The 111521-nt window shown below is 71.7% G+C and carries 107 protein-coding genes (2 of these 107 only partly in view); 52 read left to right on the forward strand and 55 right to left on the reverse strand.

Going from position 1 to position 111521, the window contains the following annotated elements:
- Positions 1 to 420, forward strand: partial view of an SDR family NAD(P)-dependent oxidoreductase gene (locus tag ACFXJ5_RS05235; RefSeq protein ID WP_384627080.1) — the 3' portion only. It extends 378 nt beyond the left edge of the window; 420 of the gene's 798 nt are visible here — the last part of the coding sequence; its start codon lies off the left edge, out of view; its stop codon occupies positions 418 to 420.
- 16 nt (positions 421 to 436) lie between these two features.
- Here the strand turns inward: ACFXJ5_RS05235 and ACFXJ5_RS05240 are convergent, their stop codons facing one another.
- Together ACFXJ5_RS05240 and ACFXJ5_RS05245 are read right to left on the reverse strand one after the other, a co-directional pair.
- The gene (locus ACFXJ5_RS05240) at positions 437 to 985 is read right to left on the reverse strand and encodes a DUF6529 family protein (RefSeq protein ID WP_384627083.1); all 549 of its coding nucleotides are present in this window, start codon (positions 983 to 985) and stop codon (positions 437 to 439) included.
- A gap of 4 nt (positions 986 to 989) precedes the next feature.
- Entirely contained in the window at positions 990 to 1535 is a 546-nt protein-coding gene (locus ACFXJ5_RS05245) for a hypothetical protein (protein WP_384627086.1), read from the reverse strand.
- 356 nt (positions 1536 to 1891) lie between these two features.
- On the opposite strand from ACFXJ5_RS05245, the gene ACFXJ5_RS05250 reads away from it, so the two are divergent.
- Positions 1892 to 4111 (forward strand): NADP-dependent isocitrate dehydrogenase, encoded by a 2220-nt coding sequence (locus ACFXJ5_RS05250; protein WP_384627089.1) that lies wholly within the window; start codon positions 1892 to 1894, stop codon positions 4109 to 4111.
- Positions 4112 to 4322: 211 nt separating this feature from the next.
- The gene (gene lysA, locus ACFXJ5_RS05255) at positions 4323 to 5600 is read left to right on the forward strand and encodes a diaminopimelate decarboxylase (RefSeq protein ID WP_384627092.1); all 1278 of its coding nucleotides are present in this window, start codon (positions 4323 to 4325) and stop codon (positions 5598 to 5600) included.
- A gap of 24 nt (positions 5601 to 5624) precedes the next feature.
- Here the strand turns inward: lysA and ACFXJ5_RS05260 are convergent, their stop codons facing one another.
- The 4 genes from ACFXJ5_RS05260 to ACFXJ5_RS05275 all read right to left on the reverse strand — a co-directional run bounded on the left by ACFXJ5_RS05260 (position 5625) and on the right by ACFXJ5_RS05275 (position 9818).
- Positions 5625 to 6878, reverse strand: coding sequence for a hypothetical protein (locus ACFXJ5_RS05260; protein ID WP_384627095.1), 1254 nt, complete (start codon positions 6876 to 6878; stop codon positions 5625 to 5627).
- Between the two features lie 126 nt (positions 6879 to 7004).
- Entirely contained in the window at positions 7005 to 8192 is a 1188-nt protein-coding gene (locus ACFXJ5_RS05265) for a glycosyltransferase (protein ID WP_384628318.1), read from the reverse strand.
- A 143-nt stretch (positions 8193 to 8335) separates the two neighbouring features.
- Positions 8336 to 9178 carry a helix-turn-helix transcriptional regulator gene (locus tag ACFXJ5_RS05270; RefSeq protein WP_384627098.1) on the reverse strand — a complete coding sequence of 281 codons (843 nt, stop codon included), beginning with the start codon at positions 9176 to 9178 and terminating at the stop codon, positions 8336 to 8338.
- Positions 9179 to 9197: 19 nt separating this feature from the next.
- Positions 9198 to 9818 (reverse strand): MmyB family transcriptional regulator, encoded by a 621-nt coding sequence (locus tag ACFXJ5_RS05275; RefSeq protein WP_384627101.1) that lies wholly within the window; start codon positions 9816 to 9818, stop codon positions 9198 to 9200.
- A gap of 155 nt (positions 9819 to 9973) precedes the next feature.
- On the opposite strand from ACFXJ5_RS05275, the gene ACFXJ5_RS05280 reads away from it, so the two are divergent.
- Together ACFXJ5_RS05280 and ACFXJ5_RS05285 are read left to right on the forward strand one after the other, a co-directional pair.
- Positions 9974 to 10705 carry an SDR family oxidoreductase gene (locus ACFXJ5_RS05280; protein WP_384627104.1) on the forward strand — a complete coding sequence of 244 codons (732 nt, stop codon included), beginning with the start codon at positions 9974 to 9976 and terminating at the stop codon, positions 10703 to 10705.
- Between the two features lie 42 nt (positions 10706 to 10747).
- Positions 10748 to 11641 (forward strand): SDR family oxidoreductase, encoded by an 894-nt coding sequence (locus ACFXJ5_RS05285; protein ID WP_384627107.1) that lies wholly within the window; start codon positions 10748 to 10750, stop codon positions 11639 to 11641.
- A gap of 75 nt (positions 11642 to 11716) precedes the next feature.
- Here ACFXJ5_RS05285 and ACFXJ5_RS05290 read toward each other — a convergent pair whose 3' ends face one another.
- Both ACFXJ5_RS05290 and ACFXJ5_RS05295 read right to left on the reverse strand, forming a co-directional pair.
- A complete protein-coding gene (locus ACFXJ5_RS05290; protein WP_384627110.1) occupies positions 11717 to 13462 on the reverse strand; it encodes an MFS transporter in 1746 nt (581 codons plus the stop codon).
- On the reverse strand, positions 13455 to 13895 hold the full coding sequence (locus ACFXJ5_RS05295; protein WP_384627112.1) for a MarR family winged helix-turn-helix transcriptional regulator: 441 nt from the start codon (positions 13893 to 13895) through the stop codon (positions 13455 to 13457). Before ACFXJ5_RS05295 ends, ACFXJ5_RS05290 begins: the two co-directional genes overlap by 8 nt.
- Positions 13896 to 13938: 43 nt before the next feature.
- Here ACFXJ5_RS05295 and ACFXJ5_RS05300 point away from each other — a divergent pair, with 43 nt between their 5' ends.
- On the forward strand, positions 13939 to 14682 hold the full coding sequence (locus tag ACFXJ5_RS05300) for a dienelactone hydrolase family protein (RefSeq protein WP_384627115.1): 744 nt from the start codon (positions 13939 to 13941) through the stop codon (positions 14680 to 14682).
- A 2-nt stretch (positions 14683 to 14684) separates the two neighbouring features.
- Complete coding sequence (locus tag ACFXJ5_RS05305) at positions 14685 to 14951, forward strand: DUF6295 family protein (RefSeq protein ID WP_384627118.1); 267 nt, start codon at positions 14685 to 14687, stop codon at positions 14949 to 14951.
- A 27-nt stretch (positions 14952 to 14978) separates the two neighbouring features.
- Here ACFXJ5_RS05305 and ACFXJ5_RS05310 read toward each other — a convergent pair whose 3' ends face one another.
- The 3 genes from ACFXJ5_RS05310 to ACFXJ5_RS05320 all read right to left on the reverse strand — a co-directional run bounded on the left by ACFXJ5_RS05310 (position 14979) and on the right by ACFXJ5_RS05320 (position 16777).
- Positions 14979 to 15377 carry a molybdopterin-binding protein gene (locus ACFXJ5_RS05310; RefSeq protein WP_384627121.1) on the reverse strand — a complete coding sequence of 133 codons (399 nt, stop codon included), beginning with the start codon at positions 15375 to 15377 and terminating at the stop codon, positions 14979 to 14981.
- Between the two features lie 261 nt (positions 15378 to 15638).
- Positions 15639 to 16328, reverse strand: a complete 690-nt coding sequence (locus ACFXJ5_RS05315; protein ID WP_384627124.1) for a M24 family metallopeptidase — start codon at positions 16326 to 16328, stop codon at positions 15639 to 15641.
- Positions 16325 to 16777, reverse strand: coding sequence for a molybdopterin-dependent oxidoreductase (locus ACFXJ5_RS05320; protein WP_384627127.1), 453 nt, complete (start codon positions 16775 to 16777; stop codon positions 16325 to 16327). The genes ACFXJ5_RS05315 and ACFXJ5_RS05320 overlap by 4 nt, the downstream gene beginning before the upstream one ends.
- A 336-nt stretch (positions 16778 to 17113) precedes the next feature.
- Here ACFXJ5_RS05320 and modA point away from each other — a divergent pair, with 336 nt between their 5' ends.
- From modA to ACFXJ5_RS05335, 3 genes are read left to right on the forward strand one after another with little or no spacing between them, the layout of a single operon-like run.
- A complete protein-coding gene (gene modA, locus ACFXJ5_RS05325; protein WP_384627129.1) occupies positions 17114 to 17935 on the forward strand; it encodes a molybdate ABC transporter substrate-binding protein in 822 nt (273 codons plus the stop codon).
- 5 nt (positions 17936 to 17940) lie between these two features.
- Positions 17941 to 18774, forward strand: coding sequence for an ABC transporter permease (locus ACFXJ5_RS05330; protein WP_384628321.1), 834 nt, complete (start codon positions 17941 to 17943; stop codon positions 18772 to 18774).
- Positions 18771 to 19805 (forward strand): ABC transporter ATP-binding protein, encoded by a 1035-nt coding sequence (locus ACFXJ5_RS05335; protein ID WP_384627132.1) that lies wholly within the window; start codon positions 18771 to 18773, stop codon positions 19803 to 19805. Before ACFXJ5_RS05330 ends, ACFXJ5_RS05335 begins: the two co-directional genes overlap by 4 nt.
- On the opposite strand, the gene ACFXJ5_RS05340 is transcribed toward ACFXJ5_RS05335, so the two are convergent.
- Entirely contained in the window at positions 19793 to 20710 is a 918-nt protein-coding gene (locus ACFXJ5_RS05340; RefSeq protein WP_384627134.1) for an aldo/keto reductase, read from the reverse strand. The two genes, ACFXJ5_RS05335 and ACFXJ5_RS05340, sit on opposite strands and share 13 nt — an antisense overlap.
- Positions 20711 to 20750: 40 nt before the next feature.
- Positions 20751 to 21413, reverse strand: a complete 663-nt coding sequence (locus ACFXJ5_RS05345) for a maleylpyruvate isomerase family mycothiol-dependent enzyme (protein WP_384627136.1) — start codon at positions 21411 to 21413, stop codon at positions 20751 to 20753.
- A 109-nt stretch (positions 21414 to 21522) separates the two neighbouring features.
- On the opposite strand from ACFXJ5_RS05345, the gene ACFXJ5_RS05350 reads away from it, so the two are divergent.
- Positions 21523 to 22353, forward strand: coding sequence for a glycoside hydrolase domain-containing protein (locus ACFXJ5_RS05350; protein ID WP_384627139.1), 831 nt, complete (start codon positions 21523 to 21525; stop codon positions 22351 to 22353).
- 88 nt (positions 22354 to 22441) lie between these two features.
- Here the strand turns inward: ACFXJ5_RS05350 and ACFXJ5_RS05355 are convergent, their stop codons facing one another.
- Complete coding sequence (locus tag ACFXJ5_RS05355) at positions 22442 to 23233, reverse strand: hypothetical protein (protein ID WP_384627141.1); 792 nt, start codon at positions 23231 to 23233, stop codon at positions 22442 to 22444.
- A gap of 180 nt (positions 23234 to 23413) precedes the next feature.
- Between ACFXJ5_RS05355 and ACFXJ5_RS05360 the strand changes: the two genes are divergently transcribed.
- Genes ACFXJ5_RS05360 through ACFXJ5_RS05375 form a run of 4 tightly spaced genes read left to right on the forward strand, consistent with a single transcriptional unit; the run spans position 23414 to position 28036 of the window.
- On the forward strand, positions 23414 to 24034 hold the full coding sequence (locus ACFXJ5_RS05360) for a hypothetical protein (protein ID WP_384627143.1): 621 nt from the start codon (positions 23414 to 23416) through the stop codon (positions 24032 to 24034).
- Positions 23998 to 24723, forward strand: coding sequence for an ABC transporter ATP-binding protein (locus ACFXJ5_RS05365; protein ID WP_384627145.1), 726 nt, complete (start codon positions 23998 to 24000; stop codon positions 24721 to 24723). The genes ACFXJ5_RS05360 and ACFXJ5_RS05365 overlap by 37 nt, the downstream gene beginning before the upstream one ends.
- Positions 24723 to 25385 carry an ABC transporter ATP-binding protein gene (locus tag ACFXJ5_RS05370; RefSeq protein WP_384627147.1) on the forward strand — a complete coding sequence of 221 codons (663 nt, stop codon included), beginning with the start codon at positions 24723 to 24725 and terminating at the stop codon, positions 25383 to 25385. Before ACFXJ5_RS05365 ends, ACFXJ5_RS05370 begins: the two co-directional genes overlap by 1 nt.
- Entirely contained in the window at positions 25385 to 28036 is a 2652-nt protein-coding gene (locus ACFXJ5_RS05375) for an FtsX-like permease family protein (protein WP_384627150.1), read from the forward strand. The genes ACFXJ5_RS05370 and ACFXJ5_RS05375 overlap by 1 nt, the downstream gene beginning before the upstream one ends.
- Before the next feature lie 141 nt (positions 28037 to 28177).
- Here the strand turns inward: ACFXJ5_RS05375 and ACFXJ5_RS05380 are convergent, their stop codons facing one another.
- Genes ACFXJ5_RS05380 through ACFXJ5_RS05400 form a run of 5 tightly spaced genes read right to left on the reverse strand, consistent with a single transcriptional unit; the run spans position 28178 to position 32164 of the window.
- Complete coding sequence (locus ACFXJ5_RS05380) at positions 28178 to 29473, reverse strand: ATP-binding protein (RefSeq protein WP_384627152.1); 1296 nt, start codon at positions 29471 to 29473, stop codon at positions 28178 to 28180.
- A gap of 2 nt (positions 29474 to 29475) precedes the next feature.
- Positions 29476 to 30159, reverse strand: a complete 684-nt coding sequence (locus tag ACFXJ5_RS05385) for a response regulator transcription factor (protein ID WP_384627155.1) — start codon at positions 30157 to 30159, stop codon at positions 29476 to 29478.
- 9 nt (positions 30160 to 30168) lie between these two features.
- A complete protein-coding gene (locus tag ACFXJ5_RS05390) occupies positions 30169 to 30879 on the reverse strand; it encodes a phosphatase PAP2 family protein (protein ID WP_384627157.1) in 711 nt (236 codons plus the stop codon).
- Positions 30876 to 31478 carry a phosphatase PAP2 family protein gene (locus ACFXJ5_RS05395; protein ID WP_384627160.1) on the reverse strand — a complete coding sequence of 201 codons (603 nt, stop codon included), beginning with the start codon at positions 31476 to 31478 and terminating at the stop codon, positions 30876 to 30878. Before ACFXJ5_RS05395 ends, ACFXJ5_RS05390 begins: the two co-directional genes overlap by 4 nt.
- Complete coding sequence (locus ACFXJ5_RS05400; RefSeq protein WP_384627163.1) at positions 31478 to 32164, reverse strand: DedA family protein; 687 nt, start codon at positions 32162 to 32164, stop codon at positions 31478 to 31480. Before ACFXJ5_RS05400 ends, ACFXJ5_RS05395 begins: the two co-directional genes overlap by 1 nt.
- 169 nt (positions 32165 to 32333) lie before the next feature.
- Here ACFXJ5_RS05400 and ACFXJ5_RS05405 point away from each other — a divergent pair, with 169 nt between their 5' ends.
- Entirely contained in the window at positions 32334 to 32705 is a 372-nt protein-coding gene (locus ACFXJ5_RS05405; protein WP_384627165.1) for a BlaI/MecI/CopY family transcriptional regulator, read from the forward strand.
- Entirely contained in the window at positions 32702 to 33646 is a 945-nt protein-coding gene (locus tag ACFXJ5_RS05410; RefSeq protein WP_384627167.1) for a M48 family metalloprotease, read from the forward strand. Before ACFXJ5_RS05405 ends, ACFXJ5_RS05410 begins: the two co-directional genes overlap by 4 nt.
- A 55-nt stretch (positions 33647 to 33701) precedes the next feature.
- Here ACFXJ5_RS05410 and ACFXJ5_RS05415 read toward each other — a convergent pair whose 3' ends face one another.
- Together ACFXJ5_RS05415 and ACFXJ5_RS05420 are read right to left on the reverse strand one after the other, a co-directional pair.
- Complete coding sequence (locus ACFXJ5_RS05415) at positions 33702 to 35120, reverse strand: ATP-binding protein (RefSeq protein WP_384627169.1); 1419 nt, start codon at positions 35118 to 35120, stop codon at positions 33702 to 33704.
- A 2-nt stretch (positions 35121 to 35122) separates the two neighbouring features.
- Positions 35123 to 35812, reverse strand: a complete 690-nt coding sequence (locus tag ACFXJ5_RS05420; protein ID WP_384627171.1) for a response regulator transcription factor — start codon at positions 35810 to 35812, stop codon at positions 35123 to 35125.
- A 147-nt stretch (positions 35813 to 35959) separates the two neighbouring features.
- Here ACFXJ5_RS05420 and ACFXJ5_RS05425 point away from each other — a divergent pair, with 147 nt between their 5' ends.
- Together ACFXJ5_RS05425 and ACFXJ5_RS05430 are read left to right on the forward strand one after the other, a co-directional pair.
- Entirely contained in the window at positions 35960 to 37240 is a 1281-nt protein-coding gene (locus tag ACFXJ5_RS05425; RefSeq protein ID WP_384627173.1) for a glycosyltransferase family 4 protein, read from the forward strand.
- A 105-nt stretch (positions 37241 to 37345) separates the two neighbouring features.
- Positions 37346 to 38179, forward strand: coding sequence for a class II glutamine amidotransferase (locus ACFXJ5_RS05430; RefSeq protein WP_384627177.1), 834 nt, complete (start codon positions 37346 to 37348; stop codon positions 38177 to 38179).
- Between the two features lie 29 nt (positions 38180 to 38208).
- Here the strand turns inward: ACFXJ5_RS05430 and ACFXJ5_RS05435 are convergent, their stop codons facing one another.
- The 3 genes from ACFXJ5_RS05435 to ACFXJ5_RS05445 form a co-directional block, all read right to left on the reverse strand.
- Positions 38209 to 39489 carry a hypothetical protein gene (locus ACFXJ5_RS05435; protein WP_384627179.1) on the reverse strand — a complete coding sequence of 427 codons (1281 nt, stop codon included), beginning with the start codon at positions 39487 to 39489 and terminating at the stop codon, positions 38209 to 38211.
- 114 nt (positions 39490 to 39603) lie between these two features.
- A complete protein-coding gene (locus tag ACFXJ5_RS05440; RefSeq protein ID WP_384627182.1) occupies positions 39604 to 40272 on the reverse strand; it encodes a DUF4232 domain-containing protein in 669 nt (222 codons plus the stop codon).
- A 77-nt stretch (positions 40273 to 40349) separates the two neighbouring features.
- Positions 40350 to 41732 carry a serine/threonine-protein kinase gene (locus ACFXJ5_RS05445; RefSeq protein ID WP_384627184.1) on the reverse strand — a complete coding sequence of 461 codons (1383 nt, stop codon included), beginning with the start codon at positions 41730 to 41732 and terminating at the stop codon, positions 40350 to 40352.
- A gap of 45 nt (positions 41733 to 41777) precedes the next feature.
- On the opposite strand from ACFXJ5_RS05445, the gene ACFXJ5_RS05450 reads away from it, so the two are divergent.
- Together ACFXJ5_RS05450 and ACFXJ5_RS05455 are read left to right on the forward strand one after the other, a co-directional pair.
- On the forward strand, positions 41778 to 42332 hold the full coding sequence (locus tag ACFXJ5_RS05450; RefSeq protein ID WP_384627185.1) for an RNA polymerase sigma factor: 555 nt from the start codon (positions 41778 to 41780) through the stop codon (positions 42330 to 42332).
- Between the two features lie 56 nt (positions 42333 to 42388).
- Positions 42389 to 44839, forward strand: a complete 2451-nt coding sequence (locus ACFXJ5_RS05455) for a SpoIIE family protein phosphatase (protein WP_384627188.1) — start codon at positions 42389 to 42391, stop codon at positions 44837 to 44839.
- Positions 44840 to 44877: 38 nt separating this feature from the next.
- On the opposite strand, the gene ACFXJ5_RS05460 is transcribed toward ACFXJ5_RS05455, so the two are convergent.
- The 3 genes from ACFXJ5_RS05460 to ACFXJ5_RS05470 all read right to left on the reverse strand — a co-directional run bounded on the left by ACFXJ5_RS05460 (position 44878) and on the right by ACFXJ5_RS05470 (position 47261).
- The gene (locus tag ACFXJ5_RS05460) at positions 44878 to 45036 is read right to left on the reverse strand and encodes a hypothetical protein (RefSeq protein ID WP_384627190.1); all 159 of its coding nucleotides are present in this window, start codon (positions 45034 to 45036) and stop codon (positions 44878 to 44880) included.
- Between the two features lie 46 nt (positions 45037 to 45082).
- Positions 45083 to 46126, reverse strand: a complete 1044-nt coding sequence (locus ACFXJ5_RS05465) for a glycosyltransferase (protein ID WP_384628324.1) — start codon at positions 46124 to 46126, stop codon at positions 45083 to 45085.
- A gap of 310 nt (positions 46127 to 46436) precedes the next feature.
- Positions 46437 to 47261 (reverse strand): VOC family protein, encoded by an 825-nt coding sequence (locus ACFXJ5_RS05470; protein ID WP_384627193.1) that lies wholly within the window; start codon positions 47259 to 47261, stop codon positions 46437 to 46439.
- Positions 47262 to 47411: 150 nt separating this feature from the next.
- Between ACFXJ5_RS05470 and ACFXJ5_RS05475 the strand changes: the two genes are divergently transcribed.
- Entirely contained in the window at positions 47412 to 47840 is a 429-nt protein-coding gene (locus ACFXJ5_RS05475) for a glyoxalase superfamily protein (protein WP_384627195.1), read from the forward strand.
- Here ACFXJ5_RS05475 and ACFXJ5_RS05480 read toward each other — a convergent pair.
- Complete coding sequence (locus tag ACFXJ5_RS05480) at positions 47809 to 48288, reverse strand: GNAT family N-acetyltransferase (RefSeq protein WP_384627197.1); 480 nt, start codon at positions 48286 to 48288, stop codon at positions 47809 to 47811. The genes ACFXJ5_RS05475 and ACFXJ5_RS05480 overlap by 32 nt on opposite strands.
- The gene (locus ACFXJ5_RS05485; protein WP_384627200.1) at positions 48285 to 49175 is read right to left on the reverse strand and encodes a helix-turn-helix transcriptional regulator; all 891 of its coding nucleotides are present in this window, start codon (positions 49173 to 49175) and stop codon (positions 48285 to 48287) included. The genes ACFXJ5_RS05480 and ACFXJ5_RS05485 overlap by 4 nt, the downstream gene beginning before the upstream one ends.
- A 137-nt stretch (positions 49176 to 49312) precedes the next feature.
- Between ACFXJ5_RS05485 and ACFXJ5_RS05490 the strand changes: the two genes are divergently transcribed.
- Positions 49313 to 50725 carry an MFS transporter gene (locus tag ACFXJ5_RS05490; RefSeq protein WP_384627202.1) on the forward strand — a complete coding sequence of 471 codons (1413 nt, stop codon included), beginning with the start codon at positions 49313 to 49315 and terminating at the stop codon, positions 50723 to 50725.
- A 154-nt stretch (positions 50726 to 50879) separates the two neighbouring features.
- A complete protein-coding gene (gene kstD, locus ACFXJ5_RS05495; RefSeq protein ID WP_384627205.1) occupies positions 50880 to 52640 on the forward strand; it encodes a 3-oxosteroid 1-dehydrogenase in 1761 nt (586 codons plus the stop codon).
- A 58-nt stretch (positions 52641 to 52698) separates the two neighbouring features.
- On the opposite strand, the gene ACFXJ5_RS05500 is transcribed toward kstD, so the two are convergent.
- The gene (locus ACFXJ5_RS05500; RefSeq protein ID WP_384627208.1) at positions 52699 to 53547 is read right to left on the reverse strand and encodes a patatin-like phospholipase family protein; all 849 of its coding nucleotides are present in this window, start codon (positions 53545 to 53547) and stop codon (positions 52699 to 52701) included.
- Between the two features lie 102 nt (positions 53548 to 53649).
- On the opposite strand from ACFXJ5_RS05500, the gene ACFXJ5_RS05505 reads away from it, so the two are divergent.
- The 3 genes from ACFXJ5_RS05505 to ACFXJ5_RS05515 are packed head-to-tail and all read left to right on the forward strand — an operon-like array spanning position 53650 to position 56233.
- The gene (locus tag ACFXJ5_RS05505) at positions 53650 to 54219 is read left to right on the forward strand and encodes a 2'-5' RNA ligase family protein (protein WP_384627211.1); all 570 of its coding nucleotides are present in this window, start codon (positions 53650 to 53652) and stop codon (positions 54217 to 54219) included.
- An 11-nt stretch (positions 54220 to 54230) separates the two neighbouring features.
- Entirely contained in the window at positions 54231 to 54959 is a 729-nt protein-coding gene (locus ACFXJ5_RS05510) for a YoaK family protein (protein WP_384627214.1), read from the forward strand.
- 47 nt (positions 54960 to 55006) lie between these two features.
- Positions 55007 to 56233, forward strand: a complete 1227-nt coding sequence (locus ACFXJ5_RS05515; RefSeq protein ID WP_384627216.1) for a Tm-1-like ATP-binding domain-containing protein — start codon at positions 55007 to 55009, stop codon at positions 56231 to 56233.
- 268 nt (positions 56234 to 56501) lie between these two features.
- Here the strand turns inward: ACFXJ5_RS05515 and ACFXJ5_RS05520 are convergent, their stop codons facing one another.
- Entirely contained in the window at positions 56502 to 57551 is a 1050-nt protein-coding gene (locus ACFXJ5_RS05520; RefSeq protein ID WP_384627219.1) for a M56 family metallopeptidase, read from the reverse strand.
- A gap of 7 nt (positions 57552 to 57558) precedes the next feature.
- The gene (locus ACFXJ5_RS05525; protein WP_384627222.1) at positions 57559 to 57945 is read right to left on the reverse strand and encodes a BlaI/MecI/CopY family transcriptional regulator; all 387 of its coding nucleotides are present in this window, start codon (positions 57943 to 57945) and stop codon (positions 57559 to 57561) included.
- Between the two features lie 181 nt (positions 57946 to 58126).
- Here ACFXJ5_RS05525 and ACFXJ5_RS05530 point away from each other — a divergent pair, with 181 nt between their 5' ends.
- The 3 genes from ACFXJ5_RS05530 to corA all read left to right on the forward strand — a co-directional run bounded on the left by ACFXJ5_RS05530 (position 58127) and on the right by corA (position 61702).
- A complete protein-coding gene (locus ACFXJ5_RS05530; protein ID WP_384627224.1) occupies positions 58127 to 59488 on the forward strand; it encodes an MGDG synthase family glycosyltransferase in 1362 nt (453 codons plus the stop codon).
- On the forward strand, positions 59488 to 60219 hold the full coding sequence (locus tag ACFXJ5_RS05535; protein WP_384627226.1) for a polysaccharide deacetylase family protein: 732 nt from the start codon (positions 59488 to 59490) through the stop codon (positions 60217 to 60219). Before ACFXJ5_RS05530 ends, ACFXJ5_RS05535 begins: the two co-directional genes overlap by 1 nt.
- A gap of 367 nt (positions 60220 to 60586) precedes the next feature.
- The gene (gene corA, locus ACFXJ5_RS05540; protein ID WP_384628327.1) at positions 60587 to 61702 is read left to right on the forward strand and encodes a magnesium/cobalt transporter CorA; all 1116 of its coding nucleotides are present in this window, start codon (positions 60587 to 60589) and stop codon (positions 61700 to 61702) included.
- A gap of 334 nt (positions 61703 to 62036) precedes the next feature.
- Here corA and ACFXJ5_RS05545 read toward each other — a convergent pair whose 3' ends face one another.
- Both ACFXJ5_RS05545 and metG read right to left on the reverse strand, forming a co-directional pair.
- Entirely contained in the window at positions 62037 to 64061 is a 2025-nt protein-coding gene (locus ACFXJ5_RS05545; protein ID WP_384627229.1) for an autotransporter, read from the reverse strand.
- A gap of 73 nt (positions 64062 to 64134) precedes the next feature.
- On the reverse strand, positions 64135 to 65865 hold the full coding sequence (metG, locus tag ACFXJ5_RS05550) for a methionine--tRNA ligase (protein WP_384627231.1): 1731 nt from the start codon (positions 65863 to 65865) through the stop codon (positions 64135 to 64137).
- Positions 65866 to 66267: 402 nt separating this feature from the next.
- Between metG and ACFXJ5_RS05555 the strand changes: the two genes are divergently transcribed.
- Positions 66268 to 66501, forward strand: a complete 234-nt coding sequence (locus ACFXJ5_RS05555; RefSeq protein WP_127354189.1) for a DUF397 domain-containing protein — start codon at positions 66268 to 66270, stop codon at positions 66499 to 66501.
- Here the strand turns inward: ACFXJ5_RS05555 and ACFXJ5_RS05560 are convergent.
- Entirely contained in the window at positions 66493 to 66975 is a 483-nt protein-coding gene (locus ACFXJ5_RS05560; protein ID WP_127354190.1) for an ATP-binding protein, read from the reverse strand. The two genes, ACFXJ5_RS05555 and ACFXJ5_RS05560, sit on opposite strands and share 9 nt — an antisense overlap.
- A gap of 191 nt (positions 66976 to 67166) precedes the next feature.
- Here ACFXJ5_RS05560 and ACFXJ5_RS05565 point away from each other — a divergent pair, with 191 nt between their 5' ends.
- From ACFXJ5_RS05565 to ACFXJ5_RS05575, 3 genes are all read left to right on the forward strand, one after another.
- Positions 67167 to 68036 carry a helix-turn-helix domain-containing protein gene (locus tag ACFXJ5_RS05565; protein WP_384627234.1) on the forward strand — a complete coding sequence of 290 codons (870 nt, stop codon included), beginning with the start codon at positions 67167 to 67169 and terminating at the stop codon, positions 68034 to 68036.
- Positions 68037 to 68109: 73 nt separating this feature from the next.
- Positions 68110 to 69585 carry an aldehyde dehydrogenase family protein gene (locus tag ACFXJ5_RS05570; RefSeq protein WP_384627236.1) on the forward strand — a complete coding sequence of 492 codons (1476 nt, stop codon included), beginning with the start codon at positions 68110 to 68112 and terminating at the stop codon, positions 69583 to 69585.
- Positions 69586 to 69682: 97 nt separating this feature from the next.
- Positions 69683 to 70027, forward strand: coding sequence for an STAS domain-containing protein (locus ACFXJ5_RS05575; protein WP_384627239.1), 345 nt, complete (start codon positions 69683 to 69685; stop codon positions 70025 to 70027).
- Between the two features lie 12 nt (positions 70028 to 70039).
- On the opposite strand, the gene ACFXJ5_RS05580 is transcribed toward ACFXJ5_RS05575, so the two are convergent.
- Entirely contained in the window at positions 70040 to 70504 is a 465-nt protein-coding gene (locus tag ACFXJ5_RS05580) for a CBS domain-containing protein (protein ID WP_384627242.1), read from the reverse strand.
- Between the two features lie 117 nt (positions 70505 to 70621).
- Here ACFXJ5_RS05580 and ACFXJ5_RS05585 point away from each other — a divergent pair, with 117 nt between their 5' ends.
- Entirely contained in the window at positions 70622 to 70891 is a 270-nt protein-coding gene (locus tag ACFXJ5_RS05585) for a DUF1876 domain-containing protein (protein WP_384627245.1), read from the forward strand.
- A 6-nt stretch (positions 70892 to 70897) separates the two neighbouring features.
- Here ACFXJ5_RS05585 and ACFXJ5_RS05590 read toward each other — a convergent pair whose 3' ends face one another.
- Positions 70898 to 71791 (reverse strand): intradiol ring-cleavage dioxygenase, encoded by an 894-nt coding sequence (locus ACFXJ5_RS05590; RefSeq protein WP_384627247.1) that lies wholly within the window; start codon positions 71789 to 71791, stop codon positions 70898 to 70900.
- 94 nt (positions 71792 to 71885) lie between these two features.
- A complete protein-coding gene (aspS, locus tag ACFXJ5_RS05595; RefSeq protein WP_384627250.1) occupies positions 71886 to 73652 on the reverse strand; it encodes an aspartate--tRNA ligase in 1767 nt (588 codons plus the stop codon).
- A gap of 108 nt (positions 73653 to 73760) precedes the next feature.
- Between aspS and ACFXJ5_RS05600 the strand changes: the two genes are divergently transcribed.
- From ACFXJ5_RS05600 to ACFXJ5_RS05630, 7 genes are all read left to right on the forward strand, one after another.
- A complete protein-coding gene (locus ACFXJ5_RS05600) occupies positions 73761 to 75839 on the forward strand; it encodes a SpoIIE family protein phosphatase (RefSeq protein WP_384627252.1) in 2079 nt (692 codons plus the stop codon).
- A gap of 19 nt (positions 75840 to 75858) precedes the next feature.
- The gene (locus tag ACFXJ5_RS05605; protein WP_384627254.1) at positions 75859 to 76305 is read left to right on the forward strand and encodes an SseB family protein; all 447 of its coding nucleotides are present in this window, start codon (positions 75859 to 75861) and stop codon (positions 76303 to 76305) included.
- 93 nt (positions 76306 to 76398) lie between these two features.
- Positions 76399 to 77349 (forward strand): pirin family protein, encoded by a 951-nt coding sequence (locus tag ACFXJ5_RS05610; RefSeq protein WP_384627256.1) that lies wholly within the window; start codon positions 76399 to 76401, stop codon positions 77347 to 77349.
- A gap of 172 nt (positions 77350 to 77521) precedes the next feature.
- On the forward strand, positions 77522 to 79357 hold the full coding sequence (locus ACFXJ5_RS05615; RefSeq protein ID WP_384627259.1) for an acyl-CoA dehydrogenase: 1836 nt from the start codon (positions 77522 to 77524) through the stop codon (positions 79355 to 79357).
- Positions 79358 to 79480: 123 nt separating this feature from the next.
- Positions 79481 to 80776, forward strand: a complete 1296-nt coding sequence (locus tag ACFXJ5_RS05620; RefSeq protein WP_384627262.1) for a M18 family aminopeptidase — start codon at positions 79481 to 79483, stop codon at positions 80774 to 80776.
- A gap of 111 nt (positions 80777 to 80887) precedes the next feature.
- Positions 80888 to 81529 (forward strand): DUF4232 domain-containing protein, encoded by a 642-nt coding sequence (locus ACFXJ5_RS05625; RefSeq protein ID WP_384627264.1) that lies wholly within the window; start codon positions 80888 to 80890, stop codon positions 81527 to 81529.
- A 327-nt stretch (positions 81530 to 81856) separates the two neighbouring features.
- Positions 81857 to 82078 carry a hypothetical protein gene (locus ACFXJ5_RS05630; protein WP_127354204.1) on the forward strand — a complete coding sequence of 74 codons (222 nt, stop codon included), beginning with the start codon at positions 81857 to 81859 and terminating at the stop codon, positions 82076 to 82078.
- Positions 82079 to 82090: 12 nt separating this feature from the next.
- Here the strand turns inward: ACFXJ5_RS05630 and ACFXJ5_RS05635 are convergent, their stop codons facing one another.
- Positions 82091 to 83863: an NHL domain-containing thioredoxin family protein gene (locus ACFXJ5_RS05635; protein ID WP_384627266.1), complete on the reverse strand. Its 1773-nt coding sequence runs from the start codon at positions 83861 to 83863 to the stop codon at positions 82091 to 82093.
- 40 nt (positions 83864 to 83903) lie between these two features.
- Here ACFXJ5_RS05635 and ACFXJ5_RS05640 point away from each other — a divergent pair, with 40 nt between their 5' ends.
- Positions 83904 to 84401 (forward strand): LURP-one-related/scramblase family protein, encoded by a 498-nt coding sequence (locus tag ACFXJ5_RS05640; protein WP_384627269.1) that lies wholly within the window; start codon positions 83904 to 83906, stop codon positions 84399 to 84401.
- Here the strand turns inward: ACFXJ5_RS05640 and ACFXJ5_RS05645 are convergent.
- On the reverse strand, positions 84370 to 85182 hold the full coding sequence (locus ACFXJ5_RS05645) for a carbon-nitrogen family hydrolase (RefSeq protein ID WP_384627272.1): 813 nt from the start codon (positions 85180 to 85182) through the stop codon (positions 84370 to 84372). The genes ACFXJ5_RS05640 and ACFXJ5_RS05645 overlap by 32 nt on opposite strands.
- 133 nt (positions 85183 to 85315) lie before the next feature.
- Here ACFXJ5_RS05645 and ACFXJ5_RS05650 point away from each other — a divergent pair, with 133 nt between their 5' ends.
- Positions 85316 to 86140, forward strand: a complete 825-nt coding sequence (locus ACFXJ5_RS05650; protein ID WP_384627274.1) for a maleylpyruvate isomerase family mycothiol-dependent enzyme — start codon at positions 85316 to 85318, stop codon at positions 86138 to 86140.
- A 23-nt stretch (positions 86141 to 86163) separates the two neighbouring features.
- Here ACFXJ5_RS05650 and ACFXJ5_RS05655 read toward each other — a convergent pair whose 3' ends face one another.
- The 7 genes from ACFXJ5_RS05655 to pdhA all read right to left on the reverse strand — a co-directional run bounded on the left by ACFXJ5_RS05655 (position 86164) and on the right by pdhA (position 93109).
- Positions 86164 to 87462 (reverse strand): nitrate/nitrite transporter, encoded by a 1299-nt coding sequence (locus ACFXJ5_RS05655; RefSeq protein WP_384627277.1) that lies wholly within the window; start codon positions 87460 to 87462, stop codon positions 86164 to 86166.
- Positions 87459 to 88127 (reverse strand): GntR family transcriptional regulator, encoded by a 669-nt coding sequence (locus ACFXJ5_RS05660; RefSeq protein ID WP_384627280.1) that lies wholly within the window; start codon positions 88125 to 88127, stop codon positions 87459 to 87461. Before ACFXJ5_RS05660 ends, ACFXJ5_RS05655 begins: the two co-directional genes overlap by 4 nt.
- Before the next feature lie 35 nt (positions 88128 to 88162).
- A complete protein-coding gene (locus ACFXJ5_RS05665) occupies positions 88163 to 89194 on the reverse strand; it encodes a DNA polymerase III subunit beta family protein (RefSeq protein ID WP_384627283.1) in 1032 nt (343 codons plus the stop codon).
- Between the two features lie 43 nt (positions 89195 to 89237).
- A complete protein-coding gene (locus ACFXJ5_RS05670; RefSeq protein ID WP_384627286.1) occupies positions 89238 to 89432 on the reverse strand; it encodes a hypothetical protein in 195 nt (64 codons plus the stop codon).
- 115 nt (positions 89433 to 89547) lie between these two features.
- The gene (locus ACFXJ5_RS05675; RefSeq protein WP_384627289.1) at positions 89548 to 90963 is read right to left on the reverse strand and encodes a dihydrolipoamide acetyltransferase family protein; all 1416 of its coding nucleotides are present in this window, start codon (positions 90961 to 90963) and stop codon (positions 89548 to 89550) included.
- Between the two features lie 9 nt (positions 90964 to 90972).
- Positions 90973 to 91953 carry an alpha-ketoacid dehydrogenase subunit beta gene (locus tag ACFXJ5_RS05680; RefSeq protein WP_384627292.1) on the reverse strand — a complete coding sequence of 327 codons (981 nt, stop codon included), beginning with the start codon at positions 91951 to 91953 and terminating at the stop codon, positions 90973 to 90975.
- A 1-nt stretch (position 91954) separates the two neighbouring features.
- On the reverse strand, positions 91955 to 93109 hold the full coding sequence (gene pdhA / locus ACFXJ5_RS05685; protein ID WP_384627295.1) for a pyruvate dehydrogenase (acetyl-transferring) E1 component subunit alpha: 1155 nt from the start codon (positions 93107 to 93109) through the stop codon (positions 91955 to 91957).
- Positions 93110 to 93445: 336 nt separating this feature from the next.
- Here pdhA and ACFXJ5_RS05690 point away from each other — a divergent pair, with 336 nt between their 5' ends.
- The 3 genes from ACFXJ5_RS05690 to ACFXJ5_RS05700 all read left to right on the forward strand — a co-directional run bounded on the left by ACFXJ5_RS05690 (position 93446) and on the right by ACFXJ5_RS05700 (position 95843).
- A complete protein-coding gene (locus ACFXJ5_RS05690) occupies positions 93446 to 94132 on the forward strand; it encodes a response regulator (protein ID WP_384627298.1) in 687 nt (228 codons plus the stop codon).
- A gap of 253 nt (positions 94133 to 94385) precedes the next feature.
- Positions 94386 to 94787 (forward strand): pyridoxamine 5'-phosphate oxidase family protein, encoded by a 402-nt coding sequence (locus tag ACFXJ5_RS05695; protein WP_384627301.1) that lies wholly within the window; start codon positions 94386 to 94388, stop codon positions 94785 to 94787.
- Positions 94788 to 94811: 24 nt separating this feature from the next.
- A complete protein-coding gene (locus ACFXJ5_RS05700) occupies positions 94812 to 95843 on the forward strand; it encodes a phosphotransferase (protein ID WP_384627303.1) in 1032 nt (343 codons plus the stop codon).
- Positions 95844 to 95873: 30 nt separating this feature from the next.
- On the opposite strand, the gene ACFXJ5_RS05705 is transcribed toward ACFXJ5_RS05700, so the two are convergent.
- A complete protein-coding gene (locus tag ACFXJ5_RS05705) occupies positions 95874 to 97478 on the reverse strand; it encodes a protein kinase domain-containing protein (RefSeq protein WP_384627306.1) in 1605 nt (534 codons plus the stop codon).
- A 192-nt stretch (positions 97479 to 97670) separates the two neighbouring features.
- On the opposite strand from ACFXJ5_RS05705, the gene ACFXJ5_RS05710 reads away from it, so the two are divergent.
- The gene (locus ACFXJ5_RS05710) at positions 97671 to 99455 is read left to right on the forward strand and encodes a protein kinase domain-containing protein (protein ID WP_384627308.1); all 1785 of its coding nucleotides are present in this window, start codon (positions 97671 to 97673) and stop codon (positions 99453 to 99455) included.
- 95 nt (positions 99456 to 99550) lie between these two features.
- On the opposite strand, the gene ACFXJ5_RS05715 is transcribed toward ACFXJ5_RS05710, so the two are convergent.
- The 5 genes from ACFXJ5_RS05715 to ACFXJ5_RS05735 all read right to left on the reverse strand — a co-directional run bounded on the left by ACFXJ5_RS05715 (position 99551) and on the right by ACFXJ5_RS05735 (position 105014).
- Positions 99551 to 100108 (reverse strand): bacterial proteasome activator family protein, encoded by a 558-nt coding sequence (locus tag ACFXJ5_RS05715; RefSeq protein WP_384627311.1) that lies wholly within the window; start codon positions 100106 to 100108, stop codon positions 99551 to 99553.
- A gap of 129 nt (positions 100109 to 100237) precedes the next feature.
- The gene (locus ACFXJ5_RS05720) at positions 100238 to 103075 is read right to left on the reverse strand and encodes an FtsX-like permease family protein (RefSeq protein ID WP_384627314.1); all 2838 of its coding nucleotides are present in this window, start codon (positions 103073 to 103075) and stop codon (positions 100238 to 100240) included.
- The gene (locus ACFXJ5_RS05725) at positions 103072 to 103806 is read right to left on the reverse strand and encodes an ABC transporter ATP-binding protein (RefSeq protein WP_384627317.1); all 735 of its coding nucleotides are present in this window, start codon (positions 103804 to 103806) and stop codon (positions 103072 to 103074) included. The genes ACFXJ5_RS05720 and ACFXJ5_RS05725 overlap by 4 nt, the downstream gene beginning before the upstream one ends.
- A 48-nt stretch (positions 103807 to 103854) precedes the next feature.
- The gene (locus ACFXJ5_RS05730; RefSeq protein ID WP_384627320.1) at positions 103855 to 104490 is read right to left on the reverse strand and encodes a PadR family transcriptional regulator; all 636 of its coding nucleotides are present in this window, start codon (positions 104488 to 104490) and stop codon (positions 103855 to 103857) included.
- 119 nt (positions 104491 to 104609) lie between these two features.
- Complete coding sequence (locus ACFXJ5_RS05735; RefSeq protein ID WP_384627323.1) at positions 104610 to 105014, reverse strand: hypothetical protein; 405 nt, start codon at positions 105012 to 105014, stop codon at positions 104610 to 104612.
- 56 nt (positions 105015 to 105070) lie between these two features.
- Here ACFXJ5_RS05735 and ACFXJ5_RS05740 point away from each other — a divergent pair, with 56 nt between their 5' ends.
- From ACFXJ5_RS05740 to ACFXJ5_RS05755, 4 genes are all read left to right on the forward strand, one after another.
- Positions 105071 to 106051 carry an NTP transferase domain-containing protein gene (locus tag ACFXJ5_RS05740; protein ID WP_384627325.1) on the forward strand — a complete coding sequence of 327 codons (981 nt, stop codon included), beginning with the start codon at positions 105071 to 105073 and terminating at the stop codon, positions 106049 to 106051.
- Complete coding sequence (locus tag ACFXJ5_RS05745; RefSeq protein ID WP_384627327.1) at positions 106048 to 107349, forward strand: molybdopterin molybdotransferase MoeA; 1302 nt, start codon at positions 106048 to 106050, stop codon at positions 107347 to 107349. Before ACFXJ5_RS05740 ends, ACFXJ5_RS05745 begins: the two co-directional genes overlap by 4 nt.
- A 356-nt stretch (positions 107350 to 107705) precedes the next feature.
- Positions 107706 to 108722, forward strand: a complete 1017-nt coding sequence (locus tag ACFXJ5_RS05750) for a potassium channel family protein (RefSeq protein WP_384627329.1) — start codon at positions 107706 to 107708, stop codon at positions 108720 to 108722.
- Between the two features lie 10 nt (positions 108723 to 108732).
- Positions 108733 to 109704 (forward strand): NAD(P)H-quinone oxidoreductase, encoded by a 972-nt coding sequence (locus tag ACFXJ5_RS05755; protein ID WP_384627331.1) that lies wholly within the window; start codon positions 108733 to 108735, stop codon positions 109702 to 109704.
- A gap of 63 nt (positions 109705 to 109767) precedes the next feature.
- On the opposite strand, the gene ACFXJ5_RS05760 is transcribed toward ACFXJ5_RS05755, so the two are convergent.
- Both ACFXJ5_RS05760 and ACFXJ5_RS05765 read right to left on the reverse strand, forming a co-directional pair.
- Positions 109768 to 111036: a dihydrolipoamide acetyltransferase family protein gene (locus ACFXJ5_RS05760; RefSeq protein ID WP_384627334.1), complete on the reverse strand. Its 1269-nt coding sequence runs from the start codon at positions 111034 to 111036 to the stop codon at positions 109768 to 109770.
- A protein-coding gene (locus ACFXJ5_RS05765; protein WP_384627336.1) for an alpha-ketoacid dehydrogenase subunit beta crosses the window boundary here: on the reverse strand, positions 111036 to 111521 show its 3' portion. Its footprint extends 531 nt past the window's final position; 486 of the gene's 1017 nt are visible here — the last part of the coding sequence; the start codon falls outside the window, past its right edge; it ends in the stop codon at positions 111036 to 111038. The genes ACFXJ5_RS05760 and ACFXJ5_RS05765 overlap by 1 nt, the downstream gene beginning before the upstream one ends.

Genomic DNA, 111521 nt, shown 5'->3' on the forward strand with positions numbered 1-111521 from the left:
CCCGGCATGATCGAGCGAGGCCGGGGACGTGTCCTGTACCTCGCCAGCGACTCCTCCGTCGCCACACCTGTCGAGATGATCCACTACGGAATGACCAAGACCGCGCTCCTCGCCGTCTCACGGGGCTTCGCCAAGCAGGCGGCGGGCAGCGGTGTGACGGTCAACTCCGTGCTCGCCGGCCCCACCCACACCCAGGGTGTGGAGGACTTCGTCTACCAACTCGTCGACCGCGACGTTCCCTGGGACGAGGCCCAGCGCGCCTTCATGCGGCAGCACCGGCCCCAGTCCCTGCTCCAAAGGCTCATCGAGCCCGAGGAGATCGCCAACATGGTCGTCTACCTGAGCTCGCCCCTGGCCTCGGCGACCACCGGCGGCGCCGTCCGGGTGGACGGGGGTTACGTCGACTCCATCCTTCCGTAGGCCGTCCCGTCGGCCGTCACAGGCCTGGCGCGTGCCCGTCCAGGAACCACAGCGCGGCCGAGTACCAGAGCAGGGCGATGGCTGCGACCAGCACCCCGCCGGCCGCCGGCAGCGCCCAGCCGGGCAGCCGCCGGCTGCGTACGACCAGCAGCTTGGCCGCGAAGGCGCCGTACAGGACGCAGCCGGTGACCGAGTGCACGGCGACCCGGGTGTCGGTGAGCTGGACCCCGTAGGCGGTGATGCAGTGGTACGCGATGGGGAGCGACAGCAGCAGCGCGAGCAGCCCGACGACGCGGTGGACGGTGTGCACGGGCCGCGGCGCCGCCCCGGCACCCGGCAGTCGCCGGTACATCCACAGGGCCAGGAGCAGCTGGATGAGCGCCAGCCCCAACAGGGCGGTCGCCAGCTGCGTCTTCAGGTCGTTGGCGGCGTTGCCCCGCTGCCCGAACAGGCCGGCCGCGTAGTCGGGCGTATGCACCCGGCCGAAGACGTACAGGGCGACGGCGACGGCGATCGGCAGCAGGGTGGCCGCCGCCGTCAGGGCGGATCGCCGCGCTGTGGGCACCCGGTCAGCTCTTCTCGACCTTGTCTCCGTTGGCGTCGAGGACGTACCACTTGGCACCGAACTGGCTGAGGTCCTGGCCGTTCATGTCACCGGCTTTGCTGTCGCCCGCGTAGTAGTACAGCGGGTGGCCGTTGTACGTGACCTGGGTCGTGCCGTCCGAACGGGTGGTCGTGCCCAGCAGGTTCGCCTTCAGGCCCTGGCCTGCCGTGGGTGCGCCGGAGGTCAGCAGGGGCGGCCAGGCGGCGGCGCAGCTGCCGGAGCAGGTCGACTTCGAGGACGTGTCGGCCTCGAAGAGGTAGAGGACGCGGCCCGTCCCGTCGACCAGGATGGGGCCGAGCGAGCTGGAGGCGGTGCTCAGGGCCGCCGACGCCCCGGTCGCGGTGGCACCGGTACTCGCGCTGGTGCTGGGCGTGGCGGAGCCGGCCGACGACATGGAGGCCGACGGGGTCGGGGTCGGCGTCGAACTCTTGTTGCTGGAGCACCCACTGCCGACGGCGACGAGCAACACGACCCCTACCACCGCAGTGATCACGCCGGCGGTCCGCTTCATCAGAACTCCCGTAGGAACGATCCACCCACGCGGGCGGGGCAAAGCCAGTCCGGGCGGCCTGGCTGTCGGCTTCCACTACCGCCTGCCCGCGCCGGGCTGTCCACCCCGACACGCAGTGCTTCCCCCGCACGGGCGAAGCCGTTGACCGTTATGGGGGGACGCGGGGCTTGTCAGACCCAAGGGGGAGCGCGCCGGCACTGCTGCGTCTGCAGTGGCGGCGCGTCCTGGCGCAGCCCCAGGTCGTTGACCTGGGGCTTAGCCTGTCCGCTCGGCATTGATGCGGGGGTGGGTGTCCGGGAGGGCCGAACAAGAGATATCTTGATATCAAGACGATGTAGACGTGAAGCGGAGCACCGGTGACTGACTCGACCATCATCTACACGCACACTGACGAGGCCCCGGCCCTGGCGACGTACTCCTTCCTGCCAGTGGTCCAGGCGTACGCCTCAACGGCGGGGGTCAGCGTCGACAGCCGCGACATCTCCCTGGCAGGGCGGATCATCTCCAGCTTCCCCGAGTACCTCGAGGAGAGCCAGCGGATCGACGACGCGCTCGCCGAGCTGGGCGAGCTGGCCAAGACGCCCGGTGCGAACATCATCAAGCTGCCGAACATCTCGGCCTCGATCCCGCAGCTGAAGGCGGCCGTCGCCGAGCTTCAGCAGCAGGGCTTCGCGCTGCCGGACTACCCGGACGACCCGAAGTCCGACGAGGACCGGGACGTCCGCGCGCGTTACGACAAGATCAAGGGCAGCGCCGTCAACCCGGTCCTGCGCGAGGGCAACTCCGACCGCCGCGCCCCGGCCTCGGTCAAGAACTACGCCAAGGCGCACCCGCACCGTATGGGCACGTGGACGGCCGACTCGAAGACCAACGTCGCCACCATGGGCGCCGACGACTTCCGCTCGACCGAGAAGTCCGCGGTCGTCGCCGAGCCCGGCTCGCTGCGCATCGAGCTGGCGGGGGACGACGGCAGCACGACCGTCCTGCGTGAGTCGGTGCCGGTGCTCGCGGGCGAGGTCGTGGACGCGTCCGTGATGCGCGTGGCGGCGCTGCGTGAGTTCCTCACCGCGCAGATCGGCCGCGCCAAGGCCGAGGACGTGCTGTTCTCGGTGCACCTGAAGGCCACGATGATGAAGGTCTCCGACCCGATCGTCTTCGGGCACGTGGTGCGGGCCTTCTTCCCGAAGACCTTCGCGGAGTACGGCGAGACCCTCGCCGCGGCCGGCCTGACCCCGAACGACGGGCTCGGCGGCATCCTCAAGGGCCTGGAGTCGCTGCCCGAGGGCGATGCGATCAAGGCGTCCTTCGAGGCCGAGATCGCCGAGGGCCCGGCCCTCGCGATGGTCGACTCCGACAAGGGCATCACCAACCTGCACGTGCCGAGCGATGTCATCGTCGACGCCTCCATGCCGGCCATGATCCGCACCTCCGGCCACATGTGGGGCCCGGACGGCCAGGAGGCGGACACCCTCGCCGTCCTGCCCGACAGCAGCTACTCCGGCGTCTACCAGGTCGTCCTCGACGACTGCCGCGCGCACGGCGCCTTCGACCCGTCCACGATGGGCTCGGTGCCCAACGTCGGTCTGATGGCGCAGAAGGCCGAGGAGTACGGCAGCCACGACAAGACCTTCGAGGTCCCCACCACGGGCACGGTGCGGGTCGTCGACGGCAGCGGCAACGTCGTACTGGAGCAGACGGTCGGCGCCGGCGACATCTTCCGCATGTGCCAGACCAAGGACGCGCCGATCCAGGACTGGGTCAAGCTCGCCGTCACCCGCGCCCGCGCGACCGGCAACCCGACCGTCTTCTGGCTGGACGAGGGCCGTGCGCACGACGCGGTCCTCATCGGGAAGGTCAAGGCCTACCTCGCCGAGCACGACACCGAGGGCCTCGACATCAGGATCCTCTCGCCGGTCGAGGCGACCGCGTTCTCCCTGGAGCGCATCCGCCGGGGCGAGGACACGATCTCGGTCACCGGCAACGTGCTGCGTGACTACCTGACCGACCTCTTCCCGATCCTGGAGCTCGGTACGAGCGCCAAGATGCTCTCCGTCGTCCCGCTGATGAACGGCGGCGGCCTGTTCGAGACGGGCGCCGGCGGCTCCGCGCCGAAGCACGTCCAGCAGCTCGTCAAGGAGAACTACCTGCGCTGGGACAGCCTGGGCGAGTTCCTCGCGCTCGCGGTCAGCTTCGAGCACCTGGCGCAGACCACGGGCAACGCGCGCGCCCAGGTGCTCGCCGACACCCTGGACCGCGCGACGGCCACCTTCCTCAACGAGGACAAGTCGCCGAGCCGTCGTCTGGGCGGCATCGACAACCGCGGCAGCCACTTCTACCTGGCGCTGTACTGGGCGCAGGAGCTGGCCCGGCAGACCGATGACGCGCAGCTGGCCGCGGCGTTCTCGGGTCTGGCCGAGACGCTGTCCGAGCAGGAGCAGAACATCGTCGACGAGCTGATCGCGGTCCAGGGCTCGCCGGCCGACATCGGCGGCTACTACCGGCCGGACGCCGCCAAGGCGTCCGCGGTCATGCGCGCGTCGAAGATCTTCAACGAGGCCATCGCGACCCTCGGCTGACGATCACCGCACGAGACACGGGGTCCCCCGGGCGACGGCCCGGGGGACCTCTGCCGTTGGGGGTGGGTCAGGGCCGTCCGGCCAGTTCAAGCGTGTTCTGCGGGCCGGAAGCCATCAACATCGTCTCGCCTCATACGATGTGGCGTACTGTCACAATCATGGGCGGCCGAACCGATGCTCAGCCCGACCTTCCAGGGGAGAAGGGGACTCCATGGACGCCTCACCCACCCTTTCCGCTCACACCACGCCGGTGCGCTACATCGACGGCATCCTGTGCCTGGACGGGCTGCCACTCGACCAGGTCGTGGCCGGTGTCGGTACCCCCGCGTACGTCTACTCGCTCGACGCCATGGCGGCGAACCTGCTCCGTGTCCAGCAGGCCTTCGCCCCGATCGGCGGGTCGGTCTCCTACTCGGTGAAGGCCAACTCCAACCAGGCCGTCCTGGCCCGGCTGGCCGCGCTCGGCGCCGGCTTCGACGTGGTCAGCGGCGGCGAGCTGAGCCGGGTGCTGGACGTGGGCGCCGACCCGGCCCGTACCAGCTTCGCGGGGGTCGGCAAGACCGACGACGAACTGCTGCTCGCCGTCCGCCACGGTGTGCTGCTCAACGTGGAGTCCGCCGACGAACTGGACGCGCTGCAGCGGACCGCCGCCGGCGTGGGGCGCCGGGTGCGGGTGGGCCTGCGGATCAATCCCGCCGTCACCGTGGCCACGCTGGCGCCGATGCAGACCGGCAGCGCGCGGGCCAAGTTCGGCGTGCCGACCGACGAGGCACGGGAGTTGGTGGACGCCTTCGTCGCGGGCCGCTACCCGGACCTCGAGCCGGTCGGCGTCCATATGCACGTCGGTTCGCAGGTGCCGGAGCCCGGGGGCATGGTGCGGGCCACCGAGGTCTTGCTGGACGTCCTGGAGTACGGGCAGCAGGCCGGCCTGACCGGTTTCCGCCGGCTGGACATCGGCGGGGGCTTCCCCATCGACCACGGCGGCGAGAGCGTGCCGGGACCGGAGGAGTTCGCCGCCGCCCTCGCCCCGCTGCTGCGCGGGCGGGACGACCTCGAGCTGTTCCTGGAGCCGGGCCGTTCGATCGCCGGGCCCGCCGGGGTGCTGGTGGCCCGTGTGCTGTACCGCAAGCACCGCCCCGGCCGCAGGATGCTGGTCCTCGACACCGGCATGCACCACTTCATCCGCCCGGCCCTGTACCGCACGTCGGTCCACCGCATCCTGCCGGTACGGGAAGCGCCCTCGGCGGGCCCGACGGAGGTGGTCGGCCCGGTGTGCGAGTCCACCGACACCTTCTCGGAGGACGCTCAGCTGCCGGACCTGGTCCCCGGTGACCTGGTGGCGTTCCTGGACGCGGGGGCGTACGGGATGGTCATGGCCTCGAACTACAACACCAACCGCCGCCCGCCGGAGATCGCGGTGGAGGGCGGCAGCCACCGGGTGGTGCGCCCCCGCGAGGAGTGGCGCGACCTGTACGCCTCGGAGGGCTGACGCACCCGGGCCGCCCGGCCGGCGTCACACCGGATCGGGCTGGGCCCGCTCCTCCGGCTCCCCGTGCCCGTCGACCCGTCGGCCGTCCGATTCCGGCAGCGACTCCGGCAGCGGCTCCGGCAGCGGTTCGGCGATCGGCGGCCCGGGGAGCGGGGCCGTCCACTCCCGGTGTCCTACGGCCCGTTGGCCCACCATCTGCTCCTCGGACCACGGGCTCCAGGCGAAGGCGAACATCGACTCGGGAAGGATCATCCCCGAGCAGCGGATCTCGTCGTTCAGCACGTCGAGCTGACTGACCGTCGACTGCGACGCCAGGTTGGCGATCGGCATCAGCTGGTACTCCCGGAAGCCGATGGCCCGGAAGGAGAAGTCGTAGGTCCGGGCGGAGGACCGCCACACGTAGTTGTCCTGCCGGTTGCAGAGCTGCCGGTGGGTGTACGTCACCCAGGCCTGCTCCCCGGGCTGCATCAGCATCTGCTGGCAGGTGACGTCGAACTCCAGCCACAGCGTCCCGTTGGAGCTCTCGCTGAGCGAGATGCCGCCGATGTCGGGCTCGATCCGCAGCGGAACGGCGTGACTGGGCAGCACCACCTTGATGCTGGGTTGCAGCACATGCCGCACCCAGACCAGACAGTCCTCCTCCTGCAGCCGCCCGGCCCGGAAGCGCCGGGTGAGTTCGGTGTTGGCCGGGATGGGGATCAGCTGGGAGTGGATCACGCCGTCGCCGTTGATCCGTACCGGGCGGCGGGAGGTGTTGGCGTCGGTGCGGTAGGTGAAGGACGCCTTGATGCGCAGCACGCTGTCCGGGAGGGGCGGCGCGGAGTCGGAGAACCGCTCCTCGGCGGGCTCGTCGGACAGCTCGATCTCGGCCCGGTAGCTGCTGCGGGGCGGCGCGGTCAGGGTCGCCACCAGCCAGTCCACGGCCTGCACCACGCCGCCGTCGTTGGGGAACCGCGCCTGGACGGTGCGCTTGAGGTGACGTTCCTGCTCCAGGGTGCTGAGCCGGCCCAGATACTCCTCGTTGGACAGGAGTGCGCCCACCATCTCCTGGGTGGCGTAGCGCTTGAGGTTGATCAGGTCCAGGATGAGCGCCACCGCGCCGGCCTGGATCAGGGTGTTGCCGATGAGGTTCCAGTACTGCCCCGCGGTCGGCCCGCCAGGGCCGGCCTTCGACAGCGTCGCGATGTACAGCCAGCTGCCGGAGACCAGGAGGAGCGCACTGATCAGCAGTGCTTTCTCCCGTACCAGCCCCCATTGCGCCCGTGCGCGTCTCGCCACGGTTCCTCCCCCGACCTCAGTACCCGGCCGCCCCGCCCGGCAGCCGGTTCGATGGACTGCCGAGCCCATTGTCCCGGTCGGGCGTCGATCGCGACAGGCCGCCGCCGTAAGGGTGCTGATGGTCGGTCAGCCCGGATACGTCTCCGGCAGGGGTGCTGTTCTCGCCTCCCGGTGTACGCGGTCGATGAGTGCGGCGTACGAGGCGATCATGCGCGTACGGCTGAATCGCTCACGGCTGCGGGCCAGCGCACGGGCGAACTCCGGGCCGCGGCAGGTGGCGTCGGCCCAGGCCAGCGCGATCGTCTCGGGGTCGGGCGGGGTGACGATGCCGTGCCCGGCCACGATCACCGCACAGTCACCGACATCGGTGGCGACCGGGACGGCGCCGCACATCATGCCCTCGATCAGGCACAGCGGCGCCGCCTCCCCCGTGGCGGACGTCAGGGACACCACGTCGGCGGCCGCGTAGACGGACTCCATGTCGCACCGCACACCCAGCAGGTGGAGCCGGTCGGGGACCCCCGGCCCCTCGCCGAACGCGGCCGCGATGTCGGCGCCCAACGCGGGGTTGGCCGCGGTCATGCCGGCGCCGCACATCAGGACGTGCCCGGCGGGCTCGCGCCGCAGCCACGCCCGGGCGGCCCGCAGGAACAGCGGTACGTCCTTCATGGCGGCGTACCGCGCGGCGAAGACGACCACCGGCGCGGACCCCGGAACGCCCAGCGACGACCGCAGCGCGGCCCGCCGGGCGGGGTGGGGGCGGAAGCGCAGCAGGTCCACGCCGTTCGGGATGACGTGCAGCAGCCCGGCCGGAATCCCCGCGGCCTGGTACGCGGCCCGGGTGGACTCGGCGCAGCAGACGCAGGCCGCGATCCTGCCGTCGGCCACGGCGGCCTTCAGCTCGTCCAGGGCGGGGCCCTGGTTCTCCGGATCGGAGCGGTGCAGGCAGACCACGATGGGCCTGCGGGGCAGTCCGGCCTGGTTGAGCAGGCCGATCGGCTGTTCCTTCAGGGACAGGATGACGTCGGCGGCCGCCGTCGCCCTGGCCGTCGCCGCCAGCTCCGGCCCGGTGAAGACCGCCGGGTCGTCGGCCGGGCCGAGGCTCCGGCCCAGGGAGGTGACCTCCACCCCGGCCGCGGTCAGCGACCGGTAGCAGGCGTCCTCCTCCATGGGCTGCCGGGTGGCCTCGCGATGCACCTCGCCGTGCATGCTCAGCACCCGGTGGTGCTGGCCGCCCTTGTGCAGCCCTCGTACGACGTCGCTGTGCAGGATGCGGGCTCCACCGGAGAAGAACCCCTCGTAAACCGACAGCACGCGCAGTCCGTGCGTCACGCGCACACGATCACCCGCCTCGGACAAGTACTCCATCGCCGCCGCACTCCGCGGGTTAGCCGTTATAAGGGGCCATGGAACTTGCGCGCAGGTGAACGCGAAACCTCACCCGGAGGCACGGTCCGTTACGGCACGTCCAACATCCGACGGCCCTGCCTGGCGGCGAGGGCGCCGAGCTGACGGGCGGACTCGGCGCCGGGCCCGGGGCTGAACCACAGCAGGCGCTGGCGGCCGTCGTCGGTGGGCATGTTGTGGCAGTAGGCCTCGATGATGCCCTGTTCCGGATGGACGATCCGCTTGAGGTCGGTGTGCCGTACGGCGACGTCATGCGACTTCCACAGGGCCGCGAACTCCTCGCTCTCGGCGCGCAGTTCGGCCATCATCCTGGCGGTGACCGGGTCGTTGCCGCGCCTGGCCAGGGCGGCGCGCAGGTCGGTGGTGAACACCCACGAGTGGTGCGGGTGGTCCTCCTTCGGGTAGAGGCCCTTGGCCCCGGGGTCGGTGAACCACTGGTGGGCGGAGCTGCCCTGCGGCCATGGGCCGATGTTGTGCGGGCCGAGGAGCTCGACGGCGAGGGCGTTCTGCTCCAGCACCTCGTGCAGATCGGTGATGATCAGCGCCGGGGTGTCGTCGAGCTTGTCGAAGAGATCCCGCAGGCGCGGGTTGACCTGTCCGGCGACGGAGGAGACCGGCGGGGGGTGGTCGGCGAGGCGGAACAGGTAGTCGCGTTCGTCGGCGGTCAGGCGCAGGGCGCGGGCGAGCACGGTCAAAATCTGCTCGGAGGGGCGCGGGCCCCGGCCCTGCTCCAGCTCGATGTAGTAGTCGGTGGACATCCCGGCCAGCAGCGCGACCTCGTCCCGCCGCAGCCCGGGCACCCGGCGGCGGGTGCCGTCGGGCAGCCCAGCGGCCGCCGGCCGCACCTTCGCCCGGCGGGTCTTGAGGAAGCTGCCCAGCTCTTTGCGGTCCATCAGGAAATCGTCACACGCCTCACTCGGCACCGCCAGCATGGAATTCCTGCGCCCCGATGACGCTGAGCAGGCGCAACAGGTCGGCCGCCGGACCGCCGGGAGGGGCGGTGAACCATACGAGCCGCTGGCCGCCGTCCGCGGTCAGCAGGGTGCCGCACACCAGCTCCAGCGGCCCGAGGGCGGGGTGGACCACGCGGACCGGACCGGCGACGCCGACCGGGAACCCGTCCATGGCGCCGGGGCCGAGCAGCGCCGTGGCGGGAGCGTTCCGTACCAGCACCTCGTGCCCGCCGCCGGTCGCGATCAGGGCGGGGATGTCGGTGAGCCGGTCCAGCAGGGCCAGCAGGCCGGGCTCCACATGTCCGTCGGCGGGCGGGGTGCGGTCGGCGAGGCGGAACAGCCGGTCGCGCTCGTCCCGGCTCAGCCGCAGGGCCCGCGCCACACCGCTGAGCGCCCGCTCCGACGGGCGGGGCTCACCGCCCTGCTCGATCCGGGCGTAGTAGCCGGGGGAGAGTCCGGCGAGCCTGGCGACCTCGTCCCGCCGCAGCCCCGGTACGCGGCGCCGCGGGCCGCCGGTCAGGCCGACGTCGGAGGGACGCAGCGCCGTACGGCGGGTCGCCACGAAGTCACCGAGTTCCATGCTCCCGAGTGTCGGGGAGCGCGCGGACCTCAACCAGGGGTTGCCGTCCCCAGGGTGAGGAGCACTCTCGCTGCCGTCCGCCGGGACCGGGATCGTCGTTGTCAGCAGCAGCACGCACCAGTGGAGACGAACTCGAGTCCGGAGGGACCACAACCATGACGAATTCACGTGTGGCGATCGTGACCGGCGGCTCGCGCGGCATCGGCCGCCGTACCGCCGAGCGGCTGGCGGGCGACGACCACGCGGTCGTCATCGCCTACGCCGGTAACCAGACCGAGGCGGACGCCGCGGTCGTGGCGATCACCGGGGCCGGCGGCCGGGCCGTGACCGTACAGGCCGATGTGGCCGACGAGAAGGCGGTGCAGGAGTTGTTCGACACCGCCGAGCAGACCTTCGGCGGGGTGGACGTGGTCGTGCACGCCGCGGGGACGATGGTCCTGTCGCCGGTGGCCGACCTCGACCTCGACGCGCTCGACCGTATGCACCGTACGAACATCCGCGGCACCTTCGTCGTCGCCCAGCAGGCCGCGCGCCGGCTGCGCCCCGGCGGAGCGATCATCAACTTCTCCACCTCGGTGGTCGGCCTCGCGCTCCCCGGCTATGCCGCGTACGCGGCGAGCAAGGGCGCCGTCGAGGCGCTGACGCTGATCCTCGCCCGGGAGCTGCGGGGGCGGGACGTCACCGTCAACGCCGTCGCCCCCGGCCCCACCGCGACGGCGCTGTTCCTGGACGGCAAGGACGAGGAGACCATCGCCAGGATGGCCGCCCAGCCGCCGCTGGAGCGCCTGGGCACCCCGGACGACATCGCCGAGGTCGTCGCCTTCCTCGCCGGTCCCGGCCGCTGGGTCAACGGCCAGGTCGTCCGGGCCAACGGCGGCATCGTCTGACCTTCCTTCCCCCCTCCCCCCGCGTCCAAGGAGCAAGCAGCCATGAGCCAGACCGTCCTGATCACCGGCGCCTCCAGCGGCTTCGGTGCCCTCACCGCCCGTGCCCTCGCCCGCGCCGGGCACACCGTGTACGCCGGGATCCGCGATGCCGCGGGGCGCAACGCCCCCCGGACCGCCGAGGCCGCCGCGTACGCCGCCGAGCACCGCGTGGACCTGCGCACCGTCGAGCTGGACGTCACCTCGCAGCCGTCCGTCGACGCCGCCGTCGACCAGGTGCTGGCCGGGGCCGACCGGATCGACGTCGTCATCCACAACGCCGGTCACATGGTCACCGGCCCCACGGAGGCGTTCACCCCCGAGGAGATCGCCGGCGTCTACGACACCAACGTCCTGGGCACCCAGCGCGTCAACCGGGCCGTCCTGCCCCACCTGCGCGCCCAGGGCCGCGGCCTGCTGCTCTGGGTCGGCAGCAGCAGCACCCGCGGCGGCACCCCGCCCTACCTGGCCCCCTACTTCGCGGCGAAGGCGGCGATGGACTCCCTCGCCGTCAGCTACGCCGCCGAGTTGGCCCGCTTCGGCATCGAGACGTCCGTCATCGTGCCCGGCGCCTTCACTTCCGGCACCAACCACTTCGCCAACGGCGGCCACCCCGCCGACCAGGCCAGGGTGGCGGCGTACGAGAAGCTCTACGCCGGGCTGATGGAGCAGGTCGCCGGGCGTCTCGCCACCCTGGCGCCCGCCGACGCGGACGTGTCCGCCGTCGCCGACGCCATCGTGGCGGTGGTCGACGCGCCTTACGGGAAGCGCCCGTTCCGGGTCCACATCGACCCCAGCGACGACGGCTCCCAGGAGGTCAGCGACGTCGCCGACCGCATCCGGGCCACCTTCCTCGACCGCATCGGCCTCGCCGACCTCCTCACCCCGCACCTCGCCTGACCACGGCGGGGGCCACGACGCCCGCCGATTCCGGGATTTGCCCCGGGGCCGGCGGGCGTCGGGCATCGCGGGTCCTCAGGCCCTGACGTCCGCGGTGGGGTCGCCGCGCAGCAGCGAGGCGGCGGCGGCGAGCACGGACATCGCGGTCGCGGTGGCGAAGACGATGACCAGGCCGTGGTGGAAGGGCGCGGAGATCAGGTTGGGGAAGAACTGCTTGCCGGTCAGGACGGCGGCGTTGTGCGGGGGAAGGGTCTGCAGCACGCCGGTCGGGCCGAGCAGGGTCCGCACCGGATTGATGCCGAGGAAGGCGGAGAAGACGGTGGAGACCGGCGGCAGCGACGCGGCGTGCTGGGCCACCGACGCGGGAACGCCCTGCGCCCGCAGTCCGGCCTCCAGGGTCTGCGGCAGGCGGCTGGCCAGGCCGGCGATCAGCAGGGAGAAGAAGACGCCGATGGACAGCGCCATGCCGGAGTTCTGGAAGGTGGACCGCATGCCGGAGGCCGCGCCCCGGTGGGCCGGCGGGACGCTGCTCATGATCGCCGAGGTGTTCGGTGCCGAGAACATCCCGGAGCCGATGCCGTTGAGCGCGATCAACAGCGCGAACGCCCAGTACGGGAAGGTGATCGGGAGCAGCAGCAGGCCGACGAAGCTCGCGGCGAAGACCAGCAGTCCACCGGTGGTGAAGTAACGCACGCCGAAGCGGTCGGACAGGTAGCCGCACAGCGGGCCGGAGATCAGGAAGCCGCCCGTCAGGGGCAGCAGGAAGATGCCGGCCCACAGCGGTGCGTCGGCGTAGTCGTAGCCGTGCAGCGGGAGCCAGATGCCCTGCAGCCAGATGATCAGCATGAACTGCAGGCCGCCACGGGCGATGGAGGCGAGCAGCGCCGCGGCGTTCCCGGCCGCGAAGGAGCGGTTGCGGAACAGTCCGAGGTGGAACATCGGCTGGGCGACGCGGGTCTCGACGACGCCGAAGACCACGAGGAGGGCGACCCCGCCGGCCAGTCCGGCCAGCACCTTCGGGCTGGTCCAGCCCATGGTGTGGCCGCCGTACGGCTGGATGCCGTAGGTGATGGAGACCAGCAGCAGGCCGCAGCCCCCGGCGAAGCCGATGTTGCCCCACCAGTCGATGCGGGCGTGGCGGCGGACGGAGGTCTCGCGCAGTGAGCGGTAGGCCCAGATGGTGCCGAGGACGCCGACCGGGACGTTGATCCAGAAGATCGCGCGCCAGTCCCAGGCGGAGAGCAGGCCGCCCAGCACCAGGCCGACGAACTGGCCGGACAGGCCCGCGATCTGGTTGATGCCGAGCGCCATGCCGCGCTGGCGTGCGGGGAAGGCGTCGGTGATGATCGCCGCGGAGTTCGCCATCAGCATCGAGCCGCCCAGCGCCTGGACGATCCGCCAGCCGATCAGCCACAGCGCTCCGGCGCCGCCGTGCGCGGGGTCGAAGGACAGAGCCACCGAGGCCAGGGTGAACACCACGAAGCCGAGGTTGTAGATGCGCACCCGGCCCACCATGTCGCCGAGCCGCCCGAGGGTGACCACCAGCACGGCGGTCACCGTCATGTAGCCCATGATCATCCACAGCAGGTAGCTGATGTTCCCGGCCGCGAAGGGGTCCAGGTGGATGCCCCGGAAGATCGCCGGCATGGAGATGATCACGATCGAGGCGTCCACGGTGGCCATGAACATCCCCAGCGTGGTGTTGGACAGCGCGACCCACTTGTAGCGATCCGGCAGCGGTCCGGGCGTGGCGCCGTCCGCCGGACGGGCTCCCGCCTCGACGCCCCCGGGGGTCTTGGGTATCCCTGTGTGGTCAGACACGACGACCGAGCCTTTCCAGGAGGGGGATCGCGGCGGACAGCTGCTCACGCTCGGCCGAGGTCAGCTCCTCGGCGATGGCCTCGGTCAGGCGCCGTCCCTTTTCCCTGCGGATGCCGAGCAGCGCCTCCAGCCCCGCGTCGGTCAGCGATACGACGACCCGGCGCCCGTCGTCCGGGTCCCGGTCACGGCCCACCAGCCCGCGTTCCCGCAGCGCGGAGACGATCGTGCCCATGGACTGGGGGCGGATGCCCTCACCGGCCGCCAGCTCGCTCGCCGTCGCCGGGCCCTCGCGGTCCAGCCGCACCAGCACCGAGGTCTGCGACAGGGTGAGTTCGCCTTGCAGGTGCACCTGGCGAAGCCGGCGCACCAGGGGCCCGAGGCAGGCGCGCAGTTCCGCGGCGAGACGCGCCGGGTCGTCGTGGATCTTCGTCACAATCCACAGTCTAAACTGTTCAGTCGAGGCTTACTATATGCCCATGAGTGATTCCCTTACCGCGACAACAATCCGGATCAGCGGCCACGACGGCGACGAGGTCGAGGCGTACCTGGCCCGCCCGCAGGGCGACGGGCGGCGCGGCGGCGTCGTGGTCATCCACCACATGCCCGGTTACGACCGGGCCACCAAGGAGATCGTCCGTCGGTTCGCCGAGCTCGGCTACGACGCGATCTGCCCCAACCTCCACTTCCGCGAAGCGCCCGGCGCGGCTCCCGACGACGCCGCCGCGGTCGCCCGGGCCAACGGCGGTGTGCCGGATCCCCGCCTGCTCGGCGACGTCGCCGGCGCCGCGGCCCACCTGCGTGCGCTCGACTCCTCCAACGGCAAGGTCGGCGTCATCGGCTACTGCTCCGGCGGCCGGCAGAGCGTCCTGGCGGCCTGCAACCTGGACGTGGACGCGGCGGTGGACTGCTACGGCGCCTTCGTCACCGGCACCCCGCCGGAGGGCTTCCCGCTGAAGGTCACCAACCTGGTCGACCAGTTGCCCGGGCTGCGCGCACCGCTGCTGGGCCTGTTCGGCGCCGACGACACGCACCCCAGTCCCGGTCAGGTGGCGGAGCTGGAGCAGATCCTGTCCGCCCACCGGAAGGACTTCGAGTTCCACAGCTACGAGGGCGCCGGCCACGCCTTCTTCTCGGTGGACCGCCCCGCGTACAACGTGCCCGCGGCCAACGACGGCTGGGAGCGGATCACCGCCTTCTTCGCCAAGCACCTCGGAGGCTGACCATGTGCACCTACACGACGATCAAGGGCTCCGTCGACGGCAGCGCCAAGGGACCGGGCAGCTCCTGGTTCCACGTGTCCGATGTGACGGTGTACTTCGACCATCCCGTCCACGCCATGGCCGAGCACACCCTGAACATCGACTTCGCCGACCCGTCCAAGGGCCCCTCGGCCCGGGTCGCACTGGAGCTGACCGCGGAGTCGGCCCGGCAGCTCGTCGCCGCCGTCCAGGAGGCGCTCGCGGCGGCCCCCGCTGAACTCACCGCCTGACCGGGCGGAGCACCGGGCGGAGCCGGATCAGGCGGTGCGGTCGATGTGGACGTTGGTGGACTTCACCCGCGCGGTGGCTTCCATACCGACCTCCAGGCCCAGCTCCTCGACGGCTTCGCGGGTCAGCAGCGAGACCAGCCGGTGGGGACCCGCCTGAATCTCCACCTGGGCGGCGACATCGCCGAGTTTGATGGCGGTGACGATGCCCGGGAAGGCATTGCGGACCGAGGTGTGGGAAGGCGTTTCGTCCGTGTTCCCGCTCTTGCCGAGCTCGGCGGAGAACTCGGCGAGATCCGGGCCGTCGATCAGTCGGCGGCCCGCCTCGTCCCGGTGCGTGGGAACCCGTCCCGCGTCCGCCCAGCGGCGGGCCGTGTCGGGGCTGACGCCGAGCAGCCGCGCGGCCTGACCGATGGTGTAGGACTGCATGCTCCGGATCCTAGTGCCCCTCCCGGCAAGCTTTGCCCTGTCGCGCCGCCCAGCACGCACGCTCGCGGCGTTGGCCAAAAGCCCTGGTAGCTCCGCTACAAGAACCTCCGGCCGCCTTGCGATCGCACGCACCGGACGACGCTCCTTGACGGGCAAACATCGCCGGTCACGGCACTAGGCCCTGTCCGACGTATACCGTCGACCGCCCGCAGGCCGGGCCCCGCGGTGTCCGGCCGGGCCGAGGGCCACCGGTGAGGCGGGTCAGCCCAGGTCGAGCAGCTGCTCGTGGAAGCCGCCGAAGCCGTGCTCCCGGTCGACGAGGTGGATCTCCAGGATCCAGTGGCAGCGGCGTCCGGCGCGGTCGGTGCGCCGCAGCGGCGTGTCGTTGCCGGGTGCGACGTACGACTCGACGTCGGCGCCGTCGATCGTCTCGTGCGGGAACTCGCCCACCAGGTGCCCGGCGTGCCAGCCGCCGAGCGTCCATCCGGCCTCGGCGGCCAGCCGCTCGACCTCGGCGTACAGCTGCTTGCCGGTGATGTCGGGCGCGGCCTCGAAGGCCCGCCGGCCGGCCGCGAAGATCCTCGGCAGGTCGTCGCGCAGTCGGTGCTTGACCGGGTCGTCACCGAGGACGAAGGTGCGCCCGAAGTCGGCCTCCCACTCCTCGAAGAGCGGACCGAAGTCGGCGAAGACGATGTCGTCCGCGCCGATGACCCGGTCCGGCGGATTCTCGCGGTAGGGCAAGAGGGTGTTCGGCCCGGACCGTACGACGCGCTTGTGCCAGTGGCGGGTTCTGCCGAACATCTCGTTCGCCAGATCACGGATACGGTCGCTGACCGCCCGCTCGCCCTCGCCCGCCGCGACCAGGCCCCGGTCCTCGATCGCGGCGAACAGCTCGACGGCCTTGGCCTGGGCCTCCAGCAGGCGCGCCGCGCGCGTGGCTTCGTCCGTCATACCCCCGACCGTACGTGAGCCTCGACGCGGATGGCGGTGATGGCGCTGATGTGCCGGGCCCCGCAGCGGTCCTGGGGGAGCACGAGTTGCGGGCCCTGGCGGTCGAGCGGGACGCCGTCCATCGCGGTGGCGAGCAGGACGGGGGCACGGCCGAAGTCGGGGTCGATCTCGCCCCAGGACAGCAGGGCGTGGTGGCCGTCCGCGCCGGTGACGGCGATGAGGAAGCGCAGCCGGTCCTTGCGGCGGGCCGGGTCGAAGTCGGGTTCGGCGGCGCACAGGACGTCATGCAGGAGCGGGCCCTGGAAGTGATGGCACTGCACTCCGCTGGTGGCGCATTCGAAGCTGACCTCGGCCTGCCGCTGGGGCCAGGCGTGCAGGTCCCGGACGGTGAGCCGGGCAGGACGGGCGATGTCGCCGGCCAGGACGAGCCCTGCGGGGGGACTGCTCACGGGCTTCCACCTCCGAAGGTGCTTCCTGCCGGCCTCTCGGTGATTCCCTCCGCGGCGGTTGTTCATGCCGCATGAGCCAGGCAAATATGAGCAGCATCACTCATATGCCACCTGTTCAGGCCATTCCTGTGCGCAACTGCTTCACCATGGTGATCGCTTTGCTCGGAGGAAGGCACAAGCGATGCGCCCTCCCCGAACCGTTGGGCTTATGCAATGTGACAACAGACTCAGCGCTCGCAGATGCGACACTATGATCGTCACATGGGCACGTACCGGACAGGTCGTGGAAGAACCGTGAATCCGCGCATCGGGCGCGGCAGATAGGGAGACCCTGTGATGATCCGTTCCGCGCGCCGCCGGACCCTGCAGCTGGCCGTCGGGGGCACGGCGGTGCTGCTGACGCTCAGCGCCTGCTCCTCCTCGTCCTCCTCCGACGCCTCGGGCGCCTCGGATTCCCCCTCGGCGTCCTCGTCGACGAAGCTCTCCGGGACGGTGACCGTCTTCGCCGCCGCCTCGCTCAAGGAGAGCTTCACGACCCTGGGCAAGGAGTTCGAGGCCGCGTACCCGGGCACGAAGGTCGAGTTCAACTTCGGCGGCAGCGACGTGCTGGCGGCGAGCATCACCTCCGGCGCCCCGGCCGATGTCTTCGCCGCCGCGAGCCCGAAGACGATGAAGATCGTGACGGACGCCAAGGACGCGACGGGCACCCCGGTCACCTTCGTACGCAACCAGCTGGAGATCGCGGCCCTGCCGGGCAACCCCAAGAAGATCAGCTCGCTCAAGGACCTCACCACGTCCGGGCTGAAGGTCGCGCTGTGCGCGAAGACGGTGCCCTGCGGCGCCGCCGCGCAGAATGCGCTGACCGCGGCGGGTCTCAAGCTCACGCCGGTCTCGTACGAGCAGGATGTGAAGTCCGCGCTGACGAAGGTGGAGCTGAAGGAGGTCGACGCGTCCATCGTCTACAAGACCGATGTGAAGGCCGCGGCCGGCAAGGTCGCCGGTGTCGAGTTCGCCGAGTCGTCCAAGGTCATCAACGACTACCCGATCGTGGCGCTCAAGAACGCCCCCAACGCCACGGCGGCCCAGGCGTTCATCGGGCTGGTGGAGTCCGCCGAGGGCCAGAAGGTCCTCACGACGGCAGGCTTCCTCAAGCCGTGAAACCCGTGACAGCGGAGGTCGTGGAGAACCGTCCCCGCTCGCGTGCGCGCGGGCGGGGACGGGGCCGGGCCCCGCTGCCGCTGCTGCTGCCGGCGTTGCTGGGCCTCGCCTTTCTGCTGGTGCCGCTGCTCGCCCTGCTGGTACGCGCCCCGTGGCGCAGCCTGCCGCAGCAACTGACCAGCGCCGAGGTCTGGCAGGCGCTGCGGCTGTCGCTGGTCTGCGCCACGGCGGCGACCGCCGTGGCGCTGGTGCTGGGGGTGCCGCTGGCCTGGCTGCTGGCCCGCACCAGCTTCCCCGGGCGCCGCATGGTCCGCGCGCTGGTCACGCTGCCGCTGGTGCTGCCCCCGGTGGTCGGCGGCGTGGCGCTGCTGCTGGCGCTGGGCCGAAACGGGGTCGTCGGGCGCTGGCTGGACTCGGCGTTCGGGATCACGCTGCCGTTCACCACGGCGGGCGTGGTCGTCGCCGAGGCGTTCGTGGCGATGCCCTTCCTGGTCATCAGCGTCGAGGGCACCCTGCGGGCCGCCGACGCGCGGTACGAGGAGGCCGCCGCCACCCTGGGGGCCTCCCGGTTCACCGCCTTCCGGCGGGTCACGCTGCCGCTGATCGCGCCGGGCGTGGCCGCCGGGGCCGTGCTGGCCTGGGCGCGGGCGCTGGGCGAGTTCGGCGCCACCATCACCTTCGCCGGCAACTTCCCGGGCCGTACGCAGACGATGCCGCTGTCGGTCTACCTCGCCCTGCAGAGCGACCCGGCCGCCGCCATCGCGCTGAGCCTGGTGCTGCTGGCCGTCTCCATCACCGTACTGGCCGGGCTGCGCGACCGCTGGATGGCCGCGCCATGACTCTGGACGCCCACCTCGTCGTGGACCGCGGCGGTTTCAACCTGGACCTGCGGCTGGCCGCCGCCCCCGGCGACGTCGTGGCCCTGCTCGGCCCGAACGGCGCCGGCAAGACCACCGCGCTACGGGCGCTGGCCGGCCTCACCCCGCTGAGTGCCGGCCATCTGCGCCTGGACGGCGCCGAGTTGGACGGCACCCCGCCCGAGACCCGACCGGTCGGCGTCGTCTTCCAGGACTACCTGCTCTTCCCGCACCTCACCGCCCTGGACAACGTCGCCTTCGGCCCGCGCTGCCACGGCATGCCGAAGGCCGCCGCCCGCGCCCACGCCGCCGACTGGCTGGACCGCATGGGCCTGGCCGACCACGCCGGCGCCAAACCCCGGCGGCTGTCCGGCGGTCAGGCCCAGCGCGTCGCCCTCGCCCGCGCCCTGGCCACGCACCCCCGGCTGCTGCTCCTCGACGAGCCGCTGGCCGCCCTGGACGCCCGCACCCGCCTTGACGTACGGGCCGAACTCCGCCGCCACCTCGCCGCCTTCGAGGCCGTCGCCGTCCTGGTCACGCACGACCCGCTGGACGCCATGGTGCTCGCCGACCGGCTCGTCGTCGTGGAGGGCGGCAGGGTCGTGCAGGAGGGCACCCCGGCCGACATCGCCCGCCATCCGCGTACGGACTACATCGCCAGCCTCGTCGGCCTGAACCTCTACCAGGGCCGCGCCGACGGCCACGCCGTCCACCTCGACGACGGCCCGCACATCACCACCACCGAGGACCTCACCGGCCCGGTCTTCGTGGCCTTCCCGCCCAGCGCCGTCACCCTGCACCGCGACCGCCCCGACTCCAGCGCCCGTAACGCCTGGCAGGGCGAGATCACCGGCCTGGAGTCCCACGGCGACCAGATCCGTGTCGACCTCACCGGCGAACTCCCCCTCACCGCCGACCTCACCACCGCCGCCGTCGCCGAACTCGGGCTTCACACCGGCGCCGCCGTCTGGGCCACCGTCAAGGCCGCCCAGACCCACGCCTATCCGGCCTGACCCCGGTGAAGGGCTTCGAGGCGGGCCAGTTCGCCGTCCGTGAGCCGGATCGCACCCGCGGCCACGTTCTCGGCGAGGTGGTCCGGATTGCCGGTGCCCGGGATGGCCAGCAGGTGTGGCCCCCGGTGCAGGGTCCACGCCAGCCGGATCTGCGCCGCCGACGCGTCGTGCGCGCGGGCGATGGCGAGTACGTCGTCGCTCTCAGTGCCGCTCGCGCCCCTTTCGCGTCCTTTTTCGCGTCCTTCGCCGGCGATCGCGAAGAACGGCACGAAGGCGATGCCCTGTTCACCGCAGGCCCGCAGGATGTCCTCGGAGTCGGGTTGCCGGTCACCGATGCCGTATCGGTTCTGCACGCAGACCACCGGCGCGATGGCCTGTGCCTCGGCGAGGTGTCCGGCCTTGATCCCGGAAACGCCCAGGTGACGGATGAGCCCGGCGTCGCGCAGGTCGGCCAGCGCGCCGAAGTGCTCGGCGATCGAACCCTTGCCGTCGGTCCGCAGGTTCACGACGTCGAGGTGGTCGCGGCCGAGCTGGCGCAGGTTCTCCTCGACCTGGCCGCGCAGCTCCTCCGGCGTGGCCCACCACCACCTGCCCGACGGATCGCGGCCCGGGCCGACCTTGGTGGTGATCACCAGGTCGTCCGCGTACGGGGCCAGCGCCCGGTTGATCAGCTCGTTGGCGGAGCGCAGCGACGAGAAGTAGAAGGCGGCGGTGTCGATGTGGTTGACGCCCAGCTCGAGCGCGCGCCGGAGCACGCTGATCGACCGCTCCCGGTTGCTCGGCGTCCCGTGGTCGAAGGCGGCACTGCCCGTCAGGCGCATCGCGCCGAATCCGAGCCGGTTGACCGTCAGATCGCCGAGTTTCCAGGTGCCCGCGGCAGCCGCGTTGATCTTCTCCGATGACATCATCGGAGTCTCGCACACGGCCTGTTGCCCAGGCCTGCCCTCAGCCGAAGATGTGCAGCTCCGTCCGCTCCGCTCCGGTCAGCTCATAGCGCGCGCCGGCAAGCGGCCGGTCGGCGAAGAGCCGGATCAAGGTCGGTACGTCCGTCGCGAGCCGGGCGGCGGGCCGCCCGTCGTGCGCGGTCCCGATGGCCAGCGGCGCGCTCCGGCCGGGCAGAAAGGCGTGCAGCAGCGGCGTCCTGCGCCTGCGGCCGGCGATGACGAGCAGGGCGAGGGCCGCCTCCGCGGACTCCCCCGCATAGGCGCCGGGCACGCCGAAGGCCTCCCGTACGTCGCCCGCGTGCACCCACTCCCCGAGCGCGACCAGGTCCAGCAGCCCGTCACTTCGAGCGGCGATCACCGGCCCGGCCTCCGTGAAGCCGCGCTCCAGCTCGTCCAGGACGCGGACGAGCGGCCAGTCGTCGCGTTCGGCGACATCGGCGGCGTTGGACTCGGGGGAGAAGACGCCCCGCTCCAGCCGGCCTTCGACGATCCGGATGAGGGCCGCGCCGCAGTGCGCGAGCACCTGGCGTGCGTTCCAGTCCGGGCAGGCCGTACGGAGGATGAAGGCATCGTCCGGAGTGCCGCGGAGCAGGGGCATCAGGGCGTCGCGCTCGGTCAGCAGCAGGCGGCCCGGCAGCTCCGGATCACGTAAGTCGTCGGTCATAGCACAGCATCCTGTCATTTCCACGGCCCCGGCTGCGGGGATGATCCCGGGCTCGGCTAGGGTGCGTCTGCTCCGGAGCCGGAGCTCGTTTTCCTGTTAAGGGGTGGGGATGTCCCGTCATCGGTTGTCGAAGCGGCAACGGTACGTCGCATGGTCGGTCGCGGGCGCGACCCTGCTGGTGGGAGGCGCGCTGACGGCCCAGGCCGCCACCACGACGACGGGGAGGCCGGCAGCGGTGACGTACTCCGGGCGCGCCTTCGACGCCTGCACTGCCCCGTCGCTGTCGGCCATGAAGGCCTGGAAGTCCTCGAACTTCTACGGCGCGGCGGCCGTCTACGTCGGCGGCAAGAACCGGGGCTGCTCGCAGCCGAACCTGACGTCGGCGTGGGTGAAGTCGGTCAGCACCGCCGGCTGGAAGCTCATACCGCTGTACGTGGGCGCTCAGCCGCCCTGCCAGACCAGCAGCAGCCCGGAGAAGCTCACCGCGTCCACCGCGGCATCGCTGGGCGCCACGGACGGCGCGGACGCGGTGGCGAAGGCGTCCGCGCTCGGCATGAAGGCCGGCAGCCCCGTCTACCTGGACATGGAGGCGTACGACATCACCGACACCTCCTGCGTCAACGCCGTCCTGACCTACGTCCACGCCTGGGACAAGGCCGTCAAGGCGAAGAACTACTACGCCGGGTTCTACGGCTTCAAGAGCACCAGCGCCTCCGCCGTCGCCAACGACCCGGACCGTACGAGCCTGCCGGACGCCATCTGGTACGCGTACTACGACAAGGTCAACACCACGACCACCGACTGGCCGTACAAGTCGACCTGGTGGGTCCACCACCAGCGCGGCCACCAGTACCTGGTCAACAGCAAGGAGACCCGCGGCGGTTACACCATCACCGTCGACCGCAGCGCCTGGGACGCGCCGGTCGCGATCACCTCGTAAGCCGGGCCGACCCGACCGAGCTGTTCGAGACGAGGCCTTCCACCCCTGGGTGGAAGGCCTCGTCTGCGTGTACCGGGCCCACGACCCGCTACGACTCCGCGGTCGCCACGTCCTTGCGGGACACCGCCAGGTAGGCGACCAGGCCGAGGATCGCGATCGTCCAGTACAGCGTGACGGGGCCCAGGCCCAGGGCGAGGCCGCCGCGCTGGGAGGAGACGCCCATCCAGTCGGCGAAGGAGGCGCCGAGGGGGCGGGTCACGATGTAGGCGAACCAGAAGGCGGGGATGGCCTTGAGGGAGAACCGCCAGTGGGCGAGGGCCGGGATGGCGATGACGACGGCGAACATGACGCCGGAGCCCAGGTAGCCGAGGCCCAGGGTGACCGCGGTGAGGTCGCCGGCAGCGGTGCCGAGGGCGAAGGTGGTGAGGACGGCGGCCCAGTAGAAGAGCTCGCGGCGGCGGGTGTGGATGCTGTGGATGGACAGGGTCTTCTCGCTCGCGTACCAGGCCGCGAAGACCACCGCCAGCGCCACCAGGAAGAACGGGGTGGACACCAGATACGGCACGCCCAGGCCGACGTGCAGGATGTCGGCGGCCATGGTGCCGAAGACACTGACCATGACGACGGCCGTCCAGTAGATCCACGCCACGTACCGCCGCATGGACAGCTGGAGCACCAGGGCGGCCACCAGCCCCACGCCGCCCAGCCCGACCGCGGGGATGGGGCCGAGCAGGTGGGCGAGGAAGTCCGAAGCCGTCTCGCCCATGCCGGTCGTCAGTACTTTGATGATCCAGAAGTAGACGGTGACCTCGGGAACCTTGCTCGCCGCGTGCCGGACGATGCGGTGGGTGCCGTGCTGGTGGAGTTGACCTGTTGCCATGGCAGGCACCCTTCCACAGCAAACTCTGTGCGGCCTATGCCCCTTTGCCAGCTGTTGATCTCCATGACCTGCTGTTAACCGCGCGCTTACCCCACGCAGGGCTGGCGCTGTTCGACCGGTTTCTAGCGTCGGAGACAACGGCGGTGCCCACACCGCCCACGTCTTGGGAGGTGGCGTCCGATGCGTCGTGCACTCGCTTCCGCCGCAGCCGGGCTTGTCCTGGTCGCCGGAACCGGAGCCGGAGCCGCGGCCTGCTCGTCGTCCTCAACATCCACGTCGTCCGCGTCCTCCTCGTCGGCCTCGTCGTCGTCCGCGGTGCCGAAGGAGACGAATCCACCTGGGGACATCCCGGATACGCAGGTGTACGTCCCGTGGTCGCCGTCCGGCGGCGGGTACACCGTGAAGGTGCCCGAGGGCTGGTCCCGTACGGCACAAGGGTCGGCGACGGTGTTCGCGGACAAGTACAACAGCGTGCGCGCCGAACCGGTCGCGGCCACGTCGGCGCCGACGGTCCAGTCCGTCCGTACGACCGACATCCCGGCGATCCGCGCGAAGAGCAAGGGCTTCAGCCTGGTCGACGTGAGCGTCGTGCAGCGCAAGGGCGGGAGCGCGATGCTGGCCGAGTACCACACCGATTCGGCGCCCGACCAGGTGACGGGCAAGAGCGTGTCCCTGGATGTGCAGCGATACGTGTTCTACAAGGCCGGAAAGGGCGAAGTCGTGCTGACCCTGTCCGGGGCCGTGGGCGCGGACAACGTCGACCCGTGGCGTACCGTCACCGACTCCTTCCGGTGGTCGTGATGGGCACCGCGACGGCACCGGCGCCCCCGGTGACCGCGGCGCTGAGCGCGCAGACCCTGTACCGGTTCTTCCGGGCCGGGGACGAGGAGACCTTCGCCCTGCAGGGCGTGAGCATGGACGTGGAGCGCGGCGAGATCGTGGCCGTGACCGGGCCGTCCGGGTCGGGCAAGACCACGCTGCTGAACTGCCTGGCGGGGCTCGACGAGCCGGACGGCGGCACAGTCCGGATCGCCGGTGAACGGCTCAGCCACCGGGTCGAGCGGGAACGAGGCATGGTGCGGGCCCGGCACATCGGGGTGCTGTTCCAGTCGGGCAACCTGCTGGAGCACCTGTCGGTGGGGGACAACATCGCGCTGGTCCAGCGCCTGGCGCGGCAGACCGCCACCTCCCCGCCGCAGGAGCTGCTGGAACGGGTCGGCATCGCCGGCCGCGCGGGCGCCCTGCCGCGCCAGCTCTCCGGCGGTGAGGCGGCCCGGGCCGGGCTCGCCGTGGCCCTGGCCAACGCGCCGGACGTACTGCTCGCCGACGAACCGACCGGCGAGGTCGACCGGGAGACCGAACGGCGGCTTCTGGTGCTGCTGCGCGAGCGCGCCGACGACGGGACAGCGATCGTCGTGGTCACCCACAGCCGGGCGGTGGCAGCCGCCGCCGACCGAGTACTGCGGCTGCGTGACGGGCGGTGGGTGTGATGGCAGAAGCCCTCGTCCGATGCGAGGACGCGGCCCGTACGTACGGCAAGGGGACGGGGGCGGTCGTCGCCGTCCACGGCCTCAGCTGCACGGTGCCGCCCGCGGCACGGATCGCGGTGGTCGGGCCTTCCGGGTCCGGCAAGTCCACCCTGCTGCACCTGATGGCGGGCCTGGACCGCCCGACGGCCGGCGAGGTGACCCACCCGGGGCTCCCGGACGGCACGCTCGCCCGGCACATCGGGGTCATCTTCCAGGGCCCCAGCCTGTTGCCGCCGCTGACCGCCGCCGAGAACGTGGCGCTTCCGCTGCGCATCGACGGCGTACCCGGCAGCGAGGCCGACGCCCGGGCCCTGGCGGCCCTGGACACCCTCGGCCTCGGCGGCCTGGCCGACCGGCTGCCCGACGAACTGTCCGCCGGGCAGGCCCAACGCGTCGCCGTGGCAAGGGTGCTGGCCCGCGGGCCGCGCCTGGTGCTGGCCGACGAACCGACCGGACAGCTCGACCGCGAGACCGGCCGCCAGGTGCTGGCCGTACTGCTGGCCGCCGCCGAGGAAATGGGCGCAGCGGTCGTACTGACCACACACGATCCACGGGTCGCCCGCGAGCTGGACGTCCGCTGGTACATGGCCGACGGGCGCCTGGTCCCGGAAAGGGGAGCGTGATGCTCAGGATCTGGCTGGCCGGGCTGCTACGGCGGCGCGGCGGCAGACTGCTCGGAACCGCGCTCGGAGTGGCCATGGCCGTGGCGCTGCTGGCCGCGCTCGGGGGCTTCCTCGGTTCGACCCGGGCGACCATGACCGCCCAGTCCGTACGCGGGGTCTCCGTGGACTGGCAGGTGCAGGTGGCGACCGGCGCCGACGCGCGATCGGTTCTCAACACCGTCCGGCACACCTCGGGCACCCGGGCCGCGCTGCCGGTCGGTTACGCCGACACCAGCGGCCTGAGCGCGACCACCGGCGGCACCTCACAGGCCACCGGGCCCGGCAAGGTGCTGGGCATCCCGGCCGGATACCGGTCGGCCTTCCCCGGCGAGATCCGGGTGCTGGCCGGCCGCGCCGACGGCGTGCTGCTGGCCCAGCAGACCGCCGCCAACCTGCACGCCGCCCCCGGCGACACGGTGACCATCGGGCGGGCGGCCGGACTGCCGCCGGTCAAGGTGACGGTGGACGGCGTCGTGGACCTGCCGTACGCCGACTCGCTCTTCCAGAAGGTCGGCGCACCCCCGCAGTCACAGGCGTCCGCGCCCCCTGACAACGTCGTGCTGCTGCCGCAGGCCGACTGGCACGCGGCCTTCGGCCCGCTGGCCACCGCACGCCCCGGCCTCGTCGTCGCCCAGGTCCACGCGCTGCGCAGCCACAGGCTGCCGCACGACCCGGCCGCCGCGTACAGCGTGGCCACCGGCAGCGCGCACAACACCGAGGTGAAGCTGACCGGCGTCGCCGGCCAGATCGGCGACAACCTCGGGGCAGTACTGGACGCCGCCCGCTCCGACGCGCTCTACGCCCAGCTGCTCTTCCTCTTCCTCGGCGTGCCCGGCGCCCTGCTGGCCGGGGCCCTCACCGCGGCCGTCGCCGGAGCCGGGGCCGCCCGCCGGCGCCGGGAGCAGTCGCTGCTGCGTACCCGTGGCGCGACCGCCGGCCGGCTGCTGGGCCTCGCGGCGGTGGAGGCGTTCGTCGTGGCCGCCGTCGGCGGCGCCGTGGGCCTCGGCGTGGCGGCGGTGCTGTCGCGTACGGCCTTCGGCTCGACCGGGGGCTTCGCCGCCGGCTGGGCGCCCGCCGCGCTCGTCGTGGGCGCGCTCATCGCGGGGGCGACCATCCTGGTGCCCGCCCGCCGGGACCTCAAGAACGCCACCGTCGTGTCCGGGCGCACGGCGATGGAACGCCGCCACGTGCCCCGCACGGCCTGGTGGGCCCTGGCAGCCGGACTGCTGGCGGTCTCCCTGATCGTCTTCCGGATCACCAGCGGCACCAACTACGCCCTCGTCCTCGCCCCTGAAGGCACCCCCACCCTGTCGGTGGACTACTGGGCCTTCGCCGGCCCCGCCCTGCTCTGGGCGGGCGGCGCCCTGCTGGCCTGGCTCCTGGTCGACCTGATGCTGCGGCGCGGCCGACCGATCCTGGCCCGGCTGCTGCGCCCCGCTGCCGGTGCCCTGTCCGGCACCGTCGCCGCCAGCCTGTCGCGGCAGCGCGGCACGGTCGTGCGGGCGGTGGTGCTGCTCGGCCTGGCGGCGGCTTTCGCGGCCTCCACGGCGGTCTTCAACTCCACGTACCGCCAGCAGGCCCAGGCGGACGCGGTGCTCACCAACGGCGCCGACGTCACCGTCACCGAGGCGGCCGGCTCCACGAGCGGCCCCGCCGACGCGGCCCGGGTCGCCGCCCTGCCCGGCGTACGGCACGTCGAGCCGCTGCAGCACCGCTTCGCGTACGTTGGCGCTGACCTCCAGGACCTGTACGGGGTCCAGCCCTCCACCGTCGTCGGAGCCGGGCGCCTCCAGGACGCCTACTTCTCCGGCGGCACCGCCCGGCAGCTCATGAACCGCCTGGCAAGCCAACCGGACGGCCTGCTGGTCAGCGCCGAGACCGCGAAGGACTTCCAGCTCCACCCCGGCGACCAGGTGCGGCTGCGCCTCCAGGACAGCCGTACGCACCAACTGCGCACCGTCTCCTTCCACTTCGCGGGCGTGGTGAAGGAGTTCCCGACCGCGCCGAAGGACAGCTTCCTCGTCGCCAACTCCTCGTACGTCGCCACCGCCACCGGCAGCAACGCCGTCGGGACCCTCCTCGTCGACACCGGCGGCACCGGGCAGAAGGCCGTCGCCGCGCACGTCCGCTCCACCCTCGGCCCCACCGCCCACGTCACCGACCTCACCTCCACCCGTACCGTCGTCGGCTCCAGCCTCACCGCCGTCGACCTCGGCGGCCTCACCCGCGTCGAGCTGGGCTTCGCCCTCGTCATCGGCGCGGCGGCCGGCGGCCTCGTCCTCGCCCTCGGCCTCGCCGAACGGCGCCGCACCCTCGCCCTGGCCTCCGTCCTCGGCGCACGGGGGCGGCAACTGTCCGGCTTCGTCTGGAGCGAGGCGGCCCTCGTCGCCGTCGCCGGCGCGGCGGCCGGCGCGGTCCTGGGCTGGGCCCTCTCCCACATGCTCGTCAAGGTCCTCTCCGGCGTCTTCGACCCACCCCCCGCCCACCTCGCCGTCCCCTGGACCTACCTCGCCTCTCTCGCCGCCGCCGTCGCCGCAGCGCTCGCCGCGGCCGCCTGGGCCGCCGCGCGCCACGCCCGCCGCCCCCCGCTCACGGAACTCCGCGAGCTGTAGGGGGGTGGACCTCCCCCACCCCGCCCCTTCCCGAAACCAGGGGGCTCCGCCCCTGGACCCCCAAACGCCCTCCGGGCGTGTCCTCAAACGCCGGACGGGCTGAATCTGGCCCGACCACGCACGCAGCTGGACCTCAGGGGCTCAGCCCCTGGGGGCCGGTTCGCTCGCGACGAGCCACGTGAAGCGCGGCCGCGGGGCACGGCGGGAGACGAACAGGCGCCCACCCTCCGCTTCGACGAGGGAGCGGGCGAGGGCGAGGCCGATGCCGTGGCCGTTGGGGGCGCCGGGGAGGGGGCGGCGGCGGTCGAAGAGGTCGCGGTCGTCGGGGAGGCCAGGGCCCTCGTCCTCGACGTCGACGGCCAGGACCCCGGCGGCGTCGCGGGCGCGGACGGTGACGGCGCCCTGGCCGTGGACGGCGGCATTGGCCAGCAGCACGTCGAGCACCTGGCGGGCGGCCCGCGCGGAGCCGACCGCCTCGGGCAGGCCGTCGTCGGCGACGATCCGCAGGGGGCGCCCCCTGTCGGCCAGCTCGCCGTGCCAGCGGCTCTCGGTCGCGGCGAGCAGCGCGCCGATGTCGAGCGGCGCCCGCTCGGGGACGTCGCGAGCGAGAGCGAGCAGATCGGCGAGGGTCGCCTCCATGTGGGTCAGCGACTCGAGCGCGGCGCGGATGGCCTCGTACGGATCGGGGTCCGAGGGTGCGCTCTCGAGCTCGAGCCGCACGCGCGTCAGCGCGGTCCGCAGTTGGTGGGAGGCGTCCGTGCTGAAGGCCCGCTCGCGTCGCAGGAGGTGGTCGATGCGTTCGGCGGCGCGGTTGAGGGCGGTGGCGATGTCGTCGGCCTCGGGAAGGCCGGAGGGGGCGGCCCGGGCCTCCAGGTCGCCGGTTTCGAGGCGTACGGCGGTCGCCGCGAGCGCTTCCAGCGGGCGGGCGAGGCGGCGGCTGGACCGTACGGAGAGGAGTACGGCGACCCCGACGGCGACGGCCGCCAGGCCGAGCATGCCGGCCCAGGTGAGCGCCGCCCGGTGCAGGGGCTGGGCCGCTGGGGCGCTGACGCGTACCGCCGCCCGCACCTGCTCGCCGGAACCCACCGGCACGGCGACGACCAGGCGGTCGCCGATCCGGTGCGAGGATCCCGCACCGCCGACGGCGGCACGCACCGGGGCGTCGCCCGTGGCGGGGCCGGTGCCGGTGACGCGGTGGGCCGAGGCGTCGTAGACCGCCACGGCGGTGTCGGCCTCGACGGACGGCAGCTCCACGGGGTCGCCCGAGGCGCGTACGTCCGCCGGGACACTCACCGCGACCCGGTCGGCGAGCTGTTGCAGCTCCCGCAGTTCGTCCTGCTGGTAGAGCCGCAGCGTCGCCAGGCCCAGCGGTACGGCGAACAGCAGCACGGCGCACACCGCCGCGACGAGGGTCGCCCGCAGGATCCGGCGGCGCACGGTCAGTGCTCCGCGGGCAGTTCGAGGCGGTAGCCGAAGTGCCGCAGGGTGGTGATGCGCACCCGGTCGCCGAGCTTGCGGCGCAGGGCGGCGACGTGGACGTCGAGGGTCTTGGTGGGGCCGAACCAGTTCTCGTCCCAGACCTCGTTCATCAGGGCCTCGCGGCTGACCGCCTGACCGGGGGCGGCCGCGAGCCTGGACAGCAGGTCGAACTCCCGGGGCCGCAGCTCCACTTCGCCCTCCGGGCCGAAACAGCGTCTGGCCGCCCGGTCGATGAGCAGGGCGCCGTGACGGATCCGTACGGAGGCACCCTTGCCCTCGGGCCCGGCCCGGCGCAGGTGGGCGGCGATCCGGGCCTGGAGTTCGGCGAGCCGGAACGGCTTGGTCAGATAGTCGTCCGCGCCCGACTCGAGCGCCTGGATGACGTCCATCTCCTCGGTGCGTGCGGTCAGCACCACCAGCACCGCGCCCGGCAGCCGCTCCCGCAGCCGCCGGCACAGCTCGAATCCGTCGGTGTCCGGCAGCCCGAGGTCCAGCAGCACCAGCTCGGCCGGCTCGCGGGCCGCGCGGTCCAGCGCCTCCGCCCCGTCGCGGCACCAGTCGGTGTCGTGGCCGAGCCCGCGCAGCGTCGCGGCGAGCCGGCCGCCGATGGCGACGTCGTCCTCGACGATCACGATCCGTGCCACGGCATCACGCTACTCCCGGTCGTCACGTCGACCTGTGCTGTCGTGCCGGTGGCGCAGCGCCGGAACGCGGGGGACCACGGCGGCGCACAGGCACACCCATCCGGTGGCGAACAGCCATCCGCCGAGCACGTCGGTCACCCAGTGCACTCCGAGGTAGATCCGGCTCAGCCCGACGGCGAAAGCCCAGCAGACCAGCACCACGACGACGGCGTTACGGGTCGCGCTCGGCCGGACCGCACGGACGACGGCCCAGATCAGCAGCCCGGCCGCGAGCGCGGACGTGGTGGTGTGGCCGGAGGGGAAGGCGAAGCCGGAGGCGTACGTGGCCCAGTCCGCCACCGGCGGGCGGGGGCGGCCGATCGCGTGCATGAGGGAGTAGCGAACGGCCTGGCCGAGACCGAGCACGACCAGCGCGACCAGGACCGCCCACAGCCGCCGCCGCAGATCGCGGCCGGCCGCGATGACCCCGGCCACGACGGCGCACACGTAGGGGAAGACGCCGGTGCCGGTCGCGGTCACCGCTCTGGCCACCGTCACGGCGGCGTGGGGGCGGTGGTCGGCCGCCCAGAGGTTCGCCGAGTGGTCGAAGCCGAACGGGGCGCCGTTCCGGCCTGCGACGATCACCGCCAGGACGGTGAAGAGCACCGCGCAGGTCGCGGCGGTCAGGACCTGGGGCGACAGGCGGCGGGACCTGACGAGTTCCGGCGCCGGACGGCTCACCGAGCCGCCACCAGCGGGCGCAGGCGGGTGTCGCCGAGCCGTTCCACCAGGGGGACGCCGCGCCGGGCGGCCACCATCAGGGGCCAGGCGACGGCCGCGCCCACGACCAGGCCCGTAAGGGCGTCGTGCGGGTAGTGCGCGCCGACCCACACACGGGACAGCGCCATCAGCACCGCCGCCGCTCCGGCGACGGCCGCCAGCCGCCGGTCGGCGAACAGAACGGCCACCGCGACGGCACCGGCGATGGCGGCGTGGTTGCTCGGGAAGGACCAGTCCCCCAGCGAGGGGCATGCCTCCAGCGTCACCGTGTGCAGGGTCTGGCAGGGCCGTTGCTCCCTCACCACCGACTTGAAGGCGTCGTCGGCGAGGAAGGCCACGACGACCACCAGGGGCGCGGCCAGCGCCAAGGCGGTCCGCGCGGGTCCTGCCGCCCGGGCCCGCCACCACGCCGCGAGCAGAAGCGCGGCGAAGAGGGCGAGACCGTAGGTGGAGAAGAAGCAGACGGCCGAGTCGAACCAGCCGGGCGATCGCTGGGCCAGATGGGTGACCCAGGTGTAGAGCCCGCCGTCCACCGAACTGCCGGCGAAAGCGAGCTGCATCAGCGCGGTGCCCTTTCGGGGGCCTCAGTGACGTCGGAAGCCCCGGGGGCCTTGGGTGCGCGGCGCGAGCGAATGACTTCGATGACCAGCGGAAGCAGGGAGATCACCACGATCACGCCCACCATCGGCAGGAGGTAGCGGTCGACGTTGGGCACGGAGGAACCGAGCGCGTAACCGCCGAGCACCAGGCCGACGGTCCAGATCGTGCCACCGACGATCTGCCAGATGGTGAAGACCCGGGCGGGGACGTTCAGGGCGCCGGCCATCGGGTTGAGCACGGTACGGACGACGGGCACGAAGCGCGCCAGGACGATCGCCTTGGCGTGGCCGTAGCGCTCGAGCAGTTCCTCGGCGCGGGCCGCGCCTTCCTGGAGCTTTCGGGACCGGGTGCGGGCCAGCAGCGCCCGGCCGCCGCGCCGGCCGATCCAGTAGCCGGTCTGCGCTCCCAGCAGGGCGCCCACCACCGCGGCGATGAGAACCTGGGGAAGGGAGAGGTGCACCGCTCCGTGGACGCCGGGGACGCACAGCAGGCCCGCGGTGAAGAGCAGGGAGTCGCCGGGGAGGAAGAAGCCGACCAGGAGGCCGGTCTCGGCGAAGAGGACCACCGCGATGCCGAGGGCACCGAACGCGGAGAGCAGTGATCCCGCGTCGAGGACGTTCACGGCCTGCGGTGTTGCCGTGAGCATGGATACGAGCATGGTGGGCTGCTCCCATAATGGTGGGCAGGGGCGGAGACAGGACGGGGTTGTTTTGTGCCGTGGTGCGTTGTTCGGTGTTGTGCGACAACCGGATTGACTACAGTGAAGTAGACGGTCTACTCCACTGTAGACGCCACATGCGGGAGGAGCGTTCCCCATGAGTGACACGGGCGCGGAGCGCAGGCCGGCCGGAGAGCTGGAATCCAGCGTCATGGCGGCCCTGTGGACTGCCGGAAAGCCGCTCACCCCCGGCCAGGTGCAGCAGGCGCTCGGGACCTCCCTCGCCCGTACGACGATCACCACGATCCTGTCCCGCCTGTACGAGAAGGGCAGCGTCACCCGCAGGCGTTCCGGCCGCGGCTACGCGTACACCCCCACCGAGGACGCAGCGGGCCTGACCGCCCGCCGTATGCACTCCGAACTGGAGAAGGACGAGGACCGCAGCACCGTCCTGGCGCGATTCGTCTCCCAGCTCCGCGACGAGGACGAGCAGCTGTTGCGTAGCCTTCTTGAAGGAGGTGCCGAATGAACCACATCGTGTGGCTGCCACTGCTCATGCCGTTCCTCGCGGCACCTGCGGCGCGCCGCGTCGCGGCTGCGCTGTCCCCGCGCCATGCCGTGTGGCTGCTCACCGCGACGGCCGTCGGCCTGGCCGCCTGCAGTACGGCGGCACTGGCCCTGCTGGTCGTCCCCGGGGCGTCGTACCTGCCGGTCGTGGCCGTCCTCGGCGACCTCGTCAGGCCCCTGACGTCGGGCGAGCCCACCGTGGTGATCGCCTCCGCCATCGCCGCCGCCGGCCTGCTGGCCTGGCGCGCGGCCGCTCTCGTCACCGCCGTCCGCCGGCACCGGGCCGATCTGCACCGGGCCAGGTCGCTGGCCGGCGGCACCGAGGAGGAGCTGGCGGTCCTGCCCGACGACCACCCCGACGCGTACGCCCTGCCCGGCCGTCCCGGCAGGATCGTCGTGACCACCGGCATGCTGCGGGCCCTGAACCCCGCCGAGCGTGAGGCCCTCTTCGCCCACGAACGCGCCCACCTCCGCGGCCGGCATCACCATCTCCTGGCCGCCGCCGAACTGGCCGCCCTGCTCCACCCGGCCCTACGCGCGCTGCGGGAACCGCTCGGCTACGCCCTGGAGCGCACCGCCGACGAGGCCGCGGCGGCAGCCGTCGGTGACCGCCGCCTCGCCGCCCGGGCGATCGGCCGGGCCGCCCTGGCCGGCAAGGCCGCACCGGCACGGGGGCCGCGCCCCCGCGTCGCGCTCGCCGCCACCGCCGGCCCCGTGCCGCGCCGGGTGGCCGCCCTCCTCGACCGCGGGGCGGACATCGCACCGGCTCCGGTCCGGGTCCGCAGGATCGTCGCCGCCGCCCTCCTGGCCTGCGTCGTCGTGTCCGGCGCGTCGGCACTGGGTGCGGCGCAGGACCTGCACAGCAACATCGAGATCGCCCAGGGGGAGAGCCCGCACGGCTGAGCCGCGCGGCAAGCTCCCAGTTGGACCGGTCAGCCGGACCCGTCAGCCAGCCCGGTCAGTCGGACCCGTCCTGCGCCGGGCGCACCGTGAAACCGATCACCGCGCCGCCGCCCTCACGGTTGCGGGCGAAGGCGGTGCCGCCGTGGACCAGGGCGATGTCGCGGACGATGGCCAGGCCGAGCCCCGAGCCGGGGAGACTGCGGGCGGAGCGCCCCCGGTAGAAGCGGTCGAAGATCCGGGCCAGGTCGGCTTCGGGGACACCCGGGCCCCGGTCGCGTACCTCGATCTTCGGGCCCTCGACCACGGCCTCGATCGGCCCCTCGCCGGCGGGGTCGAACTTGGCGGCGTTCTCCAGGAGGTTGGTCACCGCGCGCTGCAGGGCGGCGGGCCTGCCCGGGACGACGGTGTCGTCGGCCCGTACGACGATCTCGCGCCCGGTGCGGCGGCCGGCGAGCGCGGCCGCGGCGGCCGCCACCTCACCGAGCGCGACGTCCACCGGCTCCTCGGCGTCGCGGTGCCCGGCCGCCAGCTCGACCAGTTCGTTGACCAGGTCGGTGAGTTCACGGGTCTCGCCGGCCATGTCCTCGATCAGTTCCGCGCGGGCCTGCGGCGGCAGTTCGCCGAGTCGGCGCAGGAGCGAGACGTTCGTACGGAGCGAGGTGAGCGGGGTGCGCAGCTCGTGTCCCGCGTCCTGGACCAGCCGCCGCTGGTACTCCTCGGAGTGCGCGAGCCGGCCGAGCATGTCGTCGAAGGCACGGCCCAGGCGCCCGACCTCGTCGTCGCCCGCGACCGGCACCTCCACGTCGAGGCGTCCGGTCCGCGCCACGTCCTCCGCGATCCCGGTCAGCCGCACCAGACGGCCGGTGATCCGGCGCGCCAGCCACCAGCCGACCGCTCCCGCGCCGAGCACCACGACGGCCATGAGCACGAGCGTGCGCTTCTGGAGATTCACCAGCAGGTCCTCGGTGTCGCTGAGCTGCTGCGCCACCTGCACGGCGCCCCGGCCGCCGCCGAGTGCCACGGTGGAGATGCGGTAGTGGTCGTCGGCGATCGCGGTGTCGTAGCCGGTGGTGTGGCCCGCCGTGCCGTGGCCGGCGGTGCTCCGGTCGGTCGCGGACACCGGCAGCACCGGATTGCCCCGGTCCACGACGGCGCCGCCCGGGCCGATGACCTGGACGTCGGCGCGGAGCTGCCGGGTCAGTTCCTCGCGCGGCCCGTCGTGGTCCGGGTCGGAGCTGAAGTCCTGCGCGGTCAACCGCTGCTGCGTCACCTGGTGGTAGAGGTCGTCCACCACGGCCGAGAAGGCGTGCTGCTGGTCCACCCGCACCAGCCGGGCCGCCGCGTCGTAGCCGAGGAACCCGACCAGTACGGTGACGGCGGCGGCCAGCGCCGCGAAGGAGACGGCGAAGGCGGTGCGCAGACTCGCGTACGGGGCGGGCCGCAGCGCGCCGCGGATCCTTGTGCCCCGAGGCATCCTCACGGCTCCCTGAGGGTGTAGCCGACCCCGCGGACGGTGTGGATCAGCGGCGACAGGCCCGCGAGGTCGACCTTGCGCCGCAGATAGCCGATGTAGACGGCGAGGTTCTTGGAGCCGGACCCGAAGTCGTAGCCCCAGATGCGCTGGTAGATCGTGCTGTGGTCGAGCACGATCTCGGCGTTGCGGGCCAGCAGCTCCAGCAGGTCGAACTCGGTGCGGGTCAGGTCCAGCTCCCGTTCGCCCCGCCAGGCGCGCCGGGCGGACGGGTCGAGCCGCAGGTCGGCGGCCTCGACCAGGTCGCCCTCGGCCGGGTCGTCCCAGGGGGCGGCCCGGCGCAGCAGCGCCCGCAGCCGGGCGAAGACCTCCTCGACCTCGAAGGGCTTGGCCACGTAGTCGTCCGCGCCCGCGTCAAGCCCGGCGATCCGGTCGGCGGTCTCCACGCGGGCGGTGAGCATCAGCACGGGGGTACGGTCGCCCTCCGCGCGCAGCACCCGGCACACCGCCAGGCCGTCGATGCCCGGCATCATCACATCGAGCACGACCACGTCGGGCCGGTCCCGGTGGACGACCGCCAGCGCCTCGATGCCGTCGGGCACCGCGGTGACCCGGTAGCCCTCCAGCTCCAGGGCACGCTCCAGCGACTTACGGATCGCCCGGTCGTCCTCGGCGAGCAGCACGGTGTACTTCACCCGGCAAGTGTGCACGGCCCCGGACGTCGCCGACCCGGCGCGGGGCTGTGACCAGAGGCTCTTACCGTGCTCTCACCTCGGTCACGCGGACGTCTTACCTGCCCGCGCCATCGTGGCGTCCGGATGCCCCGGCCCCGGAGACCACGAATGAAGATCGTATTCCTGCTGCACAACGCCTACGGGATCGGCGGAACCATACGCACCACGCTCAATCTCGCCACAGCGCTCGCCGCTCGCGACCACGACGTCGAGATCGTCTCGATGATGCGGCACCGCGAGAAGCCGCGGTTCGCGGTCGATCCGCGCGTACGGCTGGTCCCGCTGGTGGACAACCGGCCGGACAGCCCCGACGCGCGTGATCCGCTGCACGCCGAGCCCACCCGCTGCCTCCCGTCCGCCGAGAAGCGGCGCCACCAGTACACCCGGCTCATCGACGCCCGGGTGGAGGACTACCTCCAGTACAGCGACGCCGACGTGTTCATCGGCACCCGGCCCGGCGCGAACGTCTACCTCGCCCTCTTCGGCCCGCGCGGCGCGCTGCGCATCGCCCAGGAGCACCTCAGCCACGACGTCCACAGCAAGCGGCTGCGCGCCGAACTGGCCCCGCACTACCGCCGCCTGGACGCGCTGGTCACCGTGACCGAGGCGGACGCCGCCGTCTACCGCCGGCGGATGCCGCTGCCCGGGGTGCCCGTCCTCGCCGTGCCCAACAGCGTCCCCGGGCCGCCCGGGCCGCCGTCCGACGGCACCGCGAAGGTCGTCGCGACGGCCGGCCGGCTGGCCAAGGGCAAGCGCTACGACCTGCTCGTCGAGGCGTACTCCGCCGTGGCCGCCAGGCACCCCGACTGGCGCCTGCGGATCTACGGCGACGGCCCCGAGCGGGAACGCCTGGCGCGGCTCGTCACCGAGTTGGGGCTGCGGGACACCGTCCAGCTGATGGGGGTGCGCTCGCCGATCGAGCCGGAGTTCGCGCAGGCGTCGCTCGTCGTGGTCTCGTCGGAAGCCGAGTCGTTCGGCATGACGATCGTGGAGGCCATGCGCTGCGGCGTACCCGTGGTCAGTACGGACTGCCCGCTCGGGCCGGCCGAGATCATCCACGACGGCGTCGACGGCCTGCTCGTCCCGGTCCGGGACGTACCCGCGCTCACCGACGCGATGCTGCGGCTCATCCAGGACAGGCCGGCCCGCAGGGGGATGGCCGCGGCCGCCCTGACCAATGCCGCGCGCTTCGACCCGGACCACGTCGCCCGCCGGTACGAACTCCTCTTCGCCGAGCTGGGCGAGACCCGCGGCGAACGCGCCCGCATCCGGCTGCGCGCCACCAACCGGAACCGGCTGCGCGACACACTGCGCCAGGCCCGGCTGCTGAACCCGGCCCGCCGGGCGGCCGGCCGTCTGCGCAGGCTCAGGCACGCCGGCGCCGTGTGACCCGGCCGGCACCGGTCAGGGGCTGACCGCCGCCGGAAGGCGCGTCGCGACCGGCGGGACTACCCTCGGTTTGTACGGCCGGACGGCCGAAAAGGGGTGTTGCCCATGTGCCGGTGGCTCGCCTACTCGGGAACGCCTGTACTGCTCGACAACGTTCTGTACAAACCGCAGCATTCACTGATCGACCAGAGCCTGCACTCCCGGATGGGTGTCGAGACGACCAACGGTGACGGGTTCGGCGTCGGTTGGTACTCGACGGACAGCGACACCCCGGCGATCGTCCGGGACATCGGTCCGGCGTGGAACAACCGCAACCTGCGGGAGATCGCGGACCACGTCCGCTCCCCCTTGTTCTTCGCCCACGTCCGCGCCTCGACCGGTTCGGCGGTCCAGCAGACCAACTGCCACCCGTTCCGCCACGGCCGCTGGATGTGGATGCACAACGGTGCGATCGCCGACTTCCAGCGGCTTCGGCGCGACCTCTGCCTGGCCGTCGACCCTGCTCTGTTCTCCAGCATCGAGGGATCGACCGACTCGGAAGTGATGTTCTTCCTCGCCCTCACCCTGGGCCTGGACCAGGACGCTCCGGCCGCCGTCGCCCGCATGGCGGGCCTGGTTGAACGGACAGGCCACGAGCACGGGGTGGAGTACCCGCTCCAGATGACGATCGCGGTCACCGACGGCGCACGGCTGTGGGCCTTCCGCTACTCCAGCCAGAGCACCTCCCGCTCACTGTTCTACAGCAGCGGGGTGGAGTCGCTGCGGGCGTTGCACCCCGAATTGACGTTCCTCCAGGACGTGTCCGAGGAGACCCGCCTCGTCGTCTCCGAGCCGCTGGGCGACCTGCCGGGAGCCTGGAACGAGCTCCCGGAGAGCAGTTACGGTGTCGTCCAGCCCGGCGCCGACGAACTGCTGCCCTTCGCACCACAGCCCGCCTAGCGGACCCACCAGGAGTTCGTTGCCGCGGGTCATGACGACGCGGTGGGCGTGGGACCGAGGAACTCCGCCCAGCCGCCGGCCGGGGCCTGGCCGGGGTCGAGGGTGCGGAGTCGGCTGAGCACCGCCGGGTCCTGGGCCTCCAGCCAGTGCACCAGTTGACGGAAGGACACCAGCCGGACGTCGTCGTACGCGGCGATCCGGCCGATGGCCTCCTCGACGGCGTCCATGTAGATGCCGCCGTTCCAGCGCTCGAAGTGGTTGCCGATGAAGAAGGGCGCGCGGTTGGTCTCGTACGCGCGGCGGAAGCCGGCCAGGTAGGAGTCACGGGCCTGGACGCGCCAGGCGTCGTACTGGGAGCTGTCGCCCAGGGGGTTGGCGTTGGACTGGTTGGCCATCATGTTGTAGTCCATCGACAGGACCTGGAAGGAGTGGCCGGGGAAGGGGATGGACTGCAGGGGGAAGTTCCAGATCTTGTCGTCCTGCACCTTGCCGGGCCACATCTGCAGGCCGCCGGGGGAGCTGGCGTCGTACTTCCAGCCCAGGTCGGCGGCGGTGGGCAGCAGGTTGGCCTGGCCTTCGAGGCAGGGGGTCCGGCCGCCGATGAGTTCCTTCTCGTAGTCGAAGGGCAGCGGGTCGAGGTCGGTGAAGCCGGTGTTGGTCCGCCATTCGGTGACGAACTTCTTCGCCTGCTCGATCTCGCTGCGCCACTCGCCGGGCGACCAGAGGCCGACGCCGTCCGGGCCGCAGAAGTGGCCGTTGAAGTGGGTGCCTATCTCGTGGCCCTCCAGCCAGGCGGAGCGCACCTGTTGGAGGGTGGCGTGGATGTGCCGGTCGGCGAGGTAGCCGATGGCGGAGGCGCCGAGGGCGTGCCGGGGCGGGGCGTAGAGGCGCTTCTTGGACTCGGGCAGCAGGTAGATGCCGCTGAGGAAGAAGGTCATCGACGCGCCGTGGTCGGCGGCGACCTTGCGGAACCGGGAGAAGAGCTGGTTGCTCAGCTCGCCCGCGCCGTCCCAGGAGAAGACCACGAACTGCGGCGGACGCTCGCCGGGCTTCAGCCGCTCGGCCTTGGGCTGCTTGGGCTGGGTGCCGGTGTAGGCGGTGGACCCGTCGCCGATCGGCGTCACCCGGGCGGCCGGCACGCCCGTGACACCACCCGTGGGTGTGGAACCCGGCGTGCCGTTCCCCTCGCCGCCTGCTCCGCCTACGGTCCAGCCGCCGGAGGAGCAGGCGGACAGCGCGCCCAGGGCACCGGCCGAGGCGGCCGCGGAGGCCGCCGCCGTCAGCAGGCGCCTGCGAGAGATGCTGCTCATGTTCGTTCCCCAGTCATCCACGTCGTTCGTTTTCTGCGGTCGAACGGTTGGATGGGCGGGGGCCCCGGAAAGGTCGGGGGAGGCGGGACCTGTTACCGCTTCATGACAAACCTGTCAGGGGCCTGTGCCCGCGCCGAGGACGGTCAGGTAGACCGACGAGGCGTTGCCCGAGGTGGGCACCGCGCCCTGGGTCCAGGTCACCTTGAGGGACGTGGTCTCGTCCGGCGGCGTCACCAGGATCGCCGCCGGGGTCGTGCTGTGCGCCCCGCTGACCCCCGGGTTGGAGAAGGTCAGCCCGGCCCACGCACTCGCCCCGGGTGCCAGCGTGACGGTGGTGGACTTGCCGGAGACGCGCTTGGGGTCGGGGCCCACCTGCTTGCCGGAGGCGTTCACGAAGGCCGCGCCCGGATAGCCGTAGACGGTGCAGGTGCGGGCCGAGCGGTTGGTGAGGACGACGGGGAAGTTCTCCTGGCCGGCCCCGGGGTCGTTCCTGCCGACCGACGCGCGCAGGTCCGAGGTGTGGCAGCGGGTGCCGGAGGCTGCCGTACGGGTCGTCCGCGACGACGACGAAGAGGTCGAACCCGTCGACGCGGCCGAGGCGGCCGGAGTCGTGGTGGCCGAGGTGTCGGTCGCACCGCTCTGGGTGGCGGAGGCCGGCCCTGCCGTGCCCGGCAGGGTCTGGGGGGCGGAGGCCGTACTGCTGCCGCCTGCCCCGCAGGCCGTGAGCAGGCCCACGAGGACCGCCCCGCCCGCGGCCAGAGCACCGCTTCGGAAGATCGCCATGTCAGCTCTCCTTGAGAATCAAACGCTGTCCCGTCATCACAGTCCGATGCTCGGAAACGGGAAATGGTTCGCGATGATCAGCCTTTGACACTCAGCGAATCCAGTATGCGATCGGTGGCGTCGCCGCCGTCCTGCCGGATCTGTACGTACACCTGCGGCTGCTTTCCGCCGCCCGCCGGGGCGAGACCGGCCTCCGTGACGGAGTCGCCGCTGCCGGGGCAGCCGCTCCAGCTGCGCACCTGGCCGCGCCAGGCCTTACCCGTGTAGGTGTGGGCGCCCTGGTAGTGGCAGCCGCTGTGGGTGAGGGCGCCGACCTCGCCCGTGAGGTCGCCGTGTTCGCTCAGGCCGACGAAGACGCCGTTGGCCTCGGAGCGGAGGTTCTCCCAGGTGGCGAGGTCGTCCGCGACGGCGAGGCCCGGCGCGTGCGCGTCCGGCAGCCCGAGGGTCTTCGGGGCCCATCCGGAGGCGCGCAGCTGGCGGCCCCACCGGCTGGGCACCTCGACGGTGATCCGCCCGGTGGTGTCGGCCACCCGTACGTACGTCGCCGACTGCCGGGAGGACAGCAGGGCGGCGCCGGCTCCTGCCGCGCCGGCCATGACCACGGCGGTGGCAAGGGCGACGGTCAGGGTCCTGCGGCGGCGCCCGGCGGCCTTGGGCTCCTGGGCCGAGAGGGCGGCGGCCAGTCGGTCGAGTTCGTCGGCGAAGGCCGCTGCGGTGGGCCAGCGGCGCTCGCGGTCGGGTTCCAGGGCGCGCAGCAGCGCCCGCTGGATGTCCGGCGGCAGGTCGGGGCAGAGCCGGTCGGGCCGGACGATCTTCCCGGGCGGCCCGGGGACCGTACCGGTGATCAGGTGGTAGCCGAGGGCGCCCAGGCTGTAGATGTCGGCTCTGGCGTCGATGCCGGCGCCGGGTTCGGTCTGCTCGGGGGGCGCGTAGCCGGCGGATCCGGCGGCCTGGGTGAGCCCGGAGGCCTGGGCCAGGCTCTTGGCCAGGCCGAGGTCGGCCAGCAGCAGCCGGTCGCGGCCGCCGGGCGAGGCCCGGAACAGCACGTTGGACGGCTTGATGTCCCGGTGGACGATGCCCGCGTCATGCAGCGCGGCGGCCGCGCGCGCCGCCAGGGCGGTCAGCCGCAGCGCCTCGGCGACGGGCAGCGGGCCGTCGGCGATCCGGTCGGCCAGGGTGCCCCCGTCGGCGTACTCCATGACGAAGTACGGCCTGTCGTCCGGCAGTTCGCCGATGTCGAAGACCTGCACCACGCGGTTGGAGTCGGCCCGCCGCAGCAGCCGCGCCTCGGAGAGGAACCGTTCCCGGATGTCCAGCCGGTGCGCCCAGTTCTCGGCGAGCACCTTGACCGCGACGGGGGCTTCGAGCACATCGTCGTGTGCCAGCCAGACGACGCCGAAGGCGCCGGAGCCCAGGCGTCGCTCCAGCCGGTAGCGGCCGATCCGCTCGAGGGAATGCATACGACTATCATGCCTGGCCTCTGATCAACCCCGAGGGGAGCACCGGTGCAGCACGCGTCGCAGACCGAGGACCTCGCGCAGCGCGCGGCCACCGGCGATACGGCCGCCCTGGACGCGCTGCTCCAGCTGATCAGGCCGGAGGTCGTACGGCGCTGCGGCCGCTTCCTGCCGTGCCGCGAGGACGCCGAAGAGGCGGCACAGGATGTGCTGTTGCAGGTCGCGCGGCGGATCGACAGCTTCGAGAGCCGCAGCCGTTTCAGCACCTGGCTCTACACGGTGGTCGCCAACTGCGCCCGCCAGAAGTACCGCGAACTCAAGCGGCGAGCCGCCGAGCAGCCGGTCACCATCGACGAGTCGCAGCAGGTCGACCCCCGTACGACCAGCGTGATCGCCGGCTCCCGCCTCGATCTGCTGGAGGCCCTGGAGCGGCTGGAGCGCGAGCACCCCCACCTGGTGGCGCCACTGGTGTACCGGGACATCTGCCAGCTGGACTACGCCGAGATCGCCGAGCGCGTCGGGATCCCGCTGGGCACCCTCAAGTCACGTCTGCATCAGGCACGCAAGGAGGTCCGGCCGTGGCTGTCCGACGCGTCGGGGTGATTTAGGAGAAAAGGGGGAAAGGGGACGGTATACAGTCCCGCAGGGAAGGGACGGCCGTGACCACGGACGAGCACAGCGATCGCCTCGGGCAGCGAGCGTCCTTCGACATGGCGGACGCGGTCGTGGTGCTGCTCGACGCGCGCGGCAGGGTGACGAGCTGGAGCGGTGACGCGGAACGGCTACTCGGCTATCCGGCCGTGGCTGTGATCGGCCGTGAGGTCGCTGACCTGCTGATACCCGAAGACGCGGCACGGCTGACCGGGTTGGTCGAGCGATACCGCAGAGACGGCGACTGGCTGGGACTGCTGTCGGCGCGGCACCGGGACGGGCACCTGGTGCGGCTGATGGTGCGGGCCGTACCGGCGGGGGCGGGCGGCGGCTGGGTGGCTCTGCTCGCGGACATGACGGCAGCCACGGGGTGGGACATGAGCCGGTCCGTGCTGGAGCGGCTGGTCACGCGGTCCCCGATCGGCATCGGCATCGTGGACACGAATCTGCGGTTCGTGTGGTCGAACCTCGCACTGGAGCAGTTCGGCGGCGTGCCCGCGCGGCGGCGGCTCGGACGGCGGCTGGGGGAGATCCAGCCCGGACTGGACGCCGAGCTGCTCGAGGCCCGGATGCGGGAGGTGCTGGAGACCGGCGTCTCGGTGATCGCGTACGAGCACGTGGGGCGCACCATGGCGGCCCCGCACCGGGAGCAGGCCCACTCGATGTCCTTCGTACGCCTGGAGGACGACGGCGGCCGCCCGCTCGGCGTGTACTACACGGTCGTCGACATCACCGACCGCTATCGCGCCCGCCGGCGGCTGGCACTGCTGGACCGGGCCGGCCAGTACATCGGCCGCACGCTGGACGTCATGCAGACCGCGCAGGACCTGTCCGACGTGGCGGTGCCCGACCTCGCCGACTTCGTCGCCGTCGACCTGCTGGACCCGGTGATCAGGGGCGATGAGACCGCGGCGGGCAGGATCGACGACGCGAACACCGTGACGCTGCGGCGCAGCGGGCAGCAGTCCGTACGCGAAGGCGTCCCGGAGGCGGTGGTGGAGATCGGGGGGCTGGCCACCTACCATGCCTGGTCTCCGTCGATCCAGTGCCTGACCAGCGGATCGTCCTGGCTGGAGGAGCGGCTGGACCCGCTCGCCAGGGAGTGGGCCAGCAATATCCCGGGCGGCCGGGCGGCCCGCTTCCTCGACCTCGGGCTGCACTCGGCGATGGTGGTGCCGATCCGCGCCCGGGGCATCACGCTGGGGATCACCACCTTCTTCCGGCGGCAACGCGACGAACCGTTCGACCGTGACGATCTGCGACTGGCCGAGGAGGTCGTGGCCCGGGCCGCCGTCTGCATCGACAACGCCCGCCGCTACACGCGCGAGCGCGACGCCGCCCTGGCGCTGCAGCACAGCCTGCTCCCGCACGAAACCCCCGACCAGGAGGCCGTCGACGTGGCCTCCTGCTACCGCCCGGGCGACGAACTGGCCCGCGTGGGCGGCGGCTGGTTCGACGTGATCCCGCTGTCCGGAGCCCGGGTCGCGCTGGTGGTGGGCGACGTGGTGGGGCACGGCATCGACGCGGCGGCCACCATGGGGCGGCTGCGCACCGCCGTGCAGACCCTCGCCGACCTCGACCTTCCGCCCGAGGAGCTGCTGGCCCACCTCGACGACCTGGTCGGCCGTGTCTCGCGCGACCAGCGCGCCGCCACCCCGACCACGGACGCCACGGTCCTGGGCGCCAGCTGCCTGTACCTGGTCTACGACCCCGTCAGCCGCCGGTGCTCCATGGCCGGCGCCGGCCACCCACCGCCCGCCGTCCTCGACCCCGGCGGGACGGTCACCTTCCCCGACCTGCCGATGGGCCCCGCGCTGGGCATCGGGGGCCTGCCCTTCGAGTCCATCGAACTCACCCTGGACGAGGGCAGCGTGATCGCCCTCTACACCGACGGTCTGCTCGCCGGCCAGTCCCGCGAGGGCGACTACATCGAGGTGGGGCAGCAGCGGCTGCGCCTCGCGCTGGAAGGTGGCGAGCTGCCGCTGGACGGCCTGTGCCACGCCGTGGTCGACAGCCTGCTGCCGGCCAGGCCGATCGACGACGCGGCGGTGCTCCTGGCACGGACCCGCCGCCTCAGCGAGGACCACGTCGCGACCTGGGACCTCCCCGTCGACCCGGCGTTCGTCGCCCGGGCCCGCGAGATGGCCACCGAGCGGCTGCACACCTGGGGGCTGGACGACCTCGCCTTCACCACCGAGCTCGTCGTCAGCGAGCTCGTCACGAACGCCATCCGCCACGCGACCGGGCCGATCCAGCTGCGCCTGATCCGGGAGCGCACCCTGATCTGCGAGGTCTCCGACGGCGCCAGCACCGCGCCGCACCTGCGCCACCCCCGTACGACCGACGAGGGTGGCCGCGGCCTCTTCCTGATCGCCCAGTTCTCCCAGCGCTGGGGGACCCGCTACCACCCGGACGGCAAGATCATCTGGGCGGAGCAGTCCCTGACGGGCCCGGCGTAGGCGGGTCCCGTAGGGCGTACCGCGTAGTGCGTATCGCGCTACCGGCGGCGCGGGGCCAGCTTGTACAGCGCGAGGCCGGCCGCGATCAGGGTGGTGGAAGCCACCACGAGGGCCATGCTGTTGAGCCACACGCCGGTGGCGGCCAGGGCGGCACCGCCGGTTCCGGTGGTGCCTGCGCCTACGACTCTTCCGTACATCGAATTTCCTCCAGTGGATGGTGAACAGCGGGAATGGTGTGGGGGATCAGGTGGCGACCCACTTCTCCTCGCTACGCCGGACCAGACCCCACAGGGAGGTGAAGTACACGGCGTGCTGGAAGAGGTCGTAGAGCATTTCCGGCAGCATCAGAAGGGCCACGAGGACCGCCCGCGAGCCCGCACGGCGTACGGAGACGACCTTCTCGACGACGAAGATCAGGCCGATGGCGGTCCAGAACGGGGACAGCCCGGGCCAGCCGTACGTGGAGAGGGTCGTGGCCATGAAGGCCAGGTAGACCGCGAAGCTGAGGGCGCCGAAGCCCATCATGAACTGCTGCATGAAGTAACGGGCCGTCACCCGGGTCCAGCCGTAGTCGCGGAGGTTCTCCAGAGCGCCGCGCTGCCAGCGCAGGCGCTGATGCCAGAGCTTGGGGAGGGTGGTCATGACCTCGGTGGTCACCGAGCATCCCGCCGGGGACATGGTGCGGTAGCCGAGGGTCTTGACCGCCTTGGTCATCTCGTCGTCCTCGGTGAGCGAGGCGAGGCTGTAGTAGTCGGCGCCGCCACCGAGGCGGCCGTCGCGGCGGGCGGCCCGGACCTCGCGCAGGACGCGGGCGCGGAACATGGTGCCGGTGCCGGTGAGGACCTGGGCCTTGCCGCCGGTGCGCTCGATCTCCCAGGCGTAGCGGTGGAACTCCATCCGCTGGAGGAGGCCGAGCAGTCCTCCGCCGTCCTCGCCGTAGAAGACGCCGCCGACCGCTCCGACCTTGCGGTTGAAGGTGCCCGTGGCGGTCTCGACGAACCACGGGTTCAGGATCGTGTCGGCGTCCTGAACGAGTATCAGGTCGCGGTCGGCGAGGTGCGGGAGCACCCAGGCGATGGCCTGGTTGAGTCCCCCGGCCTTCTTGTGGGTGTTGTCCCGGGTGTGGAAGACCTCGGCCCCGTGCTGCCGGGCGATGTGGGCGGTCGCGTCTGTGCAGTTGTCGGCGACGACCACGACCAGGTCAGGGCGTTTCGTCTGGTCCCACATGCCCTCGATGGCGTCGGCTATCCGGTCCTGCTCGTTGTGCGCCGGGATGAGGACGACCAGTCTCGGTGTGCCTTCGGAGAAGTCGTCCTGCGCCGCGTGCGCACGGCGCGGTGCGTGGCGTCGCCTTTGCTGCGGCTGCGCGGCAGGCGGTTCCGCCAGGTTGAGCACATCGAACTCCGGGGGTCGTACTACTTCGTCCGACGCTCCGGCGTCGCCGTTCACTCACAGATGTTGCGCGACATCTTCACGAATGAACAGATGTGCCAAGGTGACAATGAGATCAAATTTCTGCTGTCGGCCGGGCGAACCGGACATGACGGAGCACCGGGCCCGATACTCCGGCGCTCCGGTGCCCCAGTAGTGCGGTCCGTCAGCCCGCCGTGGGCGGCTCCACGGGCGTGAGCAGCACGAAGTCCGCGCCCTGCGGGTCGACGCAGACGGCCAGCCGCCCGACGCCCTCCGCGTCCTCGGGGCCCATCTGCACGGTGCCGCCGTTGGCGGTCACCTTGGCGACCGAGGCGTCGCAGTCGGCGGTCGCGAACACCGGGTGCCAGTACGGCTTGCCGCCGGTCAGTTGCAGATACTCCGGCGGGAGCTCCATGAGGCCGCCCTGCATACGCTCGTTGGGGAGGCCGGCGGGGGTGATGAGCGAGTACGTGCCCGCGCCGCCCGGCAGCTCCATGTCCTCGGTCTGCCAGCCGAGGACGGATCCGTAGAACGCCTTCGAGGCGGCCGCGTCGGTCGTGTACAGCTCGGTCCAGGACAGCGTGCCCGGCTCGTCCACCGCCTCCAGACCCTGATCCTTGCCCGGCTGCCAGACGGCGAACTGGGCGCCCTGCGGGTCGGTGAAGTGGGCCATGCGGCCCATGTCGCCGGCGTCGCTCGGATCGACGCGCACAGTGCCGCCGCTCTTTCGCACCTCCTGCGCGGTGGCGTCGGCGTCAGGGGTGTTGAAGTAGATCGTCCAGGCCGGGCGCGCGCCTTCCTCGGTGAGCTGCCCGATGGCGCCGACGGTCTTGCCGTTCTGCTTGAGGGCGCCGTACTGGGCGGTGTCCGTGCCGGTGCCCTCCGGCGGGACGTACGGGTCGAACTCCCAGCCGAAGACCGCACCGTAGAAGCGGGCCGCTGCCGCGACGTCGGGGGCACCGAGATCGATCCAGTTCGGTGAGCCCTTGACGAAGTCAGTGGTGATCATGCTGATCTCCCTTCGCGGATCCTTCTCGGATCCCTGCTTCCACCAGCCTGGCACCCACCACTGACAATCGCCCACCGATGACTCCTGGCAGGCACTGTCGTCATATCTGCAGTAATGAGGTGATCGAGAATGGCCAAAGGAGATCGCACCATGGACTGGAAGCTCGAACTCGTCATCCTGCCCGTCTCCGACGTGGATCGCGCCAAGGCCTTCTACACCGAGAAAATGGGCTTCGATGTGCACGTCGACCACCGCGCCGGCGACGACTTCCGCGTCGTCCAGCTGGATCCTCCGGGCTCTGCCTGCTCGATCACCATCGGCACCGGCGTCACCGACGCCGAGCCCGGATCGGTACGCGGCCTGCACCTGGTGGTCACCGACATCGAGGCGGCGCGTGCCGAGCTCGTCGGACGCGGCACCGACGTCGGCGAGATCTTCCACTTCGACGCCGGCAAGCAGGCCGCGGGCCCGCACCCCGAGCGCAGCGACTACAACTCCTTCCTCGGCTTCGCCGACCCCGACGGCAACACCTGGATGGTCCAGGAGGTCAACTGGAAGGCTTCGGCGTCCCCGTCGTGACGGCCAGCAGCGGCAGCACCCGCCCGGGGACGGAGCCGGACGGCGTCTCCCCGATGCGTACGGCGCCCATCGCCCGGTAGAAGGGCTCCGCGTTCGGGTCGGCGTCGATGGTCAGGCGCCTGAAGCCGGTGTCGCGGGCCGTGGCGAGGAGGTGCTCGAAGAGCAGGCGGCCGAAGCCCTGCCCGATGGCCGTCGGATCGACGAACATCATGCCGACGGCGCCTTCCGGCGGCTCGCCCTCCAAGGTGCTGAACCCGATGACACTGACGCGGCCGTCGTGCTCGCGCTCCGCCACCATGGTCCGGTGAAGGGCGATCTCCTGCGGCGAGACGGTCAGCTCGTCCCGGCAGGCGGCCATGAAGGCCTCGTCGTAACCCCAGTGGGCCTTGGAGCGCAGAGCGAGGTCGGTCAGGAGCCCGGCCTCGTCGGGGCGGGCGGCTCGGATCATCGCGGGCCCATGCTTCCGGTCCGTTCGCCGACTTCGCTCACCACGTCGGGGGCGGTGAGATCGAGGAGCGTCATCGCGTCGTGGTCAGGGGTGCCGGCCGGTGCCATGTAGATGACGAGGCGCTGTCCGTCGGTGCGGTTGAGGGTCATGACCTCGTGGGTGAGGGTCATGGTGCCGACGACCGGGTGCAGGAAGGTCTTCGAGCCGTCGCCGATGGCCCGTACCTCGTAGCGCTCCCACAGCCGGTTGAAGTCCGGGCTCTTGACGATGAGTTCGCCGACCAGCGCCGCCAGGTCCGGCGCGTCCGGGTCGGAGCCGGCGACGGCGCGGAGCTGGGCGACGCAGCCCTTGGCCTTCTGCTCCCAGTCGGGCCACAGGTCGCGGGCTTCGGGGTGGAGGAAGGTGTAGCGGATCGTGTTGCGCTGCCGGGCGGGCCAGTCGGCCATGCCGTGCACCAGGCGCAGTCCGGCCGGGTTGGCGGCCAGGAGGTCGTTGGTGCGGCTCACGACGTACGCCGGGTTGGGCCGCAGCGTCTCCAGGAGCTGCTGCACGGTGGGCCGTACGGTCCGCGAGGGCGCCCGGCGCGGTTCGGGGGCGCGGCGGGCGGCCTGGGCGGCGAGGTCGCGGAGGTAGGCGCGTTCCTCGTCGTCGAGGCGGAGCGCGTCGCCGAGGGCGTCGACGACGGCGGGGCTGGGGCGGGTCTCCTTGCCGCGCTCCAGCCGGGTGTAGTAGTCGATGCTGACGCCCGCGAGGGCGGCGATCTCCTCCCGGCGCAACCCCGGCGTGCGGCGGACGCGGGTGCCGGTCGGCAGCCCCACGTCGGTGGGCCGGACCCCTTCCCTGCGGGCCCGCAGGAATCGTCCCAGCTCGGTCTGCTCGCTCGTCATGCCGTCCAGTGTCTCCCGTGGGCCCGGGGCCCGGGCAACCGGTTTGGGGGGCCCTGTCACACCCCGGAAAAACGCGGTCTGCCTGTGCCGTGCGTAAGCGGCCAGCCTTGGTCGTACCCAAACCCGGAGGGACGGCAATGACCTCGACCACCACAGGGGCCGTACGGACGTCAGGCACCACCCCGGCCCCGGTACGGCCCGAACCGCCCCGCGTACCGGCCGCCGTTGTCCTCGGCGCGGCACTGCTGGGCTTCTTCGTGATCGGCCTGGACGCCTCCGCCGTGAACGTCGCCCTGCCCGGGATCGGGCGGACCCTCGGCGGTTCGACGGCCGGGCTGCAGTGGATCGTGGACGCGTACACGCTGATGTTCGCGGCCCTGCTGCTGTCCGCCGGCGCGCTCTCGGACCGGCTCGGCGCCAACCGGGTCTTCGCCACCGGGCTCGCCGTCTTCACCGCCGCCTCCGCGATCTGCGGCCTGGCGCCCGCCCTCGGCCCGCTGATCGGTGCCCGGCTGCTCCAGGGCAGCGCGGCGGCCGTCATGCTGCCGTCCTCGCTGGCCCTGGTCCGCCAGGCCTTCCCCGACGCCGCCGAGCGCGGCCGGGCCATCGCCCTGTGGACGGTCGGCGGCGCGGTCTCGACGGCCGCCGGGCCGGTGTTCGGCGGGGCGCTCACCAGCTCGCTGGGCTGGCGGTCGATCTTCTTCCTGAACCTGCCGGTCGGGCTGATCACGCTGGCCGTGCTGGCCCGCGTCCCGCGCTCGCCGCGCCGGGCGGCGTCGCTCGACCCGCTGGGCCAGTTGACCGCCGTGATCGCGCTGGGCGCCCTGACCTTCGGGGTGATCGAGGGCGGCGCCTCCGGCTTCGGCACCCCGGCCGCCTGGGGCGCCCTGCTGGTCGCCGGGGTGGCGATGGCCGGCTTCGTCCTGACCGAGGCCCGGGTGGCCGACCCGATGGTGCCGCTGAGCCTGTTCCGGTCGCGTACGGCCACGATCTGCCTGGCGATCGGCTTCGCGGTCAACGCGGCGTTCTACGGGGTCGTGTTCGTCCTCAGCCTCTTCTTCCAGCAGGTCCTGGGCCAGTCCGCGGTGGCCGCCGGCCTGATGTTCCTGCCGATGACCGCCCTGGTCGCCGGTGCCAACATCGCCTCCGCCAAGGCCGCCACGCGCTTCGGCCCCCGCGTGCCCATCGCGGCCGGCCAGCTCGTCTGCGCCCTCGGCCTGCTGGGCCTGCTCGCCACCGGCATCGACGCCGGTACGGGCCATCTCCTGCTGGCCCTCCTCCTGGTCCCGCTCGGCCTCGGTCTCGGCTTCGCCGTCCCCTCCCTCACCGCCGCCATGCTCGGCGACCTCCCCGCCGACCGCGCCGGCATGGCGGGCGGCGTCCTCAACGCCGGCCGCCAGACCGGCGGCGCCCTCGCCGTCGCCGCCTTCGGCGCCCTGGTCTCCCACCAGGCCACCTTCGTCCACGGCCTGCACGTGAGCCTGCTGACCTCCGCGCTGCTGCTCCTGGTGACGGCCGGCGCGGCGCTGGGCCTGCGCAAGCGCTCCTGACAGCACGCGCTGCGACGCATCCGGGAGCCGCCGCGGGCCCGTGCCGCACTCGGCGGCCCCGTCGACGCTTCGGCCGCCGACCTCTCTTGACTTCACATGATCCCCGAGCAACATTCCTGACGCCCCATCAGCTTCCAGCCTCCGGAGCGTCGCCATGCCCGTAAGACCCCCTTCCCGCCGTCACGTGGTCATGGCCGGTGCCGGCACCGGTGCCGGGCTCCTGCTCGGGAGCCGCGCAGGCGAGGCGTACGCGGCCGATGTGCCGTCGCTCGGTACGTACGACGTGGTCGTGGTCGGCGCCGGGGCGGCGGGGATGACGGCGGCGCTGGCGGCGGCCAAGCGGGGGCTGAGCTGTGTGGTGGTCGAGAAGGCGGCCACGTACGGGGGTTCGGCGGCGCGGTCGGGAGCGGGGATCTGGGTGCCGTGCAACGAGGTGATCCTGGCGGCCGGGGTGGCGGACACCGCGGCGAAGGCGGCGACGTATCTCGCGGCGGTCGTGGGGGGCGATGTGCCGCAGGCCAGGCAGCAGGCGTTCCTGGACCACGGGCCGGCGATGATCTCGTTCGTGATGGCGAACAGCCCGCTGCGCTTCCGGTGGATGGAGGGGTACAGCGACTACTATCCCGAGCTCGCCGGCGGGATGCCGAACGGCCGCTCCATGGAGCCGGACCAGCTGGACGGCAACGTCCTGGGCACGGAACTGGCCAACCTCAACCCGCCGTACATGGCCGTCCCCGCCGGAATGGTCGTCTTCAGCGCCGACTACAAATGGCTCACCCTGTCCCTGGTCAGCGCCAAGGGCCTGGCGGTGGCCACCGAATGCCTGGCGCGGGGCACCAAGGCCGCGCTGCTGGGCCAGAAGCCGCTGACCATGGGGCAGGCGCTGGCGGGCGGGCTACGGGCGGGGCTGCTGGCGGCCGGGGTGCCGGTGTGGCTGAACACGCCGCTGACCGATCTGTACGCCGAGGACGGCAAGGTGACCGGCGTGGTGGTGACCAGGGACGGCGCGACCGGGCTCGTACGGGCCCGGCACGGGGTGGTCGTCGGCTCCGGGGGCTTCGAGCACAACGCGGCGATGCGCACGCAGTACCAGCGGCAGCCGATCGGCACCGACTGGACGGTCGGGGCCAAGGAGAACACCGGCGACGGCATCCAGGCCGGTGAGCGGGCCGGCGCCGCGCTCGCCCTCATGGACGACGCCTGGTGGGGCCCCGCCATCCCACTCCCCGACCAGCCCTACTTCTGCCTGGCCGAACGCACCCTCCCCGGCGGCCTCATGGTCAACGCGGCCGGCCGGCGCTTCGTCAACGAGGCGGCCCCGTACAGCGATGTCGTGCACACGATGTACGACCGGAATCCGGCCGACCCCGACATCCCCGCCTGGCTGATCGTCGACCAGAACTACCGCAACCGGTACCTCTTCAAGGACGTCTCCCCGACCCTGGCCTTCCCCGACGCCTGGTACACCTCCGGCGCCGTCAGGAAGGCCTGGACCCTCGACGCCCTCGCCGACGCCACCGGCCTCCCCCGGGCGACCCTGCGCGCCACCGTCGCCCGCTTCAACTCCCTCGCGGCGACCGGTGAGGACCCCGACTTCCACCGCGGCGACAGCGTCTACGACCACTACTACACCGACCCCGCCGTCCTCCCCGACTCCTGCCTCGCCCCCCTCTGGCTCGCCCCCTTCTACGCCTTCCGCATCGTCCCCGGCGACCTCGGCACCAAGGGCGGCCTCCTCACCGACCCCCGCGCCCGCGTCCTGCGCCCCGACGGCACCGTCATCCCCGGCCTCTACGCCGCCGGCAACGCCAGCGCCGCCGTGATGGGCCATAGCTACGCCGGCGCGGGCTCCACCATCGGCCCCGCCATGACCTTCGGCTACATCGCCGCCAACGACATCGCGGACCAGGCCTAGGGCCGGCCCAGATCTGGCTAGGTCTGGCTGGGGCCGGCCCAGCGCGTGTCCGGCCGCCTCAGGTCTCCCGGGCCCACACCTCGCCCACCGCGGCCGCCTCCCGCCGCCCCTGCGCGAGCCCGGCGTGGGCGGCGGGCGTACGCACCGCCGGGGCCAGCGGGTCGATGCCGAAGGCGGCCGCCGAGGCGTCGTCCGGCGTGATGACGGCGACCCGGGCGGTCCGGCGCAGGCCGGCGATCTCGGCCTCCAGGGCCGGATCGGCCATCGGGGCCAGGACGAGGACGCGGTCGTGTCCGGCGGCCAGGTCGGCGTTGTTGGAGGTGCGGACGCCCCCGTCGACGTAGTGGGCGCCGCCGATCGGCACCGGCGGCCAGATGCCGGGGACGGCGCAGCTCGCGGCGACCGCTTCCACCAGCCCGACCCCGGAGTGCCGGTCGAACAGCCGCGTACCGCCCGTGCGGGCGTCGACGACCACCAGGGTCAGCGGCCGGTCCTCAGGCCAGTCGTGCCGGGGGAGCCGTCGGGCGATCACCTCGAGCCGGGCGGCCTCGGGCACCGTGGTGGCGCCCAGCGCGAGCGCGCCGATCCCGCGCCGCAGCTCCAACGGATCGGTGTGCTCGGCGACCAGCTTGGCCCACAGCTCCAGCACCTCCGCGACGGACGTCCCGGACGGCGCCAACTCCTCGTTCTGCAGCGCGGGATCGGTCTGCCGCGCCAACAGCTCCGGCAGCGTCAGCCCGCTCGCCAGCTGCGCCGCGACCGCCGCACCGGCCGACGTACCCACGACGTGGTCGGCCGTCGCCGGCACGTCGACGCCCTCCTCCGCCAGTCCGGCCAGCACGCCCGTCTCCCAGGCGATCCCGGCCAGCCCGCCCCCGCCCAGCACGAGTGCCCGCGTCATCGTCATCCCACAGCTCCCCAGAGTCCGGCCGTACGAGTCCTGCCAACCATACGAGCGCCCACCGACAATCCCGGTGCCGCTCCGCCCACTTACGGGCATGATCCCCGCATGACCGGCTCCCGCCGCCCCCGTGGCCAGACCATCGTCCTCGCCAAGGTCCCCGAGGCCGACCCCGTCGTCGGACCGCACCGGCTCCACCACGACGCCTCCGCCGCAGCCGGGCTCCCGGCCCACATCACCGTCCTGTACCCGTATCTCAGCGCAAGCCGCCTCACGCCCGGCACCCTCGGCACCCTCCGCGACCTCATGGCCGCCCACCAGCCCGTCGACCTCACCTTCACCGACTTCGGCCGCTTCCCCGACGCCCTCTGGCTCTCCCCCGTCCCCGCCGAGCCGCTGCGCGCGCTCACCGCGGCCATCGCCGCCCGCTGGCCCGAAGCGCCGCCTCACCAGGGCCGCTTCCCCGACGTCATCCCCCACCTCACCGTCGCCTCCGGCCGGCCGCCCCACGTCTACGACGCCGTCGAAGCGGCCCTCGCACCCGCGCTCCCGCTCACCGCACACATCAGCTCCGTCCACCTGATGGTCTCGGACGGGGCGACCTGGCACGACCACACCGAGTTCGCCCTCGGCGCGGCCGCACCGCGTGTCTGCGCCCGCCCGGTCACGCCGACGTGAAAGCTCGTCACATGCCCAACCTGCTGCGCGCCGTGTGGACCGTCCTCGTGCCCGGCCGCGATCAGCGGCATGGGCCGCTGCCGCCGGTGCTGCTGGTGCTGACCGTGGTCACGGGGCTCGTCGACGCGTTCAGTTATCTGTCCCTGGGCCATGTCTTCGTGGCCAACATGACCGGCAACATCGTCTTCATCGCCTTCGCCACCGCCGGCGCGGCCGGCTTCTCCGTGATCGCCTCGCTTCTCGCGCTGGGGGCGTTCCTGGTCGGGGCGCTGGCGGGGGGCCGGGTCACGCACCGTTTCCGGGACCACCGGGGGCGGATGCTGCGGGCCGCGCTCACGCTGCACACGGTGCTGGTCGCGGGGGGCCTGGTGGCGGCGGGGGTGGGCCGGGCGCCGTACCGGGGGTCCGCGCTGTATCTGCTGATCGCGCTGCTCGGGCTGGCCATGGGGGTCCAGAACGCCCTGGCCCGGTCGCTGGCGGTACCGGACCTGACGACCACCGTGCTCACGATGACGCTCACCGGGCTGGCAGCCGAGGCACCGGAGTCCTCCGGCGTGCGTACGGCCCGCCGGCTGCTGGCCACCGCCGCGCTCTTCGTCGGCGCTCTGCTGGGGGCCACCGCGGCGCTGCGGGGCTGGTCGGCGCTGCCGTTGCTGCTGGCGGTGGCGATGCTCGCGGTGACCGTGGGGGTGGCTTACGCGCTGGCTCGCTCCAGGGGCGCGTGGGTCGACCCGGCCTAGCGCGGGCGGTCTTGTCACGTCCGATAATCCGACGAACACTACGTGTCATGCCGGTGGTTGCGCTCGTGGGAACGCTGGACACCAAAGGTGTGGAGTACGGCTGGTTACGTGACCGCCTCCTGCGGAGCGGCGTCGACGTCCTCGTCATCGACGCCGGGGTCGCCGGTGAGCCACGCATCGCCGCCGACATCCCGCGCGCCGAGGTCGCCCGCGCCGCCGGCACCGACCTGCGCAGCCTGCGGGCCGGGGGCGACCGGGGCTCGGCGGTCACCGAGATGGCGCGGGGCGCCGAGGAGGTCGTACGGCGGCTGCATGCGGAGCACAGGCTGCACGGGGTGCTGGCGCTCGGCGGGAGCGGGGGGACGTCGATCGCGACGCAGGCGATGCGGGCGCTGCCGCTGGGGGTGCCGAAGCTGATGGTGTCGTCGATGGCGGCCGGGGATGTCTCGCCGTACGTCGGGACGACCGACATCGCGATGATGTACAGCGTCGTCGACATCGCCGGGATCAACCGGGTGTCGGCGCCGATCCTCGCCAACGCCGCCGACGCGATCGCCGGGATGGCGAAGGGCTACGCGGCCGCGTCCGCCGCACCGCCGCCCGTCGACGGCAGGCCCCTGGTCGCCGCGACCATGGCGGGCGTGACCACCCCCTGCGTCGACGCGGCCCGCGAGCGGCTCACCGAACTCGGCTACGAGGTGCTGGTCTTCCACACCGTCGGCCCCGGCGGCCGCTCCATGGAGGCCCTCGCCGGGCAGGGTCTGCTCGCCGGGGTCCTCGACCTCACCCTCAGCGAACTCGCCGACGACCTCGTGGGCGGCCACTTCGGCTCCGGCCCCGACCGCCTCCGCACCGCCGGCCGCCACGGCCTCCCCCAGGTCGTCAGCCCGGGCGCCCTCGACATGGTCAAGTTCGGCCCCCTCGCCTCCCTCCCCGAACGCTTCCGCGACCGCCACGTCCTCGTCCACAACCCCTCCGTCACCGTCATCCGCACCACCGCCTCCGAATCCGCCCACCTCGGCCGTGGCATCGCCGCCAAACTCCGCGCCGCCACCGGCCCCACCGCCCTCTGCCTTCCCCTCCGCGGCCTCTCCACCCTCGGCGAACCCGGCGGCATCTACCACGACCCCGTCGTCGACGCCACCCTCTTCCACGCCCTCCGCGACGGCCTCCGCGACAGCACCGTCGAACTCCTCGAATACGACACCCACATCAACGACCCCGCCTTCGCCCACGCCGCCGCGAACCGCCTCCACACCATGATCACGGGCTGACCGCCAACACCAATACGCCGCGGCGCGCCCGGTGATGACCGTCCAGGGCGAGGACGGTGAGGTGCCGGCCATGGCGGAGCCGACGGCGAGGTCGAGGATGTGGACCCCATCCTCCACGCCGACCTCGCACCGCTCCCTCGGGCTCGGCGGCCAGGCCCGAGTAGGCGACCCGCAGGGCCTCACGGGCTGACCGCCAACACCAGGTACGCCGCCAACACCGACAGATGCACCCCGCCCTGAAGCGGCGTCGCGCGCCCCGGGATGACTGTCAGCCGGGCTTGATGTTGTGTGCGGGGTGGAAGGCGTCGTCCCCGTCGTGGTCCCCGTGCCCGCACGGCCTGGCGGGCGCCTCGTGCGTCAGGCCGGCGGGGGCGGGTTCGCCGTGCGCCGGGGCGCAGGCCGCGCGCATGGCCGTCTCGACCATGTGCTCGCTGTCCGAGGTGGCTTCGGCGAGGCTGACGCAGCAGGCGATGAGCAGGAGGCCGCCCGCGAGCAGCGGAGCCAGCCGCCGCCGGGGCGGTGGGTCGAGCAGCGCGCGTACCCGACGGGGCACGGCTCCGCCGTCGATGGCCAGGGCGGCGGGCAGGCCGGGGGCACGGCCGGGGCCGGCGGCGGCGGAGGCGAGGGCGGCCCGGGCGACGGCACGGGCGACCACCGAACGGTCGCCGACGGTGGCCGCGGCCTGCTCGTCGGCCCAGCGCTCCAGGACGAAGTCGCCCGCGGTGGCCAGCGGCCGCAGCAGCGGGTTCGCGGCGGCGGCGAGCCGCCAGCCGGCCTGGAACAGGTAGTGGCGGCCGCGCAGATGGGCCCGTTCGTGCGCCAGCAGGGCCTCCCGCTCGGCGGGGTCGAGGCACCGCAGCATGCCCCGGGTGACCACGATGCGGCCGGGCGCACCGGGCAGCGCGTACGCCACCGGGGCGGCCTCGTCCAGCACCGCGAGTTCGCCGTGACCGGGCAGCTCGCGGCACTCGCGGCGCACCCGGCGCACCGCGCGGACCTGCCGTGCGGCGGTGACGGTCAGCGCCACGCACCCGGCGAGCAGCACCAGGGCGCACACCACGGCCGCGCTGAGCCACACCGGGGACTCGGCCCGCAGCACCTGGACGGACCAGGGGCCTTCCTCCGCGATCTCGGGGATCTGGGCGACGGCGATGAACGCCAGCAGGGCCAGCGCGACCAGCCAGCCGACCGCGGTGACCAGCGCGGCGCAGGCCAGTGCCCAGGCCGCCCGGCGCGGCGGGAGGAGCACGGCCAGCCGCGGCGCGAGCACGGCGAGCACCGCGCTGACGGCGAACGGGACGTAGACGCTGAGTCGCAAGGGGCCGCTACCCGTCGTGCTCGCCGAGCAGCCGCTGAAGCAACCGCTCGTCCTCCGGCGAGAGTTCGGACACGAACCGCGACAGCACGGCCTCGCGGTCCGATCCCTGGTCCAGAAGCGAGCGCATGCGGCCGGCGGTGTGCGAGGCCTCGTCCCGTTCGGGGGCGTACGCGTAGCCGCGGCCGGCGCGGCGCCGGGTGAGCATGCCCTTCTCGTACAGCCGGAACAGGATCGTCAGGACGGTGGTCTGGGCGAGGTCGCCGGGCAGCCGTTCCCTCACCTGGGCGGCGGTCAGCGGTTCCTCGGCCGCCCACAGAGCGGCCAGGACGCTGCTCTCCAGCTGACCGGGGGCACGCCGGCGGCCGGCGGCACCGGCGTCTTCGGCCTCCTGCATCCCGTACACCCGCCCTTCTCGTCGGGGACACCCAATCGCGGGGCTTAAATCTACTACCCCTTGTAGAAATGTGATCCGATCGAGGCCCGAGCCCAACAACTACACGTTGTAGAGTGAGCGCCTCTGTCGTGTCGCACTCCCGCGCGCGAAGCGTTTACCGACGTCCGGAGGCTGAAGGCTCGTGTCGCAAGGCCCCCACGGCCGTGTCGTGATCATCTCCGCGAGCGTCGGGGCGGGCCATGACGGTGCCGCCGAACAGCTCGCCGCCCGCCTCACGGCCGCCGGAATCACCGTCGACCGCCACGACCTGCTCGACCTGCTGCCCGCAGGCCTGGGCCGCGTCGTCAGCGGCGGCTACCACCGGCTGCTGACCTACGCACCGTGGACCTACCAGAAGATCTACGCGGCCACCGAGCGCTCCGGAGGCAGCGGCCCGATAAGCCGCGCCGTGATGCGCAGCGCGGAGAGCCGGGTGCTGCGGGCGGTGCCGTCCGACACCCGCGCGGTCGTCTCGACCTACCCCGGGGCCGGGCAGATCCTGGGGGCGCTGCGACGTCGCGGCCGGCTGGCCGCGCCGGTGGTCACCTACCTCACCGACTTCTCCGTCCACCCCCTGTGGGTGGCCTCCGGCGTGGACCACCACCTCGCGGCCCACGCCATACCGGCCGACCAGGCCGAGGCACTGGGCGCGGCGCGGGTCGTCGTGTCCGGGCCCGTGGTGGGCCACCGCTTCACCCCGGCCGGACCCGCGCAGCGGCAGGCGGCCAGGTCCCGCTTCGGACTCCCGCCCGCCGCCCCGCTGGCCCTGCTGGTCGCCGGTTCGTGGGGCGTGGGCCCGGTCAGCCAGGTCGCCGAGGAGATCCGGGACAGCGGCGCCGCCGTGCCGGTGGTGGTCTGCGGCCACAACCAGGCGCTGGCCGACCGGCTCAGAGCTGCCGGTATCGAGCACGCGTACGGCTGGGTCGACGACATGCCCGGCCTCATGCACGCCTCCGACGTCCTGGTCCAGAACGCGGGCGGCCTCACCTCCCTGGAGGCCTTCGCCACCGGCCTGCCCGTGGCGAGCTACCGCTGCATACCCGGCCACGGCCAGACCAACGCCGCCGCCCTCCACGAGGCCGGCGTCGCCACCTGGATCCGCGACCCGGAGGACCTCAAGACCGTCCTCGCCGATCTTCTCGAAGGCCCCCTCGGCCTCCGCCAGCGTGAGACCGCCCTCGCCCTCTTCCCGTCCGGCCCGGACAGCGGTCCCGCCGCCGAGATCATCCGCGTCTGCGGCCAGACGGCCGTCCCGTCCGACCGGGCCGACGGCCCCACGCCGCCGCCCGCACGCCTGCCGCGGCTCACGCGCCGCCGTACGGCCGCTCGCCGGCTGGCCGTCACCGCCACGATGGCAGGGGCCGTCTGGGCCGGCGCGGTCGGCACCGGGATCGCCGCCACCCACCAGGGGCCCGTGGTGATGCGTACCATCCATCACACCCTGGACTCCGACGACGGCGTGTCGCCCCCGCCGGCGTCGCCGTCACCGGAAGGATCCCGCTGATGAATGCCTCCCGCGCCTTCCGCGCCGCCCGCAAGGCCGCGTACGTGGCGTTGCCCGTCCTGGCCGCCGCGCACGCGGCCCCGGTCCTGTCGACCTTCGGACCGCTGCGCAACCGCGTCATGCCCCGCCTCTCCGGGCAGGGCCGGACCGACCACGTCGCGCTGACCTTCGACGACGGCCCCGACCCGCTCTCCACGCCGTTCTTCCTGCGGCAGTTGGAGGCGCGCCGGATCCACGCCACCTTCTTCCTCCTCGGCAGCGCCGCCCGCCGTACGCCGGACCTCGTACGGGAGATGGCGGCCGCCGGGCACGAGATCGCCATCCACGGCTGGCAGCACCGCCCGCTGCTGCTGCGCGGCCCCCGGGCCACGTACGACGACCTGGCCCGCGCCCGCGACACCGTCGGCGAGATCACCGGTACGGCCCCGACGCTCTTCCGGCCCCCGTACGGTGTGATGACCACCGCCGCCCACCTGTCCGCGCGCCGCCTGAACCTGACCCCGATCCTGTGGACCTGCTGGGGCGAGGACTGGCGGGCCCGCGCCACCCCGCACTCCGTCCACCGCACCGTCACCGCCGACCTGCACGGCGGCGGCACCGTCCTCCTCCACGACTCCGACTGCACCTCCGCACCGGGCTCGTGGCAGAACACCCTCGGTGCCCTTCCGCGTCTCCTCGACACCTGCGACGAACGCGGCCTGTGCGTAGGCCCGTTGCGCGAACACGGCTAGTGCCCCTCCCGGCAAGCTTTGCCCTGTCGCACCGCCCAGCACGCACGCACGCGGCGTTGGCCAAAAGTCCCGGTAGCTCTCCCCCAGCCTTCGGCCGGGAGGTACCCCCACCCCCAAGCTCTCGGCTTCGCTCGAGCAGGGGGGACCCCCATCAAGGATTTCCGGTCGCAGCCGCGCTCCTGCCCCGCTCGACACCCTTGTCCCGTAGCCCCCGGCTGGAACATAGATCCCGTCCCTATGCGGTGCGCCCCGGGCGGTGGGGCTGTGCACGGCCGTGCCGTCGGCGGCGCACGGACTGCCTCCGACCCTGTTGGCGCGTTACGCTGCGCTGGTGTCGTCCGAGCGTCGTAATCGTGCCCTTCGCGCCCTGAAAAGCTCCGCGAAGCGCCGCATCGTGGCCGAGCCCGCGCCCGCGGCGCCGGCTGCCGTGCCGGAGCCCGCGGAGGAGGAGGACGCGCCGCAGAGCAGCGTCATCGACGCGGCGCTGTACCGCGACGGGCGGCGGGTGAGCACGCCGGCGACGCTCGCGGAGGCGTACGCGCAGCTGCGGCAGGAGCCGGGCGCGATGGCGTGGATCGGGCTGTACCGGCCGAGCGAGCCGGAGCTGGTCTCGCTGGCGAAGGAGTTCGACCTGCACCCGCTGGCCCTGGAGGACGCGATCCAGGCACACCAGCGGCCCAAGCTGGAGCGCTACGGCGAGACGCTCTTCGTGGTGCTGCGGGCCGCCCGCTATCTGGACGCCCCGGAGGAGGTGGACTTCGCCGAGCTGCACATCTTCGTCGGCCCCGGCTTCGTCCTGACCGTGCGGCACGGCTCGGCACCGGATCTGTCCACCGTCCGCCGCCGCATGGAATCAAGCCCTGAGCTGCTGAAACTCGGCCCGGAGGCGGTGCTGTACGCGATCCTCGACACGGTGGTCGACGGCTATGCGCCGGTCGTCGCGGGCGTCGAGAACGACATCGACGAGAGCGAGATCCAGGTCTTCGGCGGCGATCCGCAGGTGTCCCGGCGCATCTACGAGCTGTCCCAGGAGGTCCTGGAGTTCCAGCGCGCCACCCGCCCGCTGGCCCCGATGCTCGAAGCGCTGACGGCCGGCTTCGCCAAATACCGCACGGACGAGGAGCTGCAGCGCAACCTGCGGGACGTGCAGGACCACGTCCTGCACACCATCGAGCGCGTCGACGTCTTCCGGCAGTCGCTGTCCGACATGCTCACCGTCAACGCCACGCTCGTCGCGCAGCAGCAGAACGCCGAGATGAAGGCGCTGACCGAGGCCAGCTTCGAGCAGAACGAGGAGATCAAGCGGATCTCCTCCTGGGCCGCCATCCTCTTCGCGCCCACCCTCGTCGGCACGATCTACGGGATGAACTTCAGGCACATGCCGGAGCTCGCCTGGGAATTCGGCTACCCGTTCGCCATCTTCCTCATGGCGGTCGTCTGCGGCGGCCTCTACGTGATCTTCAAGCGCCGCGGCTGGCTCTGAACGCCGGCGGGCGGGCCGGCGGCCCGAAGCCGCCGGCCCGCCCTTTCAGGTGCGGGTACCGCTACGCGTCGGCGTCAGCCACCGATGGGGCGGTGTACGACCTTCTTGTGCTTCTTCTTGGCGACCGGCTTCGGAGGCTCGACCTTCTTGGCGGGCTTCTTCTTGGCAACCGGGGTGACGATACGCAGGCTCATGATTTTCCCCTTTCAAGGGATCGGCTTCGACACGGAAAACATTACGCACCGATTTTGAGTTGCCCCTGAAATGGAAATGAGACTTCTTCTCACCGCCGTACCGCAACCGGAGTTGGGCCCGCCCGCGTCCTGACCTGTCCTCAACTCCTGGCGTGCCGACTCCGCCTGCGACCGCCCCGCTGCCGCCGGGCCACGTACAACCCCACCCCGACCAGGCCCAGCAGGCTGAACAGCGCCGCCCGCCACGGCGGGGTGCCGTCGGCGGCCGTGGTGCCGACGGAGGCGTCGGTCGTCGTCGCGTCGGTGCCGGCCGAGGCGGCCGACGTCGCCGAGGCCGAGGCCCCGGCCGCCGGCTCCTTCTTCGCGACGCCCTTGATCAGGGCGATGTCGTTGCCGTCGCCGGCGGTGTAGCTGATGTGGAATTCCTGCCCGGCCACGGTGACGGTCCCGTTCTGGGGAAGGCCACTGAAAACACCGCTGACCTTGCCCTTTCCGGAATTGTTGACGAGTTTCAGCACTTTCGCGGGCTCCAGGTCGAATTCGACCGATCCGCCGAGTTCCACCTTCCCGCTCACCGTCAGCGGCTGCGAACCGAGCCGCAGCGTCCCGCCCTTGGCCACGCTCAGATTCCGGACGGTCTGCTTCCCCGCCCGCCGCAGGTCCAGCACCGCCCCCGACCCGGTGACCCGCACGCCGCTGCTGCTCTTCAGGCTCGCGCCCGCCAGCGTCAGCATCCCCTGCGACACGGTCGTCGCCCCGGTGTAGCTCACCGCCCCGGTCAGCGTCACCGGGGCCACCCCCGCCTGCGTGAAGGAGCCCGAGCCGCTGATGCGGGACAGCGACAGCGCCTTCGTACGATTCCGTACGACCAGCGAGCCGTCGTCGACGACCTTGTAGAGGCTGCCCTTGTAGAGGCTGCCGTCGCCGCCGCTCCTTCCTGTGCCCAGGTGGAGCGTGGCGCCCTTCTCGATGGTCGTCGAGCCGTCGTAGTACTGCGCCGCCGCGAAGGTCACGTCGTTGCCGGGCACGGACGTGATGACGATGTCCCCGGCGCCCGGCGCGGCCAGGGTGTCGTGGTACCTGCCGCCGCCGATCGGGGCGCCCAGCGTCACGGGGCCGTTGTAGGCGAAGGCGAGCCTGCTGCGGACCCCGCTCGCCTCGTGCAGATTGATGTAGACCGTCTTCGCGGTGCCGGGCATGAAGATCTGGTGCGTCGTCCCGTCGCCCCACTGGACGTTGGCGCCCTCGATGTTCGTACCGCGCTTGTTCAGGTCGTGCGCGACCTGCTTCCAGTTGAGGGAGGCGTCGCTGAGCGTCGGGTCGGTGTCGCTGCCGCCGTCGCTCCAGCTGTAGTAGCCGGTCAGGACGACCTTGCTGCCGGGCCGCGAGTGCAGGTTGATGTCGCTGCCGTACTCGCGGTTGTAGAAGACCTGCCGCTGGACGATCGTCCGGTTCAGCGGCGTGTCGATGATCCACGAGCCCTGGTTGAGGATCTTCCGCGCGTTGGGCAGCGCCGCCGGGTAGGTGGTCGCCCCGAACGCCACGCCGGTGCCGTTGTCGAACACCCCGGAGAAGGGATTGCTGCTCGCGATCTGCAGCGTCCCCCACATGTTGCGCGGCTGCGTCACCAGCCCCGACCCGCTGATGATCCCCAGGTTGAACGCCCGCGTCAGCGACAGCCGCAGCGTCCCGTCGACCCTGATGTTGTCCTGGTTCTGCTGATACCCCGGCGTGTTGTACGGAAAGTGCCCGATCAGGCCCGTCCCCCCGCCGGTCCCGTACTGCAGCGTCGCCCCCCGCTCCACGGTGATCGCCGGCGCGTCCGCGTTGCCGACCGTCGCGTACGGGTGGTTGCCCCCCAGCACCCGCACCGACTGCCGCTGCCTCGCCTTCGGCAGCGTGAAGTCACTGTCCCTGGTCAGGATCAGCGTCCCGCTGCCGCGCACGGTGAGCGTCCCCGTACCGCTGATGACACCTGTGTACGTGGTCGTGCCCCCCGGCACCTTCACCACGGCGTCCCCGGACAGCGTCACATTCCGGTTGGCCCGGATGTCCGCCGTGATGTCCCCGCTGCCTGCCGCTTGCGCGGTGCCGGGTGCGAGCAGGGGCGCGGCCAGCAGGGCCAGGGCCGTCGTCGTCGTGAACGCGCGTCGTCGTGCCGTCATGTACAGGAGACGGACGGGACCGCACGGGATAACACATTTTTCCCGGGCCCTGACGCGGCGCGGGGCAGCGCGATCACACGGACTTCTCGGGGTCCCCTCCGAACCGCTCCTCGTACGACGCCAGGTCCTCGTCGGTGATCTTCGCGAAGAGCACCGGCGGGACGGTGAAGCCGGTGCCCGCCGGGACGGCGGACAGGGCGCGGGCCTCGTCGGCGCTGACCCAGGCGGCGGTGTCGTCGGGGAGGGCGAAGGCGGAGCGCATGGCGCGGCTGCTGGAGGGGATGAAGGGCTCGGAGACGACCGCGTAGAGGTGGATGAGGTTCATCGCGGTGCGGAGGGTGAGCGCGGCGCCGTCCTGGTCGGTCTTGATCTCCATCCAGGGGGCCTTCTCCTCCAGGTAGGAGTTGCCCGCGCTCCACAGGGCACGCAGCGCCTGCGCGGCCTTGCGGAACTGCAGGGTCTCCATGTGACCCTCGTACTCCGCGAGAAGCTGCGCGATCTGCTCGCCGAGCTTCGCCTCGGCCTCGCCGGCAGCGCGGCCGGCCGGGACCTCGTCGCCGAAGCGCTTGCGGGAGAAGGACAGGACCCGGTTGACGAAGTTGCCGAGGGTGTCGGCCAGGTCCTTGTTGACGGTGGCGGCGAAGTGCTCCCAGGTGAAGGAGGTGTCGTCGGACTCGGGCGCGTTGGCGATCAGGAAGTAGCGCCAGTAGTCGGCGGGCAGCAGCTCCAGGGCGGCGTCGGTGAAGATGCCGCGCCGCTGGGACGTGGAGAACTTGCCGCCGTAGTAGTTCAGCCAGTTGAAGGCCTTGACGTAGTCGACCTTCTTCCACTTGTCCCGGGTGCCCAGCAGGGTCGCCGGGAACATGACCGTGTGGAAGGGGACGTTGTCCTTGGCCATGAACTCGGTGTAGCGGACGTCGGTGTCCACGTCGTACCACCAGGACTTCCAGTCCCGGACCTCACCCTCGGGCGCAGCGTCCGACCACTCCTTCGTCGCGCCGATGTACTCGATCGGGGCGTCGAACCATACGTAGAAGACCTTGCCCTCGGCCGCCAGCTCGGGCCAGGTGTCGGCGGGGACGGGGACGCCCCAGTCGAGGTCGCGGGTGATGGCGCGGTCGTGGAGGCCTTCGCTCAGCCACTTGCGGGCAATCGACGACGCGAGGACCGGCCAGTCCTTGCCGTGCTCGTCGACCCAGGCCTCGACCTCGTCGGCGAGCTTGGACTGCAGCAGGAAGAGGTGCTTGGTCTCGCGGACCTCGAGCCGGTCGCTGCCGCTGATGGCGGAGCGGGGGTTGATGAGGTCGGTCGGGTCCAGGACGCGGGTGCAGTTCTCGCACTGGTCGCCGCGGGCCTTGTCGTAGCCGCAGTGCGGGCAGGTGCCGACGATGTAGCGGTCGGGGAGGAAGCGGTCGTCGTCCAGGGAGAAGACCTGGCGGATGGAGCGTTCCTCGATGAAGCCGTTGGACTTGAGCTCGCGCGCGATGGTCTGGGTGATCTCGATGTTCTGCTGCGACGAGCTGCGGCCGAAATGGTCGAAGGCGAGGGCGAAGCCGTCGTAGATGGCCTTCTGGGCCTCGTGCTGCTGGGCGCAGAACTCGGCGACCGGCAGACCGGCCTCCTTGGCGGCGAGCTCGGCGGGGGTGCCGTGCTCGTCGGTGGCGCAGATGTAGAGGACGTCGTGGCCGCGCTGGCGCAGATAGCGGGAGTAGACGTCGGCCGGGAGCATGGACCCCACCATGTTGCCCAGGTGCTTGATCCCGTTGATGTACGGAAGGGCGCTGGTGATGAGGTGTCGAGCCATTGCCGGCTGCTCCCAAGTAGTTACTGTGGGTGAGGATTTCCTCTACGGACCGTCAATATCGTATCCGACCCGGAATGGCCAACGGTCCGCCCCCGGGTGGTTCCGGGTCGCGCGGTGCAGCAGGGCCGGCCGTCATGGACGCCGTTTGCTTGATTCTTTCTGGGGTAGCCGCGCCCGGGCGGGAGATTCCGCGCGGCGTGAACCGTTGTGGCCATTGTGGGCGTCTTTTCGGGTGCCCGCGTTCTGGTGAGTCCGAGGTGTCCGAGGCCCCTCCGGCGGGGGTTCACCCTCAGTGACCGCACGTGCGCATGCACGTGCAGATGCACAGGATTTTTTTCGTGGTTATCATCTCCCCCATCTGACAACGCAGTTCACCCGCCCACTGTTTCCCTGGAGAGTCACATGCGCCACAGGTTTAACGGCATGGCAGCGACCGAGCTCCAGGGCGTTGTGTGGCAGAAGAGTCGGCACAGCGACGCAAACGGCACTTGCGTGGAAATGGCGGCATTGCCCGATGGTGATGTCGCGGTGCGGAATTCACGCTTCCCCGACGGGCCCGCGCTGATATATACCCGAGCTGAGATCGAGTCGCTGATTCTCGGCGTCAAGGACGGCGAGTTCGATCACCTAATGTGATGGTTCTTCCGATTCCGGCAGCCGGAAAAGGGCCCATACGACCTTTCCGGCACCCCCGATGGGATGCCAGCCCCAGGTCTCGCTGAAGGACTGGACGAGGTGCAGTCCGCGCCCGGACTCGGCGACGAAGTCGGCGACCTTGGTGACCGGCCCGTAGTTGCTCGGGTCACGGACGGCGCACACGACGCGAGTTGACCATCTGACCAGACTGAGCCGGACCGCCCCCTCCGGGGCCTCCTCGGGCACGGCATAGCGCAGCGCATTGGTCACAAGTTCCGAAGCGACCAACTCGACACCGTCCAGCATGGCTTCCAGCTGCCAGTGGCGGAGGGTCGTACGGGTGAAGCGGCGCGCGTCGCGCACGGCGTCGTACCTCGGCGGAAGCGCGCAGGACGTGGCGCTCGACGATGACAGCCGCTCAGAGACCAGTCCATTCCATAACGGCTTGGACACTGTCACGCCCTCAGTCCACATGCGCACCACCCGGTATCGGCACGTTCCTCATCGTCTCCGATGTGCCGCCGACGATGCAAGGGCGGATGCACGTGCATTTGCAAGACTGGATGCATGTGATGCACCTGTGGCGATTGAGGGTGACTGTTCAAGTACTCAACGCAGCCACTTAGTGGCAGACTGCTTTAGCCACGGGGAGAAGGTGGGCACACATGGCGACGGTTCAGTCGGGAAGCGGGTCGATGGTCCGCCGCATCCTCCTGGGCTCCCAGCTGCGCAGGCTGCGGGAGACAAAGGGCATCACCCGGGAGGATGCGGGCTATTCGATCCGGGCCTCGGAGTCCAAGATCAGCAGGATGGAGCTGGGACGGGTCAGCTTCAAGGAACGCGACGTCGCGGACCTGCTGACCCTGTACGGCATCAGTGACGACGCCGAGCGCGACGCGCTGCTCTCCCTGGTGCGCGAGGCCAACATCGCCGGCTGGTGGCACGGTTACGGTGATGTGCTGCCCTCCTGGTTCCAGACGTACGTCGGCCTGGAGGAGTCCGCCTCCCAGATCCGCACCTTCGAGGTGCACTTCGTGCACGGCCTGCTGCAGACCGAGGACTACACCCGTCAGGTCTACTCGCTGGGCCATCCGGGTGCCACGAGTGAGGAGATCGGCCGCCGGGTCGATCTGCGCCTGGAGCGGCAGAAGCTTCTGGTCTCGGAGCGGGCGCCGGACATCGTCGCGGTGATGGACGAGTTGGCCATCCGGCGCCGGGTCGCCGGGCCCGAGGTGATGCGGGCCCAGATCGAGTATCTGCTGGAAATCGGCGAGCGTCCGAATGTGTCGATCCAGGTGCTGCCACTGGAGTTCGCGGGATATCCGGCGGCGGGCGGGCGGCCGTTCACGATGCTGCGCTTCCCCGAGTCGGACCTCGCCGACGTGGTGTACGTCGAGCAGCTCACGGGCGCGATGTATATCGACAAGCGGGATGAAGTGGACCAGTACGGAAAAGCTATGGACAGCCTGTGCGCGAATAGTCTCTCGGCGCGGAAGACTGTGGATCGGCTGAGGAATATCCTGCGCGACCTGTGAGCAGAAGCTTCACGCGTAGCATGACAGGGAATCAACTCGCGTGCGGTGCTCGGGGGTTCGCGAAAGGGATGCGATGGCCGACTTCTCTGACTTCTCGGACCTCTCGAGTTTCGCTTATCAGTACATAGACGGTCAGTGGCTGCCCGGAAGCGGTTCCTGGGATGTCGTCGACTTCAACCCCTTCAACGGGGACAAGCTGGCCTCCATCACGGCGGCGACCGTGGACGAGATCGATCAGGCGTACCGCGCGGCCGAACGGTCGCGGCACGCCTGGGAGGCGACCGGACCGTACGCACGAGGGCTGGTCTTCGAACGGGCGCTGCGCGCGATGGAGGACCACGAGCGGGAGATCACCGAGATCATCGTCGCGGAGCTCGGCGGGACGCGCCTGAAGGCGGCCTTCGAGATCGCGCTCGCCAAGGACATGCTGCGGGAGGCCGCGCAGATCGCGACGCGGGTCGAGGGGCGGATTCTGCCCTCGCCGGTGGCGGGCAAGGAGAACCGCGTCTACCGGCTCCCGGTCGGGGTCGTCGGGGTCATCAGCCCGTTCAACTTCCCGCTCTTCCTGGCGCTCAAGTCGGTGGCGCCCGCGCTGGCGCTCGGCAACGGCGTGGTGCTCAAGCCGCACCAGAACACCCCGATAACCGGCGGCACGCTGATCGCCAGGATCTTCGAGGAGGCCGGGCTGCCGCCCGGGTTGCTGAACGTCACGGTCACCGACATCGCGGAGATCGGCGACGCCTTCATCGAGCACCCGGTGCCCCGGGTCATCACCTTCACCGGCTCCGACAAGGTCGGCCGGCATGTGGCCTCGGTGGCCGCCCGGCACTTCAAGCGGACGGTCCTCGAACTCGGCGGCAACAGCGCGCTGATCGTCATGGCCGACGCCGACCTGGACTACGCGGTGGACGCCGCCGTCTTCAGCCGCTTCGCCGACCAGGGGCAGATATCCATGGCCGCCAACCGCGTCCTGGTCGACCGGGCGGTGGAGGCGGAGTTCACCGAAGCCTTCACGGCGCGCGTCGCGGCCCTGCGGGTCGGCGACCCGGCGGATCCGGCCACCCAGATCGGCCCGCTCATCGACCAGGCCTCGGCCGACACCATCACCGCGCAGGTCGACCAGGCCGTCGCCGGCGGCGCGGTGGCCCTGCTGCGCGGCACCGCCGAGGGCACGCTGGTCTCCCCGTCGGTGCTCACCGGCCTGGCCCCCGACGCCCCGATCCTGCGCCGGGAGCTGTTCGGTCCGGTCGTGCTGATCGTGCCCTTCGACGGTGAGGACGAGGCCGTACGGATCGCCAACGACACCCCGTTCGGGCTGAGCGGGGCCGTGCACACCGCCGATGTGGAGCGGGGCATACGGATCGCCCAGCGCATCGAGACCGGGATGATCCATGTCAACGACAGCACGATCAACGACGAACCGCTGGTCGCCTTCGGCGGCGAGAAGCCGTCCGGTCTCGGCCGGCTGAACGGCGAATCGGCGATCGAGGTCTTCACCACGACCAAGTGGATTTCCATCCAGCACGGGCGCAGCCAGTTCCCGCTCTGAGCCAAGAAGACCCGTAATTCAGAGCCATTTCACTCGATCGAGTGAAGGGGCGCTTGACATACTCCCTCCGCGCTCCTTCCGATGATCTCATTCGCCGGTGAGCCGGTACATGCGCACCTATCCGAGGCACGGGTGCGTGGTGGTGGAGCTGAGCGGCGACATCGACGTCGAGGCAGCCGACATCATCACGCCGGCGCTCGACGCGCTCACCGACCGGCCCGGGCCCGATCTGGTCCTCGACCTGGGGCCCGTGGACTTCCTCGACTGCTCCGGCCTGTCGGTGCTGTGCCGCGTACGCCGCCGGGCGACCCGGCACGACAGAAAGCTGCACCTGGTCTGCGACCACCCGATGACGCTGCGGATCATGCGGGCCACCGGGCTGATCGCCGCCTTCCGGCCGGTCCCGACGCTGGACCAGGCCCTCGCCGGTTACGAGTCCTGAGCCGTACCGGCCCTATCCCCCGTGCCCCTGGCTCCCGGCCGTCGCCGCCAGCGGCTGCTCGGCGCAGACCGCCGCCACGAACTCCGCGATCCGCTCCTGGGGCAGGTGCCGGGCCACGTCCGCCTCGCTGATCATCCCGATCAGCCGGTGCGCGGGGTGGTCGATCACCGGCAGCCGGCGGATCTGGTGTTCCTCCATCAGCTCCAGGACCTCGTCGATGTCGTCCTCGCCCTCGACGATCAGCGGCCGGCCCAGCGCGAGCTCGCCCGCCGTCATCGTCGCCGGGTCGCGACCCTCCGCGACGCACTTGAGCACGATGTCCCGGTCCGTGATGATGCCGATCAGCACGTCGTCGTCACCGCAGATCGGCAGTGCCCCGACGTGCTGTTCCCTCATGATCCGCGCCGCGTCGGCCAGGGACTCGCGCTCCCCGACGCACAGGGCGCCCGTGTGCATGATGTCCAGAGCAGTGGTCATGATGGGCCTCCCGGTGTGCGTGGCTGGCCACTCACTCCATCGTGGTCCCCCTGCCGGGGTTTCGCCATCGCTCCCGCAGGGGGGAAGCTGGAAGGGCAACCGCTGGAGGTGGTCGTGATGCAGACCCTCGTGGGATGGCACATCGAGATGGACTTCCGGGAGGACGGCGCGCGGACCAAGGCCGCCGCCATGGTCCGGCTTCCCGACGGCACAGAACTGAGGTCGCACGGGCACGCCAACCGGCACCCCTCCGACCCCGGCCAGGAGCGGGTCGGCGAAGAACTGGCGGCGGCCCGTGCCCTCAACGACCTCGCCAGGCAGCTGCTCGGCAAGGCGGCGCACGAGATCGAGGACGTCACTCACATGCCCGCGCACCCGAGGATGTGACGGGGCTCAGCCCTGGCCGGTGTGGTCCGCGTCGGGGTCGACGCCCAGCGTGAGGTGGGCGCGTACGCCCTTGGCGATGTGGCCCTGGCGGTACTGGAGGTGCAGCAGGCCGCCCTGCGCGCCGTTGCCCGGGTAGATGGTGTCCTCGTCGAGGGTGGTGCGGGCCGTGGTGCTGGTGCTGTACGGCTCGACCTCGGCGGCGGCGAGCACCGCCTTCTCGGCGAAGAAGAGCTGGCCGGTGTGGGCGGTGTTGCCGCCCTCGTAGCCGTCGTCCGACAGGGTGCCGCCGATGTGGACCTTGACGTGGATGTGCACGCACCGGCCCCGGTACCAGCCGGGGAAGACGGTACGGAAGCCGACCACCCCGTGCCGGTCGGTCAGCCCCGAGCCGCGCAGGTAGGTCAGGTCGTCCGTCGGCGTCGCATGCCCGCCACCGCCGCCGGGCCCACCGCTGGGCGGCGCGCCGGTGGGGGTGCCGGTCGGCGTACCGGAGGGAGGGGGGCCGGTCGGCGCGGGACCGCCGCCACCGGAGCCCACGGCGGTGTAGCCGGAGTAGACGCCCAGGGCGTCGCAGTGCCAGACGTCGACGGCCGCGTGCTTGAGCGGCTTGCAGGTGGCGGAGTCGATGACCTTGAGGTGCAGGTCGAGCGGGATGCCGGTCCGGTCCTCGGTGATGTCCTTACGGAACAGGTCGTAGTCGAGGTAGTACGGACCCTCGGTGGTCTCCGCCGTGAGCAGGTAGCAGGACTCGTCGGCAACGGTCTCCGTGGGGGAGGAGGCCGTGGCCACTGCGGCGCCGCCGATGCCGATCGCCGCGACGCCGATGCCGACGCCGCCTGCGGCGATGACCTTGCGGCGGGGTAAGTCGCCGCTGCGTGGGGGGAATTGAGTTTCTGTCATGTCCATGATGCTACGCGCGTAGGACGCCCGTGCGAAAGGGCCCCGTGCCGCCTCCGGAACGGGTGGCGGCACGGGGCCCTCAAGGACCGTGGGGTCAGACCTTTTTCGGCGGCAGCCGCAGCGCGATGTGCAGTTCCTTCAGCCGCGCCTCGTCGACCTCGCTCGGGGCGCCCATCAGCAGGTCCTGGGCGTTCTGGTTGAGCGGGAAGGCGATGGTCTCGCGGATGTTGGGCTCGTCGGCGAGCAGCATGACGATGCGGTCGACGCCCGGGGCGATGCCGCCGTGCGGCGGGGCGCCGTAGTGGAACGCCCGCAGCATGCCGCCGAACTCGTGCTCCACGGTGTCGCGGTCGTAGCCGGCGATCTCGAACGCCTTGTACATGACGTCGGGCTCGTGGTTACGGATCGCGCCGGACGAGAGCTCGACGCCGTTGCAGACGATGTCGTACTGCCAGGCCAGGATGTCCAGCGGGTCCTTGGTCTCCAGCGCCTCCAGGCCGCCCTGCGGCATGGAGAAGGGGTTGTGGGAGAACTCGATCCGGCCGGTGTCCTCGTTCTTCTCGAACATCGGGAAGTCGACGATCCAGCAAAAGCGGAAGACGTCCTCCTCGAAGTGCCCGGCGCGCTTGGCGGCCTCGACGCGCACCGCGCTCATGATCTTCGAGACCTCGTCGAACTCACCCGCGCCGAAGAAGATCGCGTGGCCGGGCTTGGCGTCCACGGCCGCCAGCAGCGCCTTGACGTCGTCCTCGGTGAGGAACTTCGCGATCGGGCCGGACAGCGTCAGGTCGTCGCCGACCCGGACCCAGGCCAGGCCCTTGGCGCCCTGCTCGACCGCGTAGTCGCCGAGCTGGTCGAAGAACTTGCGCGACTGGCCCGCGGTGTCCGGCACCGGCAGCGCCCGGACGTGCTTGTCGGCGAAGGCCTTGAAGCCGGAGCCGGCGAAGATCGAGGAGACGTCGACCAGTTCGAGCTTGGCGCGCAGGTCGGGCTTGTCGTTGCCGTACTTGACGATCGACTCGCGGAACGGGATGCGCGGGAAGGGCGAGGTCACATGACGGCCGCCGCCGAACTCCTCGAAGACATCCGTCATGACCTTCTCGATGACGCCGAAGACGTCCTCCTGCTCGACGAAGCTCATCTCGACGTCGAGCTGGTAGAACTCGCCCGGCGAGCGGTCGGCGCGGGAGTCCTCGTCGCGGAAGCAGGGCGCGATCTGGAAGTAACGGTCGAACCCCGCGATCATCAGCAGCTGCTTGAACTGCTGCGGCGCCTGCGGCAGCGCGTAGAACCTGCCGGGGTGCACGCGCGACGGCACCAGGAAGTCGCGGGCGCCCTCCGGGGAGGTCGCCGACAGGATCGGGGTCGCCAGCTCGTTGAAGCCCAGCGCGGTCATCTCGCGGCGGAGGAAGGAGATGACCTGGGTGCGCAGCATGATGTTGCGGTGCATGCGCGCGCGGCGCAGGTCGAGGAAGCGGTTGGTGAGCCGGGCCTCCTCGTTGGCGTTGTCCTCCGGGAAGACCGGGAAGGGCAGCGGGTCGGCGGCACCGAGTACCTCGAACGAGGAGACCTCGACCTCGACCTCGCCGGTCGGCAGCTCCGGGTTGACGTTCTCCGCACTGCGGGCGACGACCCGGCCGTCGACCCGGATCACGGATTCCTTCGACTGGCCGCTCAGCTGGTCGTACGCGGGCGAGCCGGGCCGGACGACCAGCTGCACGAGGCCGTAGTGGTCCCGGAGATCGACGAAGAGGATGCCGCCCAGATCACGGCGATTGTGCAGCCAACCGCTGAGGCGCACTTCGGCGTCTACGTCAGTGGCGCGCAGCTCACCGCAGGTGTGGGACCGGTACCGATGCATCGTTCGTCCAAGTCGTCGGATTCTGGGGATCAGGCCCCCATAGTCTACGGGCGCACGGAGGCCCGACCCCATTCGTATGATCGGCCCATACACTCATAAACTGTGGCAATGCGCATCGAGGACGTGCTCGCCGCTGTCGGGACGGGTGTGTGGCTGTGGGACAACGCCACCGATTCCGTGGAACTCGACGCGGTGGCCGCCGGGCTGCTCGGTCTGCCGCCGGAGCCGACCACCGCCACCTCAGGGGTCACCAGGGCCTGCTATCACGCCGCGGACTACGTCGAGATGGCGGCCGGGGTCGCCCTGTCGGTCGCCGAGGGCACGGTCTCGCACGCGACCCTGCGGGTGGTCCGCGAGGACGGCACGGTGGTGCGGACGGTGCTGACGCGCTCGTACGGAGTGCCCTCGGAGGAGGGCTGGCCGACCAAGATAGTCGGCACGGTGCAGGAGGTGCCCGGCCTGCCCGACGCCCATGGCGACCGCCCGGCCGGCTCGCCCGTCGCCCCGGCGGACTGGCAGCGGGCCCGCGAGGCCTTCCTCCTCGACGCCGGGCGGGCCCTCGCGGAGGCCGACAGCACGGCGGCCGTGCTGCGCGTCGCGGCGCACCTGTCCATGCCGGGCTTCTCGCCCGAGGGCCTGGCCGTCTTCGGGGTCGAGGGCGACCGGCTGTCGGTCATCGGCCACCACGGGCACAAGCCGGGCGACGAACTGCCGTTCATGGAGATGCCGCTGAGCACGGACTACCCGGCGGCGGTCGTGGTGCGCACCGGCCGCGCGGTGTATCTGCCCAGCCCGGAGGCGTACCAGGAGCAGTACCCGGCGACCTGGCCGCTGGCCAGGCCCTTCGGCCGCCAGTCGTGGGCCTTCGTGCCGCTGGTGGTGGCCGGGCGCACGATCGGCGCCTGGATGGCGGGCTTCCGCGATCCGGTGGCCTTCACGCCGGACGAGCGCTCGGTGCTGACGACCGTGGCGCGGATGCTCGCGCAGGCGCTGTCGCGGGCCCACCTCCAGGAGTCCGAGCGGGAACTGTCGGACGGCCTCCAGCGCACCATGCTGCCCTCGCGCGAGCCCGGCATCGAGGGCATGTCGGTGGCCGCCCGCTATGTGCCGACCGGCGGCGGGCTCCAGGTCGGCGGCGACTGGTACGACGTGATCGACCTCCCCTCGGGCCGCACCGCCCTGGTCATAGGCGACGTCCAGGGCCATGACGTACGGGCCGCAGGCCTCATGGGCCAGCTCCGGATCGCGCTGCGGGCGTACGCGGCCGAGGGGCACCGCCCGGACGCGGTGATGTCGCGGACCTCGCGCTTCCTGGCCGGGCTGACCGCCTCCGACTACCGCGACGACGACCGGTTCGCGACCTGCCTCTACATGGAGGTCGACCCGGCGACCGGCGCCCTGGACGTCGTACGCGCCGGGCACCCGGACCCCACGATCCGGCTCGCCGACGGCACCACGATCCTGCGCCGCACGGCGGGCGGCCTGCCGCTGGGCATCGCCCCGGACACCGACTACCCCACCACCCGCTTCACCCTGGAGCCCGGCGAGGTGCTGCTGCTGTGCACCGACGGGCTGATCGAGACCGGCGGCCACGACCTGGACACCGGCTGGAAGCGACTCAGCACGGTCCTGGAATCCTCCGCGGCCGACGACCTGGAAAACCTGGCCGACGCGGTCGTCGAGGTCGTCCACGGTCCTGCCTCGCACCACGTCACCGGCCCGCTCGCCGACCGCCGCGAGGACGACATCGCGCTGCTCCTGCTGCGCCGCGAGCCGGACGGCGCGACCTGCGCGGTGCCGCAGCGGAAGATCTTCCTCACCGTCTCGCAGTCCAGCCCCCGGCAGATCAGGGAGGCCCGGCACGAGATCCGCGCCGTGCTCCACGACTGGCAGGTGGCGGACCACGTCGACGTGGCCATGCTGCTGGTGTCCGAGCTGGTCACCAACGTCCTGCTGCACACCGACGAGGACGCCCTGCTGACCGCCCGCCTTCTCGGCATGCCCGGCGGCCGGCGCCTGCGCATCGACGTACACGACCGCAACGACGACATGCCGCACCGCCGCAACCCCGGCGAGATGGCCTCCTCGGGGCGCGGGCTGCTGCTGACCGAGACCCTGGCCGACGCGTGGGGCGTCGAGCCCCGCGGCGACGGCAAGGCCATCTGGTTCGAGCTGTACGAGCGGTAGTCAGCGGTAGTCTGGCCGCGTGTACGGCTACGACCAGAACGTGAACCCGCAGGGCGCCACACCACCGATGGCCGGGGGCATGCAGGGGGCAGGTTACCCCGAGCCCTCACCGCCATCCCTGGCCGACGCCGTGCGGGCCTTCACCACCGGCTCCCTGTCCGCCGAGGACTTCCAGGCGATCTTCGCCTCGTCCAAGGTCTACTGCCCGCGCGGTGACAACCCCGGCTTCCTGGCACTGCACGACACGCAGCAGCCGGTGATCCCGATGTTCACCTCGCTCAAGGAGCTGCGCCGCTACGCCGGCAAGGACTCCAAGTACTTCGTGATCACCGGCGCCGAGGTGCTGGACCTGCTGCCGACCGGATACGGCTTCGTCCTCGACATGGAGGGCCAGCACCGGATGGTCTTCGACGCCAAGGCCGTCGAGCAGATGGTCGACTTCACGATGCGCCGGATGTACGGCTAGCCGCCGTCGCATCGCGAACGGCCGGGAATACTTGGCGGAAGTTCATCCTTCAACTAAATTGAAGATGGAACATCCCGGAGTAGGAGGCACCCCATGCCCGCCGTGACCGTAGAGAATCCGCTCACCCTGCCACGCGTCCAGGCCCCCGCGGACGCGGCCCCGCGCCGCGCGCTCCAGGTGACCACCGCCCCCACCGGCTTCGAGGGCGAGGGCTTCCCCGTCCGCCGCGCGTTCGCGGGCATCGACTACAAGAACCTCGACCCGTTCATCATGATGGACCAGATGGGCGAGGTGGAGTACGCGCCCGGAGAGCCCAAGGGCACGCCCTGGCACCCGCACCGCGGCTTCGAGACCGTCACGTACATCATGGACGGCACCTTCGTTCACCAGGACTCGCACGGCGGTGGCGGCACCATCACCAACGGCGACACCCAGTGGATGACGGCCGGCTCCGGCCTGCTGCACATCGAGCAGCCGCCGGAGGAGCTCGTGGTCAGCGGCGGACTCTTCCACGGCCTGCAGCTGTGGGTGAACCTGCCGCGCCAGGACAAGATGATCGCCCCGAAGTACCAGGACATCCGCAGCGGCAACATCAAGCTGCTGGCCTCGGCGGACGGCGCTTCCCTGATCCGCGTCATCGCCGGCGAGGTGGGCGAGCACGCCGGTCCCGGTGCCACCCACACCCCGATCACCATGATCCACGCCTCCATCAGCCCCGGCGCCGAGCTGACCCTGCCCTGGCGCTCCGACTTCAACGCCCTGGCGTACGGACTCGCCGGGAGCGGCTTCGCGGGCCCGGAGGGGCGCCCCTTCCGGATGGGCCAGTCGGTCGTCTTCGGCCGCGGTGACTCGCTCACCGTCCGGGCCGACGAGACCCAGGAGTCCCGCAGCCCGAACTTCGAGGTCGTGCTGCTGGGCGGGCAGCCGATCCGCGAGCCGATGATGCAGTACGGCCCGTTCGTCATGAACACCCACGCCGAGCTGGCCCAGGCCTTCGACGACTTCCAGGCCGGCCGCCTGGGGTCGATCCCGGCCGGGGCCTGACCCACCCGAACTCCCGTGGCCCCGCCACGGGAGTTCCGTCACATCGTGACGGTTTGGGGTTGCGTCTTATTACCGACGGGTAGCATCATTACCAACCGGTAAGTGATAAAGCTGCGAGGACTGCGTACCCACACGTTCACGCCCTCCCCTCGACCCCGACGGAGCCGTCGCCATGGGCCACTACAAGTCAAACCTCCGCGACATCGAGTTCAACCTCTTCGAGGTGCTCGGCCGCGACAAGCTCTACGGCACCGGCCCCTTCGCCGAGATGGACGTGGAGACCGCCAAGGACATCCTGTCCGAGCTGGCCCGCCTCGCCGAGAACGAGCTGGCCGAGTCCTTCGCCGACACCGACCGCAACCCGCCGGTCTTCGACCCGGACACCAACACCGCGCCGGTCCCGGACACCTTCAAGAAGAGCTACCAGGCCTTCATGGACTCCGAGTACTGGCGCCTGGGCCTGCCCGAGGAGATCGGCGGCACCACCGCGCCGGCCACCCTTATCTGGTCGTACGCGGAGCTGATCCTCGGCTCCAACCCGGCGATCTGGATGTACTCCTCCGGCCCGGCCTTCGCCGGCATCCTCTACTCCGAGGGCAACGAGACCCAGAAGCACATCGCGAGCATCGCGGTCGAGAAGCAGTGGGGCTCCACCATGGTCCTCACCGAGCCGGACGCCGGCTCGGACGTCGGCGCGGGCCGTACGAAGGCCGTGGAGCAGGAGGACGGCTCCTGGCACATCGAGGGCGTCAAGCGCTTCATCACCTCGGGCGAGCACGACATGTCCGAGAACATCATCCACTACGTGCTGGCCCGCCCCGAGGGCGCCGGCCCCGGCACCAAGGGCCTGTCGCTCTTCATGGTCCCGAAGTACGAGTTCGACTTCGAGACCGGCGAGCTCGGCGCCCGTAACGGCGTCTACGCCACCAACGTCGAGCACAAGATGGGCCTCAAGGCCTCCAACACCTGCGAGATGACCTTCGGCGACCAGCACCCCGCCAAGGGCTGGCTGATCGGCGACAAGCACGACGGCATCCGCCAGATGTTCCGGATCATCGAGTTCGCCCGCATGATGGTCGGCACGAAGGCCATCGCCACCCTGTCGACGGGCTACCTCAACGCGCTGGAGTACGCCAAGGAGCGCGTCCAGGGCCCGGACCTCGCGCAGTTCATGGACAAGTCCGCGCCCAAGGTCACCATCACCCACCACCCCGACGTGCGGCGCTCCCTGCTGACGCAGAAGGCGTACGCCGAGGGCATGCGCGCCCTCGTCCTCCACACGGCCTCCGTCCAGGACGCGATCGCCGTCGCCGAGGCGGATGGGGACGAGTCTTCCGCCACGACCCTGCACGCGCTCAACGACCTGCTCCTGCCGATCGTCAAGGGCTACGGCTCCGAGAAGTCGTACGAGCAGCTCGCCCAGTCCCTGCAGACCTTCGGCGGCTCCGGCTACCTGCAGGAGTACCCGATCGAGCAGTACATCCGGGACGCCAAGATCGACACCCTCTACGAGGGCACCACCGCCATCCAGGGGCAGGACTACTTCTTCCGGAAGATCGTCCGCAACCAGGGCGCTGCCCTGACCGCCCTCTCCGAGGAGATCAAGAAGTTCCTCGCCGAGGCCGTCGGCGGCGAGGAGCTGGCCCCCGCCCGCGAGCAGCTCGCCAAGGCCGCCGTGGACCTGGAGGCGATCGTCGGCACCATGCTGACCGACCTCGCCGGCACCGAGCAGGACGTCAAGAACATCTACAAGGTCGGCCTCAACGGCACCCGCCTGCTGCTCACTTCGGGCGACGTCGTGGTCGGCTACCTGCTCCTCAAGGGTGCCGCCGTCGCAGCCGAGAAGCTGGCCGCCGGCGCCTCCGCCAAGGACGTCGCCTTCTACACCGGCAAGATCGCCGCCGCGAAGTTCTTCGCCGCGAACATCCTGCCGCTGGTCTCCGTCCAGCGCTCCATCGCCGAGAACGTCAGCCTCGACGTCATGGAGCTCCCGGAGGAGGCGTTCTGAGGACGCCCTCCCGTCAGCAGTTCACCGAAGGCCCCCGTTCCGGCGGGGGCCCTCGGCGTCTCAGGGCCGCCGTCCACGCCACGGCGTGCGGTTCCGGCCCGGTGCGTACCTATCCTTGACCCCATGAACGCGCACCCCCACTTCGACCGCACCCACACCGACGACCTGGCGGCTTTCATCACCGCCAGCCCGTCGCAGTACCACGCGGTCGCGAGTTCCGCCGAGCGCCTGGAGAAGGCGGGATTCCGCCAGGTCAGCGAGACCGAGGCCTGGGACGGCGAGACCGGGGGGAAGTACGTGCTGCGCGGTGGCGCGATCATCGCCTGGTACGTGCCGGCCGATGCCCGGCCCGAGACGCCCTTCCGGATCGTCGGGGCGCACACCGACTCCACGAACCTGCGGGTCAAGCCGGTGCCCGACACCGCCTCGTACGGGTGGCGGCAGATCGCGGTGGAGGTCTACGGGGGAGCGCTGCTCAACACCTGGCTCGACCGCGATCTGGGGCTCTCGGGCCGGATCGTGCTGCGGGACGGCAGCACCCGGCTGATCAACGCCGACCGGCCGCTGCTGCGGGTCCCGCAGCTCGCCGTCCACCTCGACCGGGGCGTCAACGAGAACGGCCTCACCCTCGACAAGCAGCGGCACATGCAGCCCGTGTGGGGCCTCGGCGGCCACGACGAGGGTGCGCTGGTGCGGCTGATGGCCGAGGAGGCCGGGGTGGAGCCGGGCGAGGTGGTCGGCTGGGACCTCATGACGCACGACGTCCAGCCCCCGGCCTACCTCGGCCGCGACCGCGAGTTCCTCGCCGCCGGCCGGCTGGACAACCTGCTGTCCGTGCACGCCGGCACCGCCGCCCTGGCCGCCGCTGCCGCCGGGCGCCCGGAGCTGCCGTACATCCCGGTCCTCGCCGCCTTCGACCACGAGGAGACCGGCAGCGAGTCCGACACCGGCGCCGGCGGCCCGCTGCTCGGCAACGTCCTGGAGCGCTCCGTCTTCGCACGTGGGGGCTCCTACGAGCACCGGGCCCGCGCCCTGGCCGGCACCGTGTGCGTCTCCGCCGACACCGGCCACGCCGTCCACCCCAACTACGCCGAGAAGCACGACCCCACGCACCGGCCGATGCCCAACGCCGGCCCCATCCTCAAGGTCAACGTCAGCCAGCGGTACGCCACCGACGGCACCGGCCGAGGCATCTTCGCCACCGCCTGCGACAAGGCCGGGGTGCCGCTGCAGGCCTTCGTCTCCAACAACGCCATGCCGTGCGGCACGACCATCGGCCCGATCACGGCCGCCCGGCTCGGCATCACGACGGTGGACGTCGGCGTACCGATCCTGTCCATGCACTCCGCGCGCGAGCTGTGCGGAGTGGCGGATCCGTACCTGCTGGCGAGCGCGCTGAAGGCCTTCCTCGAGGGCTGAGCCGATCGGATCTGTCGCGATGTCACGATCGTGTCGTCACACGACTGTTGAGAACCTCCCGGATGATGGTGATCAACGCACACAGCGCCATCACACCTCGGGGGACCCATCATGCGACTGCTTCACGCTGCCGCCGCCTTGACCGCCACGTCCGCGCTGGCCCTGACGCTCACCGCCTGCGGCGGGAACGACAGCGGCAGCAGCGCGAGCGACCAGTCGTCCGCGCCCGCGTCGACGCCCACGGCCTCCGCCGCAGGCTCCGCGCCGGCGGACAACGCGGCCGCCACCACGGACCCGGGCAGCAGCACGGGCACCGGCACCGGCACCGGCACGAGCAGCACCCGCTGCCACACCGCCGGGCTGACGTTCTCCTTCGGCCCCGGCGACGGCACCGTGAGCAGCTCCGACGACCAGCAGAAGCTGGCCGTCGTCCTGAAGAACAAGGGCTCCGCCACCTGCACCCTCCAGGGCTTCCCCGGGGTGGACCTGAAGTCCGCCGACGGCTCCTGGTCACTGGTCCGCAGCAGCGTGACGCCCAAGAAGGCCACCCTGGCGCCCGGCAACAGCGCGACGTTCATCATCTCCTACCTCCCGTGGACCAAGGGCAGCGGCACCGAGTTCAAGGCCACGTCGGTCGTCGTCACCCCGCCGAACGAGACCACCTCGGCCACCCTGACCTGGCCCGGCGGCAGCGTTCTGCTGCAGGACGGCGCCACGCACCCGGGCACGTACACCGGGCCCATCGGCGGCTGAGTCCCCCAACACCCCCCTGCTGCGCCGACCTCCGGCGGCCGACCGGGACACCGCCGGCTCCACTGCGTAGGCCCACCGCACGGGGTAGGCGAAGCCCCACAAGCCTGTAGGGCCAACCCAGTTCGGAGGCGGACAACATGGGCATCGGCGGTTGCATCGGACCCATCTCTCACGCCGCCCTCGCACCGCTTCGCGGGCTTCGGGACGGCTGCGCCGACCTCCGGCGGCCGACCGGGACACCGCCGGCTCCACTGCGTAGGCCCACCGCACGGGGGTAGGCGAAGCCCCACAAGCCTGTAGGGCCAACCCAGTTCGGAGGCGGACAACATGGGCATCGGCGGTTGCATCGGTCTGATCGCGGTGGGGGCCATCCTCACATTCGCGACAGACTGGCACATGGCCGGAGTCAATCTCGATCTCGTCGGCCTGATCATGATGGCGGTCGGCGCGATCGGACTGGCCGCGTACATCAGCATCTTCAAGAAGCGGAGGGTCGTCGAACCCATGCCGGTGATGGATGAGCGCGCCCGGAACTACCCGCACGTCTGACGGCACGTCCGACTAGGCGTCAAGCCCGGCCAGTACGAGCGCGAGGCGCGTGTCGCCTCCCTCGGTGATCCGGACCGGGACGCCCCAGTCCTGCTGGTGGACGTGGCAGGCGGGGTACTCGTTGGCGGGGTCGTCGTCGCAGGACGCGGCCATCGCCGAGACATGCAGAACCCCTTCCGCGATGCTGTCGTCGATGACCAGCTCGCGGCTCAGATCCGTACCCTTGCCGGCGCCCTGGGCGAGCAGCCCGGGTGGCGTGGAGCTGACGAGCAGCCGGGTCGAGGGACCGTAGCGCTCGTCCAGCTTCTGGCCCGCCGGGGCGTGGAAGACCACGTCCAGACGGAGGGTGCCCGGCGCGACGTCGGTCGCGGGCCGCTGGGTGCGGTGCGCGGCGGCGTCGACCTGGACGGCCTCCTCCGGGAGCCGGAGCCGGGTGAGCCGGTGGCGGGCGGATTCGACGACCACGATCTCCTCGCCGTCCAGCACCGCGTCGGACGGCTCGCGCAGATCCGTGGCCAGGGTGGTGACCTCGCCGGTGGCGGGGTCGTACCGCCGCAGCGCGTGGTTGTACGTGTCCGAGACCGCGACCGAGCCGTCCGGCAGCGCCGTGACGCCCAACGGGTGCTGGAGCAGCGCCTGTCCGGCGGCGCCGTCCCGGTGGCCGAAGTCGAAGAGGCCGGTGCCGACGGCCGTGTGGACGGTGAGGTCGCGGTCGACGTACCGCAGCGCGCTCGTCTCGGAGTCGGCGACCCAGAGCCGGTCCTCGGTGGCCGCCAGCCCTGACGGCTGCGCGAACCACGCCTCGGCCGCCGGCCCGTCGACCAGGCCCTCGTTGGTCGTACCGGCCGCCACCTCGACGGTCCCGGAAGCCGGGTCGTACGTCCAGAGCTGGTGCACGCCCGCCATCGCGATCCACACCTTGCCGCCCCACCACGCGACGTCCCACGGCGAGGACAGGTCCACCTCGCGGGCGGGCCCGGCGGTCGGTGAGCCCTGCCACCACTGCCGGCCGGTCCCGGCGACCGTCTCGACGTCACCGGTGGCGGGGTCGTAGGTCCTGAGGGAGTGGTTCACCGTGTCGGCGACGATCACCCTGCCGTCCGGCAGCAGCGCGAGCCCCTGCGGCTCGTTGAAGGTGCCGCTGCCGCCGATCCGCCGTACGACGGTCTCCGCGTCCGGCTCGAGCTCGACCAACTGGTGCCGCGTCGTGTCGGACACCAGGAAACCGCCCGACGGCAGCCGCACCGCCTTGCCCGGGAAGCGCAGGTCCGTCGCCACCGGCTCCGGCGGCACGTACGGGCCGTCGCCGCGCCGCAGCGTGCCCTTCGCCGCGTGTTCGGTCTCCAGCTCACTGATCAGCGTCTCCAGGGCGTGCGCGTGCCCCTCCCCGGAGTGCTGGGCGACCACATACCCCTCCGGGTCGATCACGGTCAGCGTCGGCCAGGCCCGTACGGCGTACTGCTTCCACGTCGCCAGCGCCGGGTCGTCCAGCACGGGGTGGTGCACGCCGTACCGCTCGACCGCGTCCACCACGGCCCGGTGGTCGGCCTCGTGCACGAACTTCGGCGAGTGGACGCCGACGATCACCACGGTGTCCCGGTGCTTCTCCTCCAGCTCGCGCAGCTCGTCCAGGACGTGCAGACAGTTGACGCAGCAGAAGGTCCAGAAATCCAGGATGACGATCGATCCCCGCAGGTCCGCGAGGGTCAGTTCCTTACCGCCGGTGTTCAGCCAGCCGCCCTCGCCGATCAGCTCGGGGGCCCGGACGCGTGCACGTGTAGCCATGTATCCATCCAACCTCATCCCGCTGGGTAGGCATTCCCCCATGAAATATCTGGTTCGCGAGAAGATCTTCGCCCTCGGCGACGACTACTGGATCGAGGACGAGCACGGCAGTCGCGCCTTCTACGTGGACGGCAAGGTGCTGCGCCTGCGCGACACCCTGGAGCTCCAGGACCCGGACGGGACCGTCCTCGCTGTCATCCGCAAGAAGCTGGTCAGCCTGCGGGACGCGATGACCGTGGAGCGGGACGGCGAGGAGCTGTTCACCGTCAGGAAGAAGCGGCTGACGCTGCTGCGGGACGCGTATCGGGCGAAGCTCGCGAGCGGCGAGGAGCTCGAGATCCGCGGGGACATCATCGACAAGGAGTTCGACATCGAGTACGAGGGCGAGAGGCTGGCCCGGATCAGCCGGAAGTGGTTCCGGGTCCGGGACACGTACGCCATCGATGTGGAGCGGGAGGACGCGGACGCGGCGGTGCTCATCGCGGTCGCGGTGTGCGTGGACCGGCTCAGCGAGGCGGAGCAGGGCGAGGAGGAGTAGGCAGCCCCAGCAGGCGGTCCCGCAGGACGGGGAAGTCGGCGCGCGTCTTGGCGACGAGGGCGGGGTCGAGGTCGACGGTGAGGACCTCCTCGTCGTGGCCGGCCTCCGCGAGGACGGCGCCCCAGGGGTCGACGGCGATGCTGTGGCCGGCGAGCCGGAGCCCGGCGTGGGTGCCGGCGGTACCGACGGCGAGGACGTAGGCCTGGGATTCGACGGCGCGGGCGCGGGCCAGGAGGGTCCAGTGCTCGCGGCGGCGTTCGGGCCAGCCGGCCGGGATGACGAGGATTCCCGCGCCGGCGTCGACGAGCAGCCGGAAGAGCTCGGGGAAGCGCAGGTCGTAGCAGGTCGCGAGGCCGAGGACGGCGCCGCCGGGCAGCTCGGCCGTGACGATCGTCTCCCCCGCCGACATGAGGGCGGCCTCGCCGGTGTCGAAGCCGAAGCGGTGGATCTTGCGATATGTGTGCCGCAGCTCACCGTCGGGCGAGAAGAGCAGCGAGGTGTTGTAGATCGCACCGTCGGACGTGCGCTCGGGGATCGAACCGGCGTGCAGCCAGACGCCCGCGTCCAGCGCGGCGGCCGACATGACCTCTGCCGTGCGGCCGTCGACGGGCTCCGCCTCGGCGCTGAACAGGTCTGCCGCGAAGGCTCCCACGGTCCATAGTTCGGGGAGAACGACCAGGTCAGCACCCACTTGCCCGCGCACGAGTTCGGCGACCCGCTCGCGCCGGGCTTCGACCGTTTCGGCCGGGTCCACGTCGATCTGGATCAGAGAAACGCGCACGGTACCACCGTCCCTGAGCTTCGTACCTGCATGCAGGCCTACGATCGTCACACGAAAGCACTCCCGTGGTGTCACTGCGCAGCGTAATTTAGGCGCACACCACTACGACCGCGTCCGACCGTCGAGGGGTCCCGTGACCGTCCACAGCAAGCTCCAGCCGTACATCGACGCCTGGACCCACTCCATAGAATCCATATCCGAACTGGTCAGCCCCCTCGCCGAAGGCGAGTGGAACCGGCCCACCGCGTGTCCCTACTGGTCGGTGCGCGATGTCGTGTCGCACGTCATCGGTCTGGAGTGCGAGCTGCTCGGCGATCCGCGCCCCATCCACACGCTGCCGATAGACCTCCGCCACATCCACAGCGAGTTCGCGCGCTACATGGAGGTGCCGGTCGACAAGCGGCGCCACCACACCGCGCCGGAGATGACCGGCGAGCTGGAGTACACGATCATCCGCCGGTCCCGTCAGCTGCGGAACGAGTCGCGCGAGCCCGACACGACCGTACGCAGCCCGGGCTACGGCGACACGACCCTCGAAAACCTGCTGTGGCAGCGCGTGTTCGACGTCTGGGCGCACGAGCAGGATCTGCGCCGCGCGCTGGGCAAGCCGGGCAACCTGGACTCCCCCGCGGCCGGCTACGCCCGCGACTGGCTGCTGGCCGCGATGCCGAAGACGGTCGCCAAGGACGCGGGCGCCAAGCCCGGTTCCGCCGTGGTCATCGACGTCCACGGGCCGGTGGAGTTCATGCGTACGGTCCGGGTCGACGACCAGGGGCACGGCACGATAGACGGCAGTGTGTCGCTGGGCCCGGCCGTGACGCTGACCACGGACTGGGAGACGTTCGTCCGGCTGGCCTGCGGCCGGGTGCGGCCGCAGGCGGTCGCCGATCACGTCAAGGTCGAGGGCGACGAGGCCCTGGCGGAGCGGATCCTCGCCCACATCGCCGTCACGCCGTAGGACACTTCAGGCGTTCACGTCCCTCAGGTGCCGGCGGGGACGTGAACGCTCTCCACGCGGCTGACCGCCACCCGCTGCCGCTCCAGCCGGGCGGCACGGCCGCGCAGTCGCAGGATCTGGGTGACTCCCAGGGCCTGGAGGACGAAGACGCTGGACCAGGCGACGCGGTAGTTGTCGCCGGTGGCGTCCAGCAGCACGCCGATCGCGAGCAGCGTCAGCATGGAGGCCGTGAAGCCGCCGATGTTGACGATGCCGGTGGCCGTACCGAAGCGCTCGGGCGGGTTGGCCGGGCGGGCGAAGTCGAAGCCGATCATCGAGGCGGGCCCGCAGGAGCCGAGCACCACGCAGAGCAGGAGCAGCAGCCACAGCGGGGCATGCGCCTGCGGCCAGGCCAGGACCAGCGCCCACATCGCCGCCGTGGCGCCGATCACGCCGAGCGCGAGCGGCATCCGCGCCCCGTGGTGGCGGCCGATGACCTGGCCGAAGAGCATCCCGAAGACCATGTTGGCGATCACGACCACGGTCAGCAGCGTGCCGGCCGCCTCCCGCGACATGCCCTGCGCCTCGACCAGGTACGGCAGCCCCCACAGCAGCAGGAACACCATCGCGGAGAACTGCGTGGTGAAATGGACCCACATCCCCAGCCGCGTCCCCGGCTCCCGCCAGGCCAGCGCGATCTGCCGCTTCACATAGCCCGCGCCGAGGTGGTCGGCGGGCGCCGGCTCGAAGCCCTCGGGGTGATCCTTCATGAACAGCAGCACCAGTACGAGGACCAGCGCACCGCCCAGCGCCGTCCCCACGAAGGTCGGCGTCCACCCGGCCGAGTGCAGCAGCCTGGCCAGCAGCACCGTGCTCATCAGGTTGCCCGCCACCCCGAACAGCGCCGCGCCCTGCGCGATCATCGGCCCGCGCCGCGCCGGGAACCACCGCGAGCCCAGCCGCAGCACGCTCACGAAGGTCATGGCGTCACCGCAGCCCAGCACCGCGCGGGCGGCCAGCGCCATTCCGTACGAGTGCGACAGCGCGAAGCCGAGCTGGCCGACCGTGAACAGGACGATGCCGATGGTCAGGACGCGCTTGGTGCCGAGCCGGTCCACCATGAGGCCGACGGGTATCTGCATGCCGGCGTAGACCAGGAGTTGGAGGATCGAGAAGGTCGAGAGGGCGGAGGCGCCGATGTGGAAGCGCGTCGCCGCGTCGATGCCGGCCACGCCGAGGCTGGTGCGGTGGACGACGGCCACCATGTAGACCAGGGTGCCGATGGACCAGACGGCGACGGCCTGCCGGCCGCCGGGCGGCTCTTCGGTCGTGCCGGCGCTCACAGCTCGCCCCGGGCGAGGAAGTTGACCCAGCTGACGTGCCGCTCGACCAGGGTGAGGGCGGCGCCGGTGTCCCCGGCCCGCAGCGCTTCGAGGATCTCCGTGTGTTCCGCGATGTTCTTGGCGATCCGGTCCGGCTCCGCGTTCATCGTCGCCACCCCCATCCGTAGCTGACGATCCCTCAACTGGTCGTAGAGCTGGGCCAGAATCCTGTTCCCGCCCGCCCGCACGATCTCCGCGTGAAAGGACCGGTCCGCGACCGCGAACGCCGCCAGGTCGCCAGCCGCCGCATGGGTCCGCTGTTCCTCCAGCAGTTCTTCGAGCCGCGCCGCGAGCTGCGGGGACGCCGGCGCGACCTTCTCCGCCGCATGCAGCTCCACCAGCAGCCGGGTCTCCACGACGTCGGCGATCTCCTGCGCCGACACCGGCAGCACGAGTGCGCCCTTCTTCGGGTAGAGCTTCAGCAGCCCTTCCGCCTCCAGCCGCAGCAGCGCCTCGCGCACGGGGGTGCGCGAGACGCCTACGGCCTCGGCCAGTTCGCCCTCGCTCAGGAGCGTCCCGCCCTCGTAGCGGCGGTCGAGAACGGCCTGCTTGACGTGGGTGTAGACGCGCTCGGCGGCCGGCGGCTGCTTGGCGATCGTGGTCGTGTTCGTACCGGTGGAATCCATGATGAGCACATCATAGATACAAGATGGGTACCGGGTCAGTCGCCGTCCGCGATACGGACCGGCATCACGAGCGAGAAGGAGTCGTCCCGGTCGGGGAGCCGGATGGCCAGCGGGCTGATCGGGCCACCCAGCTCCAGGACGAGCTGCTCACGGCCCCCTGCGGCAAGGGCGTCGAGCAGGAAGTCCCGGTTGACGCCGATCCCTTCAGCAGCCTTGTCGGCGACCACGAGGCTGCCGTCCGGCGTGACGGTGAGGACGCGGACGGCCTCGGAGCCGGCGGCCAGGGAGTCACGGAGGGCTGCCGCCTCGACGGTGACGCGGTGGACGGCGTCGTCGAGCCTGGTGAGGCGGCGGTAGTCCGGATAGTCGTGGTCCAGCCGCACCCCGGTGGCCTTGCCGCCGGCCGCCTCGGCGGTGATCCGGTCGCCGTCGAAGCCCACTTCGGCCGCGCCGGCCCCGTCCAGCAGGGCCCGGATCTCGTTGGCCAGCGCGGTCGGCACGATCACGCTCAGCGCCTCGGCGTCGGCGGGCTCCACCGGCACCCGCGCCACCGCGAGCCGGTAGCGGTCGGTGGCGACCAGCGTCAGCACGCCGCCTTCCACGTCGAACAGCACGCCGCCCAGCGACGGCAACTCCGGGTCGGTGCTCGCCGCAAAGCGCACGGCGTCCAGGGCCGCCGCCAGTTCCGGTGCGGGGATGGTCAGTCGGGTCATCTTGTGTGCCTCCGGTGCGAGTAGGGCTCGTACGGTGGAGAGCTCACGCCGCGCGTCGGCCAGACCGTCCTCGAGGCGCCGCACATGCGCGTCGAGCAGCCCGCGTACGGCCTCCGGATCCGCCGCCCGCTCCGCCAGCACCCGCCGGATCTCCGGCAGCGGCATCCCCACCCGGCGCAGCCGCGCGACCAGCCGGGCGTCGGGCAACTGCTCGTCGCCGTACCAGCGATAGCCACTCCGCGGGTCCGTCCAGGCCGGCGTCAGCACCCCGGCCCCGTCGTAGAACCGCAGCGCACTGACGGACAACCCGCTGTCGCGGGCCAACTCGCCGATGCTGCGCATGTCGCTCTCCATGGGGAGGACTCTGGGGGCTCGACAAGGTCGAGGGTCAAGCGCCTCAAGGGTGCAGGCTACCCACCACCTCGGCGGTGGCGGTGATGCCGGAGGCGATGGTGGGCGCGAGGCTGGTGCCGGAGAGGCAGAACCCGAGCAGGACGCAGAGCAGGGCGTGCGAGAACTTGAGGGCCTTGCTGCGGAGCAGGACAAGGGCCAGGACCAGGAGCAGCAGGACCACGGAGATCGATACGGCCACGGCGATACCTCCCGAAGGGTTTCTCCGTACATATCCGCACGAATCACCCGCAGGGTGGTGGAGCCACGCGTGACGCGGGGCCCGGACGTGTGTACGTCCGGGCCCCGCGCTGTCGCTAGGCCCAGGTCATGAGGCGCTTGGGGTATTCCAGGATCGCCGCCGTGTCGGCGAGGACCTTGGAACCCAGCTCGCCGTCGACGAGGCGGTGGTCGAAGGAGAGGGCGAGGGTGGTGACCTGGCGGGGCTTGACCTTGCCCTTGTGGACCCAGGGCTGTTCCTTGACGGCGCCGAAGGCGAGGATCGCGGATTCGCCGGGGTTGAGGATGGGAGTGCCGGTGTCGACGCCGAAGACGCCGACGTTGGTGATGGTGACGGTGCCGCCCTGCATGTCGCCAGGGGAGGTGCGGCCCTCGCGGGCGGTGGCGACGAGTTCGCCGAGGGCGGCGGCCAGTTCGGGCAGGGTCTTGGCGTGGGCGTCCTTGATGTTGGGGACGATGAGCCCGCGCGGGGTGGCGGCGGCGATGCCGAGGTTGACGTAGCCCTTGTGGACGATCTCCTGGCGGGCCTCGTCCCAGGCGGCGTTGACGTCCGGGTTGCGGCGGATCGCGACCAGCAGCGCCTTGGCGACCAGCAGCAGAGGGCTGACCTTGAGCCCGGCGAAGGCCGGGTCGGCCTTGAGCTCCTGGACGAGCCGCATGGTGCGGGTGATGTCGAAGGTCACGAACTCCGTCACATGCGGGGCCGTGAAGGCGCTGGCCACCATCGCGGCGGCCGTGGCCTTGCGTACGCCCTTGATCGGCACCCGGGTCTCCCGCGCCGACGGCTGGACGGAGGTGACCGGCTCGGGCACGACAGGCGAAGCCACGGACGCCGGGGCGGGCACCGCCGGGGCGAGAGCGGCCTGGACGTCCTCGCGGGTGATGACGCCGCCCGGGCCGGTCGGGGTGACGCCGGCCAGGTCCACGCCGAGGTCCTTGGCGAGCTTGCGCACCGGCGGCTTGGCCAGCGGGCGGGGCTCGGTCACGCCGGCGTGGCCGTTCAGCTCGGGACCGGCCTTGGCCTGGGCCGGCACCGCGGCCTTCTTGCGCGGGCGGCGCTTGGTCGAGGACGCGGCGACGCCGTAGCCGACCAGCACCGGCTGCCGCTTCGGCGCCTCCGGCTCGGGCGGCTTCACGGCCACGGGCTCGGCCACCGGCTCGGCCGCCGAGGCCGCCGGGGCCGCCTGGACCACCGGCTCGGCGGCCGGGGCCGACTCCTCGGCCGGGGCGCCCGGGTCGGTGTCGACGGCGATGATCACCGTGCCGACGTCCACCGTGTCGCCCTCGCCGAAGTGCAGCTCGTGCACGACGCCGTCGAAGGGGATGGGCAGTTCCACGGCGGCCTTGGCGGTCTCGACCTCGCAGACGACCTGGCCGTCGGTGACGGGGTCGCCGGGCTTGACGTACCACTTGAGGATCTCTGCCTCGGTGAGTCCTTCGCCCACGTCGGGCATCTTGAACTCGCGGAAGCGCTGTGCAGTCACGGTCGTCACAACCCTCTCCTAGTACGCCAGCGCGCGGTCGACGGCATCGAGTACCCGGTCAAGCCCTGGCAGGTACTCCTCCTCCAGCCGGGCCGGCGGGTAGGGGGCGTGGAAGCCGCCGACCCGTAGCACCGGTGCCTGCAGGTGGTAGAAGCACCGCTCGGTGATCCGGGCCGCGAGCTCGGCACCCATGCCGAGGAAGACCGGGGCCTCGTGCACTGTCACCAGGCGTCCGGTCTTCTGCACCGACGCCTGGAGGGTGTCGAAGTCCACCGGCGACAGTGACCGCAGGTCCACGACCTCAAGGCTACGGCCCTCCTCGGCGGCCGCGGCAGCGGCCTCGAGGCAGACCTTCACCATCGGCCCGTACGCGGCCAGGGTGAGGTCCGTGCCGTCGAGCACCGTACGGGCGGTGTGCAGCGGGGCCGGGATGGCGGTGGGGTCGACCTCGCCCTTGTCCCAGTAGCGCCGCTTGGGCTCGAAGAAGATGACCGGGTCGTCGCAGTCGATGGCCTGCTGGAGCATCCAGTAGGCGTCCTGCGGGTTCGAGGGGGAGACCACCTTGAGGCCCGGGATGTGCGCGAACAGCACCTCGGGGGACTCGGAGTGGTGCTCGACCGCGCCGATGCCGCCCGCGTACGGGATGCGGATGACCACCGGCAGCTTGATCTTGCCGAGCGCACGGGCGTGCATCTTGGCGAGCTGGGTGACGATCTGGTCGTACGCGGGGAAGACGAAGCCGTCGAACTGGATCTCCACCACCGGCCGGTAGCCGCGCAGGGCCAGGCCGATGGCGGTGCCGACGATGCCGGACTCGGCGAGCGGGGTGTCGATGACCCGGTTCTCGCCGAAGTCCTTCTGCAGGCCGTCCGTGATGCGGAAGACACCGCCGAGCTTTCCGATGTCCTCGCCCATGAGGACGACCTTGGGGTCGGTCTCCAGGGACTTGCGCAGTGCCTCGTTCAGGGCCTTGGCGATGGTCATGGTCGTGGTCGCCATGTCAGTGGCCCTCCTCGAAGGTCGCGAGGTAGTCGGCGAACTGCGCCCGCTCCTCGTCGACGAGCGCGTGCCCGTCCGCGTAGACGTTCTCGAAGATCGCCATCGTGTCCGGGTCCGGCATGGTGCGTACGGCCTCGCGGACCCGCTTGCCCAGGGCCTCGCTCTCCGCCTCGATGCCGGCGAGGTAGGCCTCGTCGGCCAGGCCTTCCTTCTCCAGGTAGGTCCTCAAACGAAGGATCGGGTCCTTGCGTTCCCACTGCTCCCGCTCCTCGTCCAGGCGGTAGCGGGTGGGGTCGTCGGAGGTGGTGTGCGCGCCCATGCGGTAGGTGAAGGCCTCCACCAGCATCGGGCCCTGCCCGCTGCGGGCGTGCTCAAGGGCCGCCTTGGTGACCGCCAGCACCGCCAGCACGTCGTTGCCGTCCACCCGGACGCCCGGGAAGCCGAAGCCGGCCGAGCGCTGGTAGATCGGGACGCGGGTCTGCTTCTCGGTGGGCTCGGAGATCGCCCACTGGTTGTTCTGGCAGAAGAACACCACCGGCGCGTTGTAGACGGCGGCGAAGGTGAAGGCCTCGGCGACGTCGCCCTGGCTGGAGGCGCCGTCCCCGAAGTACGCGATGACGGCGGAGTCCGTGCCGTCCATGGCCGCGCCCATCGCGTAGCCCGTGGCGTGCAGCGTCTGCGAGCCGATCACGATCGTGTAGAGGTGGAAGTTGTTCTCGTTGGGGTCCCACCCGCCGTGGTTCACCCCTCGGAACATCCCCAGCAGATTCGCCGGGTCCACCCCGCGGCACCAGGCGACGCCGTGCTCGCGGTACGTCGGGAAGACGTAGTCGTCGGGGCGGGTGGCCCGGCCCGAACCGATCTGTGCGGCCTCCTGGCCCAGCAGCGAGGCCCACAGGCCCAGCTCCCCCTGCCGCTGCAGGGAGGTGGCCTCGGCGTCGAAGCGACGGGTCAGCACCATGTCCCGGTACAGGCCCCGCAGCTCGTCAGGGCTCAGGTCGATGGAGTACTCACTGTGCTGGACGCGCTCGCCCTCAGGGGTCAGCAGCTGTACGAGTTCCGGCTCGCCAGTGCCCCCACGGCGCTTCGCGCCGCCGCGGGTACCCGTGCCCGTACGGGGCGTACGGGGCTTCGCGGCAGTGCTCTTCACGCTCACGCTTCGCTCCTCCGTCTGTCCGGCCCCCGGGATCCGCCGGTGGCCAGTGCGGCTCCTACCCGCCTCGACACGGCGCACGGGGTGTGTGCGGCACGGCCGAGCCGGGAGTGTTGTCTCGCCCCGGCAGGCAGCCCTGCAAAACGAACGTTACCCACACCTTCCGCTTTCGCGCGAAGAGTGTCTTACCTGCGGTTTTGCTTGGATTTCCTAGTAAATCGAGGTTCTCGCAAGGTTCTCGCAGGCCAACCGTGGGTCACCGGGACAACCGCACGGTATCCCGAGGACTCGAAGCTGCGTAAGAGGCCAGGGGATCGAATCCTGTGCGAGGCTGAGATAGTGAGCGAACAGGGCGGAAACACTCCAAACGGAGCAGACGGGGTCATCAGGGTTTTCCTCCTCGACGACCACGAAGTCGTCCGCCGTGGTGTCCACGAGTTGCTCTCCTCCGAACCCGACATCACCGTCGTCGGCGAGGCAGGCACCGCGGCCGAGGCGCTCGCCCGGATCCCCGCCGCCCGGCCCGACGTCGCCGTCCTCGACGTACGGCTCCCGGACGGCAGCGGCGTCGAGGTCTGCCGCGACATCCGCTCCCGGGAACCGTCGACCAGGTGCCTCATGCTCACCTCCTACGCCGACGACGAGGCGCTTTTCGACGCCATCATGGCGGGCGCCGCTGGATACGCGCTCAAGGACATCCGCGCCAGCGACCTCGTCGGCGCCGTCCGCGACGTCGCCGCCGGCAAGTCCCTCCTCGACCCCGTCGCCACCGCCCGCGTCCTCGAACGCCTCCGCACCGGCACCCCCGAGCCCGAGCCCGCCATCGCCGGCCTCACCGACCAGGAACGCCGCATCCTCGACCTCATCGGCGAAGGCCTCACCAACCGCCAGATCGGCGAACGCCTCCACCTCGCCGAGAAGACCGTCAAGAACTACGTCTCCTCCCTGCTGGCCAAGCTCGGCATGGAGCGCCGCACCCAGGCCGCGGCCTACGTCGCCCGTACGCGGGCCGAGCGCGGCCGATAGCGTCACTCGGGTTGTGGGTAGGCCGTCCTCCCCCAGCTAGACGCTGGGAGGTGCCCCCAAGGCGAGCGAAGCGAGGTGGGGGTCCCCCCGGCCGAAGGCTGGGGGTGGGGGCACCTCCCAAAGGAAGCTTTGGGGGAGGCTGGCACAACCCGACCACGGGCGTGCAGCCGACCACGAGACGGGACCAAGGACCCACCGGACAGGGGGCCGGAGCCCCTGTTCCGGCAGCGCTGGCACACCGCACGGTGGACGCATGCCCACCGACCCCGAGCGCGAGGCGGCCCTCGCGATGCTGGCCGCAGTGCCCTACGGACGCCTCGCCCTGACCCGCGGAGCGCTGCCGTACGTAGCCGTGGCGCGGCATGTCGTGGCCGACGGACAGATCATCCTCCGTACACACCGGGGCTGGGGCGTCCACCGGGCGGGCGACGGCGCGGTGGTCGCGTACGTGGCCGACAACACGGCGACCGCGCAGCCGGACGCGTGGGTGGCGCACATCACCGGGACCGCGAGCGCGTTCACGCCCACCGAGGCGCAGTGCGAGCTCTTCGGGGGGCTGCCGGTGTCGGCGGACGGGGAGCCGTTCGAGCCGGCGTACCTGCGGATCGAACCGAGGTACGCGAGCTCGTATCGCGTATACCGCGCGGAAGGGTGAGCCGCGTGATCTACCATCGGCCGGGTGATCGGGAGCACGGCGACGGCGCCGCCCACCGGCGAAACGCTGGACGCGCTGCTGCGCCGCTACGAGAACGCCGGCGCCCCGCTGTCCTGTGAGCCCGTCGCCGAGGGCCTGCTGAACCGCGGCTACCACCTGGCGACCACCCGGGGCCGTTTCTTCCTCAAGCTGTACGTGGACTCCGCCACCGCCGACCGCTCGGTCATCGCCCGTCAACACCGGGCCACCCAGCGCCTCGACGAGCTGGGGCTGCCCGTCGCGCCGCCGCTGCCCGACATCGACGGCGGCACGGTCGTGGTGCTCGGCGGCCGCTGCTTCGCGCTCTACCCGTGGGTCGACGGACAGCACCGTGAGGGCGCCGAGTTGACCACCGGCCAGTCCCGGCGGCTGGGTGCGCTGCTCGGGCTGGTCCACACCCGCCTGGAGCAGGTGCAGCCGCAGCCCGCCGACCCGGGCCACCATGTCAGCGCCGACCCCGAGCGGACCTTCGCCCTGATCGACGATCTGCTGGAGCAGGTGCGCGGCCACCGCCCCCGCGAGACCTTCGACGAGCTGGCGGAGCACCGGCTCCTGGAGCGCCGGGCCCTGCTGGAGCGGCACGCCCACCGCCGGCCCCCGGACGCCGGGGAGCCGGTCACCGGCTGGGTGCACGGCGACTTCCACCCGCTCAACCTGCTCTACCGCGAGGACGAGCCGGTCGCGATCGTCGACTGGGACCGCCTCGGCGTCCAGCCCCGCGCGGAGGAGGCGGTACGGGCTGCCGTGATCTTCTTCGTCCAGCCCGCCGGCACCCTCGACCTCGCCAAGGTCCGCGCGTACGCCCGCGCCTACCGTCTCGCCACCGGCGCCCCGCCGGACGAGCTGGCCGCAGCCGTGCACCGCGTCTGGTGGGAACGCCTCAATGACTTCTGGATGCTCCGCTGGCGTTACCAGCGCCGCGACCGCCGCGCGGATCCGCTCTTCCCGGCCGCCTCCGCGCTCGCGGTCTGGTGGACCGGCGCGTACGACGCGGTGCGGGACGCTTTCACGGGCTAGGCCTCACGCCCCTCGGGACAGGCCCGGCAGTCAAGTGCCCCCGTCGGTCCCGCCCGCCGAGGTCAGGCCGGTGTCGCCGACGCCGCCCGTGCCCGAGCCGGCGGTGTCCGTGCTGGTGCCGGTGGAGGTGTCGGTGGGCGTGGCGGAGTCGGTGGGGGTGGTGGTGGGCGCGGTGGTCGTGGGGGCTGCGCTGGTGGGCTCCTTGGTGGTGGGCGAGGTGCTCGGCGAGGCGGACTCGGTCGGCGAGGGGGAGGAGCTGTACGACTGGGTCGGGCCGCCGGTGCTGTTGTCGGTGCTGGTCGACGTGTCCTGCTGGGTCGGCGCGCTGGTCTGCTGGTCCGTTGTCTGGGACTGCGTCGGCGTCGGGTTGTCCGCCGTACCGGAGCCGCTGGTACCGGTGATCGCGAAGTAGACGCCGAGCGAGACGGCCAGCGCGGCGGCCAGGACGAAGAGGACCGGCTTCACCCAACGCCGGTCGCCGCCACCGCCGCCCGGGCCGCCATGGCCTGGCGGCAGCGTGTCGTGGTCGACGAGCCCGCCGGGGGCACCGAGCAGCAGGGGGGCGCCGAACTGCGCCGTGGTGTGGTCCGGGTGGCCGCCACGCGTGGCGGGGGTGGCCTGGCCGGGCAGGCCCATGGCGGGGGTGGAGGCGCCGGAGTGCGCGACGAAGCCGGTGTTCCAGGTGCCGGTGTAGCCGCCCTGCTCGCGCAGCATGCCGGCCGCGTACAGCAGAACGCCGCGCATCTCCTCGGCGGTCTGGAAGCGGTCGTCCGGGTGCTTGGCGAGTGCCCGCATGACGAGCCCGTCGAGCTCGGGCGGGACGCGGTCGCTGATCGCGGACGGCGGCCGGGCCTCGTCCTGGACGTGCTGGTAGACCACCGACAGCGGGGTCTCGCCGACGAACGGCGGGCGCAGCGCCAGCAGTTCGTACAGCAGACAGCCCGTCGCGTAGAGGTCGGACCGGGCGTCGACGGTCTTGCCCAGGGCCTGTTCCGGCGACAGGTACTGCGGGGTGCCCATGACCATGCCGGTCTGCGTCATCGTCGTGGACGCGCCGTGCAGGGCCCGGGCGATGCCGAAGTCCATGACCTTGATCGCGCCGGTCTCGGTCATGATGACGTTGGCGGGCTTGATGTCGCGGTGGACGATGCCGTGCTGGTGGCTGTAGGCGAGCGCCTCGAGGACGCCCGCGACGATGACGAGGGCCTGCTCGACCGGGGGCGGTTCGTCGGAGTCGACCAGCAGTTCGCGGATCGTACGGCCCTCGACCAGCTCCATGACGATGTAGGGGACGACGGCACCCGTGGGCGTGGCGTCCTCGCCGGAGTCGTAGACGGCCACGACGGCGTGGTGGTTGAGGCCGGCGACGGACTGGGCCTCGCGGGTGAAGCGGGCCTTGGAGACGGGGTCCTCGGCGAGGTCGGAGCGCAGCAGCTTGACGGCGACGATGCGTCCGAGGCGTACGTCCTCGGCCGCGAAGACCTCGGCCATGCCGCCCCGGCCGAGACGGTGGGTCAGGCGGTAGCGGCCATCGCCGACGAGGCCCCCGACCCCCCACATCTCAGGCGAATCGGGCACGCCGTGGCCGGCTGCGGAGGGCTCATTGGGGCCCCCTGCGGCTGTCGTATGTGCCATTTGTCCTCGCCGTCGCTGTCGACACCTCTAACTTCCCACGCTACAGCGTTCCCCGGTATCGGTGATGTGACCGACCGAGTTGTGGAGGGATTCATACGCATCCGGTGACGAACAGGTCAACGAACTTGACCTCGATAGGAGCTAGGGCAGACTTGGCGGGCAGACGTGGATTTCAAGGGGGAAGCGGTACTGATGAGCGGGGAATCCGCCGGCGACGGCGCGCGGGGGAATTACGCGGGACGCTCGGTCGGCGGGGGCCGCTACGTGCTGCGTGACCTGCTCGGACAGGGCGGCATGGCCGCCGTGCATCTGGCGCATGACACCGTGCTCGACCGGCCGGTCGCCGTCAAGACGCTGCACTCGGAACTCGGCCGGGAAGCGTCCTTCCGGGAGCGCTTCCGGCGCGAGGCGCAGGCGGTGGCGAAGCTCAACCACACCAACATCGTGTCGGTCTTCGACTCGGGCGAGGACACCATCGACGGCGCGCTCGTGCCGTACATCGTCATGGAGTACGTCGAGGGCAAGCCGCTGCGCACGGTGCTCGACGAGGATGTCGCGCAGTTCGGCGCAATGCCGACCGAGAAGGCGCTGAAGATCTGCGGGGATGTGCTGGCGGCGCTCGCGGAGAGCCACAGCATGGGTCTGGTGCACCGGGACATCAAGCCCGGCAACGTGATGCTGAACCGGCGTGGTGTGGTCAAGGTCATGGACTTCGGCATCGCGCGGGCCATGCAGTCGGGGGTCACCTCGATGACCCAGACCGGCATGGTGGTCGGCACCCCGCAGTATCTGTCGCCGGAGCAGGCGCTGGGCCGGGGCGTGGACGAGCGTTCCGACCTTTATTCGGTGGGTTGCATGCTCTTCGAGCTGTTGACCGGCCGGCTGCCCTTCGACGGGGACTCGCCGCTGGCGATCGCCTATCAGCATGTGCAGGAGCTCCCGCCGTCGCCGTCCCAGTTCAACCGCGCGGTGCTGCCCGCCGTTGACGCGCTGGTGTCGCGGGCACTGAAGAAGAACCCGGCGGAGCGGTTCCCGACCGCCGAGGCGATGCGGGACGAGTCGGACCGGGTGATCCGGGGCGAGCAGGCGAGCGGCGGGGCGGCCACCCCGCTGGTCATCGGCGAGGGACCGAGGGCGCGCGGGCGCGGCGAGGGCGTCTCGTCGGCGGTCTTCCCGCCGGTGCAGGGGGATCTGCACACCCCGCCGCCGCAGGTGCAGACTCCGTACCAGGCGCCCCAGATGCCTCAGGCGACCCCCGTGCCCCAGATGCTTCACCAGACCCCGCCGCCGCAGAGTCCGCTTCCGCAGAGTCCGCTTCCTCAGACCCCGCCCCCGTACGCACCTCAGCAGGGCGGCTGGGGCCAGACCCCGCCCCCCGGCCCGGGCTACGGCTACCCGCAGGCGGCCCAGCGGCAGCCCACCCCGGCGTACACGATGCGGCCCGCCGCGCCGCAGCAGCAGCGTCCGGGCGGTGCCGGCAGCCGGGGCGGCGGGGGCTCGACCGCCGTGATCGCCATCGGCGCGGTGGTCGCGGTGATAGCGGTCATCGTGGTGATCGTCCTCATCGTGCGGATGGGCAGCAGCGGAAACACCAACGCCTCCGACACCTACCCGACCGCCACGGACACCGCCACGTCGAACGCCGCCACCACGTCCTCCGACGACAACGGCACGCCGGATCCGAGCGTCAGCCAGGGCGACCAGACCCGCACGATCGAGTCCTCGCGCTGCACCGACGCGACGAAGAGCTACCTCGGCGACGGCAACTCGGTCTACATGCCGGACTTCTACAGCAAGTACGTCGACTCGGTGAAGTCCTGCATGGACAACGCCGGTTGGAAGTACAAGATCAAGTACCAGGACGAGTCGGTGTACGGCAAGGGCACGGTCGTCGACCAGAAGCCTGAGAGCATCGACGACTTCAACCCGGACAAGGACACCGTCACCATCTGGGTCTCCACCGGCAAGTCCGGCTGACCGGCCGGTACCGAACGACGAAGGGGCCCGGCACGCTGTTCGCGTGCCGGGCCCTCTTTACGGATACGTCCTGCGTCCCGTCCCTGCGGACTCCCCTACAGATACGGCCCCGAGCGGGCGCCCTGGTTGCCGGCGCCGTCCTCCTCGGCACCCTCGTGCCCGCCGACACCCGGCGGCAGAGCCCGGCGCATCTGCTCCAACTGGGCGCGGGCGGCCATCTGCTGGGCGAACAGGGCGGTCTGGATCCCGTGGAAGAGGCCTTCCAGCCAGCCCACCAACTGAGCCTGGGCAATGCGGAGTTCGGCCTCGGTCGGAATGGTCTCGTCGGTGAACGGGAGGGACAGTCTTTCCAGTTCCTCGACCAGCTCGGGCGCCAGCCCGTCCTCCAGCTCCTTCACGGAGCTGCGGTGGATCTCTTTGAGACGTACCCGGCTGGCCTCGTCAAGAGGTGCCGCGCGAACCTCCTCCAGGAGCTGCTTGATCATGCTGCCGATCCGCATGACCTTCGCCGGCTGCTCAACCATCTCCGTCACGGGAACCTCGCGCTGCTGATCGCCGCCGCCAGGGTTGAGGCCGCCGAGGGACATCCCGTCCGGGCCGACGACCAGGACCTGCGGGCTCTCCTGCGACCGTTCGTTCATCGGCATCTCCATGCCGTCCATTGTCACCGATCCTCTGCGCGTGCCTCGCGCCGGTCGGCCCCCGGGATTCGGGACCGCTGCCGACCCTCCCCCAGCCTACCGCCGGGGACCGGATCGGCAGCGGGGGCCCGATCCGGCGGCTCAGCCCTCCGAGCGACGGGCCAGCCCGGAGCGCGATTTCGTGACCAGCGCCGCGAGCAGCGCCGCGCCCAGCGGTACGGCCACGATCAGGGCGGCCAGCGTCGCCCACGGCACCACGATCGGCGTGTGCGGCACGCTGCTGAGGCCCCAGCCGTTGTCGAGGGACTGGTGGTACTGCTTCAGCGCCTGCCGTTCCTCGGCCTTGCGCAGCCCCACGGCGGGCAGGGTGCCGGCCGCGGAGCCGAGCACCACACCCATCGCGGCCACCACGCCGCACTGGAAGCCGGACAGCGTACGGCGTACCCGCGGGGGCGCGCCGACGGCGGTCAGGGTCCGCAGATCCGGTTCGGCGTCGGCCTGGGCGAGGCCGGTGGCGATACCGGCGGCGCCGATGGTGACCAGGCCGGCGAAGATCGCGAGGGCCAGCATGATCACGCTGTTCTTGCTGACGTAGCCCTCCTCGACCCGGACGTTGGCCTGCACGCCCAGCTTGTCGAGCGCCCCGGCGAGGGTCTGCCGCTCGGTGCTGCTGGGCATCCGCTGGGTGCTGACGATCAGCCCGTACGGCACGGTGCGCACCCCGGCGGCCTGGGCGGCGGCCTGTGACAGCACGGCGGTGACGCCGTAGCCGTTGGTCTTCCCGGTCCTGGGCCGGTACGCCGCGAAGGTCTTGTGCGGGGACTTCTCGGCGCTGGTGTCGTCCGAGTTGGCGTAGTCCTTGATCAGTGCGAGGGTGATCCGGCCGTCCTTGTCGACCTGCCGCTTGTCGAACACCACTGCCCTGCCGTCGGCGAGCGCCTTCTCGGCCGCTGCGTCATGGACGCCGAGCGCAGTGAGGATGCTCGCGCCGCCGACCAGGATGCCGTCGTTGGTCTCCACCGCCGCCGGCCGGTAGGCCGAGACGCAGCGCCAGTCCTTGGTCCACGTGCGCTTCTGGGCGACTGACAACTTGTCGCCGCTCTCGTCGTTCAGGGGGCACGTGTTGGCCTTGGGCGTGATCAGCTGGCTGTAGCCGCAGCCGCTGTCGGACGACCACACGTCGCAGGTCTTCTCGCCCACGACGATCCGGCTGACGTCCGCCGCCCCCGCGACCGGGAGGTCCTTCTCCACCGCGGTCTTCACCGCGGGCAGCTGCCGGCTGCCGGCGGTGTCGACGGTCAGGCTGACCGCGCCGTTCGGCAGGGACGCGGTGTATCCGTTCCGGGACTCCTGGTCGCTGCTGGCGGCGTACGTGGCGATGGCGACCGTACCCGCGACCGCGGCCAGGACCGCGGCCACCGCGGGCGCGGTGCGGCCCCGGTTGCGTACGGCGTCACGCAGCGCGAGGCGGGGGGACAGCGGCAGCCAGCGCCCGAGCCGGCCGAAGAGGCCGACCAGGGTCGGGGTGAGCGCGACGACGCCCAGTTCGGCGATGGCCGAGCCGCCGCCCACCGCGAGGATGTTGTCGGTGTCGGTCGCGCCGATGAAGGCGAGGCCCGTGCCCAGGCACACCGCTGCCGCGCCGAAGACCGGCAGCACGCGATTGGCCCGGCGGATCCCGCGCCGTCCGGTCAGCGAGGACAGCACGCTCTGCCGGGACGCGGCCACGGCGGGCACGATCGCCGCCAGCAGCCCGGTGGCCAGGGCCAGCAGCGCGATGCCGAGCAGTTCCAGGGGGCGGATTTCGATGCCGCCGAAGCGCTGGCCCGCGTAGTCCTCCAGGACCGGCCGCAGCAGTACGGTCAGGCCGAGCCCCAGCGCGGTGCCGGTCACGGCGGCCACGGCCCCGATGACCCCGCCGCCGGCCAGCACGATCGCACGGATGTGCCGCCGGTCGCCGCCGTTGGCGCCGACCAGGCCGAGCTGGCGCCGCGAGCGCCGGGCGCCCACGGCGAAGGCGGGCCCGGCGAGCAGGCAGATCTCCAGCATGGCCAGACCGACGACGGTCGCGGTCGTGGCGAGCAGCGCGGTGTTCGACCCGGTGCTGCTGCCCGACGAGGTCCCGTACTCGGGGTGCTTGACGTACAACGGCACCTCGGAACGGGCCGGCGGGTCGAGCTTGACGGCGCGTGAAGTGACGTAGACACCCTCGGTGTTGGCCTGCTTCACCATGTTCCACGTGAAACCATCGCTGCTTTTGACGTCGGCGAGGTAGGAGACCGTGGCATCGGGGGACGACAGGCCCTTCGCGGTGAGGGCCTTCGCGTACGGAGCCAGGAAGGCGCCCGGCAGGGCGTTGAGCTGCACGTCTTTGAGATTGTCGGGGAGCTCGTAGGAACCGGTGACGGTGTACGTGCGGTCGAAGTCCCGGAAGCTCACCTCGTCGCCGACCCTGAGCCCGCTCTGCTTGAGGAACTCGGTGGTCGCGGCCACCTCGTCCGGCTGCCCCGGGAAGTGCCCCTGCTTGAGCGCCAGGATCCCGGCGGCCATCGGGTCGGCGGCCTTCAGCTCGCGTATGTCGACGTCGAGCAGACCGTGCGTCGTACGGGACTTGGCCGAGCCGCTGGTGTCCTCCAGCGTCCGCACTCCGGCCGGGAAGGCTTTGGTGATGTCGGTGGGATCGGACCTGTAGGGGGCCTTCTCGTCAACCTGCGTGTACTGGTGGTCGTCCAGGCCCTGGTAGATCGGCGTGTTGCCGTTGCCGCCGCCGTCCAGGCGGGCGTCGGCGGCGCCCATGTCCCGGGTGAGCTGCTGCTCCGTGGTCAGGGCGGAACTGCGGATGGTGATGTCGATGGCGCTCACGCCGACGATGGGCAGCGCGATCATGCTCAGGACCAGCACGCTGCGGCCCTTGAAGCGCCAGGCGTCGCGGCGGGCGATCCGTATCGCCGCCCGCCAGGCGTGGAAGGGAGTGCTCACTGCGCGGCCACCCCGCCCTGCAGAAGCGTTTCCGCCTGCGAGCGAAGCGTCGTGTCGGTCACCGAGCCGTCCCGCAGGAACACCACCCGGTCCGCCCACGCGGCGAAGCGCGGCTCATGGGTCACCAGCACCCCGGCCGCCCCCGCGTCGCACCGCGCCCGGAGCAGCCCCAGCACCGACTCCCCAGTCTCCGAGTCCAGCGCACCGGTCGGCTCGTCCGCCAGCACCAGGCGCCGGTCGCCCACCAGCGCGCGGGCGATGGCCACCCGCTGCTGCTGCCCGCCCGACATCTCGTCCGGGAAGCGGTCCGCGAGGTGGCCGAGGCCCATCTCCTCCAGCGCCGCGACCGCCTCCCGGCGCGCCTTGCGGGCCGAGGTGCCGTCCAGCTCGCGGGGCAGCGCCACGTTCTCGGCGGCGGTCAGCGCCGGGATCAGGTTGTAGTCCTGGAACACGTAGCCGATGCTGCGGCGGCGCAGTGCGGCCATCTGCTTGCGGGAGGCGGTCGTGATGTCCGTGCCCTCGACCAGGACCTTGCCCGACGTCGGCATGTCCAGGCCCCCCGCGATCGTGAGCAGGGTGGACTTGCCGGAGCCGGACGGGCCCATGACGGCAACGAGTTCGCCCGGGAAGACGTCCAGGTCGATTCCCCGCAGCGCGTGCACCTCGGTCGCCCCGCTGCCGTGTACCCGGGTCAGTTCCTGCAAGCGCAGGACTGGCTGATCCTTTTGCATGAGTGTTTCCCCCTACTAATGGTGCCGATGTGTGTGGGCCCGGCGGTCTCAGCGACGCGCCGGGCGATGGGTGGGATGGGTGGGATGGGTGGCGGAGTCCGTGCTGTCCGCCTGACCCTTGGGGTCGTCGTCGGCATCGGCCCGCCCGATCGACTCGGCGAGGCGTACGAGCCGTGCCTCGCAGTGGTCCAGCCAGCGGGCCTCGGCCTCGGCGGAGAAGATCAACTGCTCCAGCACCAGCAGCCACGCGACCTCGTCACGGGTGGTCGGGCCCGTTTCGATGGCCTGCGCCTTCAGCCGCGTGTAGTCCTGCATCGCCCTGATGGTGTGCAGCCGCTGTGCCTGGATCACCGCCCGGATGTCGACCTCGGGCGATCCCACCGCCATCGCCAGCTTGATGGCCAGCTCGTCCCGTGGCGGGCTCTTCCGGTCCACCGGCCTCGCGAACCACTCGCGCAACTCGGTACGGCCCGCGTCCGTGATCGCGTACAGCGCGTGTCCGCTGTCGTCCTCCCCGGCGGGTACGACCAGGCTGTCGCGCTCGAGCCGGGCGAGCGTCGTGTACACCTGCCCGACGTTGAGCGGCCAGGTCGCACCGGTGCGTGACTCGAACTCCGTGCGCAGTTGGTAGCCGTAGCGAGGGCCTCGGTCTAGGAGGGCCAGAAGCCCGTGGCGGATCGACATACCGAGTATGTATACCGAGTATGTACGCCTCCGGCAAGCACCGCAGGCCAGCCCGCACGGGGGGTGTGGGTCGGTGGGCGTACGGGGGTGCGGCTCGGTCGGCCGGATATGGGGGCGGCTCAGCGGCCCCGGCGCAGTCGTAGCCCGACAAAGCCCAGCCCCGCACCCATCAGGGTGAGTCCGACCCCCAGCGGCAGTACCTCGAGCGCCACCTCGCTGCCCGACTCCGCCCTCGTGGGATCCGAGCCCGACCCCGGGTCCGACTCCGGGTCCGAGTCCGGGGCGTTTCCCGAATCCGGGGTGGCAAGTACGGGCGCCGCCGCGTCCGGCACGGGCACCCGCAGCGGGCCTGTCTGCGGCCGCCCCGGATGCTCCCGGCCCACGTCCGCCCGATCGCCGGCCAGAGGGGTGGGGGGCGCGTGCGGGGGAACGGAGGAAGGGACGGCGCCCACCACGGCACCGGCGACCGCACCCACGGCCAGCACGGCCGCTGCCATCCGTACGCCCGATATATCCCACTTCATACCAGCAGGCTCACACACCCCTGCCGTTCGCGCCCCACAGGAGTCACACTCACGGGATGAAGCACGCAGCGTATGACGCAGTCGTCCTCGCAGGCGGCGCCGCCCGGCGCCTCGGCGGGGCGGACAAACCGGGCCTCGCCGTCGCGGGGCGGGCGCTGATCGACCGAGTGCTCGACGCGTGCGCCGGAGCCGGGACGACGGTCGTGGTCGGGCCCCGCCGGCCCACCGCGCGCCCGGTCCACTGGTCCCGGGAGGACCCGCCGGGCGGCGGCCCGCTCGCGGCTGTCGGGGCGGGACTGCGCGGGGTCACCGCCGAATACGTCCTGCTTCTCGCCGCCGACCTGCCCTTTCTGACCCGTACGACAGCCGACGCCCTGCTCACCGAGCTGGCCGCCGGGCCGGCATACGAAGGCGTCGTCCTCACCGACCCGGACGGCCGCGACCAGCCGCTCGCCGCCGCCTACCGCACCGAGGCGCTGCGCCGCGAGCTCGCATTGATCTCCACCGAGCACGGCGGCGTCGCCGGGCTGCCGCTGCGCATGCTGACGCACGAGCTGGCGCTGCGACGGCTGCCGGACCCGACCGGGAACGCGTCGTTCGACTGCGACACCTGGGACGACCTCTCCACAGCAAGGGCCCACATCAGGGAGCATGGGAACGTGTTGGATGAATGGATCGCCGCAGCCAAGGCCGACCTCGGGATCGATCTCGACGTCGACATCTCCGTTCTGCTGGACGTGGCCAGGGATGCCGCCCACGGCGTCGCCCGCCCTGCCGCCCCGCTGACCACCTTCCTGGTCGGCTACGCGGCCGCGCAGGCCGGCGGCGGCCCGGAAGCCGTCGCCGAGGCGTCCCGCAAGGCCACCGCGCTGGCCGAGCGCTGGGCCAAGGAGTCGTCGGGGTCGTCTGGGTCGTCTGGGGCTTCCGGGTCGTCGGGGTCGTCGGGGGCTTCCGGGTCCTCGGGGGCTTCCGGGTCGTCGGGATCGTCGGGGTCGTCTGCCGAGGGACCTTCGACCGGAGAATCGTCGACCGAGTGAACACCTCACCGGGCTCACGGGACGCCGAACTTCAAGCGCTGGACCAGGCGCTGGCCCTCGCGAACGATCAGCCTGCCGTGCCCGCTGCGCATGCCGCTGCGACTTCCACCGGTACCGCCACCGCCACCGCCTGGCCCGAGGCGCGCCGCATCGCCCGCCGCGCCGGGGCGCCGCTGGCCAGAACCACCCTGCCGCTGAGCGAAGCGCTGGGGCACGCCCTGGCCGAGCCACTGCCCGCACTCACCGACCTGCCGTCCTTCGACACCTCGGCCATGGACGGCTGGGCCGTGGCCGGACCCGGTCCCTGGCGGCTCGCGGGACAACTGCTGGCCGGGCAGCGCCCGGGTGAGCCCCTGCCGGACGGCCACGCCGTCGGGATCGCCACCGGGGCCGCCCTGCCCCCCGGCGCCACGGCCGTACTGCGCAGCGAGCACGGCGTCACCGACACCGCCGGCCGCACCCTGCACGCCACCCAGGGCGCGCCCGAGCCCGGCCAGGACGTACGCCCGCGCGGCCAGGAATGCCGCGCCGGGGACGAACTCCTCGCCACCGGCGCCCTGGTCACCCCGGCCGCGCTCGGCCTCGCCGCCGCGGCCGGCTACGACGTACTGGCGGTGACGACCCGGCCCCGGGTGGACATCCTCGTGCTCGGCGACGAGTTGCTGGACCGGGGCCTGCCGCGCGGCGGCCGCGTACGGGACGCCCTCGGGCCAATGCTGCCCGCCTGGCTGCGGGCGCTGGGGGCGGAAGTGACCGCGCCCCGGCGGCTCGTGGACGACGCGGACATTCTTTACGAGGCCGTCACCGGCTCCACCGCCGACCTGATCATCACCACAGGCGGCACTGCCGGGGGCCCGGTCGACTTCGTCCACCCCGTCCTGGACCGCGTCGGCGCCAAGCTGCTGGTCGACGGCGTTGCGGTGCGCCCCGGCCACCCCATGCTGCTCGCCGCACTACCCGCTGGCAGCCACCTGGTCGGCCTGCCCGGCAACCCGCTCGCCGCCGTCTCCGGCGTCCTGACCCTGGCCGCGCCCCTGCTGCGCACGCTCGGCGGACGGCCCGCGCCCATCCCGTACGCCGCCCGGCTCACCGCCGCCGTCCCCGGGCACCCCACGGACACCCGCCTTGTCCCGGTCATCTTCGACGAGGACTCGCGGGTCGTTCCGCTGCACTTCAACGGCCCCGCCATGCTGCGCGGCATCGCCGCCGCCGACGGCATGGCCGTCATCCCGCCCGGCGGCGCGGCGGAGGGCGCGGAGACGGCGGTGCTGGATGCGGCTTGGGGGAGTGGGGGGTGAGGGGTGGGTTCGCACCGGACGGCCCCGGGGCTGGGCCATTTCGCACCGGACGGCCCCGGGGCTGGGCCATTTCGCACCGGACGGCGCCGGGGCTGGGCCATTTCGCGCCGGACGGCCCCGGGGCTGGGCCATGCGGCTGGGAACCGGATTCCCCCTTTTTTGTGGGCTCGGTTCGCCTCCGCTGCGCTGAGTCACTGTCGACAGTCGATCGTGCTCGCTCGCTCGTTCCTCGCGAACTGCGCGCGTTCTCTCCCCCAGCGCTTCCGCTGGGAGGTGCCCCCATTTCGACAGCGACCGCTCCGCTTCGGCTCACTCGCCCCGTGGGCACCGGTGGTTGTTGAGTGGGGGGCGGGGGCGTGAGCGTCGCGGGCGGCGCAGCGTTGCTGCTGCCGAGGCGGGCGCGTGCGGGGCCGCTGCGGCAGGTGGTGCGCAGGCTGCTGTACGCCCTGGTATGTCTGGTCGCGACGGTGGTCATCGTCTATGCCGACCGGGGTGGCTATCACGACAACGCGGACGGCGCGGTGTCGCTGGTGGATTCCGTCTACTACGCGACGGTGACCCTCTCGACGACCGGCTACGGCGACATCGTCCCGTACAGCACCGGCGCCCGGCTGAGCAATGTGCTGCTTGTGACGCCGCTGCGGGTGCTCTTCCTGATCATCCTGGTCGGCACGACCCTCGAAGTGCTCACCGAGCGCACCCGCGAGCAGTACCGGCAACAGCGCTGGAGGTCCACCGTGCGCGACCACACCGTCATCGTCGGATACGGCACGAAGGGCCGGTCGGCCGCCAAGACCCTGGTCGGGCATGGCATTCGGGCCGATCAGATCGTGGTGGTCGACCCGGATCCGAAGGCGGTCGAGGCGGCGGTGGCGGCCGGGTTCGCGGGCGTGACGGGGGACGCGACGCGCAATGACGTACTGCTGCGGGCGGAGACGCAGCGGGCGAAGGATGTCGTGATCGCGACGCAGCGCGACGACACGGCGGTGCTGGTCACGCTGACCGCACGGCAGCTCAACAAGCGCGCGACGGTCGTCGTCTCCGTAAGGGAGGAGGAGAACGCGCCGTTGCTGCGGCAGTCCGGTGCGAACTCCGTCATCACCAGCTCGAGTTCGGCGGGCCGCATCCTGGGCATGTCGATGCTCAGCCCCAGCGCGGGACAGGTGATGGAGGACCTGATCACGTACGGCAGTGGGCTTGACCTGATCGAACGTCCCGTCACCAAGGACGAGGCCGGACGCGCTCCGCGAGAGCTGCGGGATCTGGTCGTGTCGGTCAAGCGCGGGCACCGGCTGCTCGACCACGACGACCCTGAGGCGGCTCGGCTGGAGATCACCGACCGCATCATCGCCATCCGGCGCGCGAGCGCATAGCGTCGCTTCCATGCATGCGATCACCATCCCCGAACCCGGTGGCCCCGAAGCGCTCGTCTGGGCCGAGGTCCCCGATCCCGTCCCGGCCGAGGGCGAGGTACTGGTCGATATCGCGGCCGCCGCCGTCAACCGCGCCGACCTGCTGCAGCGGCAGGGCTTCTACGACCCGCCGCCGGGGGCCTCGCCGTATCCGGGCCTGGAGTGTTCCGGGCGGATCGCCGCGCTGGGCCCCGGCGTGACCGGCTGGGCCGTCGGCGACGAGGTCTGCGCCCTGCTCGCGGGCGGGGGCTATGCCGAGCGCGTCGCCGTCCCGGCCGGCCAGCTCCTCCCCGTGCCGAAGGGTGTCGAACTGGTCACCGCGGCCGCCCTTCCCGAGGTCACCGCCACTGTCTGGTCCAACGTCTTCATGGTCGCCCACCTCCGCCCCGGCGAGACCCTGCTCGTGCACGGCGGCTCCAGCGGCATCGGCACCATGGCCATCCAGCTCGCCAAGGCCGTCGGCGCCCAGGTCGCCGTCACCGCCGGCACCGAGACCAAGCTCGCCCGCTGCCGCGAACTGGGCGCCGACCTCACTGTCAACTACCGCGACCAGGACTACGTCGAGGCCGTCCGCGGCGCCTACGGCGGCGCCGACGTCATCCTCGACATCATGGGCGCCAAATACCTCGACCGGAACGTGGACGTCCTGGCCACCAACGGCCGCCTCGTCATCATCGGCCTCCAAGGCGGCGTCAAAGCCGAGCTCCACCTCGGCAAGCTCCTCGCCAAACGCGCCGCCATCGCCGCCACCTCCCTCCGCGGCCGCCCCCTCGACGAAAAGGCCGCCATCGTGGCCGCCGTCCGCGAACACGTCTGGCCCCTTCTCGAAGCCGGCACCGTCCGCCCGGTCGTCGACCGCACCCTCCCCATGCCCGACGCCGCCGAGGCCCATCGCGTCATCGAAGCCGGCGACCACATCGGCAAGGTCCTGCTGGTGGTGTGACCGCGCTCCCCGTCCCGCCCCATCCAGCCCGTCCGGCGTTCGGGAAGGGGCGGGGTGGGGGAGCTACACCGCCCGCAGCAGCACCGCCGGCCGCTCCACACAGTCCGCCACAAACCGCAGGAAGCCGCCGGCGGTCCCGCCGTCGCACACCCGGTGATCGAACGTCAGCGACAGCTGCACAACCTGTCGCACCGCCAACTCCCCTTCGTGAACCCACGGTTTCGGCGCGATCCGCCCAACCCCAAGCATCGCCGCCTCCGGGTGATTGATGATCGGCGTCGACCCGTCCACCCCGAACACCCCGTAGTTGTTCAGCGTGAACGTCCCCCCGGTCAGCTCCGCCGGCGTCAAGGATCCCGCCCGCGCGGACTCCGTGAGGCGCCCGATCTCCTCCGACAGCCCTTCGACCGTCCGCGCCTGCGCGTCCCGCACGACGGGCACGACCAGCCCGCGCTCGGTCTGCGCGGCGAAGCCGAGGTGGACGGCGGGCAGCCGTACGATCTCGTTCCGCTCGACGTCCACCGTCGCGTTGAGCTCGGGGAACCGGGTCAGCGCGGCCGTGCAGATCCGTGCGAGCAGCGCAAGCACGGACATCTTGGTCGGCGCCCCGGCGTTCATCGCGGCCCGGGCGGCGAGCAGTTCGGTGGCGTCGGCGTCCACCCAGCACGTGGCGTCGGGTATCTCGCGACGGCTTCGGCTGAGCTTCTCCGCGACGGCACCGCGCATCCCGCGCAGCGGTATGCGGGAGCCGTCGCGCGGAGCGTCGGAGGCCGGAGCGGAAGCGGGAGCCGAAGCAGGAGCGGGAGCCGGCGCCTTGGCCGCCGCCCGTTCGACGTCGGCCCGCAGGATCAGCCCGTCGGGGCCGGACCCGGTCAAGGACCGCAGATCGACCCCGTGTTCCTTGGCGATGCGCCGTACGAGCGGCGAGATGACGGCCACGGGCCCGTCGACCCGGGTGCCGTTGGCGGTGACGGCCGCGCCGGCGGTGAGGGCCACACCTCGCACGCGTCGCCGCCGCGCCGCGGGCGCACCCGTACCGTAGCCGACCAGGACATTGCCGGAGGTGTCGTCGCCGGGGGTTTCCTGGGAGCCGACGGCGACGGTGATCAGGGGCCGTCCGACGTCGAGCGACTCGCCTTCCTCGCCGAAGCGCGCGGTCACCACGCCCCCGTAGGGGCAGGGCACTTCCACCACTGCCTTCGCTGTCTCGACCTCGACGACCGGCTGGTCGATGGCGACGACATCGCCGACCCGCACCAGCCAGCGCACGATCTCGGCCTCGGTCAGCCCTTCTCCCAGGTCAGGGAGGAGGAATTCACGGACGACGGGCATCACGCACCCCCTTCGTCCCACTGAAGGCGGGCGACCGCGTCCAGAATCCGGTCGACGCTTGGCAGATGGTGCCGTTCGAGCATGGGCGGCGGATACGGGATGTCGAAGCCGGTGACCCGCAGGACGGGCGCCTCCAGGTGGTGGAAGCAGCGCTCGGTCACCCGGGCGGCGATCTCCGCCCCCGCCCCGCCGAAGCCGGCCGACTCGTGGACGACGACAGCGCGCCCGGTCCGGCGCACGGAGGCGGCGAGCGTCTCGTCGTCGAAAGGCATCAGACTGCGCAGGTCCAGCACCTCCAGGTCCCAGCCCTCCGCCTCCGCCGCCTCGGCGGCTTCGAGGCACACCGGCACCGAGGGCCCGTAGGTGATGAGCGTCGCCGAGCGGCCCTTACGCCGGACCACGGCCCGCCCGATCCCCGGGACGTCGTCCGGGTCGTCGGGGGACCAGTCGGCCTTGGACCAGTAGAGCCGCTTGGGCTCCAGGAA

The sequence above is a fragment of the Streptomyces sp. NPDC059373 genome, from assembly GCF_042751495.1.
Taxonomy (GTDB): Bacteria; Actinomycetota; Actinomycetes; order Streptomycetales; family Streptomycetaceae; genus Actinacidiphila.

Bases quoted from the DNA above. Each gene is read 5' to 3' on its own strand.
- ACFXJ5_RS05705 (WP_384627306.1), bottom strand. From the start codon at position 97,478: ATGGCACATACGACAGCCGCAGGGGGCCCCAATGAGCCCTCCGCAGCC.
- ACFXJ5_RS05395 (WP_384627160.1), bottom strand. From the start codon at position 31,478: ATGCAGCTCGCTTTCGCCGGCAGTTCGGTGGACGGCGGGCTCTACACC.
- ACFXJ5_RS05410 (WP_384627167.1), top strand. From the start codon at position 32,702: ATGAACCACATCGTGTGGCTGCCACTGCTCATGCCGTTCCTCGCGGCA.
- ACFXJ5_RS05565 (WP_384627234.1), top strand. From the start codon at position 67,167: ATGGCGACGGTTCAGTCGGGAAGCGGGTCGATGGTCCGCCGCATCCTC.
- ACFXJ5_RS05725 (WP_384627317.1), bottom strand. From the start codon at position 103,806: ATGCAAAAGGATCAGCCAGTCCTGCGCTTGCAGGAACTGACCCGGGTA.
- ACFXJ5_RS05715 (WP_384627311.1), bottom strand. From the start codon at position 100,108: ATGGAGATGCCGATGAACGAACGGTCGCAGGAGAGCCCGCAGGTCCTG.
- ACFXJ5_RS05735 (WP_384627323.1), bottom strand. From the start codon at position 105,014: ATGAAGTGGGATATATCGGGCGTACGGATGGCAGCGGCCGTGCTGGCC.
- ACFXJ5_RS05490 (WP_384627202.1), top strand. From the start codon at position 49,313: ATGACCTCGACCACCACAGGGGCCGTACGGACGTCAGGCACCACCCCG.
- ACFXJ5_RS05355 (WP_384627141.1), bottom strand. From the start codon at position 23,233: ATGGCAACAGGTCAACTCCACCAGCACGGCACCCACCGCATCGTCCGG.
- ACFXJ5_RS05425 (WP_384627173.1), top strand. From the start codon at position 35,960: ATGAAGATCGTATTCCTGCTGCACAACGCCTACGGGATCGGCGGAACC.
- ACFXJ5_RS05310 (WP_384627121.1), bottom strand. From the start codon at position 15,377: ATGCAGTCCTACACCATCGGTCAGGCCGCGCGGCTGCTCGGCGTCAGC.
- ACFXJ5_RS05625 (WP_384627264.1), top strand. From the start codon at position 80,888: ATGCGACTGCTTCACGCTGCCGCCGCCTTGACCGCCACGTCCGCGCTG.
- ACFXJ5_RS05405 (WP_384627165.1), top strand. From the start codon at position 32,334: ATGAGTGACACGGGCGCGGAGCGCAGGCCGGCCGGAGAGCTGGAATCC.
- ACFXJ5_RS05370 (WP_384627147.1), top strand. From the start codon at position 24,723: ATGGCAGAAGCCCTCGTCCGATGCGAGGACGCGGCCCGTACGTACGGC.
- lysA (WP_384627092.1), top strand. From the start codon at position 4,323: ATGGACGCCTCACCCACCCTTTCCGCTCACACCACGCCGGTGCGCTAC.
- ACFXJ5_RS05590 (WP_384627247.1), bottom strand. From the start codon at position 71,791: ATGACAGAAACTCAATTCCCCCCACGCAGCGGCGACTTACCCCGCCGC.
- ACFXJ5_RS05245 (WP_384627086.1), bottom strand. From the start codon at position 1,535: ATGAAGCGGACCGCCGGCGTGATCACTGCGGTGGTAGGGGTCGTGTTG.
- metG (WP_384627231.1), bottom strand. From the start codon at position 65,865: ATGGCTCGACACCTCATCACCAGCGCCCTTCCGTACATCAACGGGATC.
- modA (WP_384627129.1), top strand. From the start codon at position 17,114: ATGATCCGTTCCGCGCGCCGCCGGACCCTGCAGCTGGCCGTCGGGGGC.
- ACFXJ5_RS05585 (WP_384627245.1), top strand. From the start codon at position 70,622: ATGCAGACCCTCGTGGGATGGCACATCGAGATGGACTTCCGGGAGGAC.
- ACFXJ5_RS05460 (WP_384627190.1), bottom strand. From the start codon at position 45,036: ATGTACGGAAGAGTCGTAGGCGCAGGCACCACCGGAACCGGCGGTGCC.
- ACFXJ5_RS05430 (WP_384627177.1), top strand. From the start codon at position 37,346: ATGTGCCGGTGGCTCGCCTACTCGGGAACGCCTGTACTGCTCGACAAC.
- ACFXJ5_RS05280 (WP_384627104.1), top strand. From the start codon at position 9,974: ATGACGAATTCACGTGTGGCGATCGTGACCGGCGGCTCGCGCGGCATC.
- ACFXJ5_RS05615 (WP_384627259.1), top strand. From the start codon at position 77,522: ATGGGCCACTACAAGTCAAACCTCCGCGACATCGAGTTCAACCTCTTC.
- ACFXJ5_RS05340 (WP_384627134.1), bottom strand. From the start codon at position 20,710: ATGTCATCGGAGAAGATCAACGCGGCTGCCGCGGGCACCTGGAAACTC.
- ACFXJ5_RS05525 (WP_384627222.1), bottom strand. From the start codon at position 57,945: ATGCAGGAGGCCGAAGACGCCGGTGCCGCCGGCCGCCGGCGTGCCCCC.
- ACFXJ5_RS05315 (WP_384627124.1), bottom strand. From the start codon at position 16,328: ATGACGGACGAAGCCACGCGCGCGGCGCGCCTGCTGGAGGCCCAGGCC.
- ACFXJ5_RS05600 (WP_384627252.1), top strand. From the start codon at position 73,761: ATGCGCATCGAGGACGTGCTCGCCGCTGTCGGGACGGGTGTGTGGCTG.
- ACFXJ5_RS05435 (WP_384627179.1), bottom strand. From the start codon at position 39,489: ATGAGCAGCATCTCTCGCAGGCGCCTGCTGACGGCGGCGGCCTCCGCG.
- ACFXJ5_RS05515 (WP_384627216.1), top strand. From the start codon at position 55,007: ATGCCGGTGGTTGCGCTCGTGGGAACGCTGGACACCAAAGGTGTGGAG.
- ACFXJ5_RS05470 (WP_384627193.1), bottom strand. From the start codon at position 47,261: ATGATCACCACTGACTTCGTCAAGGGCTCACCGAACTGGATCGATCTC.
- ACFXJ5_RS05500 (WP_384627208.1), bottom strand. From the start codon at position 53,547: ATGACGATGACGCGGGCACTCGTGCTGGGCGGGGGCGGGCTGGCCGGG.
- ACFXJ5_RS05270 (WP_384627098.1), bottom strand. From the start codon at position 9,178: ATGGACCGCAAAGAGCTGGGCAGCTTCCTCAAGACCCGCCGGGCGAAG.
- aspS (WP_384627250.1), bottom strand. From the start codon at position 73,652: ATGCATCGGTACCGGTCCCACACCTGCGGTGAGCTGCGCGCCACTGAC.
- ACFXJ5_RS05400 (WP_384627163.1), bottom strand. From the start codon at position 32,164: ATGCTCACGGCAACACCGCAGGCCGTGAACGTCCTCGACGCGGGATCA.
- ACFXJ5_RS05360 (WP_384627143.1), top strand. From the start codon at position 23,414: ATGCGTCGTGCACTCGCTTCCGCCGCAGCCGGGCTTGTCCTGGTCGCC.
- ACFXJ5_RS05635 (WP_384627266.1), bottom strand. From the start codon at position 83,863: ATGGCTACACGTGCACGCGTCCGGGCCCCCGAGCTGATCGGCGAGGGC.
- ACFXJ5_RS05485 (WP_384627200.1), bottom strand. From the start codon at position 49,175: ATGACGAGCGAGCAGACCGAGCTGGGACGATTCCTGCGGGCCCGCAGG.
- ACFXJ5_RS05580 (WP_384627242.1), bottom strand. From the start codon at position 70,504: ATGACCACTGCTCTGGACATCATGCACACGGGCGCCCTGTGCGTCGGG.
- ACFXJ5_RS05695 (WP_384627301.1), top strand. From the start codon at position 94,386: ATGCCCACCGACCCCGAGCGCGAGGCGGCCCTCGCGATGCTGGCCGCA.
- ACFXJ5_RS05535 (WP_384627226.1), top strand. From the start codon at position 59,488: ATGAATGCCTCCCGCGCCTTCCGCGCCGCCCGCAAGGCCGCGTACGTG.
- ACFXJ5_RS05570 (WP_384627236.1), top strand. From the start codon at position 68,110: ATGGCCGACTTCTCTGACTTCTCGGACCTCTCGAGTTTCGCTTATCAG.
- ACFXJ5_RS05680 (WP_384627292.1), bottom strand. From the start codon at position 91,953: ATGGCGACCACGACCATGACCATCGCCAAGGCCCTGAACGAGGCACTG.
- ACFXJ5_RS05445 (WP_384627184.1), bottom strand. From the start codon at position 41,732: ATGCATTCCCTCGAGCGGATCGGCCGCTACCGGCTGGAGCGACGCCTG.
- ACFXJ5_RS05475 (WP_384627195.1), top strand. From the start codon at position 47,412: ATGGACTGGAAGCTCGAACTCGTCATCCTGCCCGTCTCCGACGTGGAT.
- ACFXJ5_RS05660 (WP_384627280.1), bottom strand. From the start codon at position 88,127: ATGGATTCCACCGGTACGAACACGACCACGATCGCCAAGCAGCCGCCG.
- ACFXJ5_RS05760 (WP_384627334.1), bottom strand. From the start codon at position 111,036: ATGCCCGTCGTCCGTGAATTCCTCCTCCCTGACCTGGGAGAAGGGCTG.
- ACFXJ5_RS05300 (WP_384627115.1), top strand. From the start codon at position 13,939: ATGAGTGATTCCCTTACCGCGACAACAATCCGGATCAGCGGCCACGAC.
- ACFXJ5_RS05640 (WP_384627269.1), top strand. From the start codon at position 83,904: ATGAAATATCTGGTTCGCGAGAAGATCTTCGCCCTCGGCGACGACTAC.
- kstD (WP_384627205.1), top strand. From the start codon at position 50,880: ATGCCCGTAAGACCCCCTTCCCGCCGTCACGTGGTCATGGCCGGTGCC.
- ACFXJ5_RS05710 (WP_384627308.1), top strand. From the start codon at position 97,671: ATGAGCGGGGAATCCGCCGGCGACGGCGCGCGGGGGAATTACGCGGGA.
- ACFXJ5_RS05375 (WP_384627150.1), top strand. From the start codon at position 25,385: ATGCTCAGGATCTGGCTGGCCGGGCTGCTACGGCGGCGCGGCGGCAGA.
- ACFXJ5_RS05345 (WP_384627136.1), bottom strand. From the start codon at position 21,413: ATGACCGACGACTTACGTGATCCGGAGCTGCCGGGCCGCCTGCTGCTG.
- ACFXJ5_RS05305 (WP_384627118.1), top strand. From the start codon at position 14,685: ATGTGCACCTACACGACGATCAAGGGCTCCGTCGACGGCAGCGCCAAG.
- ACFXJ5_RS05350 (WP_384627139.1), top strand. From the start codon at position 21,523: ATGTCCCGTCATCGGTTGTCGAAGCGGCAACGGTACGTCGCATGGTCG.
- ACFXJ5_RS05335 (WP_384627132.1), top strand. From the start codon at position 18,771: ATGACTCTGGACGCCCACCTCGTCGTGGACCGCGGCGGTTTCAACCTG.
- ACFXJ5_RS05665 (WP_384627283.1), bottom strand. From the start codon at position 89,194: ATGGAGAGCGACATGCGCAGCATCGGCGAGTTGGCCCGCGACAGCGGG.
- ACFXJ5_RS05630 (WP_127354204.1), top strand. From the start codon at position 81,857: ATGGGCATCGGCGGTTGCATCGGTCTGATCGCGGTGGGGGCCATCCTC.
- ACFXJ5_RS05560 (WP_127354190.1), bottom strand. From the start codon at position 66,975: ATGTGGACTGAGGGCGTGACAGTGTCCAAGCCGTTATGGAATGGACTG.
- ACFXJ5_RS05285 (WP_384627107.1), top strand. From the start codon at position 10,748: ATGAGCCAGACCGTCCTGATCACCGGCGCCTCCAGCGGCTTCGGTGCC.
- ACFXJ5_RS05730 (WP_384627320.1), bottom strand. From the start codon at position 104,490: ATGTCGATCCGCCACGGGCTTCTGGCCCTCCTAGACCGAGGCCCTCGC.
- ACFXJ5_RS05610 (WP_384627256.1), top strand. From the start codon at position 76,399: ATGCCCGCCGTGACCGTAGAGAATCCGCTCACCCTGCCACGCGTCCAG.
- ACFXJ5_RS05545 (WP_384627229.1), bottom strand. From the start codon at position 64,061: ATGACGGCACGACGACGCGCGTTCACGACGACGACGGCCCTGGCCCTG.
- ACFXJ5_RS05480 (WP_384627197.1), bottom strand. From the start codon at position 48,288: ATGATCCGAGCCGCCCGCCCCGACGAGGCCGGGCTCCTGACCGACCTC.
- ACFXJ5_RS05620 (WP_384627262.1), top strand. From the start codon at position 79,481: ATGAACGCGCACCCCCACTTCGACCGCACCCACACCGACGACCTGGCG.
- ACFXJ5_RS05505 (WP_384627211.1), top strand. From the start codon at position 53,650: ATGACCGGCTCCCGCCGCCCCCGTGGCCAGACCATCGTCCTCGCCAAG.
- ACFXJ5_RS05555 (WP_127354189.1), top strand. From the start codon at position 66,268: ATGCGCCACAGGTTTAACGGCATGGCAGCGACCGAGCTCCAGGGCGTT.
- ACFXJ5_RS05275 (WP_384627101.1), bottom strand. From the start codon at position 9,818: ATGGAACTCGGTGACTTCGTGGCGACCCGCCGTACGGCGCTGCGTCCC.
- ACFXJ5_RS05510 (WP_384627214.1), top strand. From the start codon at position 54,231: ATGCCCAACCTGCTGCGCGCCGTGTGGACCGTCCTCGTGCCCGGCCGC.
- ACFXJ5_RS05740 (WP_384627325.1), top strand. From the start codon at position 105,071: ATGAAGCACGCAGCGTATGACGCAGTCGTCCTCGCAGGCGGCGCCGCC.
- ACFXJ5_RS05755 (WP_384627331.1), top strand. From the start codon at position 108,733: ATGCATGCGATCACCATCCCCGAACCCGGTGGCCCCGAAGCGCTCGTC.
- ACFXJ5_RS05415 (WP_384627169.1), bottom strand. From the start codon at position 35,120: ATGCCTCGGGGCACAAGGATCCGCGGCGCGCTGCGGCCCGCCCCGTAC.
- ACFXJ5_RS05440 (WP_384627182.1), bottom strand. From the start codon at position 40,272: ATGGCGATCTTCCGAAGCGGTGCTCTGGCCGCGGGCGGGGCGGTCCTC.